Below are 110,183 nucleotides of genomic sequence, written 5' to 3' on the forward strand. Positions count from 1 at the left end.
ATTTAAGGAAACATGCAGTAGCGACCGCGTGCGATCGTCAGGACGCAGTCACTGTCGTTCAATGAATGGCGTGACCATCGAACTGCCTCAGCGTCTCCGGGAGATGTTTGAGCTTCTCCGGATTGCGCGTGACATAGATGGCGGTGATCCGGTCCTGTTCGATCTCAAGGGCGGTTGTCTGCAGGATCTCACCGTCTTCGATGGTGATGAAACCGGGTAGCCCGTTGATGAAGTCGTAGCGCACGAGCCGCGACATCGTCTCCGCAAAGATCAGCGCCAGCGACGCGTGGAGTTTCATGACCTTGTCGAAGCCCATGATTGGCCATCTCGGCGCCACTGTCTTGCCGCCGCCGTCGGCATAGACGATCGCCTCCGTTGCGAGCAGCGACCGAAGCTGCTGCATGTCGCCGCTACGCGAAGCCGCGAAGAAAGCGCAGGCGATTTCGAGGCCCTGTTCCCGGGGCATGACAAAGCGGCGACGAGCGCTGCGGATATTGACGCGGGCGCGGCTGGCAAGTTGACGGCAGGTCGCCGGTTTGCGGCTGAGCGTCTCGCCGATTTCATCGAAGCTGACGCCGAAGACATCGTGCAATAGAAACGCGGCCCGTTCGAGCGGCGACAGGCGCTCCAGCGCCATCATCAGAGGCAAGGTGATGTCGTCGAGGTCGTCGTTTTCCTCGACGACCGGTTCCGGCAGCCATGGTCCGACATAGGTCTCGCGTCGGTGCCGCGCCGACTTCAACTGATCGAGGCAAAGTCGCGTCACGATGCGGCGCAGGAAGGCTGACGAATCCTTGACGGCGGTGCGGTCGGCGTCGAGCCAGCGCAGGAATGCCTCCTGGACGACATCTTCGGCTTCGCTGACCGAACCCAGCATCCGATAGGCGATGCGGATCAGTCGGGGACGCAGCGGCTCGAAGGTCGTTCTGACGTCTTCGTCGGTCATCACGCCCCCCATCGCCGTTCGGGGCAATCGGCTATGGCATGGCCGGCAGGCACGAGGAGCCATGATGGCATTGCCGCTGGAGTAACGGCAAGCAGGTCCAGCCTCGGTGTCATGTTCGTCTCCTTCTTCTCGGGCACTCGAGAAGATAGGACGAGATAGCGTCGGCGAACGTGACATGCCGCAGACATTGCGGGTGTCGAATGCGAGGAAAAAGTGCCGCCTAGAGCATCCCGCTTTCAAGTGGAATCACTGAAAGCGGATAAGATGCTCTAGAATCAAAGTGCTAGAGCGCCGTGCGTTCGTCTGAACGCACGGCGCTCTGGTGCACGCGATCCTTATCGGTCGCTGACCTCCCAGCGCGGGTTGATCCACGGCTCCTGGTTGGAGCGCGCCAGCGGCTGCTTGCCGAGAATGTGGTCGGCTGCCTTCTCGCCGGTCATGATCGACGGGCTGTTGAGGTTGCCGTAGGTCACATGCGGGAAGATCGAGCTGTCGGCGACGCGCAGGCCATCGACGCCGATGACGCGGGTTTCCGGATCGACAACCGCCATCGGATCGTCCTTGGCGCCCATCTTGCAGGTGCCGCAAGGGTGATAGGCGCTTTCCAGGTGCTCGCGCAGAAATTCGTCGATCTGCTCGTCCGACTGCACCTTCTCGCCCGGCTGGATCTCCGGACCGCGATAGTGGTCGAAAGCCTTCTGGCCGAAGATCTCGCGGGTGAGGCGCACGCAGTGGCGGAACTTCTCCCAGTCCTCCGGGTGGCTCATATAATTGAAGCGGATGACAGGATCGGCCATCGGATCGGAGGAGCGCAGCGTGACGTTGCCGCGCGACTTGGAAAGATTGTAGCCGACATGCACCTGGAAGCCGTGCGTGTTGGCGGCCGCCTTGCCGTCGTAGCTGATCGCCACCGGCAGGAAGTGGTACTGGATATCCGGCTGCTTGACGCCGGGTGCGGAGCGCAGGAAGGCGCAGGCCTCGAACTGGTTGGAGATGCCGAGGCCCTTCTTGAAGAACAGCCATTGCGCGCCGGCAACGCCCTGCCAGAACCACGGCAGCCAGGAATAGAGCGACACCGGCTTGGTCGAAATCTGCTGGAAATAGAACTCCATGTGGTCCTGCAGGTTCTGGCCGACGCCGGGCCGGTCGACCTTCACCTCGATACCCATGTCCTTGAGGTGCTGTGCTGGACCAATGCCCGAGAGCATCAGCAGTTTCGGCGAATTGAACGACGAGGCCGAGACGATCACCTCACGGTTCGCCTTGACGATCTCGATCTTGCCGCCGCGCTCGATCTCGACCCCGGTCGCCCGGCCGTTCTCGATGATGATCCGGCGGGCGAAGCAGCGCACGAGCGAGACGTTTTGCCGTTTCATTGCCGGCTTCAGGTAGGCGTTCGCCGCCGACCAGCGCCGTCCCTGCCAGACGGTCTGCTCCATCAGCCCGAAGCCTTCCTGCTTCGAGCCGTTGTAATCGTCGGTGAGTTCGAAGCCGGCCTGTTGGCCCGCTTCGATGAAGGCGTGGAACAGCGGGTTGTGGACCGGGCCGCGCTTGACGTGCAGCGGCCCGTCGGTGCCGCGCCAGCCCGCTTCGCCGCCATGCGAATTTTCCATGCGCTTGAAATAGGGAAGCACGTCCGCATAGGCCCAGCCGCGTGCGCCGAGCTCGTCCCAGCGGTTGTAGTCTTCCGCATGGCCGCGCACATAGACGAGACCGTTGATCGAGGAGGAGCCGCCGATCACCTTGCCCCGCGGCGCGGTGATGCGCCGGTTGTTGAGATTCGGTTCCGGTTCGGAGAGATAGCCCCAGTTGTAGCGCTTCATGCTCATCGGCCAGGCAAGGGCCGCCGGCATCTGGATGAAGGGGCCGATATCCGAGCCGCCATATTCCAGCACCAGCACCGTGTTCTTGCCGTCTTCGGACAAGCGGTAGGCGAGCGCCGAACCGGCGGAGCCGGAGCCGATGATGATGTAATCTGCCTGCATAAGCGTGGTCTTTCTTCTAGCGTCTCGCGTTCGACCTATCTGGCGCTTTCACCCCTCATTCCTGTGCGTGTCACAGGAATCCAGCCAAGCGACGTCTGTCGCTTGAAGACTCTTGTGCGCCACAGACGTGGCGCTGCTGGATCCCCGGAACTCGCTTCGCTCGCCCGAGGATGAGGGAGGTGGAGCCGCCTCTCGATGGAGGCCCCAATTCTCAATACGGCGCCTGTACCGGCCCCATGCCGACATAGACGGTCTTCAATTCGCTGTAGTGGTTGAGCGCGGCGACCGAATTCTCGCGGCCGAAGCCGGACTGCTTCGAGCCGCCGAACGGGATCTCCACCGGGCAAAGGTTGTAGGTGTTGATCCACAGCGTCCCGGCCTCGAGCTGATCGACGACGCGGTGCGCGCGGGTGATGTCGGCGGTGAAGACGCCGGCCGAAAGGCCGAATTCGGTCGCATTGGCCCGCGCGATCACCTCGGCCTCGTCGTCGAAATCGAGCACGCACATGACCGGCCCGAAGATCTCTTCGCGGGCGATCGTCATGTCGTCGGTGACGTCGGCAAAAACCGTCGGCTGGATGTAGGTGCCTTCTGCGTTGACGGCATTCGGAATGCCGCCGCCGGTCAGGAGCCGTGCGCCCTCCGCCTTGCCCTTCTCGATATAGGAAAAGACCTTGTCGCGCTGCGGCATCGATACCATTGGGCCGAGCTGCGTCGCCTCGTCCATCGGATCGCCGATGACGATCGCCTCGGTGCGGGCCTTCAGTCGCGTCAGGAACTGCTCCTTGATGCCCTTCTGCACGAAGACGCGGGTGCCGTTGGAGCAGACCTGGCCGGTCGAATAGAAGTTGCCGAGCATGGCGCCGCCGATGGCGCTTTCGAGGTCGGCATCGTCGAAGACGATCAGCGGCGACTTGCCGCCGAGCTCCATGGTGACGTGCTTGAGTTCGGCTGCGGCCGCACCGGCTACCTTCTTGCCTGTCGGCACGGAGCCGGTCAGCGACACCTTGGCGACGTCAGGATGGTTGACGAGCAACGGACCGGTGGTGCGATCCCCCTGGATGACGTTGTAGAGGCCCTTCGGCAGGCCGGCCTCGACCAGGATCTCGGCGATCTTCAGCGCGCCGAGCGGCGTGTTCTCCGACGGCTTGAAGACCATGGCATTGCCGGCGGCAAGCGCCGGCGCACCCTTCCAGCAGGCGATCTGCTGCGGATAGTTCCAGGCGCCGATACCCACGCAGACGCCGAGCGGCACGCGCTTGGTATAGGCAAAATCGCCGCCGAGCGGGATGTAGTCGCCGTTGAGCGCCGTGGCGATGACGCCACCGAAGAATTCGAAACTGTCGGCACCGGACGTCGGATCGGCGACGATCGTCTCTTGGATCGGCTTGCCGGTATCGAGCGTCTCGAGCTCCGAGAGCTCGCGGTTGCGCTCGCGCATGATCTCGGCAGCGCGCTTCAAAATACGGCCACGGGCCGTCGGGCTCATCGCCGCCCATTCCGGTTGAGCGCGCTTGGCGGCTGCAATCGCCTTTTCGACGATCGCCGGCGTTGCCGCATGCAGCCGGGCGATCACTTCGCCGGTCGCCGGATAGATGCTCTCGATGACGGTGCCTTCGATGTCCTCGACATATTCGCCGTCGATGAAGTGCGAGGCTTGCGGTTGGGCTTTCATGTCATTCTCCCCGCGGATAGCGTTTGGATTCCTCGAGATTGTCGAGGTTCATATGGTTGCGCATGTAGCGCTCGGATGCTTTCTGCAGCGGCTGGTGATCCCAGGGGTAGTAGGCACCGTTGCGGAGCGCCTCGTAGACCACCCAGCGCCGCGCCTGGCTTTCGCGCACGGCCGCGTCGAAAGCCTCCATGTCCCAATGGGCGGCGCACATCTCGCGGAAGGCCTGCAGCGTTGCCGCCTGCACCTGCGTTTCCGGATGGGCCGCCAGATTCTTCAGTTCCAGCGGGTCGGCGTCGAGATCGTAGAGCTGATCCGGATCGAGCGCGCAGTGGATGTATTTCCACTTGCCCTCGCGGATGGCGACGAGCGGGGCGTAAGAAGCTTCCGCTGCATATTCCATCAGCACCGGCTCGCTGCGCTCCTCACCTTTGATCATGGGCACGAGACTCATGCCGTCGGTCCACGGCTTCACCTCGTCCATCGAAATACCGGCGAGATCGGCAAGCGTCGGCGTCACGTCGAGATTGGAGGTCGGGGCCAAGTGCAGACCCGGCGTCACACCGGGGCCTGCGACCATCAGCGGCACGCGGGCTGAACCTTCGAAGAAATTCATCTTGAACCACAGGCCGCGCTCGCCGAGCATGTCGCCGTGATCCGAGCAGAAAAGGATCAGCGTGTCGTCGAGCATGCGGGTGCGCGTCAGCGTGTCGATGAGCTCTCCGACCTTCTCGTCGAGATAGGAGATATTGGCGAAGTAGGCCTGGCGCGACCGGCGGATATTGTCTTCCGTCAGGTCGAAATTGACATAGTCGCAGGAATGCATGATACGCTTGGAATGCGGGTCCTGCTGGTCCTCCGCCAGCATGCCGATCTCGGGCAGCAGATGCTCGCAATCCTCGTAGAGATCCCAGAATTTCTTGCGCGCCACATAGGGGTCGTGCGGGTGGGTGAAGGAGACGGTCAGGCACCAGGGACGGCGTGTCGCGTCGTCGTTTTCGCGCGAGAGCTGATAGAGCTTCTGATTGGCGAGGAAGGCGACCTCGTCGTCATATTCCATCTGGTTGGTGATCTCGGCGACGCCGGCGCCCGTGACAGAGCCGAGATTGTGGTACCACCAGTCGATGCGCTCGCCGGGCTTGCGATAATCGGGCGTCCAGCCGAAATCGGCCGGGTAGATGTCGGTCGTCAGCCGCTCCTCGAAGCCGTGCAGCTGGTCCGGCCCGACGAAATGCATCTTGCCCGACAGAGCCGTGTAGTAGCCGGCGCGGCGCAGATGATGCGCATAGGTCGGGATCGAGGACTGGTACTCGGCAGCGTTATCGTAGACGCGGGTGCGGCTCGGCAATTGCCCGGCCATGAACGAGGCGCGGGCAGGGGCGCAGAGCGGCGACGAGGTGTAGTTGTTGCGGAAGCGGGCCGAGCGCGCGGCGAGCGCTTTCAGGTTCGGCGCATGCAGGAACGCGGCCGGTCCGTCCGGAAAGAGCTTTCCGTTCAGCTGGTCGACCATGATGATCAGGATGTTCGGTCTTGCGGTCATGCGGCCGTTCCCTGGTATTTGAGACGATCGATGTGCGAGGTGACGTAGTCTTCGGTGAGCGCGATCGATGCTTCGATGCTGATCGGCGCGGAGCGCAGACTCTGGCGGATATAAAGCCCGTCGATCATCGCAGCAGCGCCTTCGGCGATGCGTTCCGCGTCATCGTCGGCACAAAGGGCCTTGAGGCTCGCCATGAGGTTGGAGCGCAGGCGCCGGGCATAGACGACGAGCAGCCGCCGCACCTCCTCAGACCGTTGCGCCTCCGAATAGAAGGCGAGCCATGCGGCAATCGTATCTGGGGCGAACTGGCTTGCCTGGAAGGAGACGCGGATCAAGGCGCTCAGCCTTTCGCGTGGGCCTGCCACCGTGCGAAGCGCCGTCACCGTGTCGTCGCGCAACTGCCGTAGAAGGCTTCGGATCGTTTCGATCAGCAATTGTTCCTTGCTGCCGAAATAGTGGTGGGCAAGGGCAGGGGAGACGCCGGCGTGGCGGGCGATCTCGGACATGGTGACGGTCAGCGTGCCCTGATCGCCGATCACGCGAAGTGCTGCGTCCACCAGCGCCTTGCGGCGCACTGGCTCCATTCCGACCTTCGGCATCCGTCTCTCCCTTGACGGAGGTCAGTTTATTTTTGATTGACTCATCAATCAATAAAAATCTTCGGTGTTTTTGCTTCCCTTTTTCGAAGAAATCCGGCTCAATCCTCCCGGTAGCGATCCCGCGATCTGAAGGACTGGAGGTTGAAATGACCCATGCATTCGATCACGCCGACAAGACGGCGGTTGCCCGCAAATGGGGGTGGTTCGTAGCACTCGGCGTGCTGCTCATCATGTGCGGTGGCCTTGCCTTCGGCAATCTGCTGATGGCCACGGTCGCTTCGGTCTATTATGTCGGGATCATCATGCTGGTCGGCGGGCTTTTCAATCTCGCCCACGCCTTCCAGGTCAAGGGCTGGGACAGCGTACTTTACTGGGGGCTCAGCGGCGCCTGTTATACGATCGCCGGCCTGTTTGCCTTCATCAATCCCTTGCTTGCCTCGTCCTTCCTGACCTTCGTGATGGCGATCGCCCTCATCGTCGCCGGCTGCTTCCGCATCTGGGTCGGTCTCAAGCTCAGGCCAGTACAAGGCTGGGGATGGGTGGCACTCGGCGGTCTGGTCACGCTTGCCGCCGGCCTCATCATCGCCGCCGGCTGGCCGGTCAACAGTCTCTGGATCCTCGGCCTTTTCCTCGCCGTCGACCTGGTGATGCAGGGCCTGTCGCTGATCGCCTTCGGCGTGCTGGCGAAGGGATAATCGCCCCCTTCCTGTGGGGTTCCGAGCTGGGTGCCCGGCCGTACGAAAGCGGCCGTTATCGGCGCCCGGGCAACCGCAGCAATCGCTCATGAAACTACTGATTTCATTAGAATGTTTGCAGTAGATCAAGGGCGGTAGCGACTGTCATATAGCTTTCATCAAAGCTTCATAATGGGGAAAGACTTCGTTGACAGTTGGCGGCCATGCTGCCGGCGTCCGATCGTCCGTTCCCCTGTCTCTGGAGCCCGGCATGTCCGCCGCCCCCGCCGAAATCCTCTCGTTGCGCCGGTTCGGCGACGACCAGATCGTCACGCTCGCCAAGCTGGTGATCGAGAGTGCCTTCCAGCCGATCGCCGAAGCGGCGACCGGCACCGTCTTCGGTTACGAATCGCTGATGCGCGGCTTCCAGAAACTGGGCTTTGCCTCGCCGCTGGAACTGCTCGACAAGGCGGAAGAAGCCGGGCAATTGCTGGCGCTGGAGCACATGATCAACAGCCGCGCCGTCGCCGGCTTCGCGACGCTGCCCGATCATTCCGCCCGCACCCTGTTTCTGAATTTCGACTCGCGCCTCGTCGGCGGCGAGGGCGACATCGTCGAGCGCCTCGTCAACCATCTGAAGCGCGCCGGTATCGCCCCTTCGTCGCTCTGCTTCGAGCTTTCCGAGCGTTTCGACAGCGGCAAGATGCCGGACTTCTCCGCGCTCGTGCGCGATCTCCGGCTCGCCGGCTTCAAGCTCGCCATTGACGATTTCGGGGCTGGCTTCAACGGGCTGAAGCTGCTCTGCGACCAGCCGGTCGATTACGTGAAGATCGACAGGCACTTCATCTCCGGCATCGAGGCTGACGCCCGCAAGCGCCACCTCGTGCGCCACACCGTCAACACCGCGCATGTGCTTGGTACGCGGGTCATCGCCGAGGGCGTCGAGACGGAGGCGGAGTTCCTCACCTGCCGCGACCTCGGCTGCGATCTCGTGCAGGGCTATTACGTCGCCCGGCCGACCACCCATCTCAGCGAGCTTCTGCCCGCCTATCCGCATCTCGATCAGAGCGTCAGCGTGAGGCGACCCTCGTCCTCGCTCGACAGTATCCTGATCCGCAAGCAGATCGAGCAACTGCCGACGGTGCGCGAAAGCGATGAACTCGATTCCGTCTTCGATCTCTTCCGGCGAAACCCGCGCCAGGGCTTCTTCCCGGTTCTGAACGCCAATGGCGAGCCGCGCGGCATTCTGCATGAGTATCACGTCAAGGAGCTGATCTATCACCCCTTCGGCCGTGATCTCCTCAAGAACCGGATCTACCAGCGGCGGATCTCGCATTTCGTCAGCCCGGCACCGATCGCCGATCTCGATACGCCCGCGGATGAAATGCTGAAGATCTTCGCCGGCATGGACGGCAGCGATTGCCTGATCCTTACGGAGAACATGCGTTACGCCGGTACGCTTTCGGCCTCGTCGCTTCTGAAGATCATCAACGAAAAGCAGCTCAAGATGGCGCAGGAGCAGAACCCGCTGACGGGCCTGCCCGGCAACCGCGCCATCCGCGACTACGTCCAGGACGCGATCCTCGACGGCGATCAGACCCGCTATTTCTGCTATTGCGACTTCGACGACTTCAAGCCGTTCAACGACACCTACGGCTTCCAGAAGGGCGATCTCGCGATCACGCTGTTTGCCGCACTCCTGCGCCGCCACTTCATCGGCGAGGAGAAGTTCCTCGGCCATGTCGGAGGAGATGATTTCTTCGTCGGCATCAGCGGCTGTTCGGTCGAGGAGCTGGAGGCGGTGCTGAACCGCCTGCTGGACGATTTCCGCTCCGACGTGCGCCAGCTCTACTCGGCGGAGCACCAGGCCGAGGGCCGCATCAGCGGCCATGGTCGCGACGGTGCGCCGAAGGAATTCGCGCTGATGCGCTGCTCGATCGCCGTCCTCGGCCTGCCGGAGGGCTTCGTCTTTTCCGATGCCCAGGCCGTCAGCGCCCGCATCGCCGAAATCAAATCCCGCGCCAAGACCAGCGAAGCCGGTCTTGTCATGGACGCACTCGGCGGCTGATTTCCCGTCTTCGGGCTCGCTTAGGTCGCGGGTATGCGATGGGCGAGATAGTCGCGCATCTGGGAAAGCGCCGTGTCGCGCGTCAGCCCTTCCGATTGCAATCCGAGCCTAAGCCAAAGGCCGTCGATCAATGAAGTGATGCCGAGCGCCACGGTCTCGCAGTCTTCTGCCGGCAACAGGTCCACGAGCGCGGAAAGCAGGTTCGAGCGCATGCGCGCGTGGATCACCTTCTGGATGCGGGCAAGCTGCGGCTCGCGCGGAACTTCGGCACAAAGGGAAAGCCAGGCATGGCAGACCGAAGGCTGGAAGAAGCGCTCCTCGAAGTTCGCCTCAATGATCGCCTCTAGCCGCTCGCGCGGCGTGCGTGCGCGGTTCAGCCGAACGACCACCGCTTCCTTGAGCGCGGCGTTCGCCTCGCGCATGGCATGTTCGAAAAGCTCCTGTTTGTTGGCGAAATAATGCAGCACGATGCCCTTGGAGGCGCCGGCGTGTGTCGCGACCTTCTCCAGCGTCGCGCCGGCCATGCCCTCTTTCTGCAGCACCTCAAAGGCCGCGCGGCGCAGCTCGCGCCGCCTGATCTCGCTTATCCTCGTCAGTCGCATCAGCCGCCTCCAAACGATTCCCACATTGACAAACTTTCCGGAAAGATCAAATGTTGACCCATGGGACAATTATTAGTCCGAATGGACAAACTGGAGGATGCGATGCCGAAGCTGAAACTGTTGATGTCCACCATTGCCGTTGTCGCCGCCGCCTCGCGGGTCTTGGCCGGCGAGGCGCAATCCTGTCGGCAAGTCCGGCTGGCCGAGCCCGGTTGGAACGACCTGGCGTTCACCACGGGCGTCGGGCTGACCGTGTTGAAGGCGCTGGGTTATGAACCGGAGAGCAAGCTGCTCGGCATTGACGTCATCTACACCAGCCTGCGCAGCGGTGATCTCGACGTCTTCCTCGGCTATTGGGACCCGGCGATGGTCTCCTATTACCAGCCCTACAAGGACGACGGTTCGGTCGAAACCGTCCGCGTCAACCTCAAGGGGGCGAAGTACACCTTCGCCGTGCCCGACTATGTCTGGGAGGCGGGTGTCAGGGATTTTTCCGACCTGAAGACCTTTGCCGACAAGTTCGAGAAGAAGATGTACGGCATCGAGCCCGGCTCCAACCAGTTGATGCTGGATGCCGTCAAGGATCAGGGCCTCGGGCTCGATGGCTGGGAAGTGGTGGAATCAAGCGAGCAGGGGATGTTGGCGGAGGTCACGCGCCGGGTGCGCGACAAGTCGTCCATCGTCTTTCAGGGCTGGGCGCCGCATCCGATGAACACGGCCCTATCGATCAAGTATCTGACTGGCGGCGACAAGTTCTATGGACCGGACTTTGGCGCGGCGACCGTTTCGACCCAGGTGCGCAAGGGCTACCTGCAGGAATGCCCGAATGTCGCCAGGCTCCTCAACAATCTGACCTTCGACGTCGATTTTGAGAACCGCGGCATGGGTTCCCTGATGAACGACGGGCTGGCGCCGGAGGAGGCTGGCGCGAAGGCGATCAAGCAGGAGCCGCAGCGGCTCGACGCCTGGCTTGCCGGGGTGACGACCTTCGACGGGCAGCCGGGGCTTGCCGCGGTCAAGGCCGCGCTCGGACTGTGATCGTCATCGACCAGCAAGATTGGTCGCCGCTGAAGCGGCGGCTCGAACTGCCCGGCGGGCGCCAGTTCGCCTATGTCGATCGCGGCGAGGGGCCGGCGCTGTTGCTGCTCCACGGCTATTCCGACAATAGCCGCTCTTTCTCGCTGGTCGCGCCCCACCTCGTGGGCTATCGACTGATCATTCCGGATCTCGCCGGCCACGGCGCGTCGCAGGCGGGGCCGGGGGCAACGGTTGCCGATTTTTCGCGGGATCTCGCTTGTCTGGCCGATAGGCTGGCGCTGAGGGATATCGTCGTCATCGGCCATTCCATGGGGGCAATGACCGCCATTGCGCTTGCCGCCCTTCGCCCGGACCTGGTCCGGGCCCTCGTTCTTTTATCCGGCAGCCTGCAGCCGGGCCTCGACGCGAGGAGTCCAACGGCGCGGGCGATCCGCGCGTTGAAGGATCCGCTGGATCAGGAACACCCGTTCTTCGATGTCTGGCACGCCTGCAACCAACCAGTCGACCCGGCGTTCCTTGCGCACATGCGCAAGGAGGCCGCAGAGATACCGACGCAGACGTGGCTCGCTATCCTCGATGGCCTTGCCGCGACCGATCTTCGCGCCGCCGCGCGGCAGTTGCGTTTGCCGGTGCTGGCGATCGGCGGCAGTGAGGATCCGCTGTTCGACGCCGGGCATCGCCGGCTGCTGGCGGAAACCATCGGCTCGGCGCGCTCGATCAGCTTGGCCGGCCATGGCCACAACCCTCATTGGGAAAGCCCGGCACTGGTGGCTGGCGAGATCCTGTCCTTCCTGGCGGCCGAACCCTGATCGGCCAATACTGCCGCCACCCTTTTCGCGGCACGCCGTCAGCGCTAGATGTGGCGCATCAGCAGCATGAGGTGGTGCCATGTCCCTTCCGTCAGAAATGAATTTCGTCGATCTTCCGGCCCCAGGCGGACCGGAAAACATGGTCCTGAAAAAGGGACGGTTGCCTGAGATCAAACCGGGCGACATCCTCGTTCGGGTGGAGGCGGCCGGCATCAACCGTCCCGATGTCTTGCAGCGCAAGGGCGACTATCCGCCGCCGCCGGGCGCAAGCCCGATCCTCGGCCTCGAAGTGGCGGGCGAGGTGGTGGCGCTCGGTGCGGGCGCGGAAGGATTTCAAATCGGAGACAAAGTCTGCGCGCTCGCCAATGGCGGCGGCTATGCGGAATATGCGGCAGTCCCCGCAACCCAGGCGCTGGCTTGGCCGAAGGGCTATGACGCGGTGAAGGCGGCCGCTCTGCCGGAAACCTTCTTCACCGTCTGGGCCAATGTCTTCGATATGGCGGGCCTGAAGGCGGGTGAAACGATCCTCATCCATGGCGGCTCCAGCGGCATCGGCACGACGGCCGTCCAGCTTGCCAAGGCCTTCGGCGCCGAGGTCTTCGTCACTGCCGGCAGCGCCGAGAAATGCCAGGCCTGTGAGGCGCTCGGCGCCAAGCGCGCGATCAACTATCGCGAAGAGGACTTCAAAACGGTCGTTGTCGAAGAAACGGATGGACGCGGCGTCGACGTCATCCTCGATATGGTCGGCGGACGTTACTTCGATCGCAACATCGCTTCGCTGGCGAAGGACGGCCGCCTGTCGATCATCGCCTTCCTCGGCGGCGCCAAAGTCGAGGCGGCGAACATCGCGCCGATCCTGACAAAGCGTCTGCATGTGATGGGCTCGGCGCTCCGTCCCCGTACGCCGGCGGAGAAGCAGGCGATCCGCGATGGTCTGGTGGCAAAGGTCTGGCCGCTGCTCGAGGCGGGCAAGGTCTCACCGGTGATCCACTCGGTGCTGCCTTTCGCCAAGGTGGCCGACGGGCACCGCGAGATGGAGACCGGCGACCATATCGGCAAGATCATCATGTCCATGTGACCCGAAGGATCATCATGGCCCTGTGATCGGAACGAACATCAGGTCCCTGTGATTGGCAAGATCATCAGGTCCATGTGACCGGAACGATCGTAATGCATGCGTTCTGCGGCGTGACGAAGGGATGCGATCTTCGACCATCGTCGCACTTGCAATCGGCGACAGATCGCTTACCTTCAACGCATCAGCAACGAACAGAAAGGAAGGTGATCCAATGTCTAATGAGATTTCGGTCTTGGTGAAGGGCATGGGAGAGGTGAACACGTCGAGGCAGCCCTCGGCTTGATCCCCGCCTTCCTTCGGGCCTAGAGCCCGGGCCACTCACTTGGCCAGAACTCAGGGAAGGGTCGCCTCGGGCGGCCCTTTTCCATTTTCGGTATTCCCCGCCCGGGCCTTCAGCCTCAACTGTTGGAACTTTGCAGATCACACCCCGAAGCGTCCGAGCGCCGGGATCTTGATGCCGGGCTTCGCGAAATCAAATCCGGCGACGAGGCCGAAAAAGTGCAGTTCGAGGCCGCTGCGAACACCAGCCGAGATACCGGCGACGCCATAGAGCGTGGCGTGCATGTCACGGCCATCGGCATCGATCTGGAACAACTTGCCCTCCGGCAGATAATCGCGGCCGACGGCGTCGGGCGGCAGCACGGCGCCGAGTTCCGGCACGGAGCGCAGCACGTGGGCGACGAAGGTGTTGGAGTTCGGGCCCGGCCAGATCCGATAGCCGCCGGGTGCGTCATAGGGATAGCTTGCGATCGCCGCTTCGATCTTCGGGATCAGCCGGCTGGCTTCGGTTCCGGTGATCGAAACAACCAATCTCGGCTCGTTCGAATACCAGCGCGCATCGGCCGGATAGGCGTTGCGGCGGATCGGCTTGCCCCAGCCGACCTTGTCGTAGCGGTTGTAGGCGAGGGCGCCCTGTTGCTTGGTCACGATCCAGGCGTGGCTGGCGACGGCGCCCTTCATGCCGCCGGTCGTTGCCGAAAAGACGTAGATCGCCGCATCGGGGCTCTCGGCTGTCTTCGGCAGGATGCCCGCCGAGGACCAGTCGGCAGAGCGCCAGCTCTGTGGCCGGTCCGTACCACCAGCCGGCCGAGGCTAGCGCCGGCAGAAGGTAGATGATGAGAAAGGCGGCGGCGAGCCTGCGGGCGAATCTCATGAAAACTCCGTTTCCTGCCTTAAGATTCCTGCTAAATGCACGGAGCAATTTCGGAAATTTGAGGGCAAGGCATGTCGAATCCCGTTCTCGTCGAAGTCACCCGCGGAAACCTCGTCGAAAGTCGCCATCGCGGACTTGTGATCGCCGTCGACGGCGATGGCCGGACCGTCTTTTCGCTCGGTGAGACTGACACCGCCGTTTTCCCGCGCTCCGCCTGCAAGGCGATGCAAGGGCTGCCCTTGATGGAAAGCGGTGCGGCCGACGCCTACGGTTTCGGCAACAGGGAACTGGCTCTTGCCTGCTCCTCCCATTCCGGCGAGCCGGAGCATGTAGAGCTTGCCGCAAAGATGCTCGCGGCGGCGGGCCTCGACGTCTCGGCGCTCGAATGCGGCGCCCATTGGTCGTCCGACCAGAGGACCTTGATCGGCCAGGCCCGCAGCCTGGAGGCGCCGACAGCGCTTCATAACAACTGCTCCGGCAAACATTCAGGCTTCATCTGCGCCTGCTGCCATTCCGGCACCGAGGTGAAGGGCTATGTCGGCTACGAGCATCCGCTGCAGCAGGAAATCCGCGGCACGATGGAAAGCCTGACCGGGGCGATCCTCGGCACGGACAATTGCGGGGTCGACGGCTGCTCGATCCCGACCTACGCCGTTCCGCTCAAGGGCCTGGCGCACGGGTTTGCCAAGATGGCGACCGGCGTCGGTCTTGGACCCGAACGCGCCCGGGCCTCCAGGCGGCTGATCGAGGCCTGCATGGTCGAGCCCTTCTACGTGGCCGGAACCAAGCGCGCCTGCACCCGGCTGATGAAAACGGCCCCCGGCCGCATCTTCGCCAAGACCGGTGCCGAAGGCGTGTTCTGTGCCGCCATCCCGGAAAAGGGCATCGCCATCGCGCTGAAATGCGAGGACGGCACGACCCGCGCCGCCGAAGCGATGGTGGCGGCAACGCTTGCGCGCTTCTTCAGGGATGAGCCGGACCTGCACGCGGCCCTGATGGCGCAGGCAAATCACTCGATGTACAACTGGAACGGCATCCATGTCGGCGACGTCAGGGTCACGGACGCTTTCGCCGCCTGAGGTTCGCGGGCGACGGTTCTCGCCTGCAGCCCTCACGGACAGCCTCGGCGCGCTGGCACCGTCAGGCGCCGATCATCACAACGCTCGCGTCGTCATAGGGCGTTAGCATCTGGCGCTGGATTTCCACCGGTACGATGAAGCCGGCGAGATCGGCGATTCCGGCCACGCGATGTGGCGAAACGGCGTCGAATTTCTCCGCTGTCGCAAGCACATAGGTGTCGGCGGCCTGGGCGAGGATCGCGCGCTTGACGGCCGCCTCCTCGAAGTCGCCGGTGGAAACTCCGTGAACCGGATGAATGGCGGTGACGCCGAGGAAGAACAGGTCGATGCGGATGCCGGCGATGGCGGTGAGCGCCGCCGCGCCCGTCGCAACCATCGAATGTTTGTAGAGCCGGCCACCGATCAGGATCACTTCGGCTTCGTGGCGTTCGAGCTCGGCGGCAATCGTCGGGCTGTGGGTGACGACGGTCAGCCGCATCTCCCGCGGCAGTGCCCGCGCGATTTCCGCGTTGCTCGTGCCGCCGTCGAGAAAGATCGTCTGGCCCGCCTCGATCATCGTCGCGGCCTTTCGCCCAAGCCGATGTTTGACGTCGCCGGCAATCTCCTGCCGTGCGGTAAAGTTTGGTAGCGGCGGGACCAGCGGCAGCGCGCCGCCATGTACGCGCTTCAGCAAACCTTCCGCCGCCATCTCGCGGAGATCGCGCCGGATCGTGTCTTCCGAGAGGTCCAGTTCGTCCGCCAGGCGCTTGGCGACGATCTCGCCGTCGCGCGCCAACCGTGCCGAAATCAAAGCCCGTCTCTGTGTTGTCAGCATGAATACCTCCTTGACTCTTCACGATATTGCACGAAATATCGTGAATATTCCAGAATGATCTGGATATTTCGTGCAAAAATTTGGAGAAGATCATGCTGATTTTGATCGCGGGGCCCTATCGCTCGGGAACCGGAGACGACCCGGCCAAGATGGCCGCCAACCTGAAGCGACTGGAGGAGCCGTCCTATGCGCTGTTTCGGGCCGGGCACGTGCCTGTCATCGGCGAATGGGTGGCGCTGCCGGTGTGGAATGCGGCGGGTGGCGAGCGCATCGGGGACGACCTCTACGAGGAAATTTTCCATCCCGTCGCCGGCCGCTTGCTGGCACTGTGCGACGCGGTGCTGCGTCTGCCGGGCGACAGCAAGGGTGCCGACAACGACGTGCGCATCGCCCGTGAACGCGGCATTCCCGTCTACTACCGCTTGGAAGACGTGCCCGGTTGCGGCGAGGCGCTGGTTGCCTGACCGGAAACGGCCCGGCAGGGATACCTGCCGGGCCGTGGCGGTGCTTCTGAACTCCACCTCAATCTCGGCCCCAACCCGAGGATTGGGTCCGCATTGCGGTGAGGGAGGCGGGAGGCCTATTCGTGCACGTGCGGCTCGGCGACGAAGGTCAGCGTGGCCGTTAAACCTTTCTTGTCGGCGGCGATGTTGCTTTCGAGCGGGATCGCGTGGCTGACGGCAAGAATGTTGACGCCGGCGTTGCGCAGCGTCACTTCCGCTTCGCCATTCGCGTTCGTCTTTTCGGAGACGAGATCGGGCAGCCCGGCATAGTCAAGGGTGATTTCCTTGCCTTCGAGCGGCTTGCCGTCGAGCAGGAGGCGGACACGAAATTTCTCGCCCGGCTTCAGGCCAACAGGGTTGTCGAGCGGGACGATCTGCAGCGGCTGTGCCGGGAAGGCCGGCAGTGCGCCATGCGCATGCACCAGCGCGATGCTGTATTTGACCGAATGGCTCGCCTGTTTGGCGCCGGGCACCTCGTTCCTGGGCTTGTTCACCCATTTGCCGTCTGCGCCTTCGCTCCAATAGCCGTTGTCGAACTCCAGTGCGACGAGCGCCGGCTTGCCATCGAGTTTCAGCCTAGCGTGATTGTCTTCCGCCTCGATCGTCACCGGCAGCGCTTGACCGTCTTCGCCAACGGCCGAGACCGATTTCACTTTGGCCGGATCATAGGATTCGTCCGCGGGGCCGTGGCCGTAGATCACCGCCAGCGTTCCCCAGCGCTCGCCGATCCATGCGCCATGGGAGAAGGCGGGTGTGGCGACGGCGGCAAACAGGCCAGCAGCGATGAGGGTTGAAAAGAGCGTTTTCATAAGCAACTCCGAATAATGTTATAACGTAACAATGATCTTCTATTGAAATCCGTTCGGGCTTGTCAATCGGGCTGACTTCCTTTCTTCTGCCGCCGATCTTTGGTCTGGAGTTGAAACGTTAGGAAGCGCACGGTTCATCGCACGCATTCCGCTTCCGTCCGCCAGAATGATAGGGCAGGGTCGGGTCTGTCGGCACCACGTCGTCCGATCCGCGTGATCGCAGAGGAGAGTTGAAGTGTTGAAATTGTTCTACGCCCCGGGCACCTGCTCATTGGCTTCGCATATCGCGCTGGAAGAGGCGGGCGCTGACTACGAGGCGCGCCGCGTCGATTTTTCGACCGCCGAACAGACCAAGCCCGACTATCTCGCGGTAAACCCGAAGGGCCGGGTGCCGGCGCTGTTGACCGACCGGGGCGTCATCACCGAAACGCCGGCGATCCTCACCTATATCGCCGAGACACATCCGGCGGCGAACCTCGCACCAAGGGGCGATGCCTTTGCTTTTGCGCAGTTGCAGTCGTTCATGAACTATCTCTGCTCGACGGTGCATGTCGCCCATGCCCATGGACGTCGCGGCGCGCGCTGGGCCGACGATCCGGCGGCGCACGAGGCAATGAAGGCCAAGGTCGCCTCCAACATGGCGGCCTGCTTCGAGCTGATCGAGAACAAGATGTTCGAAGGCCCCTTCGTCCTGGGCGAGACCTATTCGGTTGCCGATCCCTACCTTTTCACCATCGCCGGCTGGCTCGAATCGGACGGTGTGGATCCCGCGCGTTTCCCGAAAATCCTGGATCACCGCAACCGCATGACCGCGCGTCCGGCCGTTGCCCGGGTCCTGGCCACGCTCAAGGCCTGAGCCGCGCGACCATCTGGGCTACATCAGGATGTAGTCCTTGGGCTGCGGCAAGGGCGGAAGGTCTGTCTCGCCGAGCGCCTCGCGCAGGTTGATCTCGATCGTTTCGGCAAGCGCCATGATCGGCAGGTCGTTCGGCAACACGCCGAACGGCTCCTCCAGTTCGTCCCCGAGTGCATCGAGGCCGAAGAAGGTGTAGGCGACCAGCGCCGTGACGAAGGGCGTGGCCCAACCGAGCGCATCGGCAAAGCCGAAGGGCAGCAGGAAGCAGAAAAGATAGGCGGTGCGGTGCAGGAGCAGCGTGTAGCCGAAAGGCACCGGCGTGTTGCGGATGCGCTCGCAGGCGGCAAGCGTCGCCGACATCCTGCCGACCGTGCCGTCCAACTGGGCCCACTGAAAGTCGCTGATCGCGTCCGAAGCACGCAAGCCGGCGAGATCGCGGCCCATCTCACGCAAGAGGTAGTCCGGCGCGTTGCGGCTTGCCTTGTAGCCGGGAGCGAGATCGTCGGGCAGTCGCGCGAGCGCCCTGGCTGCATGATTGCCCGGTCGCAGGTGGCCAACCAGGGCGTGAGCAAAGGCGATGGCGATGTTGAGGAGCCGTTGCCGCGCCGCATTCTCCGAAGCTTTGGCGTCGACCAGGACCAGTGTCTGCCGGGCAAGATCGCGCGACGTGAAGATCAGTTGTCCCCAATCCTTCCGCGCCTCCCACCAGCGGTCGTAGCAGGCGTTGTTGCGGAAACCGAGGAACACCGAGAGCGCAATGCCGAGCAAGGCGAAAGGGCCGCTGTTGACGCTTGGAACGATGCCGGGATCGGCACGGTGCGCCCAGACGACGAAGGCGGAAAGGCCGAAGACGAACAGCACCTGCGGAAAGATCCGCTGAATGACCGATCCTCTGAGGATGAAGAACAGTTTCAGAAGGCTGGGGCGGGCGCGAACGATCATGGAAGAACACCTGTGTGGCCGTCAGCTTCCACCGGTATAGGCGCGAGCTCTGGAATGGAAGGCCGCTCATTGGATGCCGCCAGCCGCCGGCGCGAGATTTTTACCGCCTATGTCGGCTCAGTCGCCGCGCGCACGTCCTTGTTGCGTAACGCCAACAGGGAGACAACGACGATGCGCAAGGTGGTTGCCGGCATGCAGATGTCCATCGACGGGATGATCGATGGACCGGATGGCTATACGGACTGGGTCGGTTCCTGGTCGGACACCTTCGACCTCCTGCCTGAGATCGATGCCTGCGTCCTCGGGAGCGGCATGTATTCGGGCTATGAGCAATATTGGAGCGCGATCAAACAGAATCCGCATGCGCCGCTGGAGTTTACCGGCAAGGTGCCGACGCAGGAGGAGATCGAATATACGGATTTTGCTTTGAGCACGCCGCATTATGTTCTCTCGAAAGAGCGCTCGGAGGTGCAATGGGCCAACGCCACCATCGTTCGCGATGCTGCCGAGATCGAGCAGCTAAGGCGCCAGCCGGGTCGGACCATCTATGTCGTCGGCGGCGCTCGCACCGTGTCGAGCCTGATGGATCACGGCCTGATCGACGAATTGCGTCTCACCATCCATCCCCTGGTGGTGGGGAAGGGCAAGGCGCTGTTCGAAACCATCGCCCAGCGCCACTACGTGCAACTCGATGACGTGAAGAGGGTCGATGACGGCAAGGTTTGCCTGATCTACAAGGTCGGGGATCGAAGCTGAAAGCGGTCAGCCGGCGAGTTTCGCAGCAAGCCGCTTTGGCGCCTTCTGGCGCCAGGCTGCAACCAGTCGCCCGGTCAGGCTCTTATCGTCGATCACCGAAAGCCGAACCAGCATCGCCGGCCAGCCTTTGTAGTGATCGGTCTCGAAATAGAGTTGCGGGTCGAGTTCCAGCAGCAATTCCTTTTCCTCGAGCGCACACATGACGACAAGCGTGTCGCCGTCCTTCATGCGCACGAAGCTCTTGTCTTTCACCAGCAGTGCCGGCGTGCCGTAGGAGGTGCCGATGGTAACCTCCGGCAAGCCGGCGGCTTCCGCCAGCTTGACGACCCGTGCGAAATTGCGGTCGAGATCCTCGCTCATCCCGTCAGCATATCACAGGGTCATTGTCCGTCACCGGCCCCCGGCTTGCAGGCAGTCGCTGGCGCACTCGGCCGCGCGCGGCCAGGGCCAGCCGGGGAAGGGCAGATCACCGAGTTCGCGTTCGTCCATCCGCTCGAGATCCGGGTGCTGCAGCGGGTCACGCGCCCAGGCTAGTCGCGTATCCTGCTTCCGACTTTCAAAAGTGGCGAATGCGGTCAACATCGAGAGAAGCTTCAACATGGCGGCCCATCCTTTCGATGCTTGGATGATCTGCCTGTCTCGCTGTCTTTTCAATTGAGAATAGCACCGAACGGGTTTAGGAAAACTATATGAGAGATCTGAATTCCGTCCATTTGAACGGGCTTCGCGCCGTGGAAGCGGCCGGTCGCCTTGGTTCGTTGGCGGCTGCTGCCGAGGAGCTCGGCGTGACCTCAGGCGCCGTCAGCCAGCAGATTGCCAAGGCGGAGGCCCAGCTTGGCCGCATCCTGTTCGAGCGCACGCCGCGCGGCCTCGTCCCGACCGACTTTGGCCTGCGTTTCCTCGTCCGCCTCAGCAACGCCTTTCAGGAGCTGGCGGAGGCCGTGGCCTCGGCTCGGCGACGCGACGAGTCGGTGCTGACGATCTCGGTGGCACCGGTCTTTGCCGCCCGCTGGCTGGTCTATCGGCTGAACCGTTTCGCCGAGCGCCACCCCGACATTCGCTTGCGCATCGACGCTACGACCAAGCTCGTCAATCTCGATACATCAGATGTGGATGTCGGCATCCGTGTGGGCTCGGGCGATTGGCCTGGTGTGAAATCCGAACTGCTGTTGCAGCAGGAGGTCTTTCCCGTCTGTTCGCCGGCCATGGCGGAGAACTTGCGTGTACCTGCAGATATTCTAAAGCTCCCGGCCGTGATCGACGGTCACTCGATGTTCAGCTGGGAGGTGTGGCTTCGCGAAGTCGGCCTCTCCGGTGCCGAAATGAGCGTGCGCCACACGTTCAATGAGGCGTCGCTGGTGCTCGATGCGGCGATCTCGGGGCAGGGGGTCATGCTCGCCTGGCAGACGCTCGCCGGCTTCGCGATCACCCAAGGCAGTTTGGTCGTGCCCTTCGGTATCCGCGTGGGCACCGGCTACGGCCACTACTTCGTCAGCTCGCCATCGCGGCGGGAAAGCAAGGCCGCAGCCGCCTTCAAGCGCTGGGTTCGTGACGAGGTGGAGCAGGGCATGCGCCTGCTCGATCTCAGGGCGCCGCGCGTACGCTTCGACGCGGCGACCATGCGCTGATCACTTGAAACGAGCCCCCCTCCGGACGGCTCAATCCGCCGGCTCTTTCAGCCGCTCTTCCATCATCGCCTTGAAAGCCGGGCGGGCATGGCAGCGGGCAAGCCAGGCCGAAACGCGTGGATGCTTCTCGAAGAGCTGTTTCTGGCTCATGGCGTAGCGGAAGACTTCCGCGAGGTTGAGGTCGGCTACGGTGAAGCGATCGCCAACCAGGTAGTCGCGCCCGTCGAGGTGCTCTTCCAGGCGAGTAAACACCTTGTCGAGGGACTTGGCGCAGGTAGTGATAGTTGCCCTGCCTTGGTCGGTTTCCTCAGTGCCGTAGTCGTAGGTGAGGATGATCTGCACCGCATGCGGCTCGACCTCGGTCGCCGCCCACATCGTCCAGTTGCCCATCAGTCCCTCTTCGCGGATATCAGCCGGTCCCAGCGGGCCGCCGTATTTGCGCGCAAGGAAAAGATTGTTGGCAAGCGATTCCGTTAGTACGACGCCGTCGTCTTCGATCGCCGGGATCAGACCCATCGGGTTGACGGCGAGGAAGGCCGGCGACCTGGTGTTGATGGGCGCATCGGCGGCAAGCGGATCTGCAACCCGGCGCGCCTGGATGACCGGCACGGACGTGAAGGGGATTCCGAGCTCCCGCGCCATCCAGTAATTGCGCGATGCGCGCGAGCGATAGACCCCGTAGATCGTCAGCATGTCGTCCTCCCGTCGTTGCCGTGACCTTGTCTTAAGCCAAGCGTGCTGGACGGCGAAAGCCCGCGCCGCTGATACCACACATGAAATCTTTTGATAGGCCATGCGGCCCATTGCCCGCTTGCCTTTCGCGCCGTTGGTCTTTAGCTGTCGCAGTCGATTTTGGGGGCACTTTTGGCGCGACGGTTTCTAGGCGATCGGTTGACGGACATGGCGGCGCGTTTGCTCTGCGCGCTTGTCCTCGTCATCTCGGCCCTGATCCAGCAGCCGGCGGTCGCCATGCCGGTTGCGCCTGATACGACCGCCTACGCGCTTCCCGATGGAACGTTTGCCGATCTCTGCCTCACCGGCCACGACGATGCCGACGGAAAAGGTGGTACGAAAGGCCATGGATGCCAGTCCTGCTGCCTCGTCGCCCCCGCTGATCTGCCGGCGCCGTATCCGATCGCCGCACCACCGCTATCTCTCGCCTGGCATGTGTCGGTTCCTGCCAATGAACTTCTGTTTGTTCGCGGTGTGCTCCGCGGCGGCACAGGGCCTAGGGCGCCACCATCGGGTTTCTCCCTGATATCCGCTTGAGCGGCGGCTGACGGCCTCCTAGGCGTCGAAACTGCTGTTCGACGTCGCCGGCCGTGATCCGCGACCGACCCGACCATCACGAGGCGAAGCCGCGATAATGCGGATTTCCCGGAGAAACCCATGACAACCGCATCCTTTACCGGCGCCGCAGCGCAGCCGGTCGCCGCCGAGCGCGGCATTTCCCTCTATCGCGCCATCTGGCGCTGGCACTTCTTTGCCGGCTTGCTCGTCATCCCGTTCATGATCAGCCTGGCCGTCACCGGTGGCCTCTATCTCTTCAACGACGAGATCGACGATACCGTCTTCGCCTATCGCAACATCGTGCCTGCCGGGACCGAACGGCTGCCGCCTTCGGCGATCGTCGCCACCGCTGTCGAATCCGTGCCCGGCAGCGCCGCCGTCTCCTATCGCACACCCGCCGGTGCCGATCGCTCGGCGCGCGTCACGGTGGGTATCGGCAAGGCCAAAATGCTGGTCTTCGTCGATCCCTATACCGGCGCCATCCTCGATCACGTCGCGCCCACGGATGAGTTCAATCAGGTGGTCGAGGACCTGCACAGCCTCGACTATTTCGGTAAGTCGGTCGAAACGATCATCGAGATTGTTGCGGGCTTTGCCATTCTGCTGGTCTTCACCGGCATTTATCTCTGGTGGCCGCGCCAGCAGACCGGCGGTGTGCTGACCGTGCGCGGCACGCCCGCGCGCCGCGTGTTCTGGCGTGACCTTCATGCCGTGACCGGCATCGTCGCCGGGCTGCTGATCGTCTTCCTCGCCTTCTCCGGTCTTCTGTGGTCCGGCTACTGGGGCGCCACCGTCAACGGCAAGCTGACGGCCATGGGGCTCGGCTATCCCGCGGTGCTTTGGGACCAGGTGCCAACCTCGACCAAGGTTTCGACCGATGTCCTCCCCAGGGCGAACTGGCTGATGGAGAATGCTCCGGTCCCGACGTCGAGCGGCGTCGGCGCCGAGCCGGTCGGCATAGACCGCGCGGTCGCGATCGCCGATGAGGCCGGCATGCTGCCCGGCTATGAGCTGGCGCTCCCGACCGATGAGAGCGGCGTCTACACGGCCGCGATCTTTCCGGCCGAGCTCGCACGGGAGCGCACGATCCACATCGACCAGTACTCCGGCAAACCGCTTGTCGATGTAGCCTTTGGCGATTACCCGGCGCTCGGAAAGGCGATCGAATGGAGCATCAACGTGCACAAGGGGCAGGAGTGGGGGCGCGCCAATCAGTTGTTGATGCTTGCCGCCTGCCTGTCCATCGTGCTCATCTCGCTCTCCGCCGTCGTCATGTGGTGGAAGCGTCGCCCGGCGGGGCGCGTCGGGGTGCCGCCGATGCCGCCGAAGCGCAGTGTCTATGCAGGATTGTGGATCATGGCCATTTTCTTTGGCCTCACTTTTCCGCTGACGGGGCTTGCGATCGTTATCATGGTGGTGGCCGACCAACTGCTGATGCTCGCGCCGGCGGCGCGCCGACGTCTGTCCTGAAATCGACGAAGGGGTGGCGCCGTCACCCCTTCTTTTCAGGCACGCAACTTGGAGATTGCAACCTCTGCACGATTTTTCTACAAGTTATTTAGGAAGGGCTAACTCTTGCTCGTCTAACGTGAAGTGGGGAAAGATCGACCAGCGACGCGGCTGAGCGCGTCGGGAGGCCTTGCTTGGCGAAGAACACGTCTCGCAATCCGCGATATGCCGCCTTAAATGCTGGCGGCAACGAGGATACACGTCGCCTGATCGATGCCAGCCATCGGCTGGCGGAAGAAGTTGCGCGGATCTTTCCGACCGAACCCGACATCGCCGACCGCCACTACTGGTTGGAGACGATGATCAACCATGTGCCCGACTACATCTATGCCAAGGATGTCGAAGGGCGGTTCCTCATCGCCAACCAGGTGACTGTTGCCGACAACGGCCTGGAAGGTCTCAAGGATATCGTCGGCAAGACCGACTTCGATCTCCATCCGCCGCACATGGCACAGGCGATCGCCGACATCGAGCGCCGCGTCATCGAAACCGGCGAACCGATTTTCGGCATCGAGGAACGGGCGATCGTCAGCAAGGGCCGCGACCGCTGGCTGATGACCTCCAAGGTGCCGCTGCGCAACAAGCGCGGCGAGATTGTCGGCGTCGTCGGCGTGTCGCGCGATATCTCCGACAGAAAGGCGGCCGAACGCCTGCTCGAAGGGCAGGCCCGCCTACTGGAAATGATCGCCAACAGCCGACCGCTCGACGAATTCTTCCGCGACATGATCCTGCTGATCGAGGCGCTGATGCCTGGCATCAAGGGGTCGGTGCTGTTGCTGTCGGCCGATGGCCGCCACCTGTTCCATGGCGCGGCACCAAGCCTCGACGAGAGCTATTGCGCGACGATCCATGGCGTCGAGATCGGCCCTCACATGGGCTCCTGCGGCACGGCGGCCTGGCGCGGCGAACAGGTGATCGTCTCGGACATTCTCGCCGATCCTCTCTGGGACGATTATCGCGAGCTCGTTCGACCCTATGGGTTCCGCTCCTGCTGGTCGACTCCCGTCCATTCGCGCGACCGCAAGGTGCTTGGCACATTTGCGCTCTATTCCGGCGCGGTTTGCGTTCCCAATGAAGGGCAGAAGGAGCTGATTGCGATGGCGACGCATCTCGCCGGTATTGCAATCGAGCGCAAGCACGCGGAGGACCGTATCAGTTTCATGGCGCATCATGATGCGCTGACGGGCCTGCCCAACCGGGCGCTGTTCGAGGAGCAGGTCGCCGAGGCGCTGGAGGCCCTGCGCGGCACCGGTCAATGGGCGGTGCTCGCCTTCCTCGATCTCGATAATTTCAAGCTGGTCAACGATACGCTCGGCCATGCGGCCGGGGACGAGCTGTTGAAGGTCACCGCCTCCCGCATGCGCTCGTCGGTGCGCAAGTCGGATATGGTCGTGCGTGTCGGCGGCGACGAATTCATTCTGCTTCTGAACGGCCTTCCCTGCGAACGGGATGTCGTGCTGGCAAGGCTTGAAGATATTCGCCGCGCCATCGCGGGGCCGATGCAGATCGAGGGCCGAAGCCTGCAAGTCACCTGCAGCATGGGCGTCGCCTGCTTTCCCAATCAGGGCAAGACCGTCGGCGAGCTGCTCGCCAATGCCGACATGGCGATGTATCGGGCCAAGGAGCTCGGGCGCAACAATCTGCAGGTCTTCACCGAGGAAATGGCCGCCAAGGCGCACGAAAAGCTGCGTCAGCAGGAGGAGCTGCGCAGGGCGCTGGCACATGAAGAATTCTTTCTCCAGTTCCAGCCGCAGATGAACCTTGCGAATGGTCGCGTTTTCGCAGCCGAAGCCTTGCTTCGTTGGCGTCATCCAGAGCGGGGCACGGTCTCGCCGGCCGAGTTCATTCCGCTTGCCGAAGAAACCGGGCTGATCGTGCCGATCGGCGACTGGGTGCTGCGCGCCGCTTGCCGCCAGGCCAAGGACTGGCAGGATGACGGCCTGCCGCCGCTGATCGTCAGCGTCAACGTTTCGGCGCGCCAGTTCCGCGAGCGCAACTGGGCAGGTCACGTGGCGGCAATTCTCGCCGAAACCGGGCTTGAGCCCTGCTGTCTCGAGCTTGAGCTGACGGAAAGCCTGATCATGCAGGACGTGCCGGGGGCGATTGCCACCATGCATGAGCTGCAGGCGATCGGCGTGCACCTGGCAATCGACGATTTCGGCACCGGCTATTCTAGCCTCAGCGCCTTGAAGCGCTTCCCGGTGCGCCGCCTTAAGATCGACCGGTCCTTCGTTGCGGATATTCCTGTCGATCTCGACGACAACGCGATCACCGCGGCGATCATCTCACTCGCCCAAAATCTTGGCCTGCGCGTCATCGCCGAAGGTGTGGAAAACCAGGCCCAGGTCGAGTTCCTGCGCCAGAGCGGCTGTGACGAGATCCAAGGCTATTTTTTCAGCCGGCCGCTCTCCGCGCCGGATTTTGAAACACTGATGCGCCAGCCACGTTTCAACGCTCACAGCGTCTGAGTTCTCTTCGTTTCACGCCAAGACGCAAGCTTCGGTCCAGCCGGAAATGCAAGCATCGCCCCATTCCGAGGGGCTGTGCGTAGTATTTCGTTAAGCAATTTCATGCAGCACTCCTCAGGCCGCACTCAAGCCCTTCAGAGTTCGATGTCCTCTTCAGTCGTCTTCTCCCGCCGTCAGTTTCTCCGCTCGTCCGGATTGGCTCTTGCCTCCGCCGGTCTTGCAGGCTGCACCTCCTCGATGAACACGGACGTCTTCCGCTATGAGACGGCGCCTGTGTTCCGCAATCCTGCGCTCGAAGGACGCTTTACCGATCCGCGCGCGGAAGGCATCTATGAAAGGCAGGATGGCCCAGGGCCAGTTCCGACCGGTCTGCCGCCGCAGGGCCTCTATGTTTCGGATATTTATGCCTCCATGTACGACGGCGGCTATCAGGTGCCGGAGGTACCGTTCCGTCAGATCGACGCGCGCTTCTATCGTCAGGAGGTCAGCGATCCCTTTGGCGAACAGCCGGGAACGATCGTTGTCGATACCGGCGACCGCTACCTCTATCTGATCCAGCCGGGCGGCCAGGCACTGCGCTACGGCGTCGGCCTCGGCCGTGAAGGTTTCGCCTGGTCGGGCCGCGGCGTCATCCAGTGGAAGCAGAAGTGGCCGCGCTGGACCCCGCCGGACAGCATGGTCGCCCGCCAGCCGCAGCTGAAACCCTATTCGGCCAAGAATGGCGGTATGGCGCCGGGCCTCAACAACCCGCTCGGTTCACGCGCTCTCTACATCTTCCAGAATGGTCAGGACACGCTCTACCGCGTCCACGGAACGCCGGAATGGAAGTCGATCGGCAAGGCCGTCTCGTCCGGCTGCGTTCGCATGCTCAACCAGGATGTCATGGACCTCTACGATCGCGTGCGTGGCAAGGCGCCGATCCTCGTCATCTAACAACCACGGGCGTCGTCGCTCGCGGCATCCCTCCAGTCACGAGGGGCGGCCTCTGCAAATGTCAGTCCGCGCCATGGCCGGAATTGAGCTGCCGCGTCAACTGATGCAGCGTCTCGCGGATTTCGCCCGCTTCTTCCAGGCTGCAGCCTGAAGCGTTGCCGATATCTATGAGAATACCGAAGGCCTCGCTTTTCAAATCGCGGCCTTTCTCCGTGAGGCGAACGATCACCTGTCGCTCGTCACCTGGGTCGCGCTGCCGCGCGACAAAGCCGGCTGCCTCCAGGCGTTTCAGAAGCGGCGACAGCGTTCCGGAATCGAGCCCTATCTCCTCGCCAATGCGCTTCACCGTCATTTCGTCCTGTTGCCATAGCGCAAGCAGCACGAGATATTGCGGGTAGGTGAGGCCGAAACGATCGAGCAGCGGCTTGTAGGCACGATTGAAGGCATGCGCCGCCGAATAGACGGCAAAGCAGAGCTGCTTGCCGAGCGACAGCGCCTCCTCCGGAATGGTATCTATATGTGCCGCTTTGTTTGCCATGGTCGCATTCTCGCAAAAACAGGGCGAAAATGCAATTTGCAAAATTAATTTGCACGCAATTGAATTTTGCGCTATCTAACCCTCATCCACTTGGAAACAAAGGAGACCGCCAATGCCTATTCTCTACCGCACCACTGCATCCGCAACCGGTGGCCGTGCTGGCCAGGCCAAGAGCGCCGATGGCGTTCTCGATGTCACTCTTACTGTGCCGAAGGAACTTGGCGGCGACGGCGCCCGCGGCACCAATCCGGAACAGCTCTTCGCGGCCGGCTACTCGGCCTGCTTCCTCGGCGCCCTGAAGTTCGTCGCCGGCAAGGAGAAGGTAAAGCTTCCGGAAGACACGAAAGTGACGGGAACAGTCGGCATTGGTCCGCGCGAAGATGGCACCGGCTTCGGTATCGATGCCGCGCTCGAGATTACGTCTCCGGGCGTCGACAAGGCGGTTCTCGAAGACCTCGTCCAGAAGGCGCATATCGTTTGCCCCTATAGCCACGCGACCAAGGGCAATATCGACGTCAAGCTGACGGTCGCCTGATATTTGAATTCCAGTCGGAATCCAAAAGCCCGGCGGATCGTTCCGCCGGGCTTTTGTGTTCTCGGAGATAATGATGCTCCACGCAGGCGCTACATGAGGTGGCTGCCGACGGGGAAGGCCGTCAGCCGGGGGCTATGCCTTCTTCAGAAACTCGGTGCGCAGCACCAGGCCCTTGATCTTCTCCACCCGGCATTCGACTTCGTCAGGGTTGTCGGTGAGGCGAATACCCCTAACCATCGTGCCGCGCTTCAGCGTCGTCGAAGTGCCTTTGACCTTCAGATCCTTGATCAGGGTAACGTTGTCACCGTCCTGGAGGATGGCACCGTTCGAATCCTTAACGTCCATGCGAATGTTCCTTTCAAAGTAACGACGCGCCCCGATCGAAATCAGGGCGCGGGCAAAATATCGACCTCAAGCGTTGCCGGTTGCCGCGGTTGTGTTCAGCGCCGGCTGAGGCTGCCGAGGATGCCGCGCACCAGGGCGCGGCCGACCTGGGTAGCGACGGTGCGGGCAACCGACTTCATCGCGGCTTCGACGACCGTCTCGCGCTGGTAGCCGGAGCTGCGTGGCCGCGCCTGCTTCCCGGCTGGTGCCGCCGCCTCGTCGTCGCCGAAGCCGGGCAGCGTCCAGCGGCTGCCGCCGGTATTCGCTTCCGTTGTCTGCTGTTCGGCCTGTTCTTGTGCTTGCGCCTGCGCTTCGGCCGTCTTCTTGGCGCGCGCGGTCAGCATCTCATAGGCCGATTCGCGGTCGAAATCCTCGTCATAGAGACCGCGGACCGGGCTCACATCCATCACCTTTTGCCGCTCGGCCTCGGTCAGCGGACCGACGCGCGATTGCGGCGGACGCACGAGCGTGCGCTCGACCATCGAGGGCGCACCCTTGCCTTCGAGCGTCGAGACCAGAGCCTCGCCGGTGCCGAGATTGGTGATGACGGTGGCGCAGTCGAAGTCCGGGTTCGGGCGGAAGGTGTCAGCGGCGGTCTTCACCGCCTTCTGGTCGCGCGGCGTATAGGCACGAAGCGCATGCTGAACGCGGTTGCCGAGCTGGCCGAGGATCGTTTCCGGCACGTCGAGCGGGTTTTGCGTGACGAAGTAGACGCCCACGCCCTTGGATCGGATGAGGCGCACGACCTGTTCGACGCGCTCCGTCAGCACCTTCGGCGCATCGTTGAAGAGCAGGTGCGCCTCGTCGAAGAAGAACACCAGCTTCGGCTTGTCCGGGTCGCCCACCTCGGGCAGTTCCTCGAACAGCTCCGAAAGCAGCCAAAGCAGGAAGGTCGCGTAAAGACGCGGGTTCATCATCAGCTTGTCGGCCGCCAGCACCGAAATCGCGCCGCGCCCGTCATTGGTCGTGCGCATGATGTCGGTGATCTTCAGCGCCGGCTCGCCGAAGAAATGCTCGGCGCCCTGCTGCTCGAGGATCAGGAGTTCGCGTTGGATCGAACCGACCGAGGCCTTGGAGATGAAACCGAACTGATTGGAAAGCGCGCTGGCATTGTCGCCCATGTAGTTCAGCAGCGCCTGCAGGTCTTTCAGGTCGAGCAGCGGCAGGCCGCCCTCGTCGGCGATCTTGAAGGCGATGTTGAGCACGCCCTCCTGCGCATCGGTCGCGTTCATCAGCCGTGAGAGGAGCAGGGGGCCCATTTCCGACATGGTGGTGCGGACGCGGTGGCCCTTTTCGCCGTAGAGATCCCAAAAGATGACCGGGAATTCCTGGAACTCGTAAGGGTTCGTCGGCAGGCCGATCTGCTCGGCGCGCTTCAGGATGAAATCCTTGGGCTCGCCGATCGCGCCGATGCCGGAGAGATCGCCCTTGACGTCGGCGCAGAAGACGGGGACGCCGGCATTGGCAAAACCTTCGGCGAGGACCTGCAAGGTGATGGTCTTGCCGGTTCCGGTGGCGCCGGTGATCAGGCCATGGCGGTTGCCGAACTTCAGCTCCAGATACTCGCCCTTGTTGATCGAATCATCAGGCTTGCGGCTGGTGCCGATAAAGAGCTTGCCTTCTTCCAACATGTGGGCTTCATCTCCGTTTCATCAATGAAAGCGGGCGGTTCGCGGTTGATCGCAAGTGCCCGTCATCGAAATATGCCTGGTTTTCTGTTATAGGTGCTGCGGTTGCGCCCGGCAACAATGCTGTGCCCACCCGCGACCGGAAAGCGGCGGTATCGACGGGCCGATAGTCACTGCTCACGGCTTGTTATTTGGTGGGCGATCATTTACCTTGACGTCAACGTCAAAAATCCAAGTGAGGGAGTTTTTCCATGAATGAACTGGTCACGCGCGTCGCTGAGAATGTCGGCATCGAGCCGGCGACGGCCGAAAAGGCTGTCGGCATGATCCTCGGCTTCCTGCAGCGCGAAGCCGCTGACGGCCCGGTTGCCCAGATGATCGAGGCGATTCCGGGCGCCTCCGAGCTCATCGCCCAGTACAATGGCGAAGGCACGGGTGGTGGCGGTCTGCTCGGCGGCCTGATGTCGGCCATCGGCGGTGGCGGCGTCATGGCGCTCGGCCAGCAGCTGATGAGCCAGGGTCTCGGCATGGGCGAAATCACCTCGCTCGCCAAGGAGACCATCGCGTTTGCCAAGGAAAAGGCAGGCGATGAAGTGGTCGACGAAGTCGTCGCCTCGGTTCCGGGCCTCAGCCAGTTCGTCTGATCCGCGGACAATCCGCCGGAAATGCCGAACCCACCGGTTTGCCGCCGGTGGGTTTTTCTTTGCGATTCGCTCTTTGCATGCAGGCCATCATCGCCGTTGGGCCTTGCTTCGCAGGGCCTGCTCCAGTGTGTTTGCAAGCACGATGCAGAGAAGGGCGCCGACGCCGATGAAGGCCGCGCCCGAGGACCAGCCGTAGCGTTCGATCGCCGTTCCGACCGCGACCGGCCCGACGAGCTGCCCCAGATTGCTGCCCTGCATCAGCAGCCCCATTGCCAACGGCGCAAGCGCCGGACGCGGCGACAGGATCGGCACCGACGAGATCAGCGTGGCGGGGATCAGGCCGCCGATCGCGGAAAACAGCACGCAAAGTCCGAAGATCAGATTTCCGCCTGACTGGCTCAGGAAGATCCATAGGCCGAACACACCTGTCAGCAAGGCAGCGCTGGCGATCAACCGGCCGCGGGCAAAGCCGCGAGACAGCAGATGGCCGGCGGCAAGATTGCCGATGACGTTCACCAGTGTGATGATGGCGCTGAGGAGGCCGACGGTCCCGAGCGAGACGTGCATACGCTGGACCAACAGGATCGGCAGGAAGCTGGAAAGCGTGAAGCTCATCAGGCTGTAGAGCGAAAATAGAACGAAGAGCAGCACCGGGCCGCGGCTTGTAAGCGTTTCGGTCGCATCATCCCGGAAGCTGGCGGCGATGCTGGATGTTTCCCGAGACGGCGACACGGCCAGGAAGATGGAAACCAGGCTTGCCAGCGTGATCAGCCCGTTGCTCCGCCAGATCGCTTGCCAATCGGCAAAAAGTGGCCCGGTCAACATCGCGACCGCCATGCCCGCGGGCATGAAGCAGCTCCAGAGCGAAAAGACGAGGTCGCGGCGATCCGATGTCACCAGGCGCATCAGGATGGCCGGACCGGCGACGACGACGAGCAGGAACCCGAAGCCCTCGACGATGCGTGACAGAAGAAGCAGCGCGAAGGCGTGGCTGGCCGCTCCACCGAAGGAGCCGAGGGCCAACATGGCCATCCCGATGGCGAGCAGGCGCCGATCGCCGGCCGACGCGACGAACGCGCCCGCCGTCATGCCGCCGACGACGCCGACGATGGCGAAGACCGAGGTGATCCAGCCGAGGGCGGGGAGATCGAGCCCGAGGTCGGACTGAAGCAACGGACCGGCAATCAGCCCCTTGCCGACCTGCATGGCCGCGACCACGCCGGCGGCAACAACCGTCATCACGCCCGCCCAATCTGTTCTCTCCCGAACGAAGGTTGTGGCCGTGGCCATCAGGCAAGCTCCGCAACGCGCGCACGACCGGCGACCAGCGCCGCCGCCAGGTCTGCGACGTGGCGGCCCTGGAAGCGTGCGCCTTCCAGCTCGTTGGCGCTTGGCCGACGGTCGCCGCCGTTGCCGTCGTCGGCGAGCGTCGAGGCGCCGTAGGGCGAGCCGCCGGTGATTTCGTCCATGCGCATCTGACCCTTGAAGCTGTAGGGTAGGCCGGCAATCACCATGCCGAGATGGAGAAGCACGGTATGGGTGGCGAGGATCGTCGATTCCTGGCCGCCATGCTGGCTTCCGGTCGAGGTGAAGACGCTGCCGATGCGGCCGACCAAGGCGTCGCGCGCCCAGATACCGCCCGCCTGATCGAGGAAGTTTTTCATCTGCGCGGCCATGTTGCCGAAGCGTGTCGGCGTGCCGATGATGATCGCGTCATAGTCCGGCAGTTCCGCGACGGTCGCGACCGGCGCGTCCTGAGCGCGTTTGTAGCCCGCCTTGATGGCAACGGCTTCCGGCACGATTTCGGGCACCCGCTTGAGCACGGCGGTGGCGCCCGCGGCGCGCGCGCCCTCGGCAACCGCCCCCGCCATCGTCTCGATATGACCGTAGGATGAGTAGTAGAGCACGAGTATCCTGGCCATCGGGCCTTCCTTCCTGCTGAGCACTTGCTGTTCGGAAAAGAAGATGGATGCTTTCCATGATCTGTTGAAGTGATATAAATTTCATCAAGTTGATCTATAGAATCGATCATGCTGGATGCCCTGACACTCGATCAGATGCGGACCTTCGTGACCGTCGCCGAAAGCGGGAGTTTCCGTGCGGGTGCCGCGAAACTCTCACGCGTGCAGTCTGCGGTCAGCCACGCCATCGCCAATCTCGAGGCGGAGCTTGGCGTCGCCCTATTCGACCGTTCCGGACACAGACCGGTGTTGACACAGGAAGGGCAGGCGCTGCTTGCCAATGCCCGCGATATCCTGCTGCGGGTGGACGCTATGCGGGCCCGCGCGCGCGGGCTTGGCGAGGGCATCGAGTTGGAGCTTTCCGTGATCGTCGACACGCTCTTCCCGATCGAGACGGTCGGGTTGGCCCTGAACGAGATGCGGACGATCTACCCCAATGTTTCGATCAGGCTTGCGGTTTCACCGCTGGGCGGACCGCTGGATGGCCTCGTCGAACGCCGCTTCACCCTCGGCATCATGGTCGGAGAGGATTTCCGCGATCCGGCCATCGCCCGCCAGGCGCTTTCGACGGTTCAGATCGTTGCAGTCGTTGCCGCGCATCATCCCTTGGGGCTGAGTGCCGCCGATGGCGCACTCGAAAACGCCGCGCTTGCCGACCACCTTCAGATCGTGCAGTCCGATCCGTCGCAGCGGACAGTGGGGCGGGATTTCGGCGTGCTCTCGCCGCAGACCTGTCGCGTCAGCAGCCAGGATACGAAACATGCGATGATCCGCACCGGTCTCGGTTGGGGCCGGCTGCCGCTCTGGCAGGTGGAGCGGGATCTCGAAGAGCGCCGGCTGGTGCGCATGCCGACGACGGCCCTTGGCCGCAACAGTCAGGTCGGTGCCGAGGCCTACTTGGTGCATCGGATCGATGAGCCGCTCGGGCCGGCCGCCCGTGTTTTCGGTGAGGCGCTTGCCTTGCGCTGCGCCGAGGCCTAACGGCGCCTTGCCACTGCAAACATCAGCGTGAAGATGACGAGGACGGCGCCCACGCCGAGCGGGCCGGCGATAGGGTCGATGAAGTTCATCAGCGCGCCGGTGGCGCCCGACCCTGCAGCGCTGCCGGCGGCATAGGCGAGCGAAAAGGCGGCGCTGCCGGCCACCAGCATGCTGCCGCGATATTCTTCGCCAAGCATCGTCAGGGCGGCCGTGTAGAGCGCGAAGCTGGCGGCGCCGATGAAGGCGAATGTCAGCAGCAACGCCACGTTCGAAGACAGGAACGGCACCAGAAGGTAGCCGGTGGCGGCGACGGCGGCTGCTGAGATCGCCACGCGGCGGCGCGGCAGCCGGTCGAGAAGCACGCCGATGAAGGGCTGCGCCAGCGCGGTCGGGATCGCAAGCGCCGTCACGCTGAGCGCGGCAAAGGCCTGGCTGTGGCCCGTCTTGACGAAGTAGACCGGCATGGCCGAGATCGCCGCGATATCGGCAAAGCCGAACATCAGCACCATGAGGATCAGCATCGGTGCCTTCTTGAAGAAGGCGAAGAGGTCGCGTGTCGAGGAAGGTTCGGGGCGCGTGCGTGCGCCCATGGTCAAGAGGCCGGTGAGGAAGGCGACGAGCGCGATATAGATCGCCAGCAGCGCAAAGCCGAGGCCGCCGCTGGTGCCGAGCAACGGGATCGCCAGCGGACCGGCGGCAAAGCCGCCACACATGCCGGCGCCGTAAAGGCCGGAAACGCGACCGCGCAGCCGGTCGGGACAGGCCGTGTTCAGCCAGGCTTCGCCGAGCATGAACACCATGCTGACGAAGAAGCCGAGGGCGAAACGGGCGATAAACCAGATGGGAAGCTCTGACGTCGAGGCAAGCGTCGCGAGACAGATGGAACAGCCGCAGAGGCTGGCGATGATCAGCCGGTCGGCGGAGGCAAGCCGCGTCAACCGGCCGAGAAGCAGGGTTGCCACGCCGAGACCGGCGGCAAAGCCCATGGCATTGAGGCCGATCATGCCGGCAGAGACGCCACGGCTTTCAAGCGAAAGCGAGATTAGCGGATAGGTGAGCCCCTGTGCCACCGAGAAGGCGGTGACCCCCAGGACGACGGCGATGATCGCCGGCCAGTCGGGAGCGAAATCGCTCGTCTGCGCCTCATGCAAAGACATCGCCCCCTCCCTCTGATCGGTGCCTGCGGGCCATGTCCATATCGTATCCGCCGCCGGCTGGGAATTGGCCGGCGGCGAAATGGCGGAGCGGGATGAGGAAAAGTGTGAGCGGTTTTCCGCCCGCATCCCGCTCCACTACAAGAGAGCAGATCAGGCGGCCTTGTCCCAGACCGGAGCCAGACCCTCCGGATTGACGATGCGACCGTCGGGGCGGGCAAGCGCGTGGATCTCGGCCATCTCGCCGTCGCCGAGCGCGAAGTCGAAGATCGCGAAGTTTTCCTTCAACCGATCGATCGTCGCGGTCTTGGAAAGCGTGATCACGTCCTTCTGCTGCACCAGCCAGCGCAGCACCACCTGGGCGGCCGTCTTGCCGTGGCGTGCGCCGATCTCCTTCAACAGTGGATCGTTCGGGACCTTGCCGTTCGCCATCGCGTAGTAGGCAGTGATCGACATGCCGTGCTTGCGCGCGATCTCGAGCACCTTGGTCTGGTCGAGATAGGGGTGGTACTCGACCTGGTTGGTGGCGATCGGGGCGTCGCTGAGCTTCACAGCCTCTTCCATCTGCGCCGTGTTGAAGTTGCTGACGCCGATATGACGGACCTTACCGGCCTTCTGCACCTCGTTGAGGGCACCGATGCGCTCGGCCATCGGCACGTCACTGCCGCCCGGCCAGTGCAGGAGAAGCAGGTCGACATGGTCGGTCCTCAGCTTTTTCAGGCTCTCGTCGACCGAGGCGAGGAAGTCGCGATGCGCATATTTGTCGACCCAGACCTTGGTGGTGAGGAAGATGTCGGCGCGCGAGACGCCGGAGCTATGGATGGCTTCGCCGACCTCGGCTTCGTTGCCGTAGATCTGTGCCGTGTCGACATGGTGGAAGCCGAGCTTGAGCGCTTCCGGCAGCACCCGCAGCACGTCGGCGCCGGGCATGCGGAAGGTGCCGAAGCCGAGCGCCGGGATGTTGGCACCGTTTGAATTGACGGAATGCATGGTGGGTAACTCCTTGTACTTGACCTGCTGTACTTGGCGAGCGCCCGGCCGGATGGCCGGGCGAGAAAGGAACGATCTATAGGTGGTCCTCAGGGGCGGCGGTTCAAGCCGGTTGGTAGGCGGCGCCGGCCCGACGATCAAGAACGCCGCTCAAAAGCGTGAGCAGCAGCGCGGCGGCGACAAGCAGGGCGCCGATGACGGGCGTCATGCCGAGGCCGAGAGGTGAGGCGACGATCAAGCCACCGAGCCAGGCGCCGACGGCAATGCCGAGGTTGAAGGCGGCGATATTCAGCGCCGAGGCGACATCGACGGCGCCCGGGCGGTACTGCTTGGCAAGCTGAACGACATAGAGCTGCAGGCCGGGAACATTGGCGAAGGACAGGAAGCCGAGCGCGGCGAGCGTCACCAGCGTCAGGACCGGCGAGGGGGCCGTGAAGGTGAAGAGCACCAGCACGGCCGCCTGGGCCAGAAACAGGCCGATAAGCGCCTTGACCGGATCGCGGTTGGCGATCTTGCCGCCGGCAATGTTGCCGATAGCGATCGCGATGCCATAGAGCACGAGGATCAGGCTGACGGCGCCTTCCGAGAAACCGGTGATGTCCTGCAGGATCGGCGCCAGGAAAGTGAAGGCGACGAAGGTGCCGCCGTAGCCGAGCGCGGTCATGGCAAAGACGATCAGCAGGCGGCCGGACCCGAGCACGCGCACCTGGTCGATAAGCTTGGCCGGCGGGGCCTTGGAGAGCGTGTTCGGCAGCAGGGCGACGATCGCGGTGAGCGCGACGACACCGAGACCGGTCACGGCCCAGAAGGTGGCACGCCAGCCGAAGGTCTGGCCGACCCAGGTACCGAGCGGCACGCCGGTGACGATCGCGACGGTGAGGCCCATGAACATCATGGCGATGGCCGATGCGCGCCGGTCTTCCGGAACGAGGTCGGCGGCGATGGTCGAGCCGACCGAGAAGAACACTCCATGGGCAAAGGCGGAGATGACCCGCGCAATGAGAAGCGGTTCGTAGCTCGGCGACAGGGCGGCCGCAGCATTGCCGACGATGAACAGCGCCATCAGGCCGATCAGGAGCGGCTTACGCTCGATCCGGCCGGTGAGTGCCGTCAGCACCGGCGCGCCGAAGGTGACGCCGAGCGCATAGACGCTGACGATCAGGCCGGCGAGCGGCAGGGTGACATTGAGGTCGGTGGCGACCGTCGGCAGCAGACCGACGATCACGAATTCCGTTGTTCCGATCGCATAGGCCGCGATCGTCAGCGCAAGGATAGCAATAGGCACGACGAGACCTTTCCCACCCGGCTGGGAGGAACCGGGCGCGTTGGTTGTTGATGAAATCGAAGCGGAATATGAGCCTTGGCACTCCTCATGATAATGAGCATAATGGTACAAAGGACTGTGAACTGATTTCAAAGGTTACGCATGGACAATCGGGCGGGTGAAATGGAGGTCTTCGTTGCCGTTTCGGAGACCCGCAGCTTTTCGGCCGCTGCGCGGCGCCTGAAGCTGTCACCGTCTGCCGTCAGCAAACTGGTGACCCGCATAGAGGACCGGTTAGGGACGCGCCTGCTCGTGCGCTCAACCAGGACCCTGCAGCTGACGCCGGAGGGGGAAGTCTATCTGCAACGTGCCCAGCGGATTCTCACAGAAATCGCAGAGACCGAGCAACTGGTCGCTGCCGGGGGCCGCATGACGCCGCGCGGGCTGTTGCGGGTGAACGCCGCTGTCGGCTTTGGCGAGCGCTACATCATGCCGCTCGCGCCGGAGTTCCTGGCCCGCTATCCGGAGGTGCAGCTTGATCTGACGCTGACCGACAGCATGATCGACGTCGTCGGCGAACGCGCCGACGTGGCGATCCGCACCGGTCCGTTGCGCGATTCATCCCTCAAGGCACGCAAGCTCATGGAAAGCCGTCCGGTCGTGATCGCATCGCCCGCCTATCTGGAAAGGCACGGGACACCGAATACGCCCGATGAACTCGACAGTCACAATTGCATCCGCTTCAATTTCCGTCGCAGCGTCGACGAATGGGCGTTCCGCATGCCGGGGCAGCCGGCTGCGGAATTGCGCTCGGTCTTCGGCAACATGCAGGTCTCGAGCGGTTCGATCGTCCGCCAGCTTTGCCTTGCCGGCATTGGCATTGGGCGTATCGGCCGTTTCCATGTCGAGCCGGACTTCGAAGCCGGAACGCTCGTTCCGCTGCTCGAAGATTATCAGTCGGGCGAGATCGAGACGGTCTACGCCGTCTATGCCGGACATGAGCATCTCGCCGCCCGTATCCGTGCCTTCATCGATTTCCTGGTCGAACGCATGTAGCGTCGCCCGGCGCTACGCCTTCACCGCAACGATGAAAAATCTCGGGAAGCGCAGAAGGACCTTGCCGTCGCTCATGGCCGGATAGGCAGCGCGGATCCGGTCCGTGTAGTCGGCAGCAAAGGCGTCGCGTTTATCTTCCGGCAAGGCATCGAGATAGGGTCTGAGGCCGGTCCCCTTTACCCATTCGACGATCGCTTCGGCATTGGCGAGCCGGTGGTAGTAGATCGTGTGCCAGACCTCGATGCTGGCGGCCTGTGGCGCCAGGCATTCGACATAGGTTGCCGGTCCCGGCATGGGATTGCGGCGGACGGTCTCGCCGGCAAAGGCGTCAGTGAAAGCCGAGCTGCGCGCTGTCTCCTCCATCAGCAAATGGCTCGGCTCCCCGAGATTGTCCGGCATCTGGACCGCAAGCGTGCCGCCTGATGCGAGCGCTCCCATCAGTCTTTCGAAGATGGTGAGGTGGTTCGGAAGCCATTGGAACACAGCGTTGCCGCAAAACAGCGAAGCGCCGGCAGGGGGGACCCAGTTTGCGAGATCCGCCTTTTCGAAGGTGATGCCCGGCAGCCGCTTCGCCGCCGCAACGAGCATGTTCTCGTCGCTGTCGAGGCCTGAAAGTGTGGCCTCGGGAAACCGGTCGCGGATGAGCTCGGTGGAGTTGCCCGGGCCGCAGCCGAGGTCGAAGGCGATGCCTTCGGGCAGCTCGGGCACTTGGGCGAGGAGATCTCTGGCTGGGCGCGTGCGTTCGTCTTCGAACTTCAGATACTGCGCAGGCGACCAGACCATGGGGAGATCCTTCAGATACCGAATTGCAGACTTTCGAGGGAGGGCAAGATCAGCGCCGGCCCGTGATCACGATATTCGTCCGGCATGTCCGCGCGGTTGATCCATACGGTGCGGAACCCGAATTTCGTCGCCCCGGCGATATCCCAGCGGTTCGACGACTGGAAGGAAACGGCATGCGGGTAAAGCCGGTAGCCGGTTGTGACGATGTCGTAGACGGCAGGCGCGGTCTTGAAGGCCTTCACCGCGTCGACGGAAAACACGTCGTCGATGACTATGTCGAGTGCCGCGTTGCGGACCGCAGAGGCGAGCATGGCCGGTGAGCCGTTGGAGAGGATGGCGATCCGTGCGCCGCGTTCCTTGAGCCCTTTCAGAACTGCCGGCACTTCCGGATAGCAGTCGAGCGTCCAATAGGCGTCGAGCAATCGCTTGCGAAGTTTCGGGTCGGCGGAGGGAAACCGTGCGAAGGCGTAGTCAAGCGACTGTTCGGTCAGTTGCCAGAAATCCTGATAGCTGCCCATCAGCGAGCGCACCCAGGAATATTCGAGTTGCTTGGCCCGCCAGAGTTCGGAAAAAGCCTGCCCGTCCGGGCCGATCTCCTGCGCGTGGCGCCTGACAGCCGCATGCACGTCGAAGAGCGTGCCGTAGGCGTCAAACACATAGGCCGCGTGGGACATCTTTTCCTCCCGTCTTTTGTCTTCGGCGCTGGCGGGGCAAGGTCGAATCTTCCCGTCAAAGCCCGTCCGAAAACAAAGGCTTACAGCATCATGCCTGATCAGGCAGCCAACTGTCACTGTTCTTTCGTGGGATCATGTCAAATCTTTGTGCGATGCACAACGGCTGGCGGCAAAGCTGCAGATTTCTACAGCGCCGCGCGTCTTATCAGACGCGCAAAGGTCGCTGTAGCACTTTGATTTTCTGCATGTCTTTGTCCTTAAATCGAAGTCGATTTAAGGGGACATGCAGTAGCTTCAGCTTTTGGCTGGTTTCCAGACTTTCGCCGGGAAGCGCAGTGCCTGCTTGGCGAGCTTGCCCTTGAGCCCGAGCGCCGTGTCGCAAAGGTTGACGACATGCCTGTTCGGCTTGGCCTCCGGGCGCAGCGCATGGAGTGCGGCGGCGGCGTCCTCCGGTGGCATGTAGCGCGCCAGAATGCCGAGGGTGAGCGCGGTCGCGCGCCCAATGCCCCGAAGGCAATGGACGAGCAGATGGGCGTCTTCGGGCAGGCGGTCGACAAAGGCGAAAGTGGCTTCGATGGCTTGCGGGCGCGCCGCATCCGGCTCGTCCGGATCGGTGGTGTCGCCGAAAAAGAGTTCCAGATGCTTTTCCGGCGGCAGCTCGATCATCGAGAGCAGTCGGCTGCCGGGAGCGCGGATCGAGATCAGGTGCGTTGGCGCCCAGAGCGCGCGATTGTGTCGCGCTTCGGTCTGTGAGCTGACGATTGCCCGGATCGGCCATCCGGCCGGATGCGCCGGATTGGTCTTGAGGATGGGATGATAGAGTTCATCCGTGGTGACGGCTGCCGCAAGCGCCATGGCAGGACCTCGCTCGTGATTCTTCTTTGCAGATTTTGCCCTGAAACCCGGCCGGGCTTAAGGGCAAAATCTTGGGAGGGGTGAAAAGCTGCCGTTGGAGCTGAGGCTCACCCCGAATGGATATAGCGCCGCGACCAGCGAGACGGCACGAGAACAGTGGCAAGCGCAAGCCCAGCGGCGAGCGCAAAGGACGCCCAGAGCGAGGCCGCGCCGAAGTGGCCCTGCAAGAGAGCGCCGGCGACCGCGCCGGAGAACATGCCGAGCCAGGGCACGATCTGCACCACCCACTGACGGTTCTTGTTGCCGAGCAGCCAGCGGCCGAGACCGCGCCCAAAACGGGAAAGTGCCCCCGTCACGTACGTAAGCCCGATCGGCAACCCCTCGATATGTTCGACCGCCGCATTGACCAGGCCCATGGCGAGCACGACGCCGTAGAAATAGAAGGGCCGCGGCATAAAGGCCCCGAAACCGGCGCAGAGCATCAGCACGAGGCTGACCGTCGAGAGCACGCCGACGACGCCGAGGCGCGCGGCCACGATCACGCCAAGTGCGTTGCCGATGATGAACGCCCCGAGCGCGCCGACGAGCAGCAAGGCGCCGATAAAATCGCCATCGCCGAGGGCGATCGCTGCCCGGGTCGTGTTGCCGCTCATGAAGGAGACGAAGTCGCCAATGCTCAAGAGCCCGATCGCGTCGGTCATGCCGGCGAGGAAAGAGATCGTCGCGGCAATGGCAAGCGCCGTGCCGGTGCGCTGACGTTTGATCAACCTTCGCCGTCTCCCAATGGTCATCTGCCTTGCCCCCGATCCGGAACAAGGTTTAGCGCATTGAGGCCGTGAGTCGGAATGGGCATTGCCGGCACCCTCTCGTAGACGGCGCTTTTCCGGCCGCCCATGGCTCTATCAGAACCGCGTGATGACGCTGATGCCGAGGTCGGTTGCGCGGTCCATGGCGGTCAGCGCAGGGATCGCCTCTGTTAGCGAGATCTCCCGGCCGATCAATTGTTGCGGCCTCAGCTTGCCGTCGGCGATCATCGTCAGCATGGCGTCGTAGCGCCAGGCCTGCATGCCGTGGCTGCCGTAGATCTCGAGCTCATGGCCGATCACCTGCGCCATCGGGATCTGCGGCGTCGCCTGGTCGCCGAGCATCAACCCGACCTGCACGTGGCGGCCACGCCGGCGCAGGTTCTTGATCGAGTTGAAGCAGGTGACCGGGTTGCCGAGCGCGTCGATCGAGACGTGCGCGCCGCCACCGGTGATGTCTTTCACCGCCGCAGCCACATCCTGCACTTCTCGGCCGTTGATCGTCGCGACCGCGCCGAGCGTCTTCGCGAAGGCGAGCTTGTCCTCGGCAATGTCGATCGCGATCGGCTGGGCGCCGAGCGCGGCTGCGATCATGATCGCCGACAGGCCCACACCGCCACAGCCGTGTACAGCGACCCATTCGCCGCCCTTCACCTTCGCCTGGTCGGCGATGGCGCGAAACGAGGTGGCAAAGCGGCAACCGAGGCTCGCGGCCGTGGTGAAGTCCATGCTTTCGGGCAGATGCACGAGGTTCTGGTCGGCAAAGTCGAGCGCGACATATTCGGCAAAAGAACCCCAATGGGTAAAGCCCGGCTGGAACTGTGCCTCACAGACCTGCTGGTTGCCGGAGCGGCATTCGCCGCAGCGGCCGCAGCCGGAAACGAAGGGCACGGTGACCCGGTCGCCGACCTTGTATCGCATCACGCCGCGGCCGGCGGCGGTGACAACCCCCGCCAGCTCGTGGCCCGGTACGTGCGGCAACCGGATATCGGCGTCATGGCCCATCCAACCGTGCCAGTCGGACCGGCAAAGTCCCGTGGCCTCGACCTTGATGACGACGCCGTTTTCGGTCGGGGTCGGATCGGGAAGGGTCCGGATTTCGGGCGTCTTCTCGAACGCGTCGTAATACATGGCTTTCATCGGGGCGCTCCTTGCAACGCGGGTGCGGCGCGGCCGTCGATGTGTCGCGCCATCAGAATTTCGTCGACCTCTACGTCTCCGTCGAGCATGCCGCCGGGGACACGGCCGATTTCGTGAAAACCCTCACGTGCGTAGAAGCGGATGGCCGTCGGGTTGTCGGCGCGTACGACCAGTTCCAGCAGGCGGATGCCGGACGCGCGGGCATGGTCGGTCAGATGGGTGAGAAGGTGCCGCGCCACGCCGGATCCGCGGGCTTCGTCGCGCACATAAACCATGATGATCGTGGCGCGGTGCGCCAGCCGGCTCGCGCGCTCGCGCATCAGCCCCATGATGCCGACAGGCTGGTTCCCGTCGAGAGCGGCAAAGACGGTGTTAGTTGTAAGCCGCGCCCGCCATTCCTCCGTCGAAAGGCGCTCCCAGTCGGCCGTAGTCGAGGCGAATGCTTGTGGCTCGCGGTTGAGCGCTTCCAGCCGTATGCGGCGGAAGATATCCACGTCGTCCTCGTTCAGATGCTTGATGCGCACGGCTGTCCCTTTCCTTTGCGCATGAGACTAAGCGAGAGGCCGTCCAGGTACCAGAATGGCCGCCATGACATTTTTTGATATACCCATTCACCACGATGCTGTTTTTTCGGGTTATGCCGAGTAAGCAGAACAAAGAACCTGAAGGAGACGCCGATGGCCGTCGATACATCCCCCCGCTCAGTGACCTGGACCTATGTCGATGGCGAATGGCTCTCGGGCAACCCGCCGCTGATCGGCCCGACCTCGCACGCGATGTGGCTGGGTTCGACGGTGTTTGACGGCGCCCGCGTCTTCGATGGCATTGCGCCCGACCTTGATCTGCATTGCCAGCGCGTCAACCGCTCGGCGACGGCGCTTGGTCTGAAGCCGACGATGGCAGCGGAAGAGATCGAGGCGCTGACCTGGGAGGGTGCCAAGAAGTTCGACGGCAAGACAGCGCTTTATGTGAAGCCGATGTATTGGGCCGAGCACGGCGCTGCCGGCGTCGTCGCCATCGACCCGGAATCGACCCGTTTCGCGCTCTGCCTGTTCGAGGCGCCGATGGGCAACGGCCATGGCGGCTCGTCGCTGACGCTCTCGCCCTTCCGCCGACCGACGCTGGAATCGATGCCGACCGATGCCAAGGCCGGCTGCCTCTATCCCAACAATGCGCGCGTCCTGACCGAGGCCCGTTCGCGCGGCTTCGACAATGCGCTGGTGCGCGACATGCTCGGCAACATCGCCGAGACCGGCTCTTCCAACGTCTTCCTGGTCAAGGACGGCGTCGTCTATACGCCGGCCGCCAACCGCACCTTCCTCGCCGGCATCACCCGCTTCCGCGTGATGACGCTGCTGCGTGAAGCCGGTTTCGAAGTGGTCGAGGCGACACTGACCATGGCCGACTTCGAAACGGCCGACGAGATCTTCACCACAGGCAACTATTCCAAGGTGCTGCCGGTCACGCGCCTCGAAAGCCGAGACCTGCAGGCCGGCCCGGTCGCCGCCAAGGCGCGCGATCTCTACATGGATTGGGCGCACGCAGCACGCGACGTCTGACGCACGCTCACATGCAATGCCCCGGCGCTCGGCGCTGGGGCAAAATGGCTGTCGGTTCGGGCACTCAGTACGAGCGGGGAGCGCGCGCCCTGACCAAGGCGCGCTTGTGGATCAGGTAGGCCTGGACTGACAGGCCTGCCAGGAAGATGACCAGCCAGGCGAGCAGCGTGGTCTGCACGATCGGCGATTCCGGCCCGCTGGCAAGCGGTTGCGAGGCGGGCAGGCGCTTCAGAGTCTCGGCGATTGCCGGCACGATCAGCAGGAAATAGCTGAAGGAGAAGCCCAACGTCGTCAGGTAGGGTTTCAGGTGGCCAACGAAGGCCAACCGTTCGATCGCCAAGCTGCCGGCGATGACCGCCAGCGTCACGATGCCAAGCGCGTGACCCTCGTTGAAGCCGCCGGTGCTTGAAAGCCCGGCAGCGGTCAGGACCGCCAGGACGAGTGTGGCGAGGTAGATCTTGCCGGATCGGGTGGCGGGCACGATCGCGCCGTAACGGGCAAAGCCGTAGAGGCCGGCAACGACGGGCGCGAGACTGATTGCGGTATGAATGATGCCGAGCGTGGAAAGCGGATTTGCCATGAGCTTGCTCCTTCGGATTTCGACCGACTAGTTGGTCGGCAACTTGGCGAAAAGGAGACGCGAAGGATTTAGCTGCCCATCGCGTCCGTTGGTTTTGATCTTTAGCGCGGGTCTGTACAGTCCACCGTTCCCGCGGGAACAGCGCCCTGCACATGCTCGTTCCATCGCCGGCGCTTTCGGGTCGGCGATCAAGCTTCGACTGTCGGCTTGAGCCGGTCCAATGCGGGCCGGGCGATCGCGGAGAAAACGGCCGGATCGGAACCGGCGACGCGCGCGGCAAGCATCGCACCATGGACCGTGGCCATCAGGGTCTCGGCCTCTGCCTTCGGCCCTCGCACCGCCTTCAGATGGCCGCTGACCACGCCGTCCTCGATCACTGCGCCGAGCCAGCCTGAAAGGTCGGCAAAATGACCGCGTACCTGCTGAACGACAGCGTCCGGCAGCGAGGGTAACTCCGAGGCGAGCAGGGCGCCTATGCAGAAGGGCAAATCCTGCCTGGCGATACAGTCTTCCCAGTAGCCGACATAGGCTTCAAGCCGCGCGACCGGATCGCTGACGGCGGCAAACAATCCCTCGACGTGGCGCCGATTGCTCTTGCGGTAGCGAGCAAGCACCATAGCTGCAAGGTCAGCCTTGGTCGGGAAGTGATGGTGGATGGTCGCCTTGCCGACGCCCAGTTCGCCCGAGATGTCGGCATAGCTGAACGCATTGTAGCCCCGCGACACCATGAGGTGTTCGGCTGAGTCCAGGATCCTCTCATAGGTATCGCTCACCATGACCAAGACTTATCAACGGGTCGGTTGAAGCTCAAGCGACGAGCGGCCGTCGATTCGCAGCTCATTGTGGCGGGCGGCAGCTGGCTGCAAACGGCAGGCAGTTCGTGGTCCAGGTCGGCTCGCGGCTATTTCTTCTTTGTCGGCACGCCCACCTTCACCGCGTCGGGCGTAAGCTCGCCGCCGAGTTCGACCGTCTTCTTTTTCTTGTCGAAGACGCAGATCTGCGTGACCGCGGCCTTGGAGCCCTTTGGCGTACCGATCACCAGCGCCAGACCGAAGCTCTCGGAGCCGAAGGGATCGACGACGGCGCTGGCCTTTTGCAGGGAGGTGGCGGCCGCCAGGCAGTTCTTCGAAACCTCTGCCCGGAACGTCTCCCACGCATCGCCGGAAGAGGCCGCGGCACCGGATGCGGTGAAGGCCGCAGCAGTGGAGAGAACGAGAGCGGGGAGCAAGCGCTGTGGCATGGGTGATCCTTAGTGCATGATTGCAAGAGCGGCGAGGCTGCAGGCAAACCGTGGCGTCAATGTGCTCGAAAGTGTCATGCTTTCAAAATGATGTTGAAAGTATATTCCGTGGGTTGAGGAAAAATTGGCATTGCATCGGTTGCCTCCATGGGGGCCGGTGCCTATGTTCCCGCTCACAGATTTACCTGACGAAATCCCATGCCAAGAGGAGATGCCCACATGGCTTTCGAATTGCCGAACCTTCCCTACGATTACGATGCGCTGGCGCCCTACATGTCGCGCGAGACGCTCGAATACCACCACGACAAGCATCACCTCGCTTACGTGACCAACGGCAACAAGCTTGCTGAAGAAGCCGGCCTTGCCGACCTGTCGCTCGAGGAAGTCGTCAAGAAGTCCTATGGCACCAACCAGCCGCTGTTCAACAATGCCGGCCAGCACTACAACCACATCCACTTCTGGAAGTGGATGAAGAAGGGCGGCGGCGGCACCAGCCTGCCGGCCAAGCTCGACGCGGCCATCAAGTCCGATCTCGGCGGCTACGACAAGTTCCGCGCCGACTTCATCGCTGCCGGCACCGGCCAGTTCGGTTCGGGCTGGGCCTGGCTCTCGGTCAAGAACGGCAAGCTTGAGATCTCCAAGACCCCGAACGGCGAAAACCCGCTCGTTCACGGTGCTTCGCCGATCCTCGGCGTCGATGTCTGGGAACACTCCTATTACATCGACTACCGCAACGCCCGTCCGAAGTACCTCGAAGCCTTCGTCGACAGCCTGATCAATTGGGACTACGTGCTCGAAATGTACGAAGCCGCGGCCAAGTAAGTCGCTCGTTTTCCGTGCATGACGTTTGGACCCGGCGCTTGCGCCGGGTCTTTTCATTTGGGCTGCGCTCCGGCAATAGATGGGTCAGGCCGCGGTCGGTGGCGTTTTCCAGCCGCTGACCCAGAGTTCCCTCAGGCGGTTGCCTTCGCCCGGGAAATACGCGCCCGCCGCCTCGCAATGTTCGACGCGGTCGGCGCGGAAATTGCGGATAGCCTGCCGCAATTCGCACCAGGCAACGATGTTGGCAGTTTCGGAATAGTAGATCAGCGCCACGGGCCGGATCATCCGCTCCGTCGCGCGGCCGAGTTCGTCGCGATAGTTGAGTTCGAGCTTCTGCTCGTCGCGGATCGCCCGGCGCACCAAAGCGAGATCGATGCCGGCGGGCGAAGGGGCGATCGTTCCCCAGGCATGCAGCGCCTGGGAACGGAAGGCGAGCCGGAGCGGCTCGGGCACCGCGGCAGTGATCTTCTTGTTGACGCGGCCGGCTGCTGCCTTCAGTTCTTCGTCGCCGGTCCGTGAAAGCAGCGCCAGCGCCACGGCGATGGCTTCCGTCTCCTCGATCGAGAACATCAGCGGCGGCAGGTCGAAGCCGGGCCTGAGGATATAGCCGATGCCGCGGCCGCCCTCGATCGGCACCCGCATCGCCTGAAGTGCAGCGATGTCGCGATAGATCGAGCGCACCGTCACCTCCAGCGTCTCGGCCATCGCCGCGCCGGTCACGGGCTTTCGCGCAAGCCTGAGGATCTGGATGATCTCGAAAAGCCGTGCCGCCTTGCGCATCGAAAACCGCTCCCGTCGTCAACGCTCCTGACAATACCTTGTCAGTTGCCCGGATTTATACCATCAGCCAACGAATTGAAAAAACAGCAATTCGCTAGAGAAATGAAAAATCGGACGACGGACAACTGACATGACCTACACGGAAAATCTCTGGCTCTTCTTCACCTTGCTGTTCGGCATCATCATCGTGCCGGGCATGGACATGGTCTTCGTTCTGGCGAACTCGCTGACCGGCGGGCGGGCCTCCGGCCTGTCGGCGACGGCCGGCATCATGGCGGGCGGCGTGTTGCACACGCTCTATGCGGCGCTCGGCGTCAGCGTCATCCTGCATCTGGTGCCTGGTCTCTTCAACGTGCTGCTCGTCGCCGGGGCTGCCTATATCGCCTGGATCGGCTTCTCGCTCGTCAGGAGTTCGATCACCATCGGCGGCATCGAAGGCTCGGGGAAGCTCTCCCGCTGGGCGAGTTTCCGGCAGGGTGCGCTGACGAGCCTGATGAACCCCAAGGCCTATCTCTTCATGCTGGCGGTCTATCCGCAGTTCCTCAAACCCCAGTTTGGGCCGATCTGGTCGCAGGCTCTGGTCATGGCCGCAATGATCGCGACAACGCAGCTCGCGATCTATGGCGGCCTGGCGCTTGCCGCCGGCCGCGGTCGCGATTTCCTGGTCGGCAGCCCCGGCGCAACGGTGTGGATTGGCCGCGCCGCCGGCGTCGTGCTCATTCTGGTCGCGGCGTTCACCATCTGGCAGGGCTGGGCGAACTGATGTCCATCGTAATCGGGGGTGAAGTATAAATATGATTACAAATGTCATGTTTATACTTCTGACCGGTCGAAATCCCGGAAATACGAGGCGATCATTGGAAATTCTGCTGTCGTAACAAGGACATCAAAAAAATGTTACTTCCGCAGAATAATCAAGATGACATCATGCCGGTGCATTGGACATGAAGGCTTGCCAGGCAGATTCGCCAAACAGATTTGATTGACCGGGAGAACCTGATGAAAATACGCGCACTGATGTTGGCTGCCGCTCTTGCGGGCCTGGGGGTTACCGCCGTCACGGCAGCCGACGAGCCGCAGGTGGTTCGTCAGCAGCTGATGAAAAAGGTGGGTGCGGCGACCGGCGCGCTTGCCGGCATCGCCAAAGGTGAGAAGCCCTATGACGCCGAGGTCGTCAAAGCGTCGCTGACGACGATCAGCGAAACGATAAAGACCTTCCCTGACCATTTCCCGGCCGGTTCGGAGACGGGGCATGAGACCGAGGCGAGCCCGAAGATCTGGGAAAACATGGATGACTTCAAGGCCAAGGCCGCCAAGCTCGGCACGGATACCGCAACGGTTCTGGCACAGCTCCCGGCTGACCAGGCCGGAGTCGGCGCGGCCCTTGGCGGCATCGGCAAGGACTGCGGCAGCTGTCATGAGAGCTATCGCCTGAAGAAGGATTGACGGGCGGCGACGTCGCATCATGTTGACAAGGGAGGCACGCGACTTCGAGCCGCGTGCCTCTATCTGCATTTAGGGCCGGTCCGCCTGCGGCTAGGCATGAGGGGTGACAATGGGGCGTCGCACGAGAAAGCTGATTTCGGGTCTTGTGGTGCTGAGCGTCGTGGGCGGAGCAGCCTTCTGGTGGCTGACGAAGCCGGCGCCGTGGAGTGCGTCTCATTGGGAGGGGCTCGGGGAACCGGATCTTGCCAACGGCGAACAGGTTTTCTGGGCCGGCGGCTGCGTGAGCTGTCACGCCAAGCGGGGCGCCGAAGGTGACGCTCGTCTCGTTCTTTCCGGCGGCGCACCGTTGAAGAGCCCGTTCGGAACCTTCCATGCGCCGAACATCTCGCCTGACGAGACCGCCGGCATCGGCGGGTGGACGCTTGCGGACTTCGGCAATGCGATGACCCGCGGCGTGGGACGCAACGGCGAGCATCTCTATCCGTCCTTCCCCTATGGCTCCTATGCGCGCATGACGACCAAGGACGTCAACGATCTCTGGGGTTTCATGAAGACCCTGCCGAAGAGCGCGGACGTGGCGCCGCCGCACGAACTGCCGTTCCCCTACAACATGCGGGTGGCATTGGGCGGCTGGAAGCTGCTGTTCCTGACAGACAAGCCACGCGTCGAGGTGGACGCCAACGATCCAAAGCTTGCCCGCGGCCAGTATCTCGTCGAGGGGCCGGGCCATTGCGGCGAGTGCCATACGCCCCGTAATGCGATTGGCGGTTTCGAGCCCAATCAGTGGCTGGCCGGCGCGCCGAATCCGGAGGGCCAGGGCCGCATCCCCGACATCACGCCCGGTTCCAAGAGCATCGGCGGCTGGAGTGCATCGGATATCGCCTCCTATCTGGAAACCGGCTTCACGCCGGAATTCGATTCCGTCGGCGGCTCGATGGTCGAGGTGCAGAAGAACATGGCGAAACTGACGCCGGCCGACCGGGAGGCGATTGCCGCATATCTCAAGGCGGTCCCGGCGCTCTGACCCTTGATCTTCGCGTAGAGGCGCGCTCAACTCCTTCTGCATGCTTTCCCGATCGTCACCGGTTGAGGGGAAAACATGCAGGCATTCAAAGTGCTGCAGCGACCGTTGTGCGTCGAGAGGCGCGCGCGTTGCTGCAGGACAACGAGGAGGAGACTGAATGCGCCCACACGAAACCGTGCCCTATGACCAGTGGATCGAGCGCAGCCCCGAGGAGATGGCGACGCGTGCCGCTGACTTCTACGACGAGATCAACCGTCGGCGCACCACACGCTATTTCAGCGATCGCGCCGTGCCGCGGGGGGTGATCGAAACCTGTCTGAAGGCGGCCGGCACGGCGCCGAGTGGTGCCAATCATCAGCCCTGGCATTTCACGGTCATCGAGAGCGCCGCGATCAAGGCCGAGGTGCGCCGCGCGGCGGAAGAGGAAGAGCGCATCTTCTATCGGGATAAGGCGCCGCAGGAATGGCTCGACGCATTGGCGCCACTGGGCACGGACGAGGACAAACCTTTCCTTGAGACCGCTCCCTACCTGATCGTCATATTCTCGCAGAAGCGCGGCGGCCCCAATCCGGGCGACCTGAAGAAGAACTACTACATCAACGAAAGTGTCGGCATCGCCACGGGTATCCTGATCACGGCGCTGCATCATGCCGGGCTCGCGACACTCACCCATACACCGGCGCCAATGAGTTTCCTCAATGAGATCTGCGGCCGACCGGAAAGTGAAAAGCCGTTCCTGATCCTGGTTGTCGGTTATCCCGCCCCGGATGCGACCGTTCCGGTCGCCGGCAAGGTGAAAAAGCCGTTGGATCAGATCTCGAACTGGCTCTAGAGCATCCTGCCCTCAAGTGGAATCGCTGTGGGCAGAAAGATGCTCTAGAATCAAAGTGCTAGAGCGACCTTTTTGCGTTCATAAGAACGCACAGCGCTCTAGCGCAAGTCTCAGCCGACGCTGCCGCTTTCATTCGTCCGATGCTCGTGTCCGTAGAGCGCGAGAAAGCCGTCGAGTTCCGTCGAGCCAAGGCCAAGTCCGTGCAGGATCTCGCCGGCAAAACTGATCGGCGCGGTTCCGGCGGCAGTGACGACGTGGCCGCTGCGCAGTGCCTGCGACTGATCGCGATAGTGCGGCCCACCGCGATAGCCGGGCAGCGCTGCAAGGCTTTCGGCGCTATTGCCCGTGTGGTCGATGCCGTTGAGAAGACCGCTTGTGGCGAGCGCATTGACACCACCGCAAATGGCCGCGACCACGCGCCTGTCGCGATCGAAAGCGCGGATCGTTGCTGAGAGATCAGGAGCCTCGTGCGTGTCCCAGATCGATCCGCCGCAGATTACCAAGCCGTCGAAGCCTGCAGGATCGAGCGCGTCGACCGACAGATGCGCCGAGACGTCGAGCCCGCCCATCGACGTCACGCGTGCGCCGTCGGCGGTGGCGACCTCGACGTCGATACCGAGATGGGTGCGCGCCGCCGCCATCAACAGCGCACATTCCCAATCGGCGAAGCCTTCACAGAGCACGATTACAAGACGCATCGGTCCGTCCTCATCCAAGCTTTTGCATATAGCGCATGCCGGTCACCGGACGAGGCACGAAGCGTTCGGATTCGTAGAAATGATGCGCCTGGAAATTGCCTGTGGCGGCGCTGACCGAAAGGAAGTCGCAGCCGGCCATCTTCGCCTGCTCGCGCGCCTTGGCAACGAGGTGACGGCCGATGCCGGTGCCGCGGCTTTCAGGGCGAACGAAGAGGTGATGCAGTTCCATGCCGCGTGCACCTTCGGCTGCCCGGTAGATCGGCACCAGGATCGCGTAGCCGATCAGCCGATTGCCGGCCTCGGCAACGAGTGCCGTGATCCAGGGCGTGCGGCCGAAGAGATCGCGTTCAAGCTGTTCGGGCGTGATCGGCGCCGCGTCGCCGTGATGGGCGGAAAGTTCCGCGATCATGTCGCGCAGTTCCGGCAGGTCGCGCTGCTTGGCGCAGCGGATGGTGATCATCGGCGGTCGCGTTGCCGGTGTCGAATGTAGGGTAGGGATGGCGGTCTGTAGCATGTCTGGGCTCCTCGGGTTTTCTCGCCATCAGGAGCCGGAAAAACAAAAGCCGCCTGATGGCGGCCTTGTTGAATATGATCAGCAGGCCGCTCCTATCGGAACAGCCAAAAATACGCGCGGCAAATGGGTGCGTTCTTGATCATGGGCGCTAGATTGTCCGTTTTCGCGATATTGTCAACGGGGATTTTGGGCGCGATCGAATATCGTCCGCAATCTCAGTGCTCGCTCTCGCACATCGAGTGGTGGGCCAATGCCCGGATCACGTAGCAGTCGCCCACGGTGTGATTGCCGTCGCAGGCGACGATCCGTTCAAGCTCGTGTTCCAGTTTTTTTAGTTGGGCGATTTTCTCGCGCACGGTTGCCAGGTGCTCGGTTGCAATCCGGTCGGCCTCGCCGCACGGCCGCTCCGGATGCTGGCTGAGGGCGAGGAGATCCCGGATCGAATCGATCGACAGGCCGAGATCGCGCGCGTGGCGGATGAAGGCAAGCCGCTCGAGTTCGCTTCTCTCGTAGCGCCGCTGGTTGCCTTCGGAACGCTCAGGTGCCGCGATCAGCCCCATCTGCTCGTAATAGCGGATCGTAGGAATTTTGACGCCGGTGCGCCGTGAGAGATCGCCGATGGAATACATGCTCGCCTCAAACCTATAGCTTCTGGAGCAATAGATAATGACACGCTGCCTTGTGTCAATGGCAGTGGGAGGGAAGGGGCCGGCTGGGCCCTTCCCGAATGCCGAGACTGTGGCCCCGGCAGCAATGCTGGCCCGGCTCAGCCGCAGTCAGGTTTGTTACCGAGGAACGAGAGCAAGACCTCATCGAAGAGATCGCTTTCCTCCAGTTGCGGTGTGTGGCCGCTCTTCTCGAAGGTTTGCACCGTCAGGTCCGCGAAGTCCTCCCGGTACTCGTCCCAGGTGGAGGCCGGCACGACGAGATAATCCGATCGGCCAAGTGCAAGCAGCACAGGTGCCGTCAGCGCGTTCAACCCCTTGCGGATATCGATGTCGCGAAAGACCTCTCCCCAGAGATGATCGAAGACCGCGTTGTTGACGGTGACATCTAGCCAAAGCGACGCCGCGTCGAAGTCCGGCTGATGCCAGCTCTTCGCGCCAAGCCGGATCAGCAGCGATTTGAACCGCTCCTCCGGCCGCGCGGCGATGTCGGCACCAAGCTTGGCCATTTCCCGTTCGAAGATCGCCTTACGCTCGGGCGAGACGGTCTCCTCCCAGATCCGGTCGGCGAGCGCCATGTGGCGGGCCGAATGGCTCGGGCCGGTCCCGACCATAACCACATGGCTGATGCGCTCCGGGTGCCGTTTGGCATATTCGAGCGCCATGTAGCCGTGGCCGGAATGACCGAGGATGGCAAACCGCTCGAGACCGAGATGCGCGCGCAGCCGGTCGAGGTCGTCGAGCACCGTCTCGAAGCCGATGTCGCCGGCGGTATATTTCGTCCATGCGGGCGCGAAGCCGCGATGGTCGATGAAGACCAGCCGCAGCTTTTCGCGAAGCGCCCTTGAGAAGGTGCGCGGATAATAGATGGCACTGCCGACGACGAGCAGCGGCGTGCCGCTACCCTCGATCGCATAGCCAAGGTCGAAGGGGCCGGCGCGAAGGCTGCCGGTTTCGGAAATGATTCCGTCTTTGGTTGTCATGTAGATGATCCCAGCGATGGCCGGTGAACGGTCATGTCAATGTTAGGCGTTCATGCGGCCGGAAAAATGCCATGCCAAAAGCCGCCGAAGGGCGGCCCGGCTCGGTGAATTTTCTGGCGATGAACGTCGCTAGCGGATCAGGCGCACGGATCTTGGTCCTCTCTTGAGGAGGGCTGGATATCATCCATTGCCGGAACGAGACAAGTCCGTCCGGCAGTGCCGCCTTTTTAGAGGGCGTCACTTGCGCTATCGGCAATGTCGGTGGCCGCGTTATCGCGTTGCTTTTCGACACTCATCGCACGTTCGATCGCCTGGCGGATTTCGTCTTCGACGGCCTTGCGCTGCTCGGAATCCATCGCCTTGAGGTCTTCTTCGCCAAGACCAAGCGATTCCAGTATCTGCGCACGGATCTGTTCCGCCAGGCTCATCTTCGCGCGCTTCAGGAAATCGTCGCTGACCGAGTTGCCTGATGGAGCCGCCCCTTCCTTGTCCGTGATTGAGGCCGTGCCGGCTTCGTCGCGGGTTGCGGTTGCCCACAAGGCGTTGGAGAGCGCGTTCGACGTCGACGGCGGCGCGATCGTCGGGGCTTGGCGCGGGCGCGCGTCGGTGCCGGTCTCTTCGATCGGCGAAACCGTACCCATCTGCTGGCGGCGCTGGGAGAAGTAGTAGTTCGAGATGCTGTTGTCGATCTTCATGGGAATCCCCCGGAATCTGTCGTCCGGGGGAAGCTGCTTTTGCCGGCTTGCGCGGAGCTTGCCGCTGCAACCTTCTAGCGAGAGTTAGGGATGATTCTCGCGCCTCAAGGCAGGGTGTAGGCGATGATGTAATCGCCTGGCCTGGTGCCGACCGAACCGTGACCGCCGGCGACGATCAGCACATATTGCTTGTCGCCGACCGCATAGCTCATCGGTGTCGACTGGCCGCCGGCGGGCAGGCGTGCTTCCCAGAGCTGACGGCCGGTCGTCAGGTCATAGGCGCGCAGATAGTCGTCGACCGCGGCGCCGAGGAAGGCGAGGCCGCCCTTGGTGATCATCGGTCCGCCGATGCCTGGTACACCCACCTTGAACGGCAACGGCAGCGGCGTCATGTCCTCGACGGTGCCATTCTTGTGCTTGTAGGCGATCTTGCCGGTTCGAAGATCCGCGCCGGCGACATAACCCCATGGCGGCGCCTGGCAGGGAATGCCAAGCGGCCCGAGGAAGGGGCCCATAAAGACGCCATAGGGCGCGCCGTCGTTGCGGTTGAGGCCCTGTTCCGATCCCTTCTCGTCCTGTCCCTTTGGCGGAACCTGATCGCGAGGCACGAGACGCGAGGTGAATGCAAGGTAGGTCGGCATGCCGAACATCACCTGCCGTTCCGGATCGATGGCGACGGAGCCCCAATTGAAGGTGCCGAAGTTGCCGGGATAGACGAGCGTCCCTTCGATCGACGGCGGCGTGTAGCGCCCCTCGTATTTCAGCGACCGGAACGCGATGCGGCAGGCAAGCTGGTCGAAGAGCGTGACGCCCCACATGTCCTTCTCCTGCAGCGGCGCAGGCATGAAGGTGAGGCCGGAGACCGGCTGCGTCGGCGCGGTGAAATCCTCAGGGATCGCTCCGCCCGGGGCCTGAACCTCCTCAACGGGGATGATCGGTTCGCCGCTCCTGCGGTCGAGCACGTAGATATCGCCCTGCTTCGTCGGCCCGACCAGCGCCGGCACCACGGTGCCGTCTTCCTTGGTGATGTCGAGCAGGGCCGGCTGCGCCGGCACGTCCATGTCCCAGAGATCGTGATGTACGGTCTGCCGGACCCAGCGCACGGCGCCTGAGTTGATGTCGAGTGCAACGATTGAGGACGAATATTTCTCGACGTGCTCGCTGCGGCCCATGCCCAGTTGGTCCGGCACCTGGTTGCCCATGGGGATGTAGACCAGGCCGAGGCCCTCGTCATAGCTGAACACCGACCAGCTGTTTGGCGAGTTGGTCGTGTAGGTTTGGCCCTCGGGAAGGGGCGTCGTCACATCCGGATTGCCGCTATCCCAGTTCCAGATCAGTGCGCCGGTGTTGGTATCGAAGGCGCGGATGACGCCGGATTGTTCCTGGGTCGAGTAGTTGTCGTTGACGGCGCCGCCGATTATGAGCTTGCCGGCAACGGCCACCGGCGGTGACGTCGAATAATAGTAGCCGGCCGGATTGTACTTCATGCCCGTTTCGAGATGCAGCACGCCGTTATCGGCAAAGCTGGTGCAGACGGAGCCGGTCGCGGCGTCGAGCGCGATCAGGCGCGCATCGGAGGTCGGCAGGTAGACCCGCTCGGCGCAGGGGCTGCCCGGCGCGGCAACCGGGTCGGCCCAATAGGTGACGCCGCGGCAGGTCTGATGCTGGCGGTCGGGGTTCATGCCCGAGTTGGAATCATACTTCCATTTCTCCTCGCCGGTCGCCGCGTCGAGCGCGATCGCCCAGTTGTGCGGCGTGCAGGCATAGAGCGTGTCTTTGATCTTGAGCGGCGTGACCTGATAGGTCGTCTCCCCAACGTCGTCGGGCCGTTTGACGTCGCCGGTCTGGTACTGCCAGGCAACCCTCAGATTGCCGACATTGTCCGGCGTGATCTGGTTGAGCGGCGAATACCTTTGACCGAACGGCGTGCGCCCGTATTGATGCCATTCGCCCGGAGGCACCGAGCCTCCCAGCGGCGGGTTGGCGGCAACGATATCGCTTGGCAGATCGCCGCGGATATCGTGCGGATCCAGCATCAGGGCATAGCCCGCCACGCCGATCGAGATGAGTACGGCGATCGCCAGCGGCCAGGCGCTCACCGCATAGCGCTCGCCCGTAGGGCTCTGGAAGCCGAGTGGCTGACGGACGGCCGGCAGCAGCAGCCAGAGCCCCAGAAGCACGATGACGCCGCCGCGCGGGCCAAGCTGCCACCAGTCGAAGCCGACCTCCGAGATCGCCCAGCCGAGCGAGCCGACGATAATGAACGCATAGAGCCAGATCGCCGCCGATTTCCGCATGAACAGGAGCACGGCCGTCAGCAGGAAGCCGATACCGACGACGAGGTAGTAGGGGCTGCCGCCGAGTATCAGCAGCTTGGCCCCGCCGCCACCGAGCACGAGGCCGATGAGAGCGAAGACGATGGCCGTCAGGATGAGCATGATGGAAACTCCCGCATTGAAGAACGGTGCGGCGGCACGGTTTTTTCCATAACGCCGGTCCCCGTTCGGGGCCGCGTGAGACAGGTCGGTTTCGGAGTTGGCGGTCGCAAGCAACTTCGCGGCAGCCTGGCGTGGAATGGCGCGTTTGGCACCCTTACCGGTAGCACCTAACGCGCCGCACCTGCCTTTCAATAGCCACAATTCCGCAGCGCGGAAATTTAGAGGCATGCGATGGGGTTGTGCTCAAGGCGCCGAGGTAGCTGAAGGCAAGGCGGACATGCGCTTCGGCTCGGCCCGCTGCCAGAGAAAGCGGCGCTGCCTTCGCAGCGCGCAAAAACAAGAAGATAGAGCGTTTCGGTGAATCAATACCGGAGGAACTGTGCGGGCTTGCTTCAGGCGGAGGTCACGTGCCGCAGAAGGTTCGCTGCACTTCCTCTTCGGGCTTTGGCGGCTCCTGGTAGGCGGCAAATTGCGGTTGATCCTCGGAGGGCTTCGCGGTGACGTCGATCAGCGCTTCGAACAGCGAAAAGTCGGCGTCGTCGGTTGCCGCCGCGATCGCCTGTTCGATGCGGTGATTGCGGGGGATGTAGGCGGGGTTCACGGCCTTCATCGCCGCCGAGCGCGCTTCGGGCGTTGCCGTTTCGCGGGAAAGCCGTTGGCGCCAGTCCTGAAGCCATGGCTGGATTGCCTCGGCCGAGGCAAAGGTAGCGCTGACCATCGCATCGCCTGCCGGATCGCGGGCACTGTCGCACAGCCGCCGGAAGGTGAGAGTGAAATCGGCCTCGCCCTTGTACATGGCGGTCAGCAGTGATTGCACGAGATCGAGATCGCTCTCTTCGCTCGTGGCCAGTCCGATCTTGGCCCGCATGCCGTCCAGCCAATGGCGCTGGAAGATTGCGCCGTATTCGCCGAGCGCATCGTTGGCCAGTTCGACCGCCGTGTCCGCATTATCGTCGAAGAGCGGCACCAGGGTCTCTGCGAGGCGGGCGAGGTTCCACTGGCCGATGCCGGGTTGGCTCGCATAGGCATAACGGCCGATCTGGTCGATCGAGGAGAACACCTTCCTGGGGTCGTAGGCGTCCATGAAGGCGCAGGGGCCGAAGTCGATCGTCTCGCCGGATATCGTCATGTTGTCGGTGTTCATTACGCCATGGATGAAACCGACATGCAGCCAGCGGGCGATCAGCTCCGCCTGGCGCGCGGTCACCGCCTTGAAGAAGGCGAGATACGGCCGGTCCTTGTCCTTGATGTCGGGATAGTGCCGGTCGATCGCGTAGTCGGCGAGGATTTTCACCGAAGCCATGTCGCCGCGCGCGGCGAAGAACTGGAAGGTGCCGACGCGCATGTGGCTGGCGGCAACGCGCGTGACGATGGCGCCGGGCAGGATCTGTTCGCGATAGACCGGCTGGCCGGTGACCACGGCCGCCAGCGCCCGTGTCGTCGGGATACCCAGCGCAAACATCGCCTCGCTGACGATATACTCGCGCAGCACCGGCCCGAGCGCCGCGCGCCCGTCGCCACGGCGTGAAAACGGCGTCTGGCCCGGTCCCTTCAACTGAATGTCGCGCCGCGTTCCGTTGCGATCGATCACTTCGCCGAGCAGGATCGCCCGGCCGTCGCCAAGCTGTGGCACGAAGGTGCCGAACTGGTGGCCGGCATAGGCCATGGCGAGAGGTTCGGCGCCAACAGGCACACGGTTGCCGGAGAAGATCAGCGCACCTTCGCGCTCGAGCGCGGCGACGTCGAGCCCGAGCTCCTCGGCCAGGGACTTGTTGAGCTTGATCAGCCAGGGTTCGGCGACAGGGGTCGGCTCGACGCGGGCGAAGAACTGCTGCGGCAGCCGCGCATAGCTGTTGTCGAAGACAAAGGCTTCAGCATTTCCGGTCGGTGAGGGGGGAGCGTAGTTCATGATCAAGCGGTCAACGGCGTCTGCCGGGATAACCCGGGGCCGTCCTTTCCGCCCAAGTCTACACGAGATCACGATGATTGTGGGTCGGCGCGGCCAAAAATCATCGTGATCGATTCTTGGAAGTGAGCGGGATGCGGGCGGAAAGCCGCGCACGCATTCCTCATCCCTAACACTATGGCTTTGCGGGAGCCCAAAAACGCGGCGCCCTCCCGCGATTACTCGCGAGAGGGCCGGGAGGGCGAGGCCCCGTGCCTCAGGCGCTCAGCGCCGTCGGTGGAAGGCAGGCCTCGCAGATTGCCGCGATATGGCGATGATCGGTGCCGCAGCAGCCACCGAGGATGCGCAATCGTGGCAAATGCGCTGTCAGTGTTCTGTACCGCTGCCCGAGGTCGGCGGGATCGCCGGCATCGAGCGTTTCGCTATTGTCGAGTTCAGCATGGCTCATCATCGAGGCGTTGGCCCGGATGCCGGCAATGCGTTGCGTCCAGGTGCCTTCGGCGTCGAGGATTGTTTCGAAGTGGCTCGGATGGGCGCAGTTAATCATGTAGTAGTGCGGATAGCCGCCGGTCGCAGCGTCGACGGTCTCGATTGCTGTCTGAAGCGTGCGGCCGTCCGGTAGCCGACCATTTGTCTCCACCGTGAAGGAAATGGCGCAGGGCATGCCGTGGCTCTGGGCCGCACGGGCAATGCCGGTCGCTTCGTCGATGCTAGTCAGCGTATAGGCGCTCACCATGTCCGCATCGCTGACGGCAAAGGCCGAGATTTGCGGCGAATGGTAGTCTTCGGCCTCGTCAGGGCTCATACGGCCCAGGCGGTAGCCGTCGCCACGCGGCCCGATCGCCCCGCTGAGCACGATCGGTGCCTGCGGGCGCTCATATTCGCCGCGCAGTTCCGCAAGCATGTAGACGGCATTCTGGTTTGTGACGGCCAGTGCCTCGTCATTGTAGCCAAGCTTTACGCCCCAGTCCGAGCTTGCCCGCCATGTGGGCGTATCGAGCACGAAGCCGGTGCCATGTTGCTGAGCGATCGCGAGGTAGCGCGCGTAGTAGCTCAGCAACCGACGCCGCCCATCGGCGGTCGAAAGCAACACGAAGGCTGCGAAGTGTGGAAGCGTGACGCCTTCGTGGAAAATCAGCGTCGTCTCCATGCCGCCGTCGCTCAGGAACAGCCCACCCTTCAAGAGTGGCAGGCTCCGTCGGTATTTGGCCATGTCGGTCTCCACCGGTTCAGTCTTGCTGATGGGGCTCGGGGACGCCTCCAATCCCGCAGAACCACGTAAATTACTGCCTTTTTATCGTCTTCTAAACTAGACGACTTAAGGTATACTATTGCTAATATATCCGCATATTGTAGCGAAATCAGTCACTTACTGCGTTGGTTCCGTCACGGCGTCGTCGGCTGATGGCCCCTTCGTTGTCGGAAACCGCACCAATGGTAGGGCAGCCGCTAATGCGAAAGGGTGAGGAAACGCGAGCGAGAATCCTCGACACCGCGGAGGCGGCGGTGCTGGCGAAGGGTTTCGGCGCGACCTCGATCGACGAACTGATCGCCGAGATCGGCATTACCAAGAGCGGGTTCTTCTACCATTTCCGTGACAAGAACGAACTCGCCCGGGCGCTGCTCGAACGCTACATCGAGAACGACGAGCGCATCTACGATGAGATCTTCGGTCGAGCCCATCAGTTGGCCGACGACCCGCTGCAGGCGTTCCTGCTCGGTTTGAAACTGCTGTCCGAAACTCTGTCCGACCTGCCGAACGGCCACCCCGGATGTCTGGTTGCGGTGATGTGTACCCAGGAGCGCGCCTTCGATCGCGAGATTCAGGAAATCAACCGGCAGGCGGCGTTGGCGTGGCGTCGACGCTTCGGCGCGATGTTCGCGGAGATCATGCGCGTCTATCGGCCCCGCGAACCGCTGGATGTCGATCAATTGGCCGACATGGTTTCGACCGTGCTCGAAGGCGGCATCATCCTGTCGAAAGCGCTGAAGCAGCCCGAAAGCCTGCCGCAGCAGTTGCTCGTACTCCGATCCCTGGTCCGGCTGCTGTTCCAGCCGGCCGCCGCCTAACCTTCCATCTCAAGCGCCAAAGCGGCGAGCTTGCGCACCGTATTGAGGTTGCGCGCGGTGCCGGCCTTTGCCGCCGGCAGCTTGAGCTTCGAACGTCCCGAGCCATTGGGGAAATGAATGTAGATTTCGTGTCCAGCCAACCGCACTTCCTCATCATCCGGGGCGACAAGCTTGTCGAGCGCGTCCGCGGGTGCGGGCTCCGAGAGGAACACGATGTGCAGCAGGTTGGGTTTGGCGTCCGGGAAAGGGGCGCGATCGGCGATCGCCTGCAATTGTGCGCCGGTCCGGACCATCACGCCCGGCGCCTTCCCGAACTTTTCGAGAAGGGCGCCGTCCAGCATTGCTGCTGCTTTGGCTGCCGGCAGATCCGAGCGGAACAGGACGTTGCCGCTCTGGATGTAGGTCTTGACGTCGGCAAAGCCGAGCCCCTCGCAGATTGCCTTCAGGTCTGCCATGGCGAGCGAAGTCGTGCCGCCGACATTGACGGCACGGAGCAGGGCGACATGGACGGGCATGGCAGTGCCTCCTAGATCACGATGATTTTGGGTCGGATCGACCCCAAATCCATCGTGATCGATTCCATAAGCTAGAGCGGGATGCGGGCGGAAAACCGCATACACTTTTCCTCATCCCGCACTGGTTACATCCTGCCGGCGACCTTGATCGCAAAGGCATACTCGAAGGCGATCTCTTCGAGCCGCTGGAAGCGCCCGGACGCGCCGCCATGGCCGGCATCCATGTTGGTCTTCATCAGGATCGGTTCGCTGCCGGTGGTCTTCTCGCGCAGCCGCGCGACCCACTTTGCCGGCTCCCAATAGGTGACGCGCGGATCGGTGAGGCCACCGAGCGCGAGGATCGCCGGGTAGGACTTTGCGCCGACATTGTCGTAGGGCGAGTAGCCGGCGATGATGTCGTAGAATTCGCGGCTTTCGATCGGGTTGCCCCATTCCGGCCATTCCGGCGGGGTCAGCGGCAGCGTGTCGTCGAGCATGGTGTTGAGCACGTCGACGAAGGGCACGGCGGCGATGATCCCGGTGAACTTCTCCGGAGCCATGTTGGCGATAGCGCCCATCAGCATGCCGCCGGCCGAGCCGCCCTCGGCAACGATCTTTGCGTAGGATGTGAACTTCTGCTGATTCAGATAGTCAGCGGCGGCGATGAAATCCTTGAAGGTATTGGTCTTCTTGGCCATCTTGCCGTCTTCGTACCAGGCAAAGCCGCGATCCTTGCCGCCGCGAATGTGGGCAATGGCGTAGACGAAGCCGCGATCGGCGAGCGACAGGCAATTGGTGTTGAAGCCGGCCGGAATGGTGATGCCGTAGGCGCCATAGCCATAGAGCAGGCAGGGGGCGGAGCCGTCGAGCGGCGTGTCCTTGCGATAGAGCAGCGTCACCGGCACTTCAGTGCCGTCCCAGGAGGGGGCGAAGACGCGCCGGGTGACATAGTCGTCCGGGTTGTGGCCGGAAGGCACCTCCTGGGTCTTCAGCAGCGTGCGTTGACGCGTCGCCATGTCGTAGTCGAAGAGCTGCGACGGCGTCGTCATCGAAGAGTAGGAGAAGCGGATGACGTCGGTATCGTATTCGGCGGCACCCGATAGGCCGAGCGAATAGGCCTCTTCGGCAAAGGCGATCGCATGTTCCTCTCCGGTCTTTCGGTCGCGGATGACGATTTCCGGCAGACCTTCGCGCCGCTGCAGCCAGACGAGATGACGGGCATAGGCCATGTGGCTGAGGATCAGCGTGCCGGGCTTGTGCGGCACCACCTCGCGCCAGCTTTCTTTGCCCGGTGCATTTACCGGCGCTTCCAAGATCTTGAAGTCCTTGGCGCCGTCGGCGTTGGTGAGGATGTAGAAGACGTCGCCGCCCTCGGTCATCGAGTATTCGAGCCCTGTGACGCGCTCGGCGACGAGCTTCGGTTCTGCCGTCAGGTCGCTGGTCGAAAGCAGCCGATATTCGCTCGTCTCGTGGTCATGGATGTCGATGTAGATGAAGTCGTCGAGCAGCGAGCCGCCGACCGACATGAAGAACCCCGGATCCGCTTCCTCATAGACCAGCCGGTCGTCCGCCTGGTTGGTGCCGAGCACGTGATGGAAAATCTTCGAAGGCCGGTGGTTGTCGTCGAGCACGGTATAGAAGAAGCTTTTGCCGTCCGGCGCCCAGGCGCCGCCACCGCCGGTGTTCTCGATGATATCGGTCAGGTCCTCGCCGGTGGCGAGATCGCGAACCCTCAGCGTGAAATATTCCGAGCCCTTGTCGTCATAGCCCCAGATTCCAAGGCTGTGGTCGGTCGAGTGGTCGAGACCCGCGAGGCGGAAATAGGCCTTGCCCTCGGCCTCCTTGTCGCCGTCGAGCAGCAGTTGGCGGATCGCCTCGTCCTTGTGGTCGCCGTTGCGCGGAATGCGGAAGTAACGCGGCTGCTCGCCGCCGGTGACATAGGCGTGGCCATAGGCAAACGGGCCGTCCTTGACCGGTATCGAGCTGTCGTCTTCCTTGATCCGGCCGCGCATCTCGGCAAACAACGCCTTTTGCAGCGCCTTCGTGTCGTCCATGGCCGCGTTCATATAGGCGTTTTCCGCTTCCAGGTGCTTGCGGATTTCCGGATCGAGGATCGAGGGATCGCGGAACATCGCCTGCCAATTGTCGGCGCGCAGCCAGGCATAGTCATCGGTACGGGTGATGCCGTGGCGCGTGTCGCTCACCGGCTTTTTTGCGGCGACGGGAGCTTTGGGGAGGTTGCTGAATACGGACAAGATGCGTCTCCGGGATCAATGCGGCGGGAGACAATGAGATAGAGAGCCTGCTGATGGGGATCAAGCGCAAAGGCTGGCAGCGGCCGAGCGTTCGCCGTTCTCTGGAGGCGGCCTTCCCCCTTGAGATGGGGGAAGGCCCTGCCATTCTTACGTTTTCGTCTTCGCCTGCCGCCGGTATTCCTCAACCGGCAGTCCGCCGACACCCCAGTCTTCGAGCGCTACCTCGTCTATGACGACGAAGGTGGTGGCGGGATCCTTGTTGAGTACGGTCTGAAGCAGATCGGACACGCCCTTGATCAGGGCGGCCTTCTGCTCGGCGGTCGCGCCCTCGCGGGTAATCTTGATGTTCACGTAAGGCATATGCCCCTCCTTACTTCGCGGGTTTGATGTCGTAGTGGAAGACCTTGGCGATGATCTGCCAGCGTCCTTCGACGAAGACAAGAGACAGAAGATCGGTGAAGGCCTTTTCGCCGATAGCGCATTGAACCTTCGCAAGTGCCGCCACCGGTCCCGCAAATTCGATGGAAAGGATCCGGTCTGCACGCACCTCACCACGACTGGCGGGCGAGGGGCGCTTGTCGACAACAGGAAAATATCGCTCCATGTCGAGCTCGAACAGGGAACCATCCGTCGCCGTGGCGTAGAGCGCTTTCGGATGGAAGACCTGCCTGAGGAGGCCGGTGTCGCTCCGGTAGAGCCCATCGAAGTAGCCTTGCAGCACCTCGATGACGGCGCCGAAGCGCGGATCGTTCGATGAGCCGCTCATGCCGCGATCAGCCCTTCGGCTTTCATTGCCGCCTGCACGGAGGGGCGCTGGCCGACCCGCTGCATATAGGCTGTCAGGTGGGGCCAAGGGCCAAGCGAAATACCCGTGACGCTCGTCCAATTGACGACGGTGAAGAGATAGGCGTCGGCTACGGAAAAAGCGTCTCCGAGCACATGGGCGCGACGATCGGATAGCAGTGTCTCGACGTTGCCGAGGCGTTTGCCGACCTGCGCTGCGGCGGCTTCCTTTGCGTCGGCGCTCGCCGTCTTGCTGAACAGTGGCGAGAACGCCTTGTGCAATTCGGAAGCGATGAAGTTCAGTTGCTCCTGCAGGCGAGTGCGCTCCAGCGTGCCGTTGGCGGGCGCCAGTCCGGCCTCAGGAAAACGGTCGGCAATATACTGCACGACGGCCGCACCCTCAGTGACGACGTCGCCGGTTTCCAGCACCAGCGCCGGCACATAGCCTTTGGGATTGATCGCCTTGAAATCGGCACCGCCTTCGGTGAGGTGCGTCGCGGTGTCGACCTTGACGATCTCAAAATCGACGCCGGCTTCGCGCAGGCTGATATGGGGGGAAAGCGAGCAGGCGCCGGGGGCATAATAAAGCTTCATGGCCAAATTCCTTTTGCAATGGTGGTCTCTGTCGAAGACGGGCGGAACCTAACCTCAGGCGATAACTTTTGTATATGAGATAACTTTATGTTACCGACGTTTCCGGTTTCCCCGCGGTAACTGGAGAATTTTGCCCATGAGCTTGAAAATTCGAAAGAATAGGGCCGCCGCCTTGCCGCCGACCTGCCCGGTCGGCGAGTGCATGGTCATGCTCGGCGGCGCCTGGGCGCCCAACATCATCTGGTATCTGAGCGGCGGTCCGCGTCGCTTCAGTGAGCTCAAGATTGATATCCCCGGGATATCGGCGAAGGTGCTGAGCACACGACTGAAGGAGATGGAGGAGAAAGGCGCGATCGAACGGCGGATCGTGCCAACGTCACCGCCTTCGGTCGAATACAGGCTCAGCGACCTCGGTGAGGAATTCGTGCCGGCGATCCATGCGATCGTCGAAGTCGGCAATAAACTCAAGCTTCGCCGCGAGGCAAAGCTCGCGGAGGAAGCCGACCGGCAGAATGTCCCGCAGGCGGTGCCCGCCTTATAGCGTGGCTACCGGGCGATTGTGACGGCTACCACCGGCCCTTGAGCGACTGCACCGCATGGTCGATGAACGCCCGAACCTTCGGTGTTTCCGCCTGGCGATCGGCAAAGCAGGCATAGAAGTCGAAGGGCTCGTGGTCGGTGTTGGCAACGCCTTCGCGAGGTGCGCCGCCAAACAGCGGCACGACCAGGCCGCGCTCCATCAGCGGCGCTGCGATAAAGGCTCCGAGGCGGGTGATGCCGGCGCCGGCGATCGCCATTTCGGCAAGCGTGTCGATGTCGTTGCTGACGATCGTCGCTTTCAGTTCCGGCTCGAAGCGCAAGCCGTCGCGGGTGAATGCCCAGCGAAAGATGCGGCCGTGCCCGGCATAGCGATAGACGAGGCAATCGTGGTGGATGAGGTCTTCCGGCCGTTGCGGTCGGCCGCGCCGCTCCAGATAGGATGGCGCGGCGCAGATGATCATCGGCACGGAAGCAAGCTTGCGGGCGATCAAGCCCTGTTCCAGTTGCAGACCGAAGCGCACGCTGATGTCGATCCCTTCGCCGATATGGTCGATCTCCCGATCGGTGACGACGAGTTCGATCGAGACATCGGGATATTTGGCAGCGAAGGACGGCACCAGGGGTGCCACGACATGGCGGCCGAAGGCGACAGATGAAGCGATCTTGAGCGGTCCGCGCGGTTCGGCGTTGAGCGCCGAGACGGCAGCGGCTGCAAGCTCCAGTTCATGAACGACACCGCGTACCCGCTCGTAATAGATCCTGCCGCTCTCGGTGAGCCCGAGCTGGCGGGTTGTCCGGCTGAGCAGCCGACTGCCGAGCGTACGTTCAAGCCGCGCAATGTTCTGGCTTGCCGATGCGGGGGTGATCCCCAGCTTTCGCGCGGCCGCGGCGATGCTGCCCTCTTCGACGCTTCTGACGAAACTCTCCACCCCGCGCAGCGTGTCCATAATCCCATCCATCGAATATTGGTATCTATTCGATGGTTTTGCCTATTTCTGAAGGAGGCTGCAATGGCCTACATCGCCGCAGCGCGATCCGTATAAGTTCGGTCCGAAGCGAGGGGGTGGTCCCCTCGGTCATCTCAGGAGAGCTTCTGATGGAAGACACCCTATCGGCTCCGCGGATCGCGCGTCGCCGCAAGTTGCCGCCCCGAGCGGCGCCCATCGCCTTTGCCTTCTTCATGTCGGCGATCATGGCGTTTCTGATGTGCTGCGTCATCGTCGGCGCCAACACAGGCATCGATGCCGGTTATCCGGCCCGCGTGCTCAGCTCCTACGGACTGGCAATGCCCGTCGCCTTCATCTGCGTGCTTCTCGTGCGACCGCTCGTTGCCAGGCTCGTCGGCGCAGTCTGCCGCCTGCCGGTCTGACAGGGCACCGTCCCGGAAACCGGGAGGGGCGGTCCCCCGCATCGCCGGTGACCACCCGGTCACCTTCGAGTGCCGTCAACCAGAATAGGTCAACCCGATCGGAACAAAGAGAAGCCACGCCCAGCTGTCCGGGCGTGGCTTGCGCGTTATCGGCAACGGGCCGCGGCGTTGCCCTGGTCGAGTTTGGTAGCGTTGACTGTCAGCACCGAGCCGGGCGACTGGGTGATCGTTCCCGCCGACCAGCCGTTGTCGAGCAGGCAATCCTTCGGCGTGTTGGTGACGCTGACATTGCCCGTAATGTCCTCGGTCGGACCGGAGAAGTAGAGGCCCGCCTTGCCGGCCTTGTCGACCGTCATGTTCTTCAGCACGATGTCGCGCACCGGTCCTCCCAGGAACTCGTATTCGTTGCCGTAGATGTAGGCGCCATAGGTGCCGGCATTGGTAACGGCGACGTCCTGAAGCGAGATGCCCGAGACCGGATTGAAGAAGATGCCGGCATTGCGCGTGCCGTCGACCGTCAGGCCCTTTACGTTGACGTCGGTGGTCGTCGCATCGAGGTTCGGGCTGGAAACGAGCATCAGGCCGTTGATGCCGCCCATGAGCCGCATGTCGTTGATGGCGACATTCGAAGTGCCTTGGAGCACCACGAGATCCATGTCGCGATCCTGCTTGGAATTGTCGACCGAGACACGATCGAGTTTGACATCCTTGCCTGCGACGAGCAGCACACCTTCGCGGCGGGAGTTGCTGATCGTCACGTTGTCGATCGTGACGTTTTCCGTGCCGGTGACCAGCTCATAGTCTGTCCGGCCGACCTTCCTGAATTCGCCGCCGGCAAAGACGCCGTAGGTCACCTTGTCGATCGAGGTGTCGCGTACTGTCACGTGGCGGCTGCCGACGGAGCTGACGGCGGCAAAGGGCGCCTTGTTCGGATTGTAGATCGAGAATTCGCAGGTCGTGTTGTTTTCGCAGATGAAGAGATCGTGGATGCGGCTGTCCTGAACCAGCGCGCCATTGACCCGCGTAAAGCGAATGCCGTCGTGATTGGTGGCGGAAATATCGACGTTGTCGATCGTCACGTTCGCTGCATCGGTCGCCGAGATGCCGGCGAGACCGCCGCGGACCGCAAGCGACGAGACCGTGCTGCCGCTTGCCATCGCGATCACGTCCTGGGCCGGATTGTAGCCGGTGATCGTCGTGGCCGCGCCGTCATTGACGAAGGTGGCCGTCGCGCCGCTTCTTGTGCCGCGCACGGCAAGCGCACCGCCGCCGCCGAGAAGTGTCTGGCCGTTGCCGAGTGCGAGCGCTTGGTCGACGCCGAGATTGCCGTCGGTGAGGATCAGCGCGTTGGCGCCCGCAGCTCCGATCAGGGCGTTGATATCAGAGGCACTGCCCGAAGCCGAGGAAACTGTGACGACCCGTCCGGCGTTGCGGCCGCTGTTGGCGAGCTGGGCCGCTTCGATGTCGCCGGTGGCGCCTGCGTGGGTGTGGATCCTGGTCGACCTTTCGACACGTTGCGTCATCGGGTCGAAGGCGTTGCCGGTCGAACCGGTCGCTCCGAACGGAATGCGCAGCCGGGCCATGACGGCGCCCTTGAGCTTGTCCTCGTTGTCATAGGTGCCGGTGACGCCGAGCGAAACCGTCGAGCCGTCGGAGAGGCCGGGCAGGTCGGCGAAGGTCAGCTCCGCACGCAGCTTGGCGCCGAACATGTCGTCGAGGTTGCGGCCGCCATACCAGTAGCTGCCGCCGAAGACCTTGAGCTGCACCTTGGAGTCTTCCTCGAACACCGGCAGCCGGCCGCCGATTTCGGCATCGATGCCGCGCCGCGCCCGTTCCTTGCCTTCCTGGAAGACGAGCACGTGGTCGCGCACGTAGGCCGTATTGAACGCGCTGAGTGATTTGGCACCCGTCAGCGGCAGGTAGAAGTTGCCGCGCATTTCGAGGTCGCCGCTCAACGCCTCAAGGCCGAAGGACAGCTGGCTGAAGGAGTTGCCGTAGCTGCTCTTCAGATAGTCGTAATAGCCATAGGCGCCGATCACCCATTGATCGCTGGCGCGGAAGCGATAGCCCGCACCGATCGAGCCCTGACGGACGGAGTCATTTTCAATCGCGCCGCGTGTATCGATGAAAATCGCATTGCCCGAATCGAGCACGAAGGGCAGGAAAAAGCCGCCACTGGCACCCGAACCACCGCTGAAGAAGCCGCCTTCGATCTCCGCCTGGGGGCGGAAGTCAACGGCCAGGGCAGGGCTTGAAAGCAGGGTGCTGCTTGCCAGGGCAGCTATAAAAATATTCTTATTTTTCATATCATTAACTCCGCATGTATGTGGCCTTGGGCGAGGCCACTTGGACATGCGGTTAAGATATGTGAGTAAAATACTCAAGTTTATTGATCGACGACGCAGCGGCTATCCAGCGACGTGTTGACGCAGGACCTCAAAAAGCTTCATCCGCAACTTTAGGAATATATAGTTCGCTGTCGGCATGCCGCCCGCCAGTCGGCGGGCGGGAGCGATCAGATAGTGGTTAGCCTTTGAGCGCCGCGATGTTGTCCTTGGCGTAAGTCTCCACGCTGCGCGGCTCATGGCCCGTCATCGTCTTCACGTCGCCGGTCGGTTTGGCGACCCAGCCCTCGCGCACCGGATAGAAGATGGAGGCAAGGAAGCGGGCATAGTCCGCCGGCACGCCGGCCCCTGTCAGAATGCCAACGAAGGTATCGTCGTCGACCGGTGCATAGGCGATCGGTTTGCCGGTGACGCGCGACAGGATCGCGGCGGCTTCGTCGTAGCTCAGCGCTTCCGGGCCGGTGAGATTGTAGGCGCGACCGTTGAAGGCGTCGCTCGTGAGGGCGGCTGCCGCACATTCGGCGATGTCGCGCGTATCGATGAAGCTCGTCTTGCCCTCGGCTGCCGGCACGGCGATCGCGCCATGTGGAGGCAGGTTTTGGTGACACGGTTTCCGGCCGGAAACCGCCGTGGGGGCGTGATGGAATACGACGTCTATATCCAGACTTGCCCGACCCGCTTGGTGCTGGACCGGCTTGCCGACAAATGGGCGGTCCTGGTGCTCGGCAAGCTTGACGAACAGCCGGTGCGCTTCAATCAGCTGAAGCGCGAGATCGATTGCATTTCGCAGAAGGTGCTGTCACAGGTTCTAAAGAAGCTGGAACGCGACGGTCTCGTTAGCCGCAGCGTCTATGCCACCGTGCCAGTGACCGTTGAATATGCGATCACGCCGCTTGGCCGCACGCTGACGTCGACCGTCGCCGCCCTGACGCGCTGGGCCGAAGACAACATCGAGGCGGTGCTGGAGGCGCAGCAAAAATACGACCGCAGCGCCTGAGGCGGCTGCGGCCGACGAGTTGCCGCAGACATCATTCGTCTGCAGCCCGGGAGAGAGGCGTCAGGCGACCAGCTTGAGGCCGATGCCCCAGGGGTCGATGAGGCTGTAGCCATCGCCGGCGCGGTTGACCGGAATTTCCAGCGCATCGAGCTTGGCAAGCGCCGCGGCGCGTTCGGCCGGGTCCTTGTACTGGATCGTATAGTCCGAAAGCCCGGTCATATGGCCTTCGCGCTTCGGTGCGCCACGCGAATTCCAGATGTTGGCGGCGACATGGTGGTGGTACTTGCCCGAACCGAAGAAGCTCGCGCCGGGATAGCGTGCCATCAGCCCAAGTCCCAGCACGTCGCGGAAGAACGCGTCGGCTTCGGGGATGTTGGAGACCTGCAGATGGATATGGCCGATGGCGGTTCCATCAGCCATGCCGTCCCAATTGTCCTTGGGTGCTTCGTCATAGAGCGCCTGGAGATTGAGCGGCAGCGTGTCCATGCCGACGGTGCCGTCGGGCTTGAAGCTCCATTCGGAGCGCGGCCGGTCGCGATAGACCTCGATACCATTACCTTCGGGGTCGGCGAGGTAGATTGCTTCGCTGACCAGATGGTCGGAAGCGCCCTGTAGCCTAATGTTGTTGTGGGCGGCGTGGGCCAGCCAACGGCCGAGCTCCCCGCGGTTCGGCACGAGAAAGGCGTTGTGGAAGAGACCCGGCGCATTGCGGGGTGCCCTGGCAGCGTTGCCTTCGGTTGTCAGGCTCAGGAGCGGGCGGCCGGCAACGCCGAGCGTTTCGCCGCTCTTGCTCGTTTCGATCGGCTTCAAGCCCATGATTCTCTGGTACCAGGCCGAAACAACGGGCAGATCCTGGACGACCAGATGTGCGTGGTCGACATGCGCAGGCATGGCAAGGGCGTGGTCGGTCGGGGTATCCGTCATGTCTGCCTCCTGGGCATCGAAACCGTAGCCGCTCTGCCGGCCCAGTTTCGTTGAAACTGTTGCCAGCAATATGGGCCGGCTCGCCCGTTCACGGAAGCCCGTCAGTCGCTTGATGTTGTGTTCGATGAGCGTTGACAGTGGTTGCCGTCGCCCTACCTCCATTTGAGTAGGGTCACGCGAGCGCGGCGCTTTCGATTTGATTTCAATCAAAGCCGGGAAAGCGGTCGAGGCGCAATCTCCAGACGAGGGATTGGCCCGCCACATCTGGCGCGGCGATCCGTGAGGGCAACAGAAGGAGTGCAGCATGTACAAGAAGATCATCGTCCCGATTGCCATGGATCAGCTCGAGCACGGCGAATCTGTGCTGGGCATCGCCGAGAAGCTGATCGACGAAGGGGGCGAGATTGTCCTGCTCAACGTTGTCGAAGATCTGAATGCCTACGCGCAGGGCTACATGATCGTCGATTTCCCGTTGGAGATGGTCGAGGAATCCCGCAAGCAGGCAAAAAAGACGCTCGAGGACATGAAGACCAAGCACGGGATCAACGGCCGTGTTGAAATTCGCACCGGCGGTGCTGCCGGCACCATCAACGCCTGCGCGAGCGAAGAGAATGCCGATCTGGTGATCATCGCCTCCCACCGGCCGGGCCTGATCGATTACTTCATCGGATCGACCGCGAGCCGCGTGGTCAGCCATTGCCCCTGCGCCGTACTCGTCGACCGGTAACCCACCAACAATAAGAGCGGCTGCGGCGCGATCCTGCGCCGCCACCGCCGAGGAGTCTTCAGATGGACAAGTTTGCGCTTGACGATTTTCGCAGCCGCCTCACCCACCGCAAGGAGGAGCTGCAGGGGCGGCTGGTCAAGATCGAGCACGATCTCGATGAGCCCATGAACGCCGATGTGCCGGATCGCGTGACCGAGCGGGAAGGCGACGAGGTTCTGGAAGGCCTCGGTCTTGCCGGCCAAGAAGAGATCCGCGCGATCGACGCGGCACTCGACCGGATCGCCGCCGGCACCTTCGGCACCTGCGTCCGCTGCGGCCTGCCGATTTCGTCAGCGCGCCTGCAAGCTGTTCCCCATGCGCCGCTCTGTCAGGAATGTGCGGCGGAGGTTGCCCGGGGCGGAAGATGAACCATCGAGCGATCGCCGCCGTGCCCGCAGCGGCGATCTTCGGATCGTTATCTTAGTTCCAGCTTCAGTCTCGGCAGAAAGCGCCCCGGGATTACGGTCGATGCGATGACGCCGTCATCGACCGCGCCCATGCGGCGATAGAAATCGGCAGCGCCCGGGTCGGCATCGATCGTCATGACCGTGGCGCCGCGGTTGAGCGCTGCTTCGACACACCAGGCGAAAAGGCTGCGGCCAATGCCAGCGGCGCGCGCGTCCGGATCGATGAAGAGCTTGTCGAGTTCGGCGATCTGGCCATCGGAGCGAACCTGCGCCAGACCGAGGATCCGCTCGCCATCGACGGCGATCTGCAGGTCCGAATCCTTCCAGTCCTCGGCCGTCAGCGTCAGCGCCGGACGGCAAGCCTCCAGGAAGGCGGCGTCGTATCCCCATACCGCTTTCGATCGCAGGCAAAGCTCGCTGAGCGCGGCCGCCAGTTCCGGCTGAGGGGTGCGCAACTTCGACATGGTTCTCCTCCCGATCGGCGTAATCTTGTCAGCGCATGTGGTCATCGCCGCGCCTGCGAACAAGGTCCCGCGCACTCAGCAGATATGTCATGCGATTGTTGTAATGCGTTGCAAAAGTTGATGCTTTCGCCACGCCACCATATCTTTGCGGCGGCCCAGGGCTGTGGCAGGATGGCGATGATGGCGCGACAGCTACGAGCGTGCCCGAGAAAAAGACAGAGACCCGGGAGAGGGATCGCGTGGAATTCGCTGGCGTCAAATGGAACTATGACCGCTCGGAATTGATTGCCGACGGCATCGTGCACGGCATCGGTCTTGCCGCCGCGCTCGTCGGTGTCACCGCACTGATCTTCTATGCGACGCTTTGGAGCACCAGCGGCCAACTCGCTGCCGCCACCGTCTACGGAGCAGGACTGCTCGCGACGCTGTCGATCTCGTTTCTCTACAACCTCTATCCGATCTCGCGGACCAAATGGTTCCTGCGCCGCTTCGATCATTCCTCGATCTTCATCCTGATCGCCGCGACCTATACACCGTTCCTGCAGCGCGGGTTGGAAGACCCGTTCCTGTTCGTGATGCTGATCGGCATCTGGGCGATCGCGGCCCTTGGCGTTGCGATCAAATGTCTTTTCCCCGGCCGGTTCGACCGGCTGGCGATCCTGCTCTATCTCGCCATGGGCTGGAGCGGCGTGCTCGCTGTCGGGCCGCTCTTGTCGGCGCTGACGGCAACGACGCTGGTGCTGATCCTGATCGGCGGCATCATCTATTCCGCCGGCGTGATTTTCCATGTCTGGGAAAGGCTGCGTTTCCAGAACGCGATCTGGCACGGTTTCGTTGTGACCGGTGCGGCCGTTCACTATTCGGCCGTGGTGAGCTGCTTCAGCGCCGCAGCCTGAGCGGCGGTCAGTTCGGCGCTTCGCCCGCAACCGCAGCGACAGGCGGGTGCTGACAGCCTTCCGATGGCCTGAGGGCCTCCGCCATCCGCGAGATCACGCCGTCGAAACTGGTGAGCCGGCTCTTGCGGTACTGAAGGCGGAAATAGGCGGCGCTGCCGTCGCAGAGCGCGATGGCACGGGTATAAAACACTTCTTCGCCACGGACGCCCGAAAAGCTTGCCCAGGCTGCCGTCACCCGCGCATAGGCGATCCGCCAGTCGCCCTCGCGCTCGATCCCGATGCGGTCGTTGACGTCGGTCTCGAAGTCGCCATCCAGCAATGTGCTGCCAAAGACCGAAAGGGTCGCACCATTGTCGTTGGCATGAAAGCTGGCGCCGTCGCCATTGTCGCCCTGGCTCTGCAGTTCGAAGCCAGGCGGAATGTCGAGCACATAGCCGAAACGCGCATTGGCATAGGGTAGCCAATCGTCGGCGGCCGAGGTTGCCACGGCAGACGAAAGCAGGAGCGTGAGTGCTGTCAGGATGCGCAGCATGCGGGACCTCCTCTCGCTTGCTCGACCCAAAGTCTAGATAGCGCGGCTTCGGTGCAGGGCCTGTTCCTAATGGAACAGCAGCCCCCATGCCACTCCTTCCGCGCGCCGGTGTCAATCCTCGGTAAACGTCATCGCATGGCCGTTGAGGCAATAGCGAAGCCCCGTCGGCGGCGGGCCGTCCGGGAACACGTGACCGAGATGGGCGTCACAGTCGGCACAGCGGATCTCCGTGCGCACCATGAAGTGCGAGCGGTCCTCGATCTCGCGGATCGCCTGGTCGTCGATCGCAGCGAAATAGCTCGGCCAGCCGCAGCCGGAATCGAACTTGGTGTCCGAGCGGAAGAGGGCCCGGCCGCAACAGACGCATTCATAGGTGCCAGTCTGCTTGTTGTTGAGGAAAGGGCCGGTGAACGGACGCTCGGTACCCTGCTGTCGGGTGACGCGGTATTGTTCCGACGAGAGTATGGCCCGCCATTCCGCATCGGTCTTCACCACCTTGGGCGTCTTAACGGTCGTCATGAAAGATCTCCTGTCGTTGCGGCGACTATATAGGAATGCCGCCGGAAGCGCGCAATTCACGTCGCGGCCCGGCATTGCGGTCGACGGCGTGGCGTCAGGCGATCTCGCGGCGGATTACGGTCGGGCCGGCGCCGCGCCGGCGCTTGCTGTTGTTGTAGAAGGCGATGAATTCCGCTGCGGGCAACGCCTTGGAGAACAGCCAGCCCTGGCCATACTGGACACCGCGTTCGATGAGATAGTCGGCCTGCTCCTGCCGCTCGATGCCCTCGGCGACGATGTAGAGATCGAGCGACTTGGCAATGTCGATGATATGCGGCGTAATCGAACTGGTTGCAGAGTCCGTTCCGATCGTGTCGATGAAGGATTTGTCGATCTTCAGTGCGTCGAGCGGAAGCTCCTGCAGGTATTGCAGGCTTGAGTAGCCGGTGCCGAAGTCGTCGATCGCCACCGAGTGGCCGCGCCGGCGGGCCTCCTCGATCGTTGCGCGGGCCGATTTCACATCCATGAAGCCCCGTTCGGTCGCTTCCAGCCAGATCTGCTGGGTCAGTATGCCGGTGTTTTCCAGCACCGCCTGGATCACCGGCAGGATGCGCCCCGATTTGATGTCGTCGGCGGCAAGATTGACGGCAATGTGTAGCGAGCGATCCGCAAGGAGGACCGTTTTCAGCTCGGCAATCGTGGCATAGATGACCTGGTCGGTGATTTCTTCGATCAGGCCGTTCTCTTCCGCCAGCGGTATGAAGAGATCGGGGCGGACCATTTGCCCGTCGGGCCGCCGCCAGCGTACGAGCGCTTCGGCACCGACGCAGATGCCGGTCTTCAGTTCGATGAGCGGTTGATAGTGGACGATGAATTCGCGCCGCTGAACGGCGATGGAGAGCTCTCCGAGCGGCGAAAGGCGGCGCCGCGACAGCCAGACGACGAGGCCGACCATAAGCGCTGCGACCAGGGCGCCGACCGGCAGAAGCAGCAGGCGCTCCCGGTCCATGTCCTTAAAAATGGCGATGTTGGGGGCGCTCGCGACGGCGATCCAGTTTGCGCCATGGGAGGTTGCGAACAGATCGTCGGCGTTGCTGCCGGTTTCGGGAAGTTCGGCGAGCCGGGCCGTAAGCGACGCGTCAGGATTGTTCAGAGTGCCGATCAGGACGCCGTTTTTCGTGGCGACTGCAAGCCGGGTGCCGGGCTCCGCAATCACGTCGACAAATCGAGCCGGGTTGGTCAGTACGGTGTAGGAACGATAGCGAAACGCCGTCATGGGGGCGCCGGTACTGATCGTCGGGTACATCCGCGGGATGACTTCGACGCCGTTGCTCGCGAAGAAATCGGCGGGCGGAGAGCGGGTGAGACGGCGCGGCGGATAGCCCCACGACGTGCACCTGAGCAGCCCGTTTTCGAAATAGCCGATGTCTTCGATGGAGGTCGTATTGACGACGAGGGAGCGCAGCGCTGCGATATGTGTTGCCATACAGGGCGGCATGTCAAACCGGTCGGCGGCTTTCAGCGCCCGGGAGGCTTCCTCGAGCGCCGCATCGGCGCGCATGATGGCGTAGTCGGCAAGATGGGAAAGCCGTGTCTGCTCGCTGCGCACCGCGATCGACCAGGAAAGATAATAGGCCGCCATCATCGGCAGGATCGCGCCGAGTGCAGCCAGGATACTGGCGATGACGACTATGCGAGATCGTTCCAAGCAGGCCTCGCCCGTGATCGTTGTGTTGTTCCGTTTCATGCTGCTTGCGGCAGAAAGACGGTCGATGAGCCGGCGCCTTGCGGTTCACAGATATCGTCGAAGGCAGACGTTCCGAGCAGCCGTTGGTTTCCGCCGGCAGGCGGATCCAGGCTTCGTATTATTTTGAATTGAAGAAGCCTTTACGTACAACTACCACGTCTTATTGTCCCGATTCTAGGACGTTCGATCCTGCTGCGACGACAACTGAATATTATGCTAACAGCATTTTAATTGTTGTCGGCCGCCTCCGCACGAAACGAACGAATCTGATAGTGTTTGGACTGCTGCGTCCGATCTCCGAAGCGACTTAACGGCACATAACGTCGATTTTATCTGGATAAGGCTTGAGGCGCCACAACCCTTCTTTTATGTCGGGTCTTCGATTGATTGTATCGTGAAAACATAAAGGAGCAGGCCAGGACGATGGATGTTGCGGCCCTGACATTTCTGGCTCTCGCACTCCCTTTCGTGGGAGCTTTGGTCGCGCCGCTGCTCACGCGCCTCCTCGGGCACAATGCGGCCTGGGTTCTGGCACTCTTCCCGGCGGCCATTGTCCTGCATTTCACCCGCTTCTGGCCGGACGTGGCCAAAGGCGAGGTGGTCACCGGCGGCTATGCCTGGATCCCGTCGTTCAATGTCAGCTTTTCCTGGTTGATCGATGGCCTGTCGCTGACTTTCGTCCTGCTGATCGCCGGCATCGGCATGCTGATCGTGCTCTATTCAGGCGGTTACCTGAAAGGCCATCCACAGCAAGGACGGTTCTTCTCGTTCATCCTGATGTTCATGGGATCGATGCTCGGGCTTGTCGTGTCCGACAGCTTCCTGATGCTCTTCGTCTTCTGGGAACTGACCTCGATCACGTCGTTCCTGCTGATCGGTTTCGATCATTCGCGCGAAGCGGCAAGGCGCGCAGCCCTTCAGGCGCTGGTCGTGACCGGAGGAGGGGGCCTGTTCCTGCTCGCAGGACTTCTGATCATCTGGAACGTCAGCGGAGTCACCCAGCTTTCGCTGCTCATGGCCTTTGGTACGGAGATGCGCGAGAGCCCGTTCTATCTGGCCGCGCTCATTCTCGTCCTCGGTGGAGCCTTTACCAAGTCGGCGCAGTTTCCGTTCCATTTCTGGCTGCCGAACGCGATGGAAGCACCGACTCCCGTTTCGGCCTACCTGCATTCCGCGACAATGGTGAAGGCCGGCGTCTATCTGTTGATGCGGCTCAATCCCGTGCTCGGCGGCACGCCCGAATGGCAGATCCTGCTGCCGCTCTTCGGCGGCGCCACGCTCGTCATCGGCGCAGCTCTTGCTTGCCGCCAGACCGATCTGAAGCTGATGCTCGCCTATACGACCATGGCCTCGCTCGGGCTGCTGGTCATGCTGACCGGTCTCGGCTTCCCGCACGCGATCGAGGCGGCGGCGCTCTATCTTGTCGCACACTCCCTGTTCAAGGGTGCCCTGTTCATGGTTGCTGGCATCATCGATCATGAGACCGGCGCGCGTGACGTGACCAGGCTCGGGGGCTTGCGCTCCGCCATGCCGCTTACGTTCGTCATTGCGCTTGCAGCCGCATTTTCGATGGGCGGCCTGTTCCCCTTCTTCGGCTTCATCGCCAAGGAGGAAATCTACTACGCGCTCTCCGGCTTCGACCGGCGCTCCGTGGTCTTTGCGGCAATCGCGATCCTTGGCAATGCTCTGATGTTCGCGGTGGCCTTTGCCGTCGCCCTCAAGCCTTTCATCGGTGCGAAGGTGGAGACGCCGAAGGCGGCGCACGAGGCGCCGGTGCTGCTCTGGCTCGGGCCGGCGCTGCTTGCCGCCAAGGGGCTTTCCGCCGCCTTGCTCTCGGGGTTGACCCACGAACTCGTGTCGACGCCGATGGCATCGGCGATATCAGGCGAACCGCGTGCGGTCACGATGTCCGTCGTTCCGCATGTCGGGGTGCCGCTGGCCATGTCGACCGCGACCGCGTTGATCGGGATCGTTTTCTACCTGAAGCTCGATCGTTTGCGTGGTTTCATCGCCGCAATCCTTGCCGATATCGGCTGGGGGCCGGACCGTGGTTTCGACCAGCTCATCCGCGGGCTCGTTCGTTTTTCCGTCGGGCTGACGCGCCGGCTGCAATCCGGCCGCCTCGACGTCTACATGACGGCGACCTTCATCCTGGTTGCCTGCGTGCTGCTGGTCGTTCCGCTCACCTACGGCGAACTGCCGCGCGCGCCGTTCTTTGCACCCGACGTGCCACTGCACGAGCTTGCGATCATGGCCATCGCGGTCATCGGTCTCGTTGCCGTCGTGCTCGCTCCGGATCGGCTGACAGCGATCGTCTCGCTCGGCATCCAGGGCTTTGCCGTTGCCGTCATCTTCCTGCTCTATGGTGCGCCGGATCTTGCCTTCACCCAGTTCATGATCGAGACGCTGTCGGTCGTCGTCCTGGCACTGGTGATGACGCGCCTCAGGCTCTCGCCGTCCGACCATCGGCCGCTTGCCCAGAAGGTCCCGGATTTTGCCATTGCACTCGCCTGCGGCTTGGGTTTCGGCCTGATGCTACTGAAGACGACGGGCGTTCCCTTTGACTCCACGCTGACGGAATTCTTCAATCTCTATTCGAAATCGATCGCGCACGGCGCCAATGTGGTGAACGTCATCATCGTCGATTTCCGCGGTACGGACACGCTGGGTGAGATCGCCGTGGTGATGGTCACCGGTCTTGCCATCCTGTCGCTGGTCCGCTTGAGGGCTGGTTCTCTCCGCCGCATCGCCGACAATGATCCGGATGCGGAGGAACGCGCATGAAGTCGGTGATCTTCCGGGCCGTCGCCCCTTTTCTCACCAGCCTGATGGTGCTGTTTTCGATCTTCGTGCTGCTGCGCGGCCACAACGAGCCCGGCGGCGGCTTCATTGGCGGGTTGATCGCGGTTTCGGCGCTGGCGATCTACGGCATCGCCTGCGGCGTCGAGACGGTGCGCCGTGCGATCTATTTTCACCCGATGGCGATTGCCGGCGCGGGGCTGTTCGCAGCGACGGTCGCCGGCCTGATCTCGATTGCGGCACGCGTCCCCTTCATGACCGGTCTCTGGATCTATCCTTCGGTTCTCGGCCTGGAAGTCCCGCTCTCGACGGTGATGCTGTTTGATTGCGGCGTCTATCTCGTCGTCGTCGGGGCGATCAGCTCGATTGCGCTTTCGCTCGAAGAGCGGGGAGGCGAGTGATGGAAGCCTGGTTCGCGCTGCTCGTCAGTATCTTCTTCACGGTCGCCGTCTACCTGCTGCTGTCGAAATCCATCATCCGGGTGTTGCTTGGTGTTGCCATTCTCGGCAATGCCGTCAATCTGCTGATCTTCACCGGAGGGCGGCTGACGCGCGGCGTGCCGCCGGTCGTCCCCGGCCACCAGGACGCGCTCACGGGACCGGCGGCAAACGCTCTGCCGCAGGCACTGATCTTGACAGCGATCGTGATCTCCTTCTCCTTCTTCGCTTTCTTGCTGGTTCTCGCGTGGCGCGCCTACGAGGTGCTGCAGACCGACAATACCGACGAGATGCGCGTCGCCGAGCCGAAGGACGAGCCGGCTCCGCCGCTTGGATACTGACCGACCCATGGCCGCTTCAACTTCTCCCCACGCAGATCTTTCCGCCGCACTCGTTCTCGAGCCGGTCGCTTCTGCCGATTGGCTGGTGATCCTGCCGGTCGCCTGGTGCCTGGCGATCGGCGCACTGCTTGTCATGCTGCGCCGAAAGATCGATTGGCACCCTTACATCGCTGTCCTCGGACTGGCCGGTCTCGTGTTGATAGACATTCTCCTGCTTCGGCATGTGCTTGCGAGCGGTCCGGTGACAATGGTCATGGGACGCTGGCTGCCGCCCTTCGGCATTGCCTTCACCGTTGATCTGACGGGCGCTCTGTTTGCGTTGACCGCCTCGGTGGTGGCACTCGCCGGCGGGATCTATTCGCTCGCGGATATCAACGACAGCGGTCGGCGCTACGGCTTCTACCCGTTCCTGATGCTGCTGATGGCCGGCGTTTCGGGTGCATTTCTGACGGGGGACATCTTCAACCTTTACGTCTGGTTCGAGGTGCTGCTGATCTCGTCGTTCGGCCTCATCGTGCTCGGCTCCGAGCGCGAGCAGATCGACGGAGCGGTGAAGTATGGTTTCCTCAATCTGGTCGCGACCACCCTGTTTCTGATCACGACAGGCTATCTCTATGCGAGCTTTGGCACGCTCAATATGGCCGATATCGCCCGCAAGGCAGAAGGCCTTGCCGGCACGGCGCCGCTGATGACGCTGACGGCGCTCTTCGTGCTGGCCTTCGGCATGAAGGCGGCGGCGTTCCCGGTCAATTTCTGGCTGCCGGCCTCCTACCATACGCCGCGCGTCGTGGTGTCGGCGCTCTTCGCCGGCCTGCTCACCAAGGTCGGCATTTACGCCCTGATCCGCGTCACCGTCATGCTGCTGCCGCTCCAGCGCGAGGAACTGAGCTTCGTCATTGCCCTTGCCGGCGCGCTCACCATGCTCGTCGGTGCCTTCGGGGCGCTGGCGCAATCGGATTTCCGCCGCATGCTCGGCTATCTCGTGGTCTCCGGCATCGGCTCGATCCTCGCCGGGATTGCGGTCGGCGGGCCGGGCGGCATTGGCGGTGCGATCTTCTATGCGTTGCACTCGATGCTCGTCATGACTGCGCTTTATTTCGCATCCGGCGTTGCGGCCAAGCTCGGCGGCAGCTTCTCGCTTTCGTCGCTGGCAGGCCTTTATCGTCGCCACGCCGGTTTCGCGGCGCTGACGCTCATGCTGGCCTTCGCCGTTTCCGGTCTGCCGCCATTCTCCGGCTTCTGGCCGAAGGTCATGCTGGTCAAGGCGGCGCTCGATATCGGCGCCTGGTGGCTGGCCGCGGCCCTGCTTTTCACCGGCTTCCTGACGACTGTTGTCACCGGGCGTTTTTTCCTGCTGGCCTATTGGCGCGATGCGGCAGCCGGGGAGGTCACGACCGCTTCCGCGACGATCTCGCCGGCGGCGCTGCTGCCGCTCACCGTACTGGTCATCCTGGCTTTGGCGATTGGTCTCTACCCGGAGCCACTGCTTTCGACCATTCAAAGCGCTGCTGCCTCGCTCGCTGAGCCCTCGGCCTATCTGAACTCGGTTTTCCCGGGAGGTGCCCCGTGACCAAGTTCCTAACCATCAACCTGGTGTTCACGGCGATCTGGGGTGCGATCAGCGCCAGTTTCTCGCTGGCCAATCTGATCCTCGGCTTCGCCGTTGGAGCGCTGTCTCTATGGCTGATCCGGCGCGAGCTCCAGCCCATCACCTATCCGGTGCGTCCGCTCAGACTGTTGTTGTTGACCGCTCTCTTTTTCAAGGAACTCGCAATCTCGGCCACAAAGGTCGCGCTCATGGTCATCCAGCCGAAGATGAAGCTGAAGCCCGGCATCTTTGCCTATCCCTTGACGGTCAGGAGCGATTTCGAAATCGCGTTGCTCGCCAATCTCATCACGCTGACGCCTGGGACCTTGTCGGTCGACGTTTCCGCCGACCGCCGGACGCTCTACGTCCACGCGCTCGATTGTGCCGATCCCGGCGGCCTCAGGCGCGATATCGCCAACGGCTTTGAACGGCGGATAAAGGAGGCTTTCGAATGAGCCTGCCAGACCAGATCGAAGCCCTCGCTACGGGCTTTGCACTCATCGCGCTGTCTGCTGCCCTCCTGATTACTGTCTGGCGCATCATCCGCGGCCCGACCTTACCGGATCGCGTGCTCGGTCTCGACATGCTGGTGGCGATCGCCATCGGCCTGATTGCCGTCGTCGCGATCCGCACTGGTTTCAATCTCTACATCGACATTGCCATTGCCCTTGGCTTGGTCGGATTCCTCGCGACCGTCGCCTTTGCCCGCTTCATCCTGGCTCGCGGGCTTTCGCCGGAAACGGCCAACGTTGAGCGGAGCTCGCCGGAATCAAAGCGCGCGTCCGCACCGAGATCCAATGCGGTCCGTCGCAAGCACAAGGGAGGGCGCCGATGAACCCCGTCCTGGACATGGCCGTTGCTGTATTGGTTGCCGCTCTGTTGATCGTCGGCGCGATCTTTTCGCTGCTTGCGGCAATTGGCATCTTGCGTTTTCCCGATCTCTACACCCGTATGCATGCCGCGTCTAAGGCCGGCACCGTAGGTTCAGGCCTGTTGCTGTTGGCTGCGGGCGTTCATTCTCTGGATGCGGCAATACTGATTCGGGCGCTTGCAGGCTTCTTCTTCTTCGTTCTGACTGCACCAATCTCGGCTCATCTCTTGGCAAAAGCCGCACATCAGGCCGGTTACAAACTTACGAAGCTGTCAGTTGTAGATCAGCTTCCACAAAAGTAGAGCCACGTCATCGCTGATCGATGACATTTCTGAATCTGTATTTCAGAACTTTGCGATGCAGTGTGGCCATTTTAGCAAATCGGAGATAAAGTTGCTAACTGTCGGCAAATTTATGTTTGGACATTTCACGCATCGATGTTAATCGAGTAAATGTAAAGTGTCGTCGTGGAAATACTTTGATCTGAAATTCCAGCTTGAGTTGTGAATGTTGGTTGTTGCTTTGAGAGTTCGGTCGTCCCGGTGACTCGGCAGCAGGTTTCGTAATCAAAATTCCTACTCTTGATATCGTGGCCGGCGTTTGTCCTTGCCGCGTTTGATGGTCCATCCCAAGGCAGCGAAGGCTTCCTGGCGGCCCTTGCAAGCGTTCCTCCCCCCGAGACGCCGTTTCGGGTTGTGCTGAAGTCCGATAGGAGAAAGAAATGACTGAAACAGCGCTTGGCGCGAGCCATGAACTTCTGGTTGAGCTGACGGCGGAAATCGTTGCCGCCTACGTCAGCAATCACGTGGTTCCCGTCGCCGAGCTTTCCACGCTGATCGCAGATGTGCACTCGGCGCTCAACAACACCGCGGCGCCGGCACCGGTCGTCATCCCCGTTGAAAAGCCGAAGCCGGCCGTGTCGGTTCGCAAGTCCGTCCAGGACGACCAGATCACCTGCCTCGAATGTGGCGGCACCTTCAAGTCGCTGAAGCGCCACTTGATGACTCACCACAATCTGTCGCCGGAAGAATATCGCGAGAAATGGGACCTGCCGACCGACTACCCGATGGTCGCGCCCGCCTATGCGGAAGCACGCTCGCGTCTCGCCAAGGAAATGGGCCTCGGCCAGCGCCGCAAGCGCCGTGGCAAATAAGACTTCAACCGTCTGGTGAAGCCTTGCGGCTGGTTGCTGCAATTTGCCTGACGGCATTTGGTTTGAACACAAGGGCCGGGCCTGAGCGTCCGGCTCTTGTGTTTTGTACTGTCAGCAGCGCGGTCGCTGCGGCAGGTCCTGACGGCGCCTTGAAGCCTTTCGCGCAAACGTGCGCAGCGGTTTTGCGATAACGACATGCGAAATATCATAAAACTTAAAGCGCAAGGCGCGAACCTGAAAGATCGCGACGCGCTTTAGGCGGCCAGCCGAAGCTCGGCTTCGTTCTTGATGCGGCGGATCATCGAGCGCAGGCCGTTGGCGCGCTGCGTCGACAGGTGCTCGATCAGGCCGATCTTGCCGAAGGTATCGATGGCATCGGTCTTGGCGATCTCCGAGGCATGTTTGCCGGAATAGATGGCGAGCACGATTGCGACCAGGCCGCGCACGATATGCGCATCCGATTCACCTTCGAAAGTCAGGACAGGGTCCTCCGGATTGCCGGCCGTCTGGGTGACGAGCCAGACCTGGCTGGCGCAACCCTGAACCTTGTTTTCCTGGGTCCGCTTGGCTTCCGGCATGTCCGGCAGAGCTTTGCCGAGTTCGATCACATAGCGATAGCGATCCTCCCACTCGTCGAGGAAGGCGAAATCGTCGATGATCTGGTCAAGCGTCGTCATGGTCCGGGTCCAGTTATCAGGGGATTATACGCCCGCCGGTCCTTGCCGCGAACGAGCTTTGTCCCTGTTCATGCCCCTTTGCCATCAGGCATGCGGGCTTTCAGTCCTCATATAGGGGATGGCAAGCCCATTGAGAACCGCCAATAACAGTTACCTTGGGTGTCGGCGGCATTTCGCCGGCGCGGTCAGATCGAAACGCTTGACGGGAAGATGAAGGCATTTCCGGCGCCTGCATCGATCCCGCCGAGTTTGCCGACGGCCGCCGACAAGGCATGGCCGGCCGCGCGCGCATCGTCAGCGTCACGGGCAGATCCCTCGGTGTGCAATTCCTGCTCGGCCTTTCGCAACAGCTGCTTTATCTGCTCGGCAAGCGATTTGAGTTCGGCGGCCAGTTTCGTGGTGGCGCCGGACTCACCGTCATCGTCGCTGAATTCGCGATAGGCGCGCTCCGCGAAGCTTGTCGGCTCTGCGGACGTGGCTGCATCGTTTCCTGGGATAGCACCTTCCACTTGCGCACTGCCGGCATCTGCCAAGGCGGCCACGGCCGCAGCGGAGGCAACACCGTTTATCGCTCCGGCACCGTCTGCGCCGGCCAACTGCTGGGCTGCCGTGCCGAGTTGCTGAGCGAGTTGCTTGGCGAGCCTCGCGAGCGTTTCCGGATCCGATGCGAAGAACCGGAGCATGCGAAGCTGTTCCTTGATGTCGTCGAGCTTCTTCTTTGCTGCGGCGGCGCGGTCACCAGTGTCGTCATCGGTGCCGAGGAGCAATGCGGCCGATGCCGGGCTCTTGCCTTCGACGGCGGTCGATGTGCCGGCTGTCGCTGGCCGCGTCACGCCCGCATTCGAAAAAAGCCCGTAGATCTGCATTGGGTGCCTCCGCTTGCCGTGCGGCGGACCTAAGCAGCCACGGCTTGTGCGTGGCTGGCTCTTGGCGATCAAAGGTTGCGCCTGAAAAGAAAACGCCGCGAGGGGATGGGATCCTCGCGGCGGCCACGACAGGGCGGCAAGTCAGGCAGTTAAGTTGCGAATGGGTGGCCCGCCGGTCTCGACCGAGGGCTTGGCATGACTACTGGATGATCGCGGCCTTGGGATCGAGGCGCTTTTCCGGAACCGGCGTGCGCTTGAAGACAGGCTCTGCATCGATGGTGCTGACCTCGGTGGCGGGTGCTGCCACATCGGCAGCGGGCTTGACCGTGCCGGTCATGACCGGTGTGACCGTTCCGGTCATCACCTTGGCATCGGGTTGGGCCGCATCGGTTTCGGCAAACTGGGTATCCAGGAACTCATAGGCGATACGAGCGCCTTCGCGGGCCCTGTGGCCGAGGGCGACGAAGGTCTCTGCCCCTTTCTCGCAAATCTCAGGCTTCTGGATGCAGATGGCGCTGATGTATTGGAAGGCCTCATTGGCGGCGGCGAAGGTGTCGCCAAGCTCGACCTTGGGAGCGTGCTCCAGCTTCTGCGAGCTCGACGGATCGAGGAATGGCAGCAGCACCAGCACCAGCGAAAACCAAAATGTCGCCTTGATGAGAAACCACATGTTCTGCCCATCCTTCGTTCAGCTGCCTGAGCTCGCCAGTCTTCTAGCCGGCTTTTGTGCCTTCGGCATCCCGCAGCGCCGTCGTATCCCCTGATACCCGTTCACGCTGCCGTCGTTTCCTCGGGGAGCTGCTGCCTTCGAGGCAGCGTCCGTCCCTTTGTTGACACCGACATTAGGACGGGAATCACAAGACGGCTTTTCAAAATCGCGCGGCATTTGCTTCAAATTTTAATGAAATGCCGCCGCCGAGTGCTTTGCCGCGCATTTGTGTCGCATTTTAGCTTTCGCCGTTAAGGTTCGTGGCGGGACCCTGTGTGCGAAGCCCGGAAGCATCGGCAATGGCGTGCCGGCGGGCTCGCCACAATCGTTAACGCTGTGCAGAAAATGCACAGAAATCCGTTGCTTACGCCCCGTTAACCACAAGAAATGAAGGTCGCTCGATTTGCTCCAAAACGGGATTTTTCGGCCGTTTCGCACCGTTCCGGCACGGGCGCGTTTATTCTTTCATTAAGCCGGGGATGCGAGATTCCGACATGTCACGAGGCGGTCTGAATCGCGGTTTCCAAATAGGGGAAATCGGTCGCGCCAGCCTCGCAAGAACAACAAATGTAGCAGGGTAAAGCGTGAGCGTATTGCGTAACATGGCTGGCAGATGGGCGTCCCGCGTGGACGAGATCGCGGCCCTGTGGCTGCCCCGTCGTGAGGCTTCTTCGCCCGCCGGGCGCCGCGACACGAAACGTTTGCGCACTGTTGCGGCCGTGTCTTTGACGACACTGCCGGTGGCGCCGCTCGCCCTGTCGCTCGCCATACCCGTGTCCTCGGCCCTGCCGCTCGGAACCGCTCTTTGGGCTTCCGCTTCGCTACTGGCGGCAGCCGTTGCGATCGCCCGCGGCCGAGCGCCGGAAACTGCTGCGCCGGCTCCGTCCGATCCCGTTCTCCGGGACCTCTCGGCAGCCTATGACCTGTTTGCGGGCCTCGTGACCGTGCATGACCTGCGCGGCAATGTCCTTTCCGTGCATGGGCGCGATGCCGCCGAGCACCTGACGCTGATGCGCGACCCGGCGGGCCGCGGCTTCATCGAGCAGATTCACGTCTCCGACCGCATTACGTTCCTGAGCGCGATCGACATCCTTCGCCAGGGCGGCGATCGGGCGACGGTCGATATCCGTATCGAACGGCGGACCTTGCCGATCGAAGGCGAACAGTTCGTCTACATGTCCTGCGACTTGGCGCCCTTGCGCGACCGCGATAGCAACTTGACGGCGATCCTTGCGCAGTCGCGCGATGTCTCTCAGGAGGCAGGCCTGCGCGCCGAGGCGGCGGCCCGGACCGCCGAAGCGGAGTCTGCGAACGATGCCAAGACCCGTTTCCTCGCCGCCGTCAGCCACGAGCTGCGCACGCCGCTGAATGCCATCCTCGGCTTTTCCGACGTGCTGGGCGGCGAGTATTTCGGCAAGCTCGAGAACGATCGCCAGCGCGAGTATGTGAGCCTCATCCACAAGTCGGGCGAACATCTGCTCTCCGTCGTCAACACCATGCTCGACATGAGCAAGATCGAGGCGGGACGCTACGAGCTCATGCCCGAGCCGTTCCGCGTCGCCGAGGCGGTTGCCGCCTGCGAGGCGATGCTGTCGCACCAGGCCGCGGAAAAGGGCGTCAAGCTCGTCAGCCGCGTCACCCGCGGCATTGGCGAAGTCAATGCCGACCAGCGCGCCTTCCAGCAGGTTCTCATCAACCTGGTCGGCAACGCCGTGAAGTTCACCGACCATGGCGGCGTCGTGACGATCGACGCTGAAGTGGACGGTGCGATGCTGAAGCTCTCGGTCAGCGACACCGGCATCGGTATTGCCGCCGACAAGCTGGAGCTGCTCGGTCAACCTTTTGTCCAGATCCAGAACGACTATACACGCCGCTACGAAGGCACGGGTCTTGGCCTTTCGCTGGTCAAGGGCCTCGTTGCCCTTCATGGTGGCGACCTCACGATTCGCAGCCGCGAGGGTGAGGGGACCGTCATCGTCGTGACGATACCGCGCGACGGCTCCGGCATCGCCGTTGCCGAGCAAGAAGAGCAGCGTTCGTCGGTGACGGTGGAATTTCCGCCGCGCCTACGCGACGGAGAGGCGAGGCCGGCCGCCGAAGGAGGGCGGTCCGAAGACGTTGGTTTGAACGAGGAACGGGGATATGGCGCCGCGCAAGCGAAAACAGCCTGAACGGAAGAAGGCCGCGCGGCGTGCGCCTGGCCTGGCCGTGCGCGGGCTGGCTCTTGCCGGACAGGGTGTTGGGCTTGCCGGCCGGCTGATGGCGCGCCATCCCCTGGTCTCTGGCGGCTCGGCCGCCTTCCTGGTCGTGTTTTCCTTCGTTGCCGCCAATGCCATGTGGTACCAGCACGGTGTGCACCCGTCACCGCTGATGCGCACCCGCGTGCCGCTCGTCAGCGCCGAAACCGCGCAGCGGATCGCCATCGCCAAGGGCGAAGAGATCGAGCCGCGCAACGTGACCACCTTCGTCATCGAGCGCGAGGGCGAGGCCAAGGCGGACAATGTCGAGGACGTGATAGCTGCGACTTCCGCGGATCTGCCGACGGAAAAACCGTCGCCTGAGCGCGTGGCAAGCGTGCCCGGTGGCGCGACCTCGAAGCTCGTTGCCGACATCCAGAAGGAACTGAACCGCGTCGGCCTTTATGACGGCGCGCCGGACGGGCGCAGCGGCCCACGGACGGCGGCCGCCATCCTGCGTTTCGAAGCGCAGGCCGGCCGCGCCGAGACGGGTTCGGCCAGTACGGAGTTGCTGCAGGCACTTCGGGCGGCACCTGGCGATCAGGCTGCTCAGGTCATGCCGGCGGGAAGGCCTCTTACCGAGGCCAAGGGCAGTGGCGTGGAGATCGATCCGGTCGCTGCCGCCATTCGTTCCTCCGAGAAGGAGAGCAATTTCGTTCCGCGTGCCGAAATCCCGGTTTCGAGCGCCCTGGTGCTGAACATCCAGAAGGGGCTGAGCAACCTCGCCTATGCGGATGTGACGGTCGATGGCGTCGCCGGAGCGCAGACGCGGGCGGCGATCCGCCATTTCGAGAAACATTACCGCCTGCCGCAGACCGGTGAACCGAATGCCCAGGTCTTGAAAAAGCTCAAGGAAATCGGCGCACTCTGATTGCCGGTGGGTTTTGACGGCGCCACGGATTTGCCTGCGCCGTCCAGCGCGTGTATCAGCCTTTCATGCGCCTGAAGTCTCACATCTTCGTCTCATCCCTCTTGCGCCGCGCGTTTTCGCTCGGCGGCTATGCGGCCGTGCTGCGCAAGGGAGCGGAGGAGGCCGGTGCGATCTTCATCCGCCAGCGGAGGCGGCTCGGCACCGAGACGCTCTTTGCCCCGGCTCCGCAGAATTTCTTCGACGACGAAGTCGCGCTCGGCCGCAAGTTCGAAGTGAGGCTGCGCGACAGCGACGCTGAGCGGGTCGATGCGGCGCTTGCGAGCGAAATCCGCTTCGATCCGGATTGCTGGATCGTGGAAATCGAGCTGGACGACCATGGCGATCTGTTCGAGGTGGTTCCGGAGGAAGGGGCAAGCCGGCCCTGACACCGTCTTGCCGATTGCAATGGCCGCATCGCAGGACCGCAGGCTCCGACCGGCCGCGAGTGGAGCTGGATCATCGACGCGATGGAACAGCTTTTCTAGGGCGGGCGAGGACTCACCGGTACGCCCAGCATGTTCCCGACACGGGAAGCAGACCTGCATCAAGGCGACGTGCGGAGCGAGAGATTTCTGCGCCTAGCCGCGTCGGCGCCCGAAAAGTCGCTGTGGCTGCACGTTGCCGGCGGCCGCTGCAATCTTGCGAGGGCCGATCTGCCGCGCATCATTGGCGGGATTTTCGGCGAAGTAGGCTTCGTGCCTCGCCGTTGGAGTGGTTTCTTCCGCCTCAGCCTCGATCCAGCCATCGAGCTGTTCGCGGCAGGCGGTACGGTTCATGGCGCCGATCAACGCTTCCGCATGGCTCGTCTCGCCGAAGGGCTCGCGAAGATGCGGATACAGCGCCTGAAGCACGAAACCGGCATCGGCCGCCTGGACATCGAGAGCGACGAGGCTCGTCGCAAGCCGCTGTCCGGAAATATCGAGCAGGATGCGCTCGACATGGGCGTCCTTGGTGCCGAGCGCCTGGCCGAGGACGCGCGAGAACAGGATGATCTCGCCGCTGCGGGCAAAGCGAACAAGCAATGCAGCATGCACGTCATTGATTGCCTCGGATGAGGCGGCCGGCGTGGGGTTGCGTGACCCCGCTCGCGCCAGGGTCTTGATCTCGTGCCTGAGCGCTTCTTCGCGGGCGGTGCGCAAGGAAGCGGCTGCAGCCTCCGGGTGTGGCTGTTCCGCCACCGCCTGCTTTGCCGCGCTGCTGCGCGCGGCAAGCCCGAGTGGATTGTGGTGCTCGACCAGGGCATCGACGACAAGGGGGGAGAGGTTGGGACGCCGCGCGATCGCTGCGGCATGTTCCGGCCCGCGCTCGCGGATGACCGCAATGAGAGTGCGGTCCGCTATCGCCTTCGAACGCGTCAGGAAAATCGCGGCAATCGAAATCGGCATGCCACCGATCAATGCGGCGACCGGCTCAGGAATCTGCGAGCACTGGGAAAGGGCTGCGGCCGCCTGACGGCGGGCTTCGTTGCTGGAGCCGAGGAAGAGCGGTTCGAACAGTTCGGCAAACTGCTTCATGTCGGATTTGCGGGGGATGCGCAGGCTTTCGAAACCGGTAACCGTCGCCATCAGGACAACGTCCTTCAAGCGGCCGGTCTGTGGCCTTTCCAACTCACGAAAGCGATCCGTCACGGTAATTCCCTGCACGCAAAACATGATCGCCGTTTCCGGTGATCCGGAAAGGCACACGTCGCAAAAATTAGAAGAAAAGCGTTAGCGCACTGTTAACTATGGATGTTGGAGCTTTATTCAGGCTTGCGGCACATGCGTGGCGCGCGACAGGGCCGCCCGTTCGCCCCGCTGGCCCCGCATTTCTCGGGGACATCCGCGGCATCAGCCATAAAAAATCCACATGCGGTCACGAGTTATCGCGGCGACGGTCAAGGGCTCCGGACGCCCGCCGACGTTTGGAGGCCAAATGAAGAGGGGCCTCTCCATGGGAGATATGGAACTGTGAAGAAATTTATCCTGCGCGCGGCGGCGGTCTGCGCGCTCCTCGCGGCGCCGGTTGTCGCCGAGGCCGCCGAAGGCTTTGCCACTGCCAATGTGAACATGCGCTCCGGTCCGAGCACCCGCTATCCGGCGGTATCGTTGATCCCGGTTGGCGAATCGGTGGAAATCCACGGATGCCTTGCGGATCTGCCGTGGTGCGATGTCTCGTTCTACGGTGGGCGCGGCTGGGTCGCCGGGCGTTATGTCCAGGCCGACTATCGCCGCAATCGCGTTTACGTCGAGCCCCGCTATTATCGCCCGCTCGGAATTCCAACGGTCGTCTTCCAGTTCGACAACTATTGGGACCGCAACTACCGCGGCCGTGACTTCTATCGCGAGCGCGATCGTTGGCGCCACGGACCGGATTGGGTCGACGACCGCCGGAATCGTCGCGACTGGGAGCGCCAGCGCGAGCGCGACCGCCGCGACTGGGAAAGTGACCGCCGCCGCGAGCGCCGGGACTGGGAAACCGGTGAACGTGAAGACGAGTGGCGGCGCCGCGAGAGCGAATGGAACCGCGAGCAGACCGTGCGTGAAGAGCGCCGCGAATGGGAACGTCGCAGCGACGGCGTGCGCGTTCGCCAGAACGATGACGGCATCTACGAAGGCGCCCGCCCGGCACCGTTTGTTCGGTGCCAGTTCGACGATCCGAACTGCGAAAACTGACGTGGAGCGCCTGAAACGGCGTTCTTGCGTTGGACTGGAAAACGGGCGGCTCTGGCCGCCCGTTTGCTTTTCGGCGCTCCGGTTTTCTGCAGCTTCTGGCGGAACCAAACGCCATCCGGAGCGTTGAGACGGCGCAGACAAGGGAGCATTGTAATGGTGGAAAAGAAACTGGAGGCCGTGCAGACAGTCAGCGAAAATGTTTCGCAGGCGCAAGCGCGCGCTGAGGTTGATGTGCAAATCGCCGAACTGCGGGCGGAAATCGCCCGGCTGACCGAAGCAGTCTCTGCGATTGGCAGCGGCACGAGGGCAGTCGTGCAGGGCGAGGCGGAGTTGATGGTGGAACGCGTTCGCGAGCGCGTGCGCGAGGAGCCGCTGTCGACGCTGGTGGCGGTTGCCGGGGTGTCGTTTCTGTTTGGCCTGATCTCACGACGCTAGCGAAAAGCCGCGGTTTGCGAACCGCCGCTCCGGGTTGTTACCTCGGATACATCTCGGGGGCTCGTCTGGCGAGATAATGAATATAGGTTGGTGTCGCAGCGGTGTATTAGCATTCTGTTAACCAGCCTATGGCTCAATCGGGGCGGACCCGTTATCATCGGGCTGTATCGTGTGAACCAGAAGAGCAACATCCGGGCGACCGGAAGAAGGAGCAAACGAGAAAAGCGCGCCTGTCCAGGCAAGGCCTGGAAAAATGCGCTGGCCCGAGAGGGCAGGGTGAAATCTGTACGGTAGTTCATCCGTCTCAAGACTTTGTGGAGACGAGCATGGCAGACGTCATCAGAATTCAGGACCGAAAGGTTCGCGTACCGCCGCGTAGACCGCCGGCCATATCGGGCGGGGCCAAAGTGCTTCTGTTTACCGGTATCCGCTACGAACGCCTCGACCGCGACCCGCAGCCGACGGCACCCGATGGACGCCGGATCAAGAAGCAGTAACGTTCGATTTCCCGCATCGGCGGCCGGTTGCGTCCGAGCGCGCGTCCTTGGCCCGAAACCTCAGGGTCCTTCACCATAATTCCTGCACTGAACGTAGTCTTTGCGTTGGCTGTCTGCCGCACGAAGCCGCGACTGCGCGGTCAGATGCCTTCACGTCCGAAGCATCTAGAGCGCCGTGCGTTCAAATGAACGCACTAAGGTCGCTCTAGCACTTTGTTTCTAGAGCATCTTTCCGCTTCAAGTGGTTCCACTTGAAAGCGGGATACTCTAGCGCCGAAATGGCTCGCAGCTTGATTCCGCAAGGAAATTGCGGACCTGCTCCTCGAAACTGTCGACCGGCGCCATCGCTCTCAAAACGGCATAGCCGTCCTGTTCCTTCATCTCCACCATGATCGATTGTGCCAGCGCCTCCGGCGGAGCCTTGCGCAGTTCTACCAGCTGAATCGGCGTCGCGACGACAAGATCGAGCTTGCCGTTGACCGCCGTGTGGTCGTTCATGCTGAAGACTTCGTTCGAATTGCTGTCGAAGACCGCGAGCGACCAGAACGGCACGCTGCCGCTGGCGAGGAAGCGCGCCGGCCCGTCCGAGATCGAGAAGCTGCAAACGGCCGCCCTGAGGTAGGGATCGTCATTGGCAAGGCCGGTCGACCCCGGCGTGCTCGTCAGCGCGAAGAAACTGTCCATCTCGAGCAGCCCCAGCACGCGGGTATAGGCGTCGCGGCCGGTAAATTGCGGCAGCGACAGGATGATGATGATGTGCAGCAGGGCGGCGCCGACGAGGCCGAGGACCGTGGCGAAGAGAACCTTACGCATCGCCGCACCCGGTCTTGGTGATAACAGGCATGGCGAGGTCGATCAGGCCCGAGGAACCCGCCGTCGGCGTGTCGAGCAGCGTCAGGACCAGCCGGAAGGTCCCCGCATGGCGCACGGCCAGCCAATTGTCCGGCTGGGCGTTCGGCGACACATGGATCGTGAAATTGCTGTTTTCGCTGCGCAGCACCGTCCAGGAATTGAGGGCCGAGGGCAGGTCGGAGCCGGGACGCAACGGCAGGCCGTTGGCATTCGCGGCATAAAGCGTCCAGAAGCGAGCCTGCGGCGTCAGCCCCGTGACGTCATAGGAGCAGGTCGCCTGGAGCTTCTGGCCCCTGTCGTCGGTCTGCGCGCTGAACATCAATCCTTCCGCGCCACCGTACAGAAGTTCCCCCGCGCGCGCCCGGTGTGCCTTGGCATAGGGATCGGCATTGATCGTCTGCGCTTCCGGAAAAGCGACCCACGGGCCGATCGCGATCGAGCCGAAGCCGACGGTCGCCTTCAGCGCCCATACGGCCGAGGCAATGCCGCCGCCGAAGGCGATGGCAAGAGCGAGGGCGACGAGGAAGGGGATTCGAAACAAGGGCGGCTCTATCGGAAATCGTTCTGTGGCGGGGCAACATGGGGTTGCCTCCATATCTCGCCGAAATTGGCGCCCGGCGCAACGGCGACTGACGGGTCGCGCGCGGCCTCACGATGAGATGGATGCCGCGGGCCTGGCCGGGAGACTTTAGTTGCTGGCGGCATTGGGGTCCGTCTGTCCGGAGCGTTTTTCTTCGGCAGCGCCGAGGGCGGCGAGCCTGCCGCCGGCCTTTTCTGGCGCTTTCAGTGCTGGGGCCTTTTCGAAGGTCTCGCCGATCGTGCGCAGCAGGCGGGTGACCTCGGCCGACAACGAGCGCGGGCGGACGAGTGGCGGCAGGGCGTTCTCGTCCGGCTTGGCCGTCGCGACCTCTGGCTGCTTCGCCGGCGCCGTCGGGGCGGTGACGCCGGGGATAGCGCGGTGCTCGATGCCTTGCTCGGCATAGTCCATTAGCCGCTTGAAGGTCATCGCCGGCAGGGAGCCGCCGGTCATGTTGTTGGTGGACGTGTAGTCGTCGTTGCCGAACCAGACGGCGGTCGTATAGTCGCCGGTGAAGCCGGCGAACCAGGCGTCGCGATAGGCCTGCGTCGTGCCTGTCTTGCCGCCGACGACAATGCCGTTGTCGAGCGCAGCCTTGCGCGCCGTGCCGATGATCGGAATCTGCGTCAGCATCGAATTCATCGATGTATTTGCGGTTTCCGAAAGCACGCGCCGCGCCGGCGGTTCGTCACGCCCGAAGTCGTAAAGAATGTCGCCGTCATAGTTGAGAATCTGGCTGATCCCGTGGCGGCGCGACTGCATGCCGCCGGCCGGAAACACGGCATAGGCGGTCGCCTGATCGAGCACGGTGACTTCCGATGTGCCGAGCGGCATCGTCTTGTCGGTGCGCAGCGGTGTTTCGATGCCCATGTTCTTGGCGGTCTGGGCGATCAGATCGGTGCCGAGTTTGTCCTTGGCGAGGCGCACGGGGATGGTGTTGATCGACTTGGCGATCGCCGTCAGGATGGTGATGCGACCGGCATAGCTGCGGCCGTAGTTCTGTGGTGACCAGCCGCGCCAAGTGATCGGTGCGTCGACGACGACCGTTTCCGGCGTCATGCCTTTTTCCATCGCCGCTGCGTAGGTGTAGACCTTGAAGGAAGAGCCTGGCTGGCGCAACGCGCGGGTCGCCCGGTTGAACTGGCTTTCGCCGTAGTCGCGGCCGCCGACCATGGCGCGCACCGCGCCGCCGTTTTCGATCATGACCAGCGCGCCCTGCTTCACATGGAAGCTCTCTCCATATTGGCGCAGGCTCGATTCGACCGAGTCCTCGGCAGCGTTCTGCAGGCCCATGTCGATCGTGGTGCGCACGATCAGCGAATGCTGCGCGAAGGGACGGGCGATGCGCTGGACTTCGTCAAAGGCCCAATCGAGGAAGAAGTCGGGTGCCTTCACCTGGGCGCGATCGATCACGGTTGCGGGAGTGAGCCGCGCCGCAATCACCTGCCCCTCCGTCATCAGCCCGCCCTGGACGAGGTTGCTCAGAACCTCGTTGGCGCGTCCGCGCGCGGCCGGCAGGTTGACGTGCGGCGCATAGCGGGCGGGCGCCTTGAAGAGGCCGGCGAGCATCGCCGATTCCGCCAGGCTGACATCGGTGATCGATTTGCCGAAGTAGAACTGGGCTGCCGCAGCCGCGCCGAAGGTGCCGCCGCCCATATAGGCGCGGTCGAGATAGAGCCTCAGGATTTCTTTCTTCGAAAGGTTGCATTCGAGCCAGACGGCAAGGAAGGCTTCCTTGATCTTGCGCTCGATCGTGCGTTCGTTGGTGAGGAACAGGTTCTTGGCGAGCTGCTGGGTCAGTGTCGAGCCGCCCTGGACGACACCGCCGGCGCGAGCATTCTCGGTCATCGCGCGGGCAAGGCCGAGGAAGTCGATACCCCAGTGGTCGAAGAAGCGGCGATCTTCGGTCGCCAGCACCGCCTTGATCAGATGGTCAGGCAGTTCGTCGATCGGCACGGAATCTTCGTGAATGATCCCGCGGTGGCCGATTTCATTGCCGTAGCGGTCGAGGAAGGTGACGGCGAAGTCGCTCTGGGCGCGCCAGTTTCCCTTGGTTTCCTCGAAGGCGGGAAGCGCGAGCGCCAGCATCAGCACGGAGCCGACGGTGCCCCAGTTCATGCCTTCGCCGAGCACCTCGAAGACGACCTTTTTCCAGCCTGTGACGCGGAAACGGCGGAAGAAGATGGTGGTATCTTCCCACCATTGCGACAGCTTGAAGCCGGCATTCCAGACCGTGGAATCGATCCAGGAGTCGACCCTGAGAAAGATGTGCCGTTTTTTCGGCCGGTTATCGTCTTTCCTCGGTTCCCGCACGTCTCAACGTCCTGAAGGCTTTGTGGCATCATGCCGGCGCCGGGCAATATTTGCACGACGTCAAATTCCAATCTACTTGCATATCGCGCCGCCGGCCTTAAAAAACCGGCAATTTTCTGCGAAATTTCTGTATCGCGGGCTATTTGACGAAAGTGTGATGACGATGGGCGAAATGCCTTTCTGGAAGGCGAAAAGCCTTGAGGACATGACCAATACGGAGTGGGAAAGCCTTTGCGACGGCTGCGGGCTCTGTTGTCTGAACAAGCTGGAGGATTGGGATACCGGCGAGATCGCCTGGACCTCGATCCGTTGCACCTTGCTCGATGGCGAGAGCTGTCGTTGCAAGGACTATGAAAACCGGCAGGCGACGGTGCCCGATTGCATCCAACTGACACCCAAGGCCGTGCGCGAGATTACCTGGCTGCCGCCGACGTGCGGTTACCGCCTCGTTGCCGAGGGGCGCGATCTCTATTGGTGGCACCCGCTGGTTTCAGGCGACCCGGACACGGTTCATGCTGCAGGCATTTCGGTGCGTGGCCGCACCGTCGCCGAGGATGGCATCGATATCGAAGACTATGAAGATTATCTCGTCACCTGGCCGCTGGAAGTGGGACAGGAAAGCGTGGATTGAGAGGGGACCGGCCGGCGCTTCGCAATCGCCCTGAGAGCGGAGCGCTTTGCATTCCGGCGAGGCGGCTATCCGCTTTTCGAGCCAGCGTAATGCGCGTCGCGATCTTTCAGATTCGCGCCTTGCGCTTTAAGTTTTTGATATTTCGCATGTCGTTATCGCAAAACCGCTGCCCACTTTTGCGTGACAGGCTTTAATGGCTGCCACCGTTCTTCTTGACGAGGTTTTTCGGCGCGACGTTACGCCAGGCGGTTTCCATCGACTGGCGGACGAGACCTTCGTCCGCTTCGACGAAGTAGAATGAGGTCCAGCCGCGGTCTCCCCAGCCGCCGGGCACGGCAGCGCAGACCCCGGGCTCCATTTCCAGAAGCATGCGCTGCTGGTCAGGCGTGAATTTGAAGACCGCGCGACCCGCTTCCGGCAAGCTCATAAAAATGCGCTTTCCCACCCGGAAGTCCCGTGTGCCGAAATGCGCGTTTTCTTCCGTTCCCGGCAAGCTTAGCGCGAGTTTTTCGATCTCTTCGGTTAGCATTCGGGAAGAGTAACATGGTTTTTCCGAATGGCCAAAAGGCTGAAAATCGCCACAAAAATCGAAGGGCCGCAGCATTTGCCACGGCGCCTATCCGTTCGCGCGGCGACGGAACACGCGGCATTGCAGGACGTGTTTCATCCCGACCCGAAGGTTCAACTCCGTGTTGCGTCTTCTCTATGTTGGGAGGGTCATGGCGCGCGACAATCGATGCGCCGTTGACAGGCGTTACTCAGCCGGTTGGATCGGCTTCGGGGTGCTTTCGCCGGCAGCGCGCATGGCGCGCCATTCGTTTTCGAAACGGTCGAGCAGCGATTGCGGTACTTTGGACTGCTGAGATGCGGGCTGGTTGTTGGCGAGCGTCTGCATCCGATCCTCCCGGGCCTATGACGGTTTCATGACGTTTGATGCGGCGGACACTTTCATATCGTAAAGACTTTGTAAATCAGTGGCTTAAATCATTTAAACGATTGAAAAATATTTAAATCGATTAATTTTTCGTTGATCCACAGCCGTCCGTCAATTCACAGATGTGGTAGTTCAGATGCGACTAAATTGGCTGTTCTTTTGAAGTAATTTTGCGAACGTCTATTCTTTGTACGCGAACGCCAAGCTTCACGTATTCAGGCACGAATAGGATGTGCCGAACGTCGGCACGCTTGCGCGCTAGGGGGCGAAAACCATCGCTATGAAATCGAAGGGTGTCAGTGGCTTAGCCTGGCTGCCGGAATCGGGCTGCGATCGACTTGACTCAACCTCGCAGGGTGTTGACTCAGTTTTCGAACGATCGCCGCCAAGGGATTCAAATGAATCGGGAATCGCTTCCTGCTTGATGTGCTGTCTCAGTGTTCGGGCTATGGCGGATGCCCTGGCCATCGCGACGCGCGAGCCTATGACGACGTCTGAAGTCTAGCGAAACATACTTAACAAAAGGCTGCCACGACCAAGGCCGGTGAGCTTCAAGCTCTGTTCTCCCAGCAGCCGCGCAGATGAAACTGTCGCATGAAGTGGCTATCGCTTGCCGAACGAGGGCCTTGGCCCGGGTTCCGTCAGGGATGGAATCGCTGCAATCTAGGGTCGGAATTCCAGTTGAGTCTGTGGGTTTTCCAATGGGTTCCTGGTGGCTCGGAAGGCCGACATTCATTTGCCATTCAGCCTCATTCGGTTATTGCTTCTGCCATGATGCTTCCCAAGTCGAAAGTGCGTTCATGTCTTCACCAGTGATCATAGCCGCGCTTGCTGCAGGCCTCGCGGGCTTCAGCCCGCCTGCGATCAACGTGCCGTCGGATAATGTCGTCCGTGTGGCCGGCGATTGCAGCGCGGCCGCTGCACAGGTGGTCGCCGACACCGGCGGCGAGTTGTTGTCGGCACAACCGACGTCCGATGGCCAGTGCGTGATCACGGTGCTCGTTCCCGGTAACGGTGGGCGACCGAAAAAGGTGACCGTCAAGGTGCCGATGTAAGCGATCCCTGCAGTACCGTGCGTCTTGTCCGATGCGAAAAGGTCGCTGCAGTGCTTTGAATGCCTGCATGTTTCTGTCCTTAAATCGGCTAGGATTTAGCGAAACAAGCAGCGGGGATGGCCGCGAGAGGAAGTAGAGGCGAATGCGCATTCTGATTGTCGAGGACGACGCCAACCTGAACCGGCAGCTCGCCGAAGTGCTGAAGGAGGCCGGCTATGTCGTCGATCAGGCCTATGACGGCGAGGAGGGGCACTATCTCGGCGATGCCGAGCCCTACGATGCCGTGATCCTCGATATCGGCCTGCCGGAGATGGATGGCATCACGGTTCTGGAGAAGTGGCGCGGCGATGGCAAGACCATGCCGGTGCTGATCCTGACGGCGCGCGATCGCTGGAGCGACAAGGTCGCGGGCATCGATGCCGGCGCCGACGACTATGTCGCCAAGCCCTTTCATGTCGAAGAGGTTCTCGCCCGCATTCGCGCCCTGATCCGCCGTGCTGCCGGCCATGCGAGCTCGGAGATCGTCTGCGGCCCGGTGCGCCTCGACACCAAGGGTTCCAAGGCAACCGTCGATGGCGTGGCCCTCAAGCTGACGTCGCACGAGTTCCGACTGCTTTCCTATCTCATGCACCACATGGGCCAGGTCGTTTCGCGCACGGAACTGGTCGAGCATATGTACGATCAAGATTTTGACCGCGATTCCAATACGATCGAAGTGTTCATCGGCCGGCTGCGCAAGAAGATCGGCAACGACCTGATCGAAACGGTGCGCGGTCTCGGATACCGAATGCAAGCGCCGGGCAATGGCAATTAGATCGCTCACAGCCCGCGTATTGGCGGTTTCCACCGTCTGGGCGGTCGTCGCTCTGGTCGTGATCGGCGTGGTCATTTCCGAACTCTATCGGCAGGGCTCAGAGCGCGGCTTCAAGGACCTTTTGCGAGCGCAGCTTTTCAATGTCGTCAATTCGATTTCGGTCAACGAGAAGACGGTCCTCGCTGGGAGCCCGCAGCTTGGCGATCTCCGCTTTTCGCAGCCGCAGACCGGCTGGTACTGGATCGTCGATCCGATCGGCGAATTCGACACACCGCCCTTGATCTCGACGTCACTCGGCAACGGCAAGCTGCCGATCGCCAGCGTCGATGAGGTTCCGTTCGACACCGGCTACGTCCGGTTCTACACCACCAAGGATCCGTTCGGTAACGAGGTCGAGGTTTCCGAGACAGAGGTCGTGCTCGACATTCAAGGCCACACCGCGCGTTTTCGCGTGGCCGGCAACCGTGATGTCCTCGAAGCCGACATCAATCGCTTCACCCGAAACCTGACCATCGCGCTCTCCATCTTCGGTCTTGGCGGTCTCGGGATGAACGCGCTGACCATCCTCTTCGGCCTGCGTCCGCTCGATCAGGTCCGTCGCTCGCTGGAGAAGATCCGCACCGGCGAAAGCGAGAGGCTCGATGGAGCCTTCCCACGCGAAATCCAGCCGCTGGCCAACGAAGTCAACGCGCTGATCGACAGCAACCGCCGCATCGTCGAGCGTGCGCGCATGCAGGTCGGCAACCTCGCGCATTCCTTGAAGACCCCGATCGCCGTGCTCCTCAACGAGGCCCGCGTGCTGGATGCGTCGCATGGCGAACTGGTGCGCAACCAGGTCGATGCGATGCAGATGCAGGTTCAGTCCTATCTCAGCCGCGCGCGGATCGCGGCGCAGCGTGAATCCGTCCTGGCGAGGACCGAGGCGCAGCCGGCGCTCGAACGCCTGGTTCGGGTGATGCGCAAGCTCAACCCGGAAAAGCAGGTCCATCTGTCGATCAATCCGCCGGCACTGGTGCTCGCGATGGAATTGCAGGACGTCGAGGAAACCGTTGGCAACCTGCTTGAAAATGCCGCCCGCCACGCCCGTGGCGAGGTGTGGCTGAACGTGCGGCCGGCGCCGGTCGAGCTGCATGCGAAGGAACCCGGGAGGCAGTGGATCGTGCTCGACATCGATGATGACGGCCCGGGGCTCAATCCCGACCAGATTGCGCTGGCGATGAAGCGCGGCAAGCGGCTTGACGAAAGCAAGCCTGGAACCGGGCTCGGGCTTTCGATCGTCAGCGAGATCGTGCGGGAGTATCAAGGCACCATTACGCTGTCGCGACGGGACGAAGGGGGCTTGCGCGCGCAGCTCCTGTTGCCGGCCGCGGCCTAGTGCAAGATGAGGAAGGGCGTGCGCGGTTTCGTGATCTAGGTGTCACACCCGTGCTCGAAAATGTCACATCGGCAGGGCGCGCCGTTGCCTCGGCAGGCGGGGAATGCCAAAAGAAAATCAAGGACAAGTCGTCATTTGACCCGAATGCATGGGGTTCTTGAATGCGGCTTCGGATAGGGATGATTGAGTGTCGCGGATCATGAGGAACCAGGCAGAAATGACACGGACTTTTGTCGTTGGCGGTAGGATCGTGGTGATCGCGTCGGCCGTGGCTCTTGCCGGTTGCGGCTCCACCTCGGGCGGCAAGGGTGCTGTCGCTGGCCTCGGTTCGACCGCGACCCGCGCTGTCTCCTCGACAACCTACATCGCTGCGCTTCAGGGCGGCGTGATCGGTCGCCTTGCCGATCTCGATATCGGTACGTCCGACCGCCAGCGGGCGCTTGAGGCGGAGTATCGCGCACTCGAGGCGGCACCGGGTGGCCAGCCTGTGACCTGGAACGGACGCGGCGTCAGCGGCTCCGTCGTTGCGGCCGCTCCCTATCAGGTCGGATCGCAGAATTGCCGCCAGTACAGCCATACCGTCACGGTCAAGACCCAGGCGAAGACGGCCCGGGGTGCCGCGTGCCGCAATCCCGACGGCAGCTGGACGCCGCTGACCTGAGCGCAGCTTCTCTGAGGCGTCCGAGCGTTGTCAGGGACGGGCTTGGCCGGCCGTTGCGGCGAAACGCCTCAAATCTCCGTCATGACGGGTTTTCGAGTTGGAATGGCATGGGCCTCATAGTATTGAGCGTCCATGTTGTTCTGGATCCTCGTCGCCACTTTGACGGCGGCCGTCGCCGCCGTGCTGATCCTCCCGCTGATGCGGGCAGGGGAAGCCCCATCGTCTCCCCACAGCCATGACATCGAGGTCTATCGCGACCAGCTCGACGAACTGAAGCGCGATCAGGACAGCGGTCTGATCGGCAGCGACGATGCCGAGCTTGCGCGCGCCGAAGTGGCGCGCCGACTGCTGGCAGCCGGCGACAGCGATCGCGCTGTGGCGACGGCCGTTTCGCCGCGGCGCGGGGCCAATCGTCTGGCCCAGGTATTCGTGCTCCTCTGTCTTCCCGCGGTTGGGCTCTGTCTTTATTTGCTGACCGGCAGCCCGGGCGTGCCGGCGCAGCCGCTTGCCGCTCGTCTTGCCGATCCCAACGGCGACATCAATGTCCTGATCGCCAAGGCAGAAAACCACCTTGCGGTGAACCCGAACGACGGCGCCGGTTGGGATCTGCTCGCACCGATCTACATGCGCAACGGCCGCATTGAGGAAGCGGTTGACGCCTATGACCGGGCGATCCGCTTGCTGGGGCCGACGCCGGCGCGTCTCGGCGGATACGCGGAGGCGCTCGTTGTGCAATCCGACGGCCTCGTGACGACGAAGGCGCAGGAGGCGCTCCGGCAGGCACTGACGCTCGACCCCAATGATCCGCGCTCGGAATTCTACCTTGCCCTCGGTCTCAAGCAGGAAGGCAAGAAGGAGGAGGCGCTGACTGCCTTCAACAGGCTGGTCGCGACGTCGCCTGCGGACGCGCCATGGCTGCCGCTGGTCAAGCAGCATGTGGCAGAGCTGACGGGCGCCGGCACCAGCAGCGCTGCCGCACCTGGCAATCCGAACGCCGAGGATGTCGCTGCCGCCGAGAGCATGAGCTCCGGCGATCGTCAGGAAATGATCCGCGGCATGGTCGAAAGCCTCGAAAGCCGCCTCAAGGAAAATCCAGATAACCTCGAAGGCTGGGCGCGACTGATCCGCTCCCATGTTGTCCTTGATCAACGAGACAAGGCCGCGGCAGCGCTAAAGGAGGGCCTGAAGACCTTCCCGGCCGATGGCGACGGGGGCAAACAGCTCCTGACGCTTGCTCGTGAACTCGGGATTGCGACCGATGGAGTGACGCAATGACGCGCAAACAAAAAAGACTGGCGATCATCGGCGGCGGCGTCGGCTTCCTGGTTCTCGCAGCCTTTCTTGTCATGTTCGCCTTCAGCCAGGCGATCGCCTATTTCTACGTGCCGAGCGATCTCGCCAAGGCGAACGTCTCTCCGGGTACGCGCATCCGCCTCGGCGGTGTGGTTGAAGGGGGGTCGGTGAAACGCGGCGACAGCAAGACGGTCACCTTTACCGTCACCGATACGCTTGCCGGCGTGCCGGTAACCTACACGGGCATCCTGCCCGACCTGTTCCGCGAAGGGCAGGGCGTGGTGACGGAGGGAGCCTTCGTTCAAGGGAGTTCCGTCTTCGTGGCGGATACGGTTCTCGCCAAGCATGACGAGACCTATATGCCGAAGGACGTCGCCGACCGCTTGAAGGCCCAGGGCGTTGAGCTCAGCGGGAAGGAAACCATTAAATGATCATCGAGCTCGGACACTACGCGCTGGTCCTGGCATTGGCGACCGCGGTCATCCAGGCCGCTTTGCCGATCCTCGGAGCACGGCTGAACGATCGCGGCTTGATGGAACTGGCGTCAAGCGCAGCGGTCGCCTGTTTTCTGCTGGTCGCTTTCGCTTTCGTTGTGCTCACCTTCGCCTATGTGACCTCGGACTTCTCGGTTCGCAACGTCTGGGAAAACTCCCATTCCCTGAAGCCGCTGATCTACAAGATCTCGGGTGTGTGGGGGAACCACGAGGGATCGATGCTGCTGTGGCTGCTGATCCTGACGTTCTTCTCGGCACTGGTCGCAGCCTTCGGGCGCAACCTGCCGGAAACGCTGAAGGCGAATGTGCTTGCGGTCCAGGCCTGGATCGCGATGGCCTTTGCGCTCTTCATTTTGCTGACGTCCAATCCGTTTGCGCGGTTGATCCCGGCGCCGGGTGAAGGCAAGGACCTGAACCCGATCCTCCAGGATGTCGGCCTCGCCATTCATCCGCCGCTGCTCTACCTCGGTTATGTCGGCTTCTCCGTCTGCTTCTCCTTCGCGATCGCGGCATTGATCGAGGGCCGCATCGATGCCGCCTGGGCGCGCTGGGTGCGCCCGTGGACGCTTGCCGCTTGGACGTTCCTTACTGCCGGCATTTCCATGGGCTCCTACTGGGCCTACTACGAGCTTGGCTGGGGCGGCTGGTGGTTCTGGGACCCGGTGGAAAACGCGTCCTTCATGCCCTGGCTCGCGGGCACGGCGCTGCTGCATTCGGCCCTGGTCATGGAGAAGCGCGAAGCGCTGAAGATCTGGACCGTGCTGCTCGCGATCATGACCTTCTCGCTGTCGCTGCTCGGCACCTTCCTCGTGCGTTCAGGCGTGCTGACCTCGGTTCATGCCTTCGCCACGGATCCGACCCGCGGCATCTTCATTCTCGCCATCCTCGTCTTCTTCATCGGCGGCGCCTTCACACTCTTCGCCTTGCGCGCCTCGCACCTGAAAGCCGGCGGCATCTTCGCGCCGATTTCGCGCGAGGGCGCGCTGGTCTTCAACAACCTGATCCTGACGACGGCGACCGCAACGGTTTTGACCGGCACGCTTTATCCGCTGGTGCTGGAGGCGCTCACCGGCGACAAGATCTCCGTCGGTCCGCCGTTCTTCAACATGACCTTCGGTCTCTTGATGCTGCCGCTGCTCTTCGCCGTGCCGTTCGGACCATTGCTCGCCTGGAAGCGCGGTGACCTCGTCGGCGTCGCCCAGCGGCTCTTCGCTGCGGTTGCGATCGGTCTCGTCTTCGGTACTGGCTACTATTACGCAATGAATGGCGGCCCGGTCCTGGCGGTCTTCGGCATCGCTCTTGGCGTCTATCTGATCGCCGGTTCCCTGACGGATCTCGCGTTGCGCTCCGGTCTCGGCAAGGTCGCGGGCAACGTTGCCTGGCGGCGCTTCACCGGCCTGCCGCGCTCCGCCTTCGGCACGGCGCTTGCCCATATCGGTCTCGGCGTCACCCTGATCGGCATCGTCGCCGTCACGGCGTTCGAAACCGAGACCGTGGTCGAGATGAAGCCCGGCATGACGGTCGATGCCGGTGGCTACACCATGCGCTTCGATGGCATGCGCAATGGCAGCGGCCCGAACTACACCGAAGAATCCGGTCACTTTACCATCAGCCGCGGCGGCGCTGCCGTGTCCGAAGTCTGGTCGTCGAAGCGTCTTTATCAGGCGCGCCGCATGCCGACGACGGAGGCCGGCATCCGCACCTTCGGCCTCAGCCAGCTCTATGTTTCGCTCGGTGACCAGATCAGCGAAGGCGGTATCGTCGTGCGCATCTGGTGGAAGCCGATGATCCTCTGCATCTGGGGCGGGACCCTGTTCATGATAGCCGGTGGTTTCGTGTCCTTGAGCGACCGTCGCCTGCGCGTCGGCGCGCCGGCCCGGGCGAAGCGGCCGAAGACAGTACCAGTGGGAGCTGCCGAATGACCCGTCTGCTGCTGGCGCTTCTGCTGCTCCTCTCGCCTGTTGGCTCGGCCCTCGCGGTCAATCCGGACGAAGTGCTCGCCGATCCCGCGCTGGAAGCGCGGGCGCGGGCGATCTCGGCCGAGCTCCGCTGCATGGTCTGCCAGAACCAGTCGATCGACGATTCCAATGCGGAGCTCGCCAAGGACCTGCGGGTGCTTGTGCGCGAGCGCCTGGCCAATGGCGACAGCGATGAAGCGGTGATCGATTATGTCGTGTCCCGTTACGGCGAATTCGTGCTGCTGAAGCCGCGCTTCGAGACAAAGACGCTGATCCTGTGGGGCATGCCCGCGACCCTGCTGCTCGTCGGGGCGATCACCCTTGTCATTGCGGCCCGCCGGCGCGGCGCCCAGGCAAAGGGAACGCCGCTTTCCGAGGATGAAAAGGAAAAGCTGAAGAAGCTGCTTCAGCCCTGACGTCTGTCAAAAGCGACGTGGCGCAATTTGCCGCTTCGCGCTCCTCGTCTCCAGGCCAACATGTTGAAACCGTTGGGGATCTCTCCGGTTGGAGAGCGGAGCCATTTGTGATGGCCCACGCTTTGGAACGGGCTTGAGCAGTGTCCCTCTTCGCTGTCGCCGAACATTACCAAAAATTCATTTTCCGGACAGAACTCAGTAAGGTCCCATCCGTTACATCTTTCGTCATCGGCTAGACTTCCAGTCAGCCAAACGAGCCCGCCTCTCCCTGAAGGCGGACATCGCAACCAGGTTTCGATGCAGCCGCTGAGGCCGCATCAGGAAGAGAAAAGGCAAAACGGATGATTACGACCAAATCCCTGCGTCCCTCCCTCAAGACCGTTCTGAAGGCCTCGACGGTTGCCGGCCTTGCCGCCGTCATGCTGACCTCCGGCCTGCCGGCGCGCGTCTCCCAGTCCTTTGCGGAAGCGGTGAAGGTGGAAGCACCGTCGGTGCCGAGCTTTGCCAATGTCGTCGAGGCGGTTTCGCCGGCCGTCGTTTCGGTCCGCGTCCAGTCGCGCGTCAATCCGGTTTCCGAAGAGGGCAACAACTTCACCTTCGATTTCAACGGTCGCGGCTTCGACGACCTGCCGGATGATCACCCGCTGAAGCGCTTCTTCAAGGAATTCGGCCCGCGCGGCGATGACCGTGCCGAGCGCGGTGGCCCGGGTCGCCGTGGCCCGCATGGCGAAGGTCGCCTGCGTCCGACGTCCCAGGGTTCGGGCTTCTTCATCTCCGAAGACGGCTACCTGGTCACCAACAACCACGTCGTTTCCGACGGCGCGGCCTTCACCGTCATCCTCAATGACGGCACCGAACTTGATGCCAAGCTGATCGGCAAGGACAGCCGTACCGACCTCGCCGTGCTCAAGGTCGACGACAAGCGCAAGTTCACCTATGTCAGCTGGGCTGACGACAGCAAGGTCCGCGTCGGCGATTGGGTCGTCGCTGTCGGCAATCCGTTCGGCCTCGGCGGCACCGTGACCTCGGGCATCATCTCGGCCCGTGGCCGCGACATCGGCTCCGGCCCCTATGACGACTACCTGCAGGTCGACGCGGCCGTGAACCGCGGCAACTCGGGCGGCCCGACCTTCAATCTCTCCGGTGAAGTGGTCGGCATCAACACCGCAATCTTCTCGCCGTCGGGCGGCAACGTCGGTATCGCCTTTGCTATCCCCGCAGCTACCGCCAAGGACGTCGTCGCCGACCTGATCAAGGATGGTTCGGTTTCCCGCGGCTGGCTGGGCGTGCAGATCCAGCCGGTGACCAAGGACATCGCCGAATCGCTCGGCCTGGCTGAGGCAAGCGGCGCGCTCGTCGTCGAGCCGCAGGCCGGCTCTCCCGGTGAAAAGGCTGGCATCAAGAAGGGCGATGTTGTCACCGCTCTGAATGGCGACACGGTCAAGGATCCGCGTGATCTTGCCCGCAAGGTGGCCGCAATCCGCCCGGGCACGACCGTCGACCTCGCGCTGTGGCGCAACGGCAAGTCCGAAAGCGTGAAGCTGGAAATCGGTACCCTGCCGAAGGATGACAAGGAAGCAGCCAAGAGCCAGGACGACCAGTCCGAAGAAACACAGCCTTCGAGCGAACAGGCGCTGGCTGACCTCGGTGTCACCGTCGTGCCGTCCGACGACGGCAAGGGCGTCACCATCGCCTCGGTCGATGAGGACTCTGATGCCAGCGACCGTGGCCTGAAGACGGGCGAGAAGATCGTCTCCGTGAACAATCAGGAGGTGAAGTCTGCCGACGATATCCTCAAGGTCATCAACGCTGCCAAGAAGGACGGCCGCAGCAAGGCGCTCTTCCAGATAGAGGCCGAGAACGGTAGCCGCTTCGTGGCCCTTCCGATCGATCAGGGCTGATCGCGGCAGTCAAATGATTGACCGGAGCGCCGCGATTTCCAAGTGATTTCGCGGCGCTCGCCGTTTGGAGCGGGATGAAGAAGGTGTGTGCGGTTTTCCACCCGCATCCCGCTCTCACTTACGAAAATCGATCACGATGATTTTGGGTCCATCCGACCGATGCTTCCGCGATCGAGGGCATTCGCCAATCCGGTTGTCTGGCCGGTTGTCGGAAAGCCGAAACCGGTTGAGACAGATAGGGGTCCGGGACTATGGTCGCGCGTATGAAGATTCTCATCATTGAAGACGATCTCGAGGCGGCAGCCTATCTGGCGAAAGCCTTCCGTGAAGCAGGCATCGTTTCCGATCACGCCAGCGACGGCGAGAGCGGCCTCTTCATGGCCAGCGAGAACAGCTACGATGTTCTCGTGGTCGATCGCATGCTGCCGCGCCGCGATGGCCTGTCTGTGATCACCGAGCTCAGGCGCAAGGATATCCACACGCCGGTGCTGATCCTCTCCGCGCTCGGGCAGGTCGACGACCGTGTCACGGGTCTGCGGGCCGGCGGCGACGATTATCTCCCAAAGCCCTATGCCTTCAACGAGCTGCTGGCGCGTGTCGAGGTGCTCGGCCGCCGCAAGGGAACGCCCGAGCAGGACATGGTCTACCGCGTCGGCGATCTCGAACTCGACCGTCTGTCGCATTCCGTGCGCCGCCAGGGCAAGGAGATCCCGCTGCAGCCGCGTGAGTTTCGCTTGCTCGAATATCTCATGAAGAACGCCGGCCAGGTCGTCACCCGCACCATGCTGCTGGAAAACGTCTGGGACTATCATTTCGACCCGCAGACCAACGTCATCGACGTGCATGTCTCGCGGCTGCGCTCGAAGATCGAGAAGGACTTCGATGTACCTCTGCTGCGCACCGTGCGCGGCGCCGGCTACATGATCAAGGATGACCGGGCCCCCGCATGAGCAAGCTTCGCGTTCTCTTCAGAACGACCGCGGTTCGGCTTTCCGCCCTCTACCTCATCCTCTTTTCGCTCTGTGCGGCCTTCCTCGTCTTCTATGTCACCGGCATGTCGGAGCGGTTGCTGCAGCAGCAGACCCGCGATGCCGTGACCGCGGAAGTGGCGCAGATCGAGCAGGTCTACAATCGCGCCGGCATGAACGGTCTTCTGCGCTCGCTTGAACGCCGCGCGCGTCAGCCGGGCGCAAATCTCTATGTCATTGCCGGGCCGAGCGGCGAGATTCTTGCCGGCAACGTCGCAAGCCTCGAACCGGGACTGCTTGATAGCGAAGGCTGGACCGAACGTCCCTTCGCCTATCAGCGCTATACGGACGAGACGAAGAAGGACAGCCATGTGGCGCTCGCCCACGTGCTGGTGCTCGACAATGGTCTGCGCATTCTCGTCGGTCGCGATCTGCAGGAGCCGCAGAAGTTTCGCGCGCTAGTGCGTCAGGCGCTGATGGTGGCGCTCGGCGTCATGGGGCTCGGCGCGCTCGTCATCTGGTTCGGCATCGGTCGCAATGCCCTGAAGCGGATCGACCGCATGTCGGAGGCGAGCACCAAGATCATGGCCGGCGATCTCTCGCAGCGCCTGCCGATGAGCGGCTCCGGCGACGAATTCGACCGGTTGTCGGAATCGCTGAATGCCATGCTTGGCCGCATCGAGAAGTTGAACGAAGGTCTGCGCCAGGTCTCCGATAACATCGCCCATGACTTGAAGACACCGCTGACGCGCCTGCGCAACAA

At 62.7% G+C, this 110,183-nt stretch carries 116 protein-coding genes and 2 pseudogenes (1 of these 118 only partly in view); 57 read left to right on the forward strand and 61 right to left on the reverse strand.

Translation table 11 applies throughout. From position 1 onward, the window contains the following. Positions 1-58: 58 nt before the first annotated feature. From AC070A_RS13770 to betI (AC070A_RS13790), 5 genes are all read right to left on the reverse strand, one after another. Positions 59-946 carry a sigma-70 family RNA polymerase sigma factor gene (locus AC070A_RS13770; protein WP_093232324.1) on the reverse strand — a complete coding sequence of 296 codons (888 nt, stop codon included), beginning with the start codon at positions 944-946 and terminating at the stop codon, positions 59-61. Positions 947-1,281: 335 nt separating this feature from the next. Then, entirely contained in the window at positions 1,282-2,931 is a 1,650-nt protein-coding gene (betA, locus tag AC070A_RS13775) for a choline dehydrogenase (protein WP_057250580.1), read from the reverse strand. A gap of 211 nt (positions 2,932-3,142) precedes the next feature. Continuing rightward, positions 3,143-4,606, reverse strand: coding sequence for a betaine-aldehyde dehydrogenase (betB, locus tag AC070A_RS13780; RefSeq protein ID WP_057250578.1), 1,464 nt, complete (start codon positions 4,604-4,606; stop codon positions 3,143-3,145). 1 nt (position 4,607) lies between these two features. Continuing rightward, positions 4,608-6,143, reverse strand: coding sequence for a choline-sulfatase (gene betC, locus AC070A_RS13785; RefSeq protein WP_113736802.1), 1,536 nt, complete (start codon positions 6,141-6,143; stop codon positions 4,608-4,610). Continuing rightward, a complete protein-coding gene (gene betI / locus AC070A_RS13790) occupies positions 6,140-6,742 on the reverse strand; it encodes a transcriptional regulator BetI (RefSeq protein WP_058325517.1) in 603 nt (200 codons plus the stop codon). The genes betC and betI (AC070A_RS13790) overlap by 4 nt, the downstream gene beginning before the upstream one ends. A 146-nt stretch (positions 6,743-6,888) precedes the next feature. Here betI (AC070A_RS13790) and AC070A_RS13795 point away from each other — a divergent pair, with 146 nt between their 5' ends. Both AC070A_RS13795 and AC070A_RS13800 read left to right on the forward strand, forming a co-directional pair. Next, entirely contained in the window at positions 6,889-7,437 is a 549-nt protein-coding gene (locus AC070A_RS13795) for an HdeD family acid-resistance protein (protein WP_057250571.1), read from the forward strand. Between the two features lie 250 nt (positions 7,438-7,687). Continuing rightward, a complete protein-coding gene (locus AC070A_RS13800; protein ID WP_113736803.1) occupies positions 7,688-9,484 on the forward strand; it encodes a GGDEF domain-containing protein in 1,797 nt (598 codons plus the stop codon). Between the two features lie 20 nt (positions 9,485-9,504). Here AC070A_RS13800 and betI (AC070A_RS13805) read toward each other — a convergent pair whose 3' ends face one another. Beyond that, positions 9,505-10,086 (reverse strand): choline-binding transcriptional repressor BetI, encoded by a 582-nt coding sequence (gene betI, locus AC070A_RS13805; RefSeq protein ID WP_057250567.1) that lies wholly within the window; start codon positions 10,084-10,086, stop codon positions 9,505-9,507. A gap of 123 nt (positions 10,087-10,209) precedes the next feature. On the opposite strand from betI (AC070A_RS13805), the gene choX reads away from it, so the two are divergent. The 3 genes from choX (at position 10,210) to AC070A_RS13820 (ending at position 13,011) form a co-directional block, all read left to right on the forward strand. Beyond that, positions 10,210-11,124, forward strand: a complete 915-nt coding sequence (gene choX / locus AC070A_RS13810) for a choline ABC transporter substrate-binding protein (protein ID WP_492384770.1) — start codon at positions 10,210-10,212, stop codon at positions 11,122-11,124. Continuing rightward, positions 11,121-11,933, forward strand: a complete 813-nt coding sequence (locus AC070A_RS13815) for an alpha/beta fold hydrolase (protein ID WP_063893296.1) — start codon at positions 11,121-11,123, stop codon at positions 11,931-11,933. Before choX ends, AC070A_RS13815 begins: the two co-directional genes overlap by 4 nt. A gap of 79 nt (positions 11,934-12,012) precedes the next feature. Further along, on the forward strand, positions 12,013-13,011 hold the full coding sequence (locus tag AC070A_RS13820) for an NAD(P)H-quinone oxidoreductase (RefSeq protein ID WP_113736804.1): 999 nt from the start codon (positions 12,013-12,015) through the stop codon (positions 13,009-13,011). A 420-nt stretch (positions 13,012-13,431) separates the two neighbouring features. Here the strand turns inward: AC070A_RS13820 and AC070A_RS13825 are convergent. Further along, positions 13,432-14,164, reverse strand: a pseudogene (locus AC070A_RS13825) (DUF3750 domain-containing protein). Positions 14,165-14,235: 71 nt separating this feature from the next. Here AC070A_RS13825 and AC070A_RS13830 point away from each other — a divergent pair. Beyond that, positions 14,236-15,243, forward strand: a complete 1,008-nt coding sequence (locus AC070A_RS13830; protein WP_057250559.1) for an asparaginase — start codon at positions 14,236-14,238, stop codon at positions 15,241-15,243. A gap of 61 nt (positions 15,244-15,304) precedes the next feature. Here the strand turns inward: AC070A_RS13830 and AC070A_RS13835 are convergent, their stop codons facing one another. Then, positions 15,305-16,057 (reverse strand): DeoR/GlpR family DNA-binding transcription regulator, encoded by a 753-nt coding sequence (locus AC070A_RS13835; RefSeq protein WP_113736805.1) that lies wholly within the window; start codon positions 16,055-16,057, stop codon positions 15,305-15,307. Positions 16,058-16,149: 92 nt separating this feature from the next. Here AC070A_RS13835 and AC070A_RS13840 point away from each other — a divergent pair, with 92 nt between their 5' ends. Further along, complete coding sequence (locus AC070A_RS13840; protein WP_057250555.1) at positions 16,150-16,521, forward strand: hypothetical protein; 372 nt, start codon at positions 16,150-16,152, stop codon at positions 16,519-16,521. A gap of 116 nt (positions 16,522-16,637) precedes the next feature. Here AC070A_RS13840 and AC070A_RS13845 read toward each other — a convergent pair whose 3' ends face one another. Further along, complete coding sequence (locus AC070A_RS13845; protein WP_113736806.1) at positions 16,638-17,369, reverse strand: DUF4198 domain-containing protein; 732 nt, start codon at positions 17,367-17,369, stop codon at positions 16,638-16,640. Between the two features lie 235 nt (positions 17,370-17,604). On the opposite strand from AC070A_RS13845, the gene AC070A_RS13850 reads away from it, so the two are divergent. Then, on the forward strand, positions 17,605-18,225 hold the full coding sequence (locus tag AC070A_RS13850) for a glutathione S-transferase family protein (RefSeq protein WP_113736807.1): 621 nt from the start codon (positions 17,605-17,607) through the stop codon (positions 18,223-18,225). A gap of 18 nt (positions 18,226-18,243) precedes the next feature. Here the strand turns inward: AC070A_RS13850 and AC070A_RS13855 are convergent, their stop codons facing one another. Then, positions 18,244-19,167, reverse strand: a complete 924-nt coding sequence (locus AC070A_RS13855; protein WP_113736808.1) for a bestrophin family protein — start codon at positions 19,165-19,167, stop codon at positions 18,244-18,246. Positions 19,168-19,221: 54 nt separating this feature from the next. Between AC070A_RS13855 and AC070A_RS13860 the strand changes: the two genes are divergently transcribed. After that, positions 19,222-19,923, forward strand: coding sequence for a dihydrofolate reductase family protein (locus AC070A_RS13860; protein WP_218372960.1), 702 nt, complete (start codon positions 19,222-19,224; stop codon positions 19,921-19,923). A 6-nt stretch (positions 19,924-19,929) separates the two neighbouring features. Here the strand turns inward: AC070A_RS13860 and AC070A_RS13865 are convergent, their stop codons facing one another. Then, on the reverse strand, positions 19,930-20,283 hold the full coding sequence (locus AC070A_RS13865) for an MmcQ/YjbR family DNA-binding protein (RefSeq protein ID WP_058320342.1): 354 nt from the start codon (positions 20,281-20,283) through the stop codon (positions 19,930-19,932). Between the two features lie 30 nt (positions 20,284-20,313). Continuing rightward, positions 20,314-20,523 (reverse strand): hypothetical protein, encoded by a 210-nt coding sequence (locus AC070A_RS13870; RefSeq protein WP_057250544.1) that lies wholly within the window; start codon positions 20,521-20,523, stop codon positions 20,314-20,316. Between the two features lie 89 nt (positions 20,524-20,612). Here AC070A_RS13870 and AC070A_RS13875 point away from each other — a divergent pair, with 89 nt between their 5' ends. Beyond that, positions 20,613-21,551 (forward strand): LysR substrate-binding domain-containing protein, encoded by a 939-nt coding sequence (locus AC070A_RS13875; protein ID WP_113736809.1) that lies wholly within the window; start codon positions 20,613-20,615, stop codon positions 21,549-21,551. A gap of 30 nt (positions 21,552-21,581) precedes the next feature. On the opposite strand, the gene AC070A_RS13880 is transcribed toward AC070A_RS13875, so the two are convergent. Further along, complete coding sequence (locus tag AC070A_RS13880; RefSeq protein WP_113736810.1) at positions 21,582-22,244, reverse strand: glutathione S-transferase family protein; 663 nt, start codon at positions 22,242-22,244, stop codon at positions 21,582-21,584. A gap of 207 nt (positions 22,245-22,451) precedes the next feature. Here AC070A_RS13880 and AC070A_RS13885 point away from each other — a divergent pair, with 207 nt between their 5' ends. The 4 genes from AC070A_RS13885 to AC070A_RS13900 all read left to right on the forward strand — a co-directional run bounded on the left by AC070A_RS13885 (position 22,452) and on the right by AC070A_RS13900 (position 27,751). After that, positions 22,452-22,820 carry a hypothetical protein gene (locus AC070A_RS13885; protein WP_156436749.1) on the forward strand — a complete coding sequence of 123 codons (369 nt, stop codon included), beginning with the start codon at positions 22,452-22,454 and terminating at the stop codon, positions 22,818-22,820. A gap of 120 nt (positions 22,821-22,940) precedes the next feature. After that, positions 22,941-24,311, forward strand: coding sequence for a PepSY-associated TM helix domain-containing protein (locus tag AC070A_RS13890; protein WP_113736811.1), 1,371 nt, complete (start codon positions 22,941-22,943; stop codon positions 24,309-24,311). A 173-nt stretch (positions 24,312-24,484) separates the two neighbouring features. Next, positions 24,485-26,818 (forward strand): putative bifunctional diguanylate cyclase/phosphodiesterase, encoded by a 2,334-nt coding sequence (locus AC070A_RS13895; RefSeq protein WP_113132822.1) that lies wholly within the window; start codon positions 24,485-24,487, stop codon positions 26,816-26,818. 144 nt (positions 26,819-26,962) lie between these two features. Next, positions 26,963-27,751, forward strand: coding sequence for a L,D-transpeptidase family protein (locus AC070A_RS13900; protein ID WP_058325530.1), 789 nt, complete (start codon positions 26,963-26,965; stop codon positions 27,749-27,751). A gap of 61 nt (positions 27,752-27,812) precedes the next feature. On the opposite strand, the gene AC070A_RS13905 is transcribed toward AC070A_RS13900, so the two are convergent. Beyond that, positions 27,813-28,289: a MarR family winged helix-turn-helix transcriptional regulator gene (locus AC070A_RS13905; RefSeq protein WP_058325531.1), complete on the reverse strand. Its 477-nt coding sequence runs from the start codon at positions 28,287-28,289 to the stop codon at positions 27,813-27,815. A 112-nt stretch (positions 28,290-28,401) separates the two neighbouring features. On the opposite strand from AC070A_RS13905, the gene AC070A_RS13910 reads away from it, so the two are divergent. After that, the gene (locus AC070A_RS13910; protein ID WP_057250528.1) at positions 28,402-28,824 is read left to right on the forward strand and encodes an organic hydroperoxide resistance protein; all 423 of its coding nucleotides are present in this window, start codon (positions 28,402-28,404) and stop codon (positions 28,822-28,824) included. A 132-nt stretch (positions 28,825-28,956) separates the two neighbouring features. Here AC070A_RS13910 and AC070A_RS13915 read toward each other — a convergent pair whose 3' ends face one another. Both AC070A_RS13915 and AC070A_RS13920 read right to left on the reverse strand, forming a co-directional pair. After that, a complete protein-coding gene (locus AC070A_RS13915) occupies positions 28,957-29,169 on the reverse strand; it encodes an alkylphosphonate utilization protein (RefSeq protein ID WP_113736812.1) in 213 nt (70 codons plus the stop codon). Between the two features lie 95 nt (positions 29,170-29,264). Beyond that, positions 29,265-30,839 carry a helicase HerA-like C-terminal domain-containing protein gene (locus tag AC070A_RS13920; RefSeq protein ID WP_057250524.1) on the reverse strand — a complete coding sequence of 525 codons (1,575 nt, stop codon included), beginning with the start codon at positions 30,837-30,839 and terminating at the stop codon, positions 29,265-29,267. A gap of 248 nt (positions 30,840-31,087) precedes the next feature. Between AC070A_RS13920 and AC070A_RS13925 the strand changes: the two genes are divergently transcribed. Beyond that, a complete protein-coding gene (locus AC070A_RS13925) occupies positions 31,088-31,480 on the forward strand; it encodes a DUF2780 domain-containing protein (RefSeq protein WP_057250522.1) in 393 nt (130 codons plus the stop codon). Positions 31,481-31,567: 87 nt separating this feature from the next. On the opposite strand, the gene AC070A_RS13930 is transcribed toward AC070A_RS13925, so the two are convergent. Further along, positions 31,568-32,770 carry an MFS transporter gene (locus AC070A_RS13930; protein ID WP_218372958.1) on the reverse strand — a complete coding sequence of 401 codons (1,203 nt, stop codon included), beginning with the start codon at positions 32,768-32,770 and terminating at the stop codon, positions 31,568-31,570. Beyond that, a complete protein-coding gene (gene wrbA / locus AC070A_RS13935; RefSeq protein ID WP_058320337.1) occupies positions 32,770-33,402 on the reverse strand; it encodes an NAD(P)H:quinone oxidoreductase in 633 nt (210 codons plus the stop codon). The genes AC070A_RS13930 and wrbA overlap by 1 nt, the downstream gene beginning before the upstream one ends. 108 nt (positions 33,403-33,510) lie before the next feature. On the opposite strand from wrbA, the gene AC070A_RS13940 reads away from it, so the two are divergent. Then, the gene (locus AC070A_RS13940) at positions 33,511-34,422 is read left to right on the forward strand and encodes a LysR family transcriptional regulator (RefSeq protein ID WP_112995470.1); all 912 of its coding nucleotides are present in this window, start codon (positions 33,511-33,513) and stop codon (positions 34,420-34,422) included. Here AC070A_RS13940 and AC070A_RS13945 read toward each other — a convergent pair. The 3 genes from AC070A_RS13945 to AC070A_RS13955 form a co-directional block, all read right to left on the reverse strand. Further along, the gene (locus tag AC070A_RS13945; RefSeq protein ID WP_058320336.1) at positions 34,419-35,579 is read right to left on the reverse strand and encodes an MFS transporter; all 1,161 of its coding nucleotides are present in this window, start codon (positions 35,577-35,579) and stop codon (positions 34,419-34,421) included. The two genes, AC070A_RS13940 and AC070A_RS13945, sit on opposite strands and share 4 nt — an antisense overlap. Positions 35,580-35,729: 150 nt before the next feature. Next, entirely contained in the window at positions 35,730-36,566 is an 837-nt protein-coding gene (locus tag AC070A_RS13950; RefSeq protein WP_113736813.1) for an aldo/keto reductase, read from the reverse strand. Positions 36,567-36,669: 103 nt separating this feature from the next. Next, a complete protein-coding gene (locus tag AC070A_RS13955; RefSeq protein ID WP_113736814.1) occupies positions 36,670-37,851 on the reverse strand; it encodes an MFS transporter in 1,182 nt (393 codons plus the stop codon). Between the two features lie 141 nt (positions 37,852-37,992). Between AC070A_RS13955 and AC070A_RS13960 the strand changes: the two genes are divergently transcribed. Continuing rightward, on the forward strand, positions 37,993-38,886 hold the full coding sequence (locus AC070A_RS13960) for a LysR family transcriptional regulator (protein ID WP_113736815.1): 894 nt from the start codon (positions 37,993-37,995) through the stop codon (positions 38,884-38,886). 12 nt (positions 38,887-38,898) lie between these two features. Here the strand turns inward: AC070A_RS13960 and tam are convergent, their stop codons facing one another. From tam to AC070A_RS13990, 6 genes are all read right to left on the reverse strand, one after another. Then, on the reverse strand, positions 38,899-39,669 hold the full coding sequence (gene tam, locus AC070A_RS13965) for a trans-aconitate 2-methyltransferase (protein WP_113736816.1): 771 nt from the start codon (positions 39,667-39,669) through the stop codon (positions 38,899-38,901). A gap of 11 nt (positions 39,670-39,680) precedes the next feature. Next, the gene (locus AC070A_RS13970; RefSeq protein WP_057250509.1) at positions 39,681-40,343 is read right to left on the reverse strand and encodes a haloacid dehalogenase type II; all 663 of its coding nucleotides are present in this window, start codon (positions 40,341-40,343) and stop codon (positions 39,681-39,683) included. 294 nt (positions 40,344-40,637) lie between these two features. After that, the gene (locus tag AC070A_RS13975) at positions 40,638-41,198 is read right to left on the reverse strand and encodes a hypothetical protein (RefSeq protein WP_058325539.1); all 561 of its coding nucleotides are present in this window, start codon (positions 41,196-41,198) and stop codon (positions 40,638-40,640) included. 107 nt (positions 41,199-41,305) lie between these two features. Next, positions 41,306-41,989, reverse strand: a complete 684-nt coding sequence (locus AC070A_RS13980) for a YoaK family protein (RefSeq protein WP_113736817.1) — start codon at positions 41,987-41,989, stop codon at positions 41,306-41,308. A gap of 111 nt (positions 41,990-42,100) precedes the next feature. After that, on the reverse strand, positions 42,101-43,141 hold the full coding sequence (locus AC070A_RS13985) for a zinc-dependent alcohol dehydrogenase family protein (protein ID WP_113736818.1): 1,041 nt from the start codon (positions 43,139-43,141) through the stop codon (positions 42,101-42,103). Continuing rightward, on the reverse strand, positions 43,138-43,665 hold the full coding sequence (locus AC070A_RS13990; RefSeq protein WP_113736819.1) for a GNAT family N-acetyltransferase: 528 nt from the start codon (positions 43,663-43,665) through the stop codon (positions 43,138-43,140). Before AC070A_RS13990 ends, AC070A_RS13985 begins: the two co-directional genes overlap by 4 nt. Positions 43,666-43,818: 153 nt before the next feature. Here AC070A_RS13990 and AC070A_RS13995 point away from each other — a divergent pair, with 153 nt between their 5' ends. After that, positions 43,819-44,700 (forward strand): branched-chain amino acid aminotransferase, encoded by an 882-nt coding sequence (locus AC070A_RS13995; protein ID WP_113736820.1) that lies wholly within the window; start codon positions 43,819-43,821, stop codon positions 44,698-44,700. 64 nt (positions 44,701-44,764) lie between these two features. Here AC070A_RS13995 and AC070A_RS14000 read toward each other — a convergent pair whose 3' ends face one another. The 3 genes from AC070A_RS14000 to AC070A_RS14010 form a co-directional block, all read right to left on the reverse strand. Beyond that, positions 44,765-45,280, reverse strand: a complete 516-nt coding sequence (locus AC070A_RS14000; RefSeq protein WP_112995373.1) for a hypothetical protein — start codon at positions 45,278-45,280, stop codon at positions 44,765-44,767. Between the two features lie 188 nt (positions 45,281-45,468). Then, positions 45,469-46,056 (reverse strand): TetR/AcrR family transcriptional regulator, encoded by a 588-nt coding sequence (locus AC070A_RS14005; protein WP_057250495.1) that lies wholly within the window; start codon positions 46,054-46,056, stop codon positions 45,469-45,471. 125 nt (positions 46,057-46,181) lie between these two features. Further along, entirely contained in the window at positions 46,182-46,520 is a 339-nt protein-coding gene (locus tag AC070A_RS14010) for a hypothetical protein (protein ID WP_113736821.1), read from the reverse strand. A 219-nt stretch (positions 46,521-46,739) separates the two neighbouring features. Between AC070A_RS14010 and AC070A_RS14015 the strand changes: the two genes are divergently transcribed. Further along, positions 46,740-47,342, forward strand: a complete 603-nt coding sequence (locus AC070A_RS14015; protein ID WP_057250491.1) for a superoxide dismutase — start codon at positions 46,740-46,742, stop codon at positions 47,340-47,342. 84 nt (positions 47,343-47,426) lie between these two features. Here the strand turns inward: AC070A_RS14015 and AC070A_RS14020 are convergent, their stop codons facing one another. Continuing rightward, positions 47,427-48,122 (reverse strand): helix-turn-helix transcriptional regulator, encoded by a 696-nt coding sequence (locus AC070A_RS14020; protein ID WP_058325546.1) that lies wholly within the window; start codon positions 48,120-48,122, stop codon positions 47,427-47,429. A 130-nt stretch (positions 48,123-48,252) separates the two neighbouring features. On the opposite strand from AC070A_RS14020, the gene AC070A_RS14025 reads away from it, so the two are divergent. The 4 genes from AC070A_RS14025 (at position 48,253) to AC070A_RS14040 (ending at position 51,424) form a co-directional block, all read left to right on the forward strand. Beyond that, complete coding sequence (locus AC070A_RS14025) at positions 48,253-48,885, forward strand: LysE family translocator (protein WP_058325547.1); 633 nt, start codon at positions 48,253-48,255, stop codon at positions 48,883-48,885. 236 nt (positions 48,886-49,121) lie between these two features. Further along, positions 49,122-49,568, forward strand: a complete 447-nt coding sequence (locus AC070A_RS14030; RefSeq protein ID WP_110879819.1) for a c-type cytochrome — start codon at positions 49,122-49,124, stop codon at positions 49,566-49,568. Positions 49,569-49,677: 109 nt separating this feature from the next. Beyond that, on the forward strand, positions 49,678-50,592 hold the full coding sequence (locus tag AC070A_RS14035) for a c-type cytochrome (RefSeq protein ID WP_113736822.1): 915 nt from the start codon (positions 49,678-49,680) through the stop codon (positions 50,590-50,592). A gap of 157 nt (positions 50,593-50,749) precedes the next feature. Further along, entirely contained in the window at positions 50,750-51,424 is a 675-nt protein-coding gene (locus tag AC070A_RS14040) for a nitroreductase family protein (protein WP_113736823.1), read from the forward strand. A 110-nt stretch (positions 51,425-51,534) separates the two neighbouring features. On the opposite strand, the gene AC070A_RS14045 is transcribed toward AC070A_RS14040, so the two are convergent. The 8 genes from AC070A_RS14045 to AC070A_RS14080 all read right to left on the reverse strand — a co-directional run bounded on the left by AC070A_RS14045 (position 51,535) and on the right by AC070A_RS14080 (position 60,536). Next, positions 51,535-52,122, reverse strand: a complete 588-nt coding sequence (locus tag AC070A_RS14045) for a DJ-1/PfpI family protein (RefSeq protein WP_113736824.1) — start codon at positions 52,120-52,122, stop codon at positions 51,535-51,537. A 10-nt stretch (positions 52,123-52,132) separates the two neighbouring features. Next, the gene (locus AC070A_RS14050) at positions 52,133-52,636 is read right to left on the reverse strand and encodes a GNAT family N-acetyltransferase (RefSeq protein ID WP_113132810.1); all 504 of its coding nucleotides are present in this window, start codon (positions 52,634-52,636) and stop codon (positions 52,133-52,135) included. 215 nt (positions 52,637-52,851) lie between these two features. After that, on the reverse strand, positions 52,852-53,265 hold the full coding sequence (locus AC070A_RS14055; protein WP_058325551.1) for a MerR family transcriptional regulator: 414 nt from the start codon (positions 53,263-53,265) through the stop codon (positions 52,852-52,854). 137 nt (positions 53,266-53,402) lie between these two features. After that, complete coding sequence (locus AC070A_RS14060; RefSeq protein ID WP_113132808.1) at positions 53,403-54,284, reverse strand: alpha/beta fold hydrolase; 882 nt, start codon at positions 54,282-54,284, stop codon at positions 53,403-53,405. 227 nt (positions 54,285-54,511) lie between these two features. Then, positions 54,512-54,979 carry a hypothetical protein gene (locus AC070A_RS14065; RefSeq protein WP_113736825.1) on the reverse strand — a complete coding sequence of 156 codons (468 nt, stop codon included), beginning with the start codon at positions 54,977-54,979 and terminating at the stop codon, positions 54,512-54,514. Positions 54,980-55,083: 104 nt separating this feature from the next. Further along, positions 55,084-57,417, reverse strand: coding sequence for a glucose/quinate/shikimate family membrane-bound PQQ-dependent dehydrogenase (locus tag AC070A_RS14070; protein ID WP_255570928.1), 2,334 nt, complete (start codon positions 57,415-57,417; stop codon positions 55,084-55,086). 403 nt (positions 57,418-57,820) lie between these two features. Continuing rightward, the gene (locus tag AC070A_RS14075) at positions 57,821-59,326 is read right to left on the reverse strand and encodes a protein adenylyltransferase SelO (RefSeq protein ID WP_113736826.1); all 1,506 of its coding nucleotides are present in this window, start codon (positions 59,324-59,326) and stop codon (positions 57,821-57,823) included. A gap of 253 nt (positions 59,327-59,579) precedes the next feature. Continuing rightward, positions 59,580-60,536, reverse strand: coding sequence for a homocysteine S-methyltransferase family protein (locus AC070A_RS14080; protein WP_162770915.1), 957 nt, complete (start codon positions 60,534-60,536; stop codon positions 59,580-59,582). Between the two features lie 239 nt (positions 60,537-60,775). Here AC070A_RS14080 and AC070A_RS14085 point away from each other — a divergent pair, with 239 nt between their 5' ends. Beyond that, positions 60,776-61,393: a TetR/AcrR family transcriptional regulator gene (locus tag AC070A_RS14085; protein WP_057250469.1), complete on the forward strand. Its 618-nt coding sequence runs from the start codon at positions 60,776-60,778 to the stop codon at positions 61,391-61,393. On the opposite strand, the gene AC070A_RS14090 is transcribed toward AC070A_RS14085, so the two are convergent. The 5 genes from AC070A_RS14090 to gstA all read right to left on the reverse strand — a co-directional run bounded on the left by AC070A_RS14090 (position 61,390) and on the right by gstA (position 65,519). After that, on the reverse strand, positions 61,390-61,908 hold the full coding sequence (locus AC070A_RS14090; protein WP_057250467.1) for a DUF1697 domain-containing protein: 519 nt from the start codon (positions 61,906-61,908) through the stop codon (positions 61,390-61,392). The genes AC070A_RS14085 and AC070A_RS14090 overlap by 4 nt on opposite strands. A 125-nt stretch (positions 61,909-62,033) precedes the next feature. Beyond that, on the reverse strand, positions 62,034-64,142 hold the full coding sequence (locus AC070A_RS14095) for a S9 family peptidase (RefSeq protein ID WP_058320321.1): 2,109 nt from the start codon (positions 64,140-64,142) through the stop codon (positions 62,034-62,036). Between the two features lie 147 nt (positions 64,143-64,289). Further along, entirely contained in the window at positions 64,290-64,502 is a 213-nt protein-coding gene (locus AC070A_RS14100) for a tautomerase family protein (protein ID WP_058320320.1), read from the reverse strand. A 10-nt stretch (positions 64,503-64,512) separates the two neighbouring features. Beyond that, complete coding sequence (locus tag AC070A_RS14105) at positions 64,513-64,908, reverse strand: nuclear transport factor 2 family protein (protein ID WP_058320319.1); 396 nt, start codon at positions 64,906-64,908, stop codon at positions 64,513-64,515. Beyond that, positions 64,905-65,519 (reverse strand): glutathione transferase GstA, encoded by a 615-nt coding sequence (gstA, locus tag AC070A_RS14110; RefSeq protein WP_113736828.1) that lies wholly within the window; start codon positions 65,517-65,519, stop codon positions 64,905-64,907. Before gstA ends, AC070A_RS14105 begins: the two co-directional genes overlap by 4 nt. Positions 65,520-65,655: 136 nt before the next feature. Between gstA and AC070A_RS14115 the strand changes: the two genes are divergently transcribed. After that, a complete protein-coding gene (locus AC070A_RS14115) occupies positions 65,656-66,060 on the forward strand; it encodes a winged helix-turn-helix transcriptional regulator (RefSeq protein ID WP_113736829.1) in 405 nt (134 codons plus the stop codon). 25 nt (positions 66,061-66,085) lie between these two features. Here the strand turns inward: AC070A_RS14115 and AC070A_RS14120 are convergent, their stop codons facing one another. After that, a complete protein-coding gene (locus AC070A_RS14120) occupies positions 66,086-67,006 on the reverse strand; it encodes a LysR family transcriptional regulator (protein ID WP_057250456.1) in 921 nt (306 codons plus the stop codon). 149 nt (positions 67,007-67,155) lie between these two features. Between AC070A_RS14120 and AC070A_RS14125 the strand changes: the two genes are divergently transcribed. Continuing rightward, positions 67,156-67,428 carry a DUF2798 domain-containing protein gene (locus AC070A_RS14125; protein WP_057250454.1) on the forward strand — a complete coding sequence of 91 codons (273 nt, stop codon included), beginning with the start codon at positions 67,156-67,158 and terminating at the stop codon, positions 67,426-67,428. A 146-nt stretch (positions 67,429-67,574) separates the two neighbouring features. On the opposite strand, the gene AC070A_RS14130 is transcribed toward AC070A_RS14125, so the two are convergent. Further along, positions 67,575-69,734: an inverse autotransporter beta domain-containing protein gene (locus AC070A_RS14130; RefSeq protein WP_162770916.1), complete on the reverse strand. Its 2,160-nt coding sequence runs from the start codon at positions 69,732-69,734 to the stop codon at positions 67,575-67,577. A 220-nt stretch (positions 69,735-69,954) separates the two neighbouring features. Beyond that, a pseudogene (locus AC070A_RS14135) lies at positions 69,955-70,359 on the reverse strand (NmrA family NAD(P)-binding protein); the annotation flags it as partial. A gap of 54 nt (positions 70,360-70,413) precedes the next feature. On the opposite strand from AC070A_RS14135, the gene AC070A_RS14140 reads away from it, so the two are divergent. Next, complete coding sequence (locus AC070A_RS14140; RefSeq protein ID WP_113736832.1) at positions 70,414-70,770, forward strand: winged helix-turn-helix transcriptional regulator; 357 nt, start codon at positions 70,414-70,416, stop codon at positions 70,768-70,770. Between the two features lie 60 nt (positions 70,771-70,830). On the opposite strand, the gene AC070A_RS14145 is transcribed toward AC070A_RS14140, so the two are convergent. Next, positions 70,831-71,694, reverse strand: a complete 864-nt coding sequence (locus tag AC070A_RS14145) for a VOC family protein (protein WP_113736855.1) — start codon at positions 71,692-71,694, stop codon at positions 70,831-70,833. A gap of 304 nt (positions 71,695-71,998) precedes the next feature. On the opposite strand from AC070A_RS14145, the gene AC070A_RS14150 reads away from it, so the two are divergent. Next, positions 71,999-72,421: a universal stress protein gene (locus AC070A_RS14150; RefSeq protein WP_057250443.1), complete on the forward strand. Its 423-nt coding sequence runs from the start codon at positions 71,999-72,001 to the stop codon at positions 72,419-72,421. Positions 72,422-72,483: 62 nt separating this feature from the next. Further along, positions 72,484-72,828: a TraR/DksA family transcriptional regulator gene (locus tag AC070A_RS14155; protein WP_057250441.1), complete on the forward strand. Its 345-nt coding sequence runs from the start codon at positions 72,484-72,486 to the stop codon at positions 72,826-72,828. A 47-nt stretch (positions 72,829-72,875) separates the two neighbouring features. Here the strand turns inward: AC070A_RS14155 and AC070A_RS14160 are convergent, their stop codons facing one another. Further along, positions 72,876-73,331, reverse strand: a complete 456-nt coding sequence (locus AC070A_RS14160; protein ID WP_058320313.1) for a GNAT family N-acetyltransferase — start codon at positions 73,329-73,331, stop codon at positions 72,876-72,878. Positions 73,332-73,570: 239 nt separating this feature from the next. On the opposite strand from AC070A_RS14160, the gene trhA reads away from it, so the two are divergent. Further along, positions 73,571-74,227, forward strand: coding sequence for a PAQR family membrane homeostasis protein TrhA (gene trhA, locus AC070A_RS14165; RefSeq protein ID WP_113736834.1), 657 nt, complete (start codon positions 73,571-73,573; stop codon positions 74,225-74,227). 7 nt (positions 74,228-74,234) lie between these two features. Here trhA and AC070A_RS14170 read toward each other — a convergent pair whose 3' ends face one another. The 3 genes from AC070A_RS14170 to AC070A_RS14180 all read right to left on the reverse strand — a co-directional run bounded on the left by AC070A_RS14170 (position 74,235) and on the right by AC070A_RS14180 (position 76,965). After that, positions 74,235-74,759: a hypothetical protein gene (locus tag AC070A_RS14170; RefSeq protein WP_058325562.1), complete on the reverse strand. Its 525-nt coding sequence runs from the start codon at positions 74,757-74,759 to the stop codon at positions 74,235-74,237. 111 nt (positions 74,760-74,870) lie between these two features. Beyond that, positions 74,871-75,278: a peptide-methionine (R)-S-oxide reductase MsrB gene (gene msrB, locus AC070A_RS14175; protein WP_058325563.1), complete on the reverse strand. Its 408-nt coding sequence runs from the start codon at positions 75,276-75,278 to the stop codon at positions 74,871-74,873. 94 nt (positions 75,279-75,372) lie between these two features. Beyond that, on the reverse strand, positions 75,373-76,965 hold the full coding sequence (locus tag AC070A_RS14180; protein WP_082640666.1) for an EAL domain-containing protein: 1,593 nt from the start codon (positions 76,963-76,965) through the stop codon (positions 75,373-75,375). Positions 76,966-77,427: 462 nt separating this feature from the next. Here AC070A_RS14180 and AC070A_RS14185 point away from each other — a divergent pair, with 462 nt between their 5' ends. From AC070A_RS14185 to mucR, 8 genes are all read left to right on the forward strand, one after another. After that, positions 77,428-79,788 carry a putative monovalent cation/H+ antiporter subunit A gene (locus AC070A_RS14185; protein ID WP_113736835.1) on the forward strand — a complete coding sequence of 787 codons (2,361 nt, stop codon included), beginning with the start codon at positions 77,428-77,430 and terminating at the stop codon, positions 79,786-79,788. Continuing rightward, positions 79,785-80,204, forward strand: coding sequence for a Na(+)/H(+) antiporter subunit B (locus AC070A_RS14190; protein WP_057250427.1), 420 nt, complete (start codon positions 79,785-79,787; stop codon positions 80,202-80,204). Before AC070A_RS14185 ends, AC070A_RS14190 begins: the two co-directional genes overlap by 4 nt. Beyond that, positions 80,204-80,581: a Na+/H+ antiporter subunit C gene (locus tag AC070A_RS14195; protein ID WP_057250425.1), complete on the forward strand. Its 378-nt coding sequence runs from the start codon at positions 80,204-80,206 to the stop codon at positions 80,579-80,581. Before AC070A_RS14190 ends, AC070A_RS14195 begins: the two co-directional genes overlap by 1 nt. A gap of 7 nt (positions 80,582-80,588) precedes the next feature. Then, entirely contained in the window at positions 80,589-82,151 is a 1,563-nt protein-coding gene (locus AC070A_RS14200; RefSeq protein WP_112995387.1) for a Na+/H+ antiporter subunit D, read from the forward strand. Continuing rightward, on the forward strand, positions 82,148-82,624 hold the full coding sequence (locus AC070A_RS14205; RefSeq protein WP_113736836.1) for a Na+/H+ antiporter subunit E: 477 nt from the start codon (positions 82,148-82,150) through the stop codon (positions 82,622-82,624). Before AC070A_RS14200 ends, AC070A_RS14205 begins: the two co-directional genes overlap by 4 nt. Next, positions 82,621-83,004, forward strand: coding sequence for a cation:proton antiporter (locus AC070A_RS14210; RefSeq protein ID WP_113736837.1), 384 nt, complete (start codon positions 82,621-82,623; stop codon positions 83,002-83,004). The genes AC070A_RS14205 and AC070A_RS14210 overlap by 4 nt, the downstream gene beginning before the upstream one ends. A gap of 14 nt (positions 83,005-83,018) precedes the next feature. Beyond that, the gene (mnhG, locus tag AC070A_RS14215) at positions 83,019-83,342 is read left to right on the forward strand and encodes a monovalent cation/H(+) antiporter subunit G (RefSeq protein WP_057251077.1); all 324 of its coding nucleotides are present in this window, start codon (positions 83,019-83,021) and stop codon (positions 83,340-83,342) included. Positions 83,343-83,761: 419 nt separating this feature from the next. After that, on the forward strand, positions 83,762-84,193 hold the full coding sequence (mucR, locus tag AC070A_RS14220) for an exopolysaccharide biosynthesis transcriptional regulator MucR (RefSeq protein ID WP_034789336.1): 432 nt from the start codon (positions 83,762-83,764) through the stop codon (positions 84,191-84,193). 254 nt (positions 84,194-84,447) lie between these two features. Here mucR and AC070A_RS14225 read toward each other — a convergent pair whose 3' ends face one another. The 3 genes from AC070A_RS14225 to AC070A_RS14235 form a co-directional block, all read right to left on the reverse strand. Then, positions 84,448-84,870: a SufE family protein gene (locus AC070A_RS14225; RefSeq protein WP_057250417.1), complete on the reverse strand. Its 423-nt coding sequence runs from the start codon at positions 84,868-84,870 to the stop codon at positions 84,448-84,450. Between the two features lie 185 nt (positions 84,871-85,055). Continuing rightward, the gene (locus AC070A_RS14230) at positions 85,056-85,736 is read right to left on the reverse strand and encodes a peptidylprolyl isomerase (protein ID WP_113736838.1); all 681 of its coding nucleotides are present in this window, start codon (positions 85,734-85,736) and stop codon (positions 85,056-85,058) included. Between the two features lie 199 nt (positions 85,737-85,935). Continuing rightward, on the reverse strand, positions 85,936-86,406 hold the full coding sequence (locus tag AC070A_RS14235) for a DUF5330 domain-containing protein (protein WP_057250413.1): 471 nt from the start codon (positions 86,404-86,406) through the stop codon (positions 85,936-85,938). A gap of 641 nt (positions 86,407-87,047) precedes the next feature. On the opposite strand from AC070A_RS14235, the gene AC070A_RS14240 reads away from it, so the two are divergent. The 3 genes from AC070A_RS14240 (at position 87,048) to AC070A_RS14250 (ending at position 89,978) form a co-directional block, all read left to right on the forward strand. Beyond that, complete coding sequence (locus AC070A_RS14240; protein WP_113736839.1) at positions 87,048-88,616, forward strand: sensor histidine kinase; 1,569 nt, start codon at positions 87,048-87,050, stop codon at positions 88,614-88,616. Continuing rightward, positions 88,588-89,553 (forward strand): peptidoglycan-binding domain-containing protein, encoded by a 966-nt coding sequence (locus AC070A_RS14245; RefSeq protein WP_113736840.1) that lies wholly within the window; start codon positions 88,588-88,590, stop codon positions 89,551-89,553. The genes AC070A_RS14240 and AC070A_RS14245 overlap by 29 nt, the downstream gene beginning before the upstream one ends. Positions 89,554-89,618: 65 nt before the next feature. After that, positions 89,619-89,978 (forward strand): DUF1491 family protein, encoded by a 360-nt coding sequence (locus AC070A_RS14250; protein ID WP_162770917.1) that lies wholly within the window; start codon positions 89,619-89,621, stop codon positions 89,976-89,978. Positions 89,979-90,170: 192 nt separating this feature from the next. Here the strand turns inward: AC070A_RS14250 and AC070A_RS14255 are convergent, their stop codons facing one another. Then, on the reverse strand, positions 90,171-91,244 hold the full coding sequence (locus AC070A_RS14255; protein ID WP_218372957.1) for a DUF2336 domain-containing protein: 1,074 nt from the start codon (positions 91,242-91,244) through the stop codon (positions 90,171-90,173). Between the two features lie 297 nt (positions 91,245-91,541). On the opposite strand from AC070A_RS14255, the gene AC070A_RS14260 reads away from it, so the two are divergent. The 3 genes from AC070A_RS14260 to AC070A_RS14270 all read left to right on the forward strand — a co-directional run bounded on the left by AC070A_RS14260 (position 91,542) and on the right by AC070A_RS14270 (position 93,178). Then, positions 91,542-92,246, forward strand: coding sequence for an SH3 domain-containing protein (locus tag AC070A_RS14260; protein WP_113736843.1), 705 nt, complete (start codon positions 91,542-91,544; stop codon positions 92,244-92,246). 153 nt (positions 92,247-92,399) lie between these two features. Then, positions 92,400-92,681 (forward strand): hypothetical protein, encoded by a 282-nt coding sequence (locus tag AC070A_RS14265; protein WP_057250404.1) that lies wholly within the window; start codon positions 92,400-92,402, stop codon positions 92,679-92,681. 326 nt (positions 92,682-93,007) lie between these two features. Beyond that, positions 93,008-93,178: a hypothetical protein gene (locus tag AC070A_RS14270; RefSeq protein ID WP_176707512.1), complete on the forward strand. Its 171-nt coding sequence runs from the start codon at positions 93,008-93,010 to the stop codon at positions 93,176-93,178. A 267-nt stretch (positions 93,179-93,445) separates the two neighbouring features. Here AC070A_RS14270 and AC070A_RS14275 read toward each other — a convergent pair whose 3' ends face one another. The 3 genes from AC070A_RS14275 to AC070A_RS14285 form a co-directional block, all read right to left on the reverse strand. Then, positions 93,446-93,991, reverse strand: a complete 546-nt coding sequence (locus tag AC070A_RS14275; RefSeq protein ID WP_113736844.1) for a DUF1254 domain-containing protein — start codon at positions 93,989-93,991, stop codon at positions 93,446-93,448. Continuing rightward, on the reverse strand, positions 93,984-94,571 hold the full coding sequence (locus AC070A_RS14280; RefSeq protein ID WP_058320302.1) for a DUF1214 domain-containing protein: 588 nt from the start codon (positions 94,569-94,571) through the stop codon (positions 93,984-93,986). The genes AC070A_RS14275 and AC070A_RS14280 overlap by 8 nt, the downstream gene beginning before the upstream one ends. A gap of 147 nt (positions 94,572-94,718) precedes the next feature. Then, entirely contained in the window at positions 94,719-96,920 is a 2,202-nt protein-coding gene (locus AC070A_RS14285) for a transglycosylase domain-containing protein (protein ID WP_058320301.1), read from the reverse strand. 163 nt (positions 96,921-97,083) lie between these two features. On the opposite strand from AC070A_RS14285, the gene AC070A_RS14290 reads away from it, so the two are divergent. Next, positions 97,084-97,551, forward strand: a complete 468-nt coding sequence (locus AC070A_RS14290) for a YcgN family cysteine cluster protein (RefSeq protein WP_057251076.1) — start codon at positions 97,084-97,086, stop codon at positions 97,549-97,551. 190 nt (positions 97,552-97,741) lie between these two features. Here the strand turns inward: AC070A_RS14290 and AC070A_RS14295 are convergent, their stop codons facing one another. Both AC070A_RS14295 and AC070A_RS14300 read right to left on the reverse strand, forming a co-directional pair. Then, positions 97,742-98,080 (reverse strand): MmcQ/YjbR family DNA-binding protein, encoded by a 339-nt coding sequence (locus tag AC070A_RS14295; protein ID WP_057250396.1) that lies wholly within the window; start codon positions 98,078-98,080, stop codon positions 97,742-97,744. Between the two features lie 225 nt (positions 98,081-98,305). After that, entirely contained in the window at positions 98,306-98,446 is a 141-nt protein-coding gene (locus AC070A_RS14300; protein ID WP_173515957.1) for a hypothetical protein, read from the reverse strand. An 839-nt stretch (positions 98,447-99,285) separates the two neighbouring features. On the opposite strand from AC070A_RS14300, the gene feuN reads away from it, so the two are divergent. From feuN to AC070A_RS14355, 11 genes are all read left to right on the forward strand, one after another. Continuing rightward, a complete protein-coding gene (feuN, locus tag AC070A_RS14305) occupies positions 99,286-99,540 on the forward strand; it encodes a two-component system FeuPQ modulator FeuN (RefSeq protein ID WP_057250394.1) in 255 nt (84 codons plus the stop codon). A 142-nt stretch (positions 99,541-99,682) separates the two neighbouring features. Beyond that, complete coding sequence (feuP, locus tag AC070A_RS14310; RefSeq protein WP_034789361.1) at positions 99,683-100,354, forward strand: two-component system response regulator FeuP; 672 nt, start codon at positions 99,683-99,685, stop codon at positions 100,352-100,354. After that, positions 100,344-101,729: an ATP-binding protein gene (locus AC070A_RS14315; protein ID WP_113736845.1), complete on the forward strand. Its 1,386-nt coding sequence runs from the start codon at positions 100,344-100,346 to the stop codon at positions 101,727-101,729. Before feuP ends, AC070A_RS14315 begins: the two co-directional genes overlap by 11 nt. Positions 101,730-101,946: 217 nt before the next feature. Beyond that, positions 101,947-102,390, forward strand: a complete 444-nt coding sequence (locus tag AC070A_RS14320) for an RT0821/Lpp0805 family surface protein (protein ID WP_057250390.1) — start codon at positions 101,947-101,949, stop codon at positions 102,388-102,390. A gap of 132 nt (positions 102,391-102,522) precedes the next feature. Beyond that, complete coding sequence (gene ccmI / locus AC070A_RS14325) at positions 102,523-103,665, forward strand: c-type cytochrome biogenesis protein CcmI (RefSeq protein ID WP_057250388.1); 1,143 nt, start codon at positions 102,523-102,525, stop codon at positions 103,663-103,665. Then, positions 103,662-104,114 carry a cytochrome c maturation protein CcmE gene (ccmE, locus tag AC070A_RS14330; protein ID WP_057250386.1) on the forward strand — a complete coding sequence of 151 codons (453 nt, stop codon included), beginning with the start codon at positions 103,662-103,664 and terminating at the stop codon, positions 104,112-104,114. Before ccmI ends, ccmE begins: the two co-directional genes overlap by 4 nt. Continuing rightward, a complete protein-coding gene (locus tag AC070A_RS14335) occupies positions 104,111-106,099 on the forward strand; it encodes a heme lyase CcmF/NrfE family subunit (protein ID WP_113736846.1) in 1,989 nt (662 codons plus the stop codon). Before ccmE ends, AC070A_RS14335 begins: the two co-directional genes overlap by 4 nt. After that, positions 106,096-106,551: a cytochrome c-type biogenesis protein gene (locus AC070A_RS14340; protein ID WP_057250381.1), complete on the forward strand. Its 456-nt coding sequence runs from the start codon at positions 106,096-106,098 to the stop codon at positions 106,549-106,551. Before AC070A_RS14335 ends, AC070A_RS14340 begins: the two co-directional genes overlap by 4 nt. Positions 106,552-106,892: 341 nt before the next feature. Beyond that, the gene (locus tag AC070A_RS14345; protein ID WP_057250379.1) at positions 106,893-108,452 is read left to right on the forward strand and encodes a Do family serine endopeptidase; all 1,560 of its coding nucleotides are present in this window, start codon (positions 106,893-106,895) and stop codon (positions 108,450-108,452) included. Between the two features lie 251 nt (positions 108,453-108,703). Beyond that, on the forward strand, positions 108,704-109,402 hold the full coding sequence (locus tag AC070A_RS14350; RefSeq protein ID WP_057250377.1) for a response regulator transcription factor: 699 nt from the start codon (positions 108,704-108,706) through the stop codon (positions 109,400-109,402). Further along, positions 109,399-110,183: the 5' portion of a sensor histidine kinase gene (locus AC070A_RS14355; RefSeq protein ID WP_113736847.1), read on the forward strand. It continues 622 nt past the right edge of the window; 785 of the gene's 1,407 nt are visible here — the first part of the coding sequence; it begins with the start codon at positions 109,399-109,401; the stop codon falls past the right edge of the window. Before AC070A_RS14350 ends, AC070A_RS14355 begins: the two co-directional genes overlap by 4 nt.

It is taken from the genome of Ensifer sp. GW101-20A05 (assembly GCF_059424735.1).

Bases quoted from the DNA above. Each gene is read 5' to 3' on its own strand.
- AC070A_RS14150 (WP_057250443.1), top strand. From the start codon at position 71,999: ATGTACAAGAAGATCATCGTCCCGATTGCCATGGATCAGCTCGAGCAC.
- mucR (WP_034789336.1), top strand. From the start codon at position 83,762: ATGACTGAAACAGCGCTTGGCGCGAGCCATGAACTTCTGGTTGAGCTG.
- AC070A_RS14115 (WP_113736829.1), top strand. From the start codon at position 65,656: ATGAGCTTGAAAATTCGAAAGAATAGGGCCGCCGCCTTGCCGCCGACC.
- AC070A_RS14060 (WP_113132808.1), bottom strand. From the start codon at position 54,284: ATGACAACCAAAGACGGAATCATTTCCGAAACCGGCAGCCTTCGCGCC.
- betI (WP_057250567.1), bottom strand. From the start codon at position 10,086: ATGCGACTGACGAGGATAAGCGAGATCAGGCGGCGCGAGCTGCGCCGC.
- AC070A_RS13830 (WP_057250559.1), top strand. From the start codon at position 14,236: ATGTCGAATCCCGTTCTCGTCGAAGTCACCCGCGGAAACCTCGTCGAA.
- AC070A_RS13845 (WP_113736806.1), bottom strand. From the start codon at position 17,369: ATGAAAACGCTCTTTTCAACCCTCATCGCTGCTGGCCTGTTTGCCGCC.
- AC070A_RS13875 (WP_113736809.1), top strand. From the start codon at position 20,613: ATGAGAGATCTGAATTCCGTCCATTTGAACGGGCTTCGCGCCGTGGAA.
- AC070A_RS14140 (WP_113736832.1), top strand. From the start codon at position 70,414: ATGGAATACGACGTCTATATCCAGACTTGCCCGACCCGCTTGGTGCTG.
- AC070A_RS13900 (WP_058325530.1), top strand. From the start codon at position 26,963: ATGTCCTCTTCAGTCGTCTTCTCCCGCCGTCAGTTTCTCCGCTCGTCC.
- AC070A_RS14230 (WP_113736838.1), bottom strand. From the start codon at position 85,736: ATGCAGATCTACGGGCTTTTTTCGAATGCGGGCGTGACGCGGCCAGCG.
- AC070A_RS13945 (WP_058320336.1), bottom strand. From the start codon at position 35,579: ATGTCTTTGCATGAGGCGCAGACGAGCGATTTCGCTCCCGACTGGCCG.
- AC070A_RS13820 (WP_113736804.1), top strand. From the start codon at position 12,013: ATGTCCCTTCCGTCAGAAATGAATTTCGTCGATCTTCCGGCCCCAGGC.
- AC070A_RS14065 (WP_113736825.1), bottom strand. From the start codon at position 54,979: ATGAAGATCGACAACAGCATCTCGAACTACTACTTCTCCCAGCGCCGC.
- AC070A_RS13860 (WP_218372960.1), top strand. From the start codon at position 19,222: ATGGAAGGCCGCTCATTGGATGCCGCCAGCCGCCGGCGCGAGATTTTT.
- AC070A_RS13885 (WP_156436749.1), top strand. From the start codon at position 22,452: ATGGCGGCGCGTTTGCTCTGCGCGCTTGTCCTCGTCATCTCGGCCCTG.
- AC070A_RS14145 (WP_113736855.1), bottom strand. From the start codon at position 71,694: ATGACGGATACCCCGACCGACCACGCCCTTGCCATGCCTGCGCATGTC.
- AC070A_RS14235 (WP_057250413.1), bottom strand. From the start codon at position 86,406: ATGTGGTTTCTCATCAAGGCGACATTTTGGTTTTCGCTGGTGCTGGTG.
- AC070A_RS14190 (WP_057250427.1), top strand. From the start codon at position 79,785: ATGAAGTCGGTGATCTTCCGGGCCGTCGCCCCTTTTCTCACCAGCCTG.
- AC070A_RS14005 (WP_057250495.1), bottom strand. From the start codon at position 46,056: ATGGTGAGCGATACCTATGAGAGGATCCTGGACTCAGCCGAACACCTC.
- AC070A_RS14000 (WP_112995373.1), bottom strand. From the start codon at position 45,280: ATGGCAAATCCGCTTTCCACGCTCGGCATCATTCATACCGCAATCAGT.
- ccmI (WP_057250388.1), top strand. From the start codon at position 102,523: ATGTTGTTCTGGATCCTCGTCGCCACTTTGACGGCGGCCGTCGCCGCC.
- AC070A_RS13905 (WP_058325531.1), bottom strand. From the start codon at position 28,289: ATGGCAAACAAAGCGGCACATATAGATACCATTCCGGAGGAGGCGCTG.
- AC070A_RS13890 (WP_113736811.1), top strand. From the start codon at position 22,941: ATGACAACCGCATCCTTTACCGGCGCCGCAGCGCAGCCGGTCGCCGCC.
- betI (WP_058325517.1), bottom strand. From the start codon at position 6,742: ATGCCGAAGGTCGGAATGGAGCCAGTGCGCCGCAAGGCGCTGGTGGAC.
- AC070A_RS14315 (WP_113736845.1), top strand. From the start codon at position 100,344: ATGGCAATTAGATCGCTCACAGCCCGCGTATTGGCGGTTTCCACCGTC.
- AC070A_RS14265 (WP_057250404.1), top strand. From the start codon at position 92,400: ATGGTGGAAAAGAAACTGGAGGCCGTGCAGACAGTCAGCGAAAATGTT.
- AC070A_RS14160 (WP_058320313.1), bottom strand. From the start codon at position 73,331: ATGTCGAAGTTGCGCACCCCTCAGCCGGAACTGGCGGCCGCGCTCAGC.
- AC070A_RS14035 (WP_113736822.1), top strand. From the start codon at position 49,678: ATGGGGCGTCGCACGAGAAAGCTGATTTCGGGTCTTGTGGTGCTGAGC.
- AC070A_RS14105 (WP_058320319.1), bottom strand. From the start codon at position 64,908: ATGAGCGGCTCATCGAACGATCCGCGCTTCGGCGCCGTCATCGAGGTG.
- AC070A_RS14090 (WP_057250467.1), bottom strand. From the start codon at position 61,908: ATGCCCGTCCATGTCGCCCTGCTCCGTGCCGTCAATGTCGGCGGCACG.
- wrbA (WP_058320337.1), bottom strand. From the start codon at position 33,402: ATGGCCAGGATACTCGTGCTCTACTACTCATCCTACGGTCATATCGAG.
- AC070A_RS14045 (WP_113736824.1), bottom strand. From the start codon at position 52,122: ATGCGTCTTGTAATCGTGCTCTGTGAAGGCTTCGCCGATTGGGAATGT.
- AC070A_RS13925 (WP_057250522.1), top strand. From the start codon at position 31,088: ATGAATGAACTGGTCACGCGCGTCGCTGAGAATGTCGGCATCGAGCCG.
- choX (WP_492384770.1), top strand. From the start codon at position 10,210: ATGTCCACCATTGCCGTTGTCGCCGCCGCCTCGCGGGTCTTGGCCGGC.
- AC070A_RS14340 (WP_057250381.1), top strand. From the start codon at position 106,096: ATGACCCGTCTGCTGCTGGCGCTTCTGCTGCTCCTCTCGCCTGTTGGC.
- AC070A_RS14010 (WP_113736821.1), bottom strand. From the start codon at position 46,520: ATGCCACAGCGCTTGCTCCCCGCTCTCGTTCTCTCCACTGCTGCGGCC.
- AC070A_RS14255 (WP_218372957.1), bottom strand. From the start codon at position 91,244: ATGTTTTGCGTGCAGGGAATTACCGTGACGGATCGCTTTCGTGAGTTG.
- AC070A_RS13915 (WP_113736812.1), bottom strand. From the start codon at position 29,169: ATGGACGTTAAGGATTCGAACGGTGCCATCCTCCAGGACGGTGACAAC.
- AC070A_RS13910 (WP_057250528.1), top strand. From the start codon at position 28,402: ATGCCTATTCTCTACCGCACCACTGCATCCGCAACCGGTGGCCGTGCT.
- AC070A_RS14020 (WP_058325546.1), bottom strand. From the start codon at position 48,122: ATGCGCAAGGCGGCACGGCTTTTCGAGATCATCCAGATCCTCAGGCTT.
- AC070A_RS14070 (WP_255570928.1), bottom strand. From the start codon at position 57,417: ATGCTCATCCTGACGGCCATCGTCTTCGCTCTCATCGGCCTCGTGCTC.
- AC070A_RS13855 (WP_113736808.1), bottom strand. From the start codon at position 19,167: ATGATCGTTCGCGCCCGCCCCAGCCTTCTGAAACTGTTCTTCATCCTC.
- tam (WP_113736816.1), bottom strand. From the start codon at position 39,669: ATGGTCTGGTCGCCTGCGCAGTATCTGAAGTTCGAAGACGAACGCACG.
- AC070A_RS14080 (WP_162770915.1), bottom strand. From the start codon at position 60,536: ATGGCCAAATACCGACGGAGCCTGCCACTCTTGAAGGGTGGGCTGTTC.
- AC070A_RS13835 (WP_113736805.1), bottom strand. From the start codon at position 16,057: ATGCTGACAACACAGAGACGGGCTTTGATTTCGGCACGGTTGGCGCGC.
- AC070A_RS13995 (WP_113736820.1), top strand. From the start codon at position 43,819: ATGGCCGTCGATACATCCCCCCGCTCAGTGACCTGGACCTATGTCGAT.
- AC070A_RS14055 (WP_058325551.1), bottom strand. From the start codon at position 53,265: ATGTATTCCATCGGCGATCTCTCACGGCGCACCGGCGTCAAAATTCCT.
- betA (WP_057250580.1), bottom strand. From the start codon at position 2,931: ATGCAGGCAGATTACATCATCATCGGCTCCGGCTCCGCCGGTTCGGCG.
- AC070A_RS13950 (WP_113736813.1), bottom strand. From the start codon at position 36,566: ATGCATTCCGTCAATTCAAACGGTGCCAACATCCCGGCGCTCGGCTTC.
- AC070A_RS13980 (WP_113736817.1), bottom strand. From the start codon at position 41,989: ATGACCATTGGGAGACGGCGAAGGTTGATCAAACGTCAGCGCACCGGC.
- AC070A_RS13770 (WP_093232324.1), bottom strand. From the start codon at position 946: ATGACCGACGAAGACGTCAGAACGACCTTCGAGCCGCTGCGTCCCCGA.
- AC070A_RS13865 (WP_058320342.1), bottom strand. From the start codon at position 20,283: ATGAGCGAGGATCTCGACCGCAATTTCGCACGGGTCGTCAAGCTGGCG.
- AC070A_RS14300 (WP_173515957.1), bottom strand. From the start codon at position 98,446: ATGCAGACGCTCGCCAACAACCAGCCCGCATCTCAGCAGTCCAAAGTA.
- AC070A_RS14345 (WP_057250379.1), top strand. From the start codon at position 106,893: ATGATTACGACCAAATCCCTGCGTCCCTCCCTCAAGACCGTTCTGAAG.
- AC070A_RS14155 (WP_057250441.1), top strand. From the start codon at position 72,484: ATGGACAAGTTTGCGCTTGACGATTTTCGCAGCCGCCTCACCCACCGC.
- AC070A_RS14040 (WP_113736823.1), top strand. From the start codon at position 50,750: ATGCGCCCACACGAAACCGTGCCCTATGACCAGTGGATCGAGCGCAGC.
- AC070A_RS14185 (WP_113736835.1), top strand. From the start codon at position 77,428: ATGGATGTTGCGGCCCTGACATTTCTGGCTCTCGCACTCCCTTTCGTG.
- AC070A_RS14075 (WP_113736826.1), bottom strand. From the start codon at position 59,326: ATGAACTACGCTCCCCCCTCACCGACCGGAAATGCTGAAGCCTTTGTC.
- AC070A_RS14295 (WP_057250396.1), bottom strand. From the start codon at position 98,080: ATGCTAACCGAAGAGATCGAAAAACTCGCGCTAAGCTTGCCGGGAACG.
- AC070A_RS14270 (WP_176707512.1), top strand. From the start codon at position 93,008: ATGGCAGACGTCATCAGAATTCAGGACCGAAAGGTTCGCGTACCGCCG.
- AC070A_RS14240 (WP_113736839.1), top strand. From the start codon at position 87,048: ATGGCTGGCAGATGGGCGTCCCGCGTGGACGAGATCGCGGCCCTGTGG.
- AC070A_RS13795 (WP_057250571.1), top strand. From the start codon at position 6,889: ATGACCCATGCATTCGATCACGCCGACAAGACGGCGGTTGCCCGCAAA.
- AC070A_RS14225 (WP_057250417.1), bottom strand. From the start codon at position 84,870: ATGACGACGCTTGACCAGATCATCGACGATTTCGCCTTCCTCGACGAG.
- AC070A_RS13880 (WP_113736810.1), bottom strand. From the start codon at position 22,244: ATGCTGACGATCTACGGGGTCTATCGCTCGCGCGCATCGCGCAATTAC.
- AC070A_RS13920 (WP_057250524.1), bottom strand. From the start codon at position 30,839: ATGTTGGAAGAAGGCAAGCTCTTTATCGGCACCAGCCGCAAGCCTGAT.
- ccmE (WP_057250386.1), top strand. From the start codon at position 103,662: ATGACGCGCAAACAAAAAAGACTGGCGATCATCGGCGGCGGCGTCGGC.
- AC070A_RS14210 (WP_113736837.1), top strand. From the start codon at position 82,621: ATGAGCCTGCCAGACCAGATCGAAGCCCTCGCTACGGGCTTTGCACTC.
- AC070A_RS14125 (WP_057250454.1), top strand. From the start codon at position 67,156: ATGGAAGACACCCTATCGGCTCCGCGGATCGCGCGTCGCCGCAAGTTG.
- AC070A_RS13940 (WP_112995470.1), top strand. From the start codon at position 33,511: ATGCTGGATGCCCTGACACTCGATCAGATGCGGACCTTCGTGACCGTC.
- AC070A_RS14015 (WP_057250491.1), top strand. From the start codon at position 46,740: ATGGCTTTCGAATTGCCGAACCTTCCCTACGATTACGATGCGCTGGCG.
- feuP (WP_034789361.1), top strand. From the start codon at position 99,683: ATGCGCATTCTGATTGTCGAGGACGACGCCAACCTGAACCGGCAGCTC.
- betB (WP_057250578.1), bottom strand. From the start codon at position 4,606: ATGAAAGCCCAACCGCAAGCCTCGCACTTCATCGACGGCGAATATGTC.
- AC070A_RS14100 (WP_058320320.1), bottom strand. From the start codon at position 64,502: ATGCCTTACGTGAACATCAAGATTACCCGCGAGGGCGCGACCGCCGAG.
- AC070A_RS14320 (WP_057250390.1), top strand. From the start codon at position 101,947: ATGACACGGACTTTTGTCGTTGGCGGTAGGATCGTGGTGATCGCGTCG.
- AC070A_RS13930 (WP_218372958.1), bottom strand. From the start codon at position 32,770: ATGGCCACGGCCACAACCTTCGTTCGGGAGAGAACAGATTGGGCGGGC.
- AC070A_RS13975 (WP_058325539.1), bottom strand. From the start codon at position 41,198: ATGGCGCTTGCGGCAGCCGTCACCACGGATGAACTCTATCATCCCATC.
- AC070A_RS14170 (WP_058325562.1), bottom strand. From the start codon at position 74,759: ATGCTGCGCATCCTGACAGCACTCACGCTCCTGCTTTCGTCTGCCGTG.
- AC070A_RS13840 (WP_057250555.1), top strand. From the start codon at position 16,150: ATGCTGATTTTGATCGCGGGGCCCTATCGCTCGGGAACCGGAGACGAC.
- AC070A_RS14030 (WP_110879819.1), top strand. From the start codon at position 49,122: ATGAAAATACGCGCACTGATGTTGGCTGCCGCTCTTGCGGGCCTGGGG.
- feuN (WP_057250394.1), top strand. From the start codon at position 99,286: ATGTCTTCACCAGTGATCATAGCCGCGCTTGCTGCAGGCCTCGCGGGC.
- betC (WP_113736802.1), bottom strand. From the start codon at position 6,143: ATGACCGCAAGACCGAACATCCTGATCATCATGGTCGACCAGCTGAAC.
- AC070A_RS13870 (WP_057250544.1), bottom strand. From the start codon at position 20,523: ATGTTGAAGCTTCTCTCGATGTTGACCGCATTCGCCACTTTTGAAAGT.
- AC070A_RS14275 (WP_113736844.1), bottom strand. From the start codon at position 93,991: ATGCGTAAGGTTCTCTTCGCCACGGTCCTCGGCCTCGTCGGCGCCGCC.
- AC070A_RS13960 (WP_113736815.1), top strand. From the start codon at position 37,993: ATGGACAATCGGGCGGGTGAAATGGAGGTCTTCGTTGCCGTTTCGGAG.
- AC070A_RS14085 (WP_057250469.1), top strand. From the start codon at position 60,776: ATGCGAAAGGGTGAGGAAACGCGAGCGAGAATCCTCGACACCGCGGAG.
- AC070A_RS13970 (WP_057250509.1), bottom strand. From the start codon at position 40,343: ATGTCCCACGCGGCCTATGTGTTTGACGCCTACGGCACGCTCTTCGAC.
- AC070A_RS14350 (WP_057250377.1), top strand. From the start codon at position 108,704: ATGGTCGCGCGTATGAAGATTCTCATCATTGAAGACGATCTCGAGGCG.
- gstA (WP_113736828.1), bottom strand. From the start codon at position 65,519: ATGAAGCTTTATTATGCCCCCGGCGCCTGCTCGCTTTCCCCCCATATC.
- AC070A_RS14120 (WP_057250456.1), bottom strand. From the start codon at position 67,006: ATGGACACGCTGCGCGGGGTGGAGAGTTTCGTCAGAAGCGTCGAAGAG.
- AC070A_RS14245 (WP_113736840.1), top strand. From the start codon at position 88,588: ATGGCGCCGCGCAAGCGAAAACAGCCTGAACGGAAGAAGGCCGCGCGG.
- AC070A_RS14025 (WP_058325547.1), top strand. From the start codon at position 48,253: ATGACCTACACGGAAAATCTCTGGCTCTTCTTCACCTTGCTGTTCGGC.
- AC070A_RS14335 (WP_113736846.1), top strand. From the start codon at position 104,111: ATGATCATCGAGCTCGGACACTACGCGCTGGTCCTGGCATTGGCGACC.
- AC070A_RS14250 (WP_162770917.1), top strand. From the start codon at position 89,619: ATGCGCCTGAAGTCTCACATCTTCGTCTCATCCCTCTTGCGCCGCGCG.
- AC070A_RS14290 (WP_057251076.1), top strand. From the start codon at position 97,084: ATGGGCGAAATGCCTTTCTGGAAGGCGAAAAGCCTTGAGGACATGACC.
- mnhG (WP_057251077.1), top strand. From the start codon at position 83,019: ATGGCCGTTGCTGTATTGGTTGCCGCTCTGTTGATCGTCGGCGCGATC.
- AC070A_RS13800 (WP_113736803.1), top strand. From the start codon at position 7,688: ATGTCCGCCGCCCCCGCCGAAATCCTCTCGTTGCGCCGGTTCGGCGAC.
- AC070A_RS14200 (WP_112995387.1), top strand. From the start codon at position 80,589: ATGGCCGCTTCAACTTCTCCCCACGCAGATCTTTCCGCCGCACTCGTT.
- msrB (WP_058325563.1), bottom strand. From the start codon at position 75,278: ATGACGACCGTTAAGACGCCCAAGGTGGTGAAGACCGATGCGGAATGG.
- AC070A_RS13985 (WP_113736818.1), bottom strand. From the start codon at position 43,141: ATGAAAGCCATGTATTACGACGCGTTCGAGAAGACGCCCGAAATCCGG.
- AC070A_RS14195 (WP_057250425.1), top strand. From the start codon at position 80,204: ATGGAAGCCTGGTTCGCGCTGCTCGTCAGTATCTTCTTCACGGTCGCC.
- AC070A_RS14130 (WP_162770916.1), bottom strand. From the start codon at position 69,734: ATGAAAAATAAGAATATTTTTATAGCTGCCCTGGCAAGCAGCACCCTG.
- AC070A_RS14050 (WP_113132810.1), bottom strand. From the start codon at position 52,636: ATGCTACAGACCGCCATCCCTACCCTACATTCGACACCGGCAACGCGA.